The following is a 109,586-nucleotide window of genomic DNA, read 5'->3' on the forward strand; positions in this document are numbered from 1 at the left end:
CAGGTTTTGCACACTGCCATCCAATCTAGACGGTCATGAGCAGCACGTGACGAATGTGATGCACGTGATTGACACGTCAAATGCGCCAAAGTGCTTGGGCGATTGCTCCGTTGAGTAACAGTCCAAAATCGCTGCATGTTTCTTTGCCCCCCCAATAGCGAACCCTGCGCGGCCATCGATCATCCAGTTCCCGTCTGGGTAGAATTTAACCATCATTGCAAATCGACATATGTTTGTTTGGTTTCTGTGCAAAAAGGAACATAGACCACATAAAACAGGATGTATCAGTGCTGGTTTGATGACTGGCAAATTCAATAAAATACCGCTAAGATTGTATTATTGCCTGGGAGAATACTCATGACTGACCTCAATATGCGTCTGGATCTGCTCCTTCAGAAAATCAAGCAGGAGAGCCCAAGCGCGCGTTTCCGTTTACAACCGCAATTGGATCATTTGATCCATGAATTCGAACAAAACGGCCTCAAAGTTATCCCCGACACCCATCGCCTGAACGAAGAACTGCAGACTGAGGCGATCGAAGCGCAATTCGACAATATGCCCGTTTAACGCCTCAACCGGTCGTCCAGCGCTTGCGTGAAACCCAAATCTTCGTAGTAATTGATCCCGTGGGGAAACAACGACTGCCAAAAGGGGACAGGGATGGCCGAGCTGCGTCGCGAGCGACAGGAAAATGTTGCGATTTTGACGTTGAACCGGCCCGTCGCCAACATCCTTTCTGCCTCTCTGCGCGCTGAATTACAGACAGAACTCGATGCGGCATTGTCCGACGATCAGGTCGATGCGATTGTACTTTGCGGTGCCGGGAATGAATTTTCCTCTGGTGTGGATGTCATGGAATATGACACGCCCCTCGCCAAGCCAACGATCAGTGATCTTTGCTTGCAGATCGAAATGTCGGCGAAACCGGTCGTGGCTGCATTGCATGGCGCTGCAGCAGGGGCCGGTTTCGAACTGGCGCTTGCGGCGCATAAACGGGTTGCGAAACGTGGTACACAGGTCGCCATGCCCGAAGTCGAACTTGGGCTCGTGCCTTCAGGCGGGGCCACGCAGCGCTTGCCGCGACTGGCGGGTGTTCAAGTTGCACTAGATTTGTTGATGTCCGGGCAAGTCGTAGATGTCAGCGATCCCATGATGCAAAATCTGATTGATAAGGTCGTGCCGGATGATCCTCTTGCTGCGGCCCGTCAGATTGCGCAGGACATGGCCCGGGACGGTCAATGGATGCGCGCGCAGGACCACACTGCAGGTCTTTCCGACCCACATGCATACCAGCAGATCGTCGCATCCTTGTTGGGAAAACGGCGCGATCTTGCACCGGCGGAGCTTGAGATCGTCCACTGCGTTGAGGCCGCACAGCTCTTGCCTTATCGGCGCGGATTGGATCTGGAACAAACAACATTCGAAGACCGCCGCACCGCCGCGGATTCGCGCGCAAAGCGCCATTTTCACATGGCGGAGCGCCGAACCCTGATCATGCCGGAACGGGCGCAGGGCCGCGGGAGAATTGTCAAAAGCGTCCTGATTCCCGGCCACGGCGCGTTGGTGGCCGAATTGGCAATCGCATGTCTGGATGGCGGGTTTCGCGTATCATTGACGGCGGATGACGAAGCAGAAACGATCAAACTCCGCGATCAGATCGCTGGCGTTTACGAAGGCGCCGTCGCGCGCAACGTGCTACCCGCGGCGACACGAGATGGCTTGATGGCGCGCGTCGCAACCGGCTGGCCAGGTGACCTGATTGAGCAGGCGGACATGGTGCTGGATATCGGGCAAATTGATATGCGTGCACATCATTCTCGCGTCGCGCCCGACACGATTTGGGTGTGCGCCTCGGACGGTGGACCGATGCCAGTGACGGCACCCAATGAGATCAACCATCAGGCCCTCGATATCAGAGTGTACCGTCCGGTGCTGAGTACGAAACTGGTTGAAATGTGTGTGCCGGTGGAGGCGTCGGCAGACGCTGTCGTAAGTCTGGCGCAATTTTTTGGTCGAATGGGCCGCACGGTCGTGCGTTGCGATTGTGTGGACGGATTGGTGGGCGGCAACCTGACATCAACCTTCTTTTCTGCCGCTCTGGCGTTGGCGGAAAGCGGTGTTGGCGTCTACCGGGTCGACGCGGCCGCGCGCGCGCTCGGTTTTGCAGCGGGACCCTTTCGCATGATGGATCGCGAAGGGTTGCCCCAGGTGGCCGACCGCCTGCGTGCCCGCGCCGCGGGACAGGAAACACCGGCCAGCATTGCCCTGAACAAACGAATTGCCGACGGCGCAACCGGGCAGTCTTCGGGGCGGGGGTACTATTTTTACGATGCGCAGGGTGTGCATCCCGATCCTGATCTTCGGGAAGCGGCCGTGGCACGATCAGAGGCGCCGGGGCCCGAACCGCGGGCCGCGTTGGAAAGCGCGTTGATCAACGAGGCTGCCCGGCTGACCGCCGCAAGCGTGGTTCAACGCGCGTCAGATATCGACGTGGTTGCCGTGCATGCGCTGGGTTTTGACTGGGGCCGGGGCGGGCCGCTTTTTCAGGCGGATATGAGGGGTCTCTTTGCCGTTCTGACGGCGATGAAAACCTGTGAGCAGATATCGGCGCCTCATTGGCGACCACACCCAATGATCGAGGATATGGTCAAAAACGGCGAAGGTTTTTTCATGCGCCCCGAGGCAAACGTGTCCTAGGACAGCAAAATTCCGACCACGACCAACATCAGACCCGTCATCGACAAAAAGAGAGCGCCGGTATTCATCGGAACTACCCGTTGCAATTCGGCGCGCAGGGCTTCGTCGTCCAAGCCTGCTTTGCGGGCTTTCCAGACGGTAGCGATGCACCACACCAACCCGGCCAAACCGAGGAGAGAAACCACAGCACCAATCCAAACAAGTGCTTCCATTTTTCAAATTCCTCTGTGGATGACCGACGCGTAAAGATCGCGTACTGGATGCGACAGAAAACTGCAAGATGCGGGCCGTGAAGATGCGTCTTGCAGGGCGCGGGCAGGGGCGGTAGTCAGTGATTTCCAACCAAGGGGGTTCCGGCCATGGACGAGACAGTATCAGACACCAGTTACCGCGTGACAGCAGACGAATTACGCCAGTTTGTGGAGCGTTTCGAGCGGCTGGAAGCGGAAAAGAAGGATTTGGCCGAACAACAGAAAGAAGTGATGGCCGAGGCAAAGGCGCGCGGATATGACACGAAGGTTTTGCGCAAGGTCGTGGCGCTGCGCAAGCGCGACAAGGACGACATTGCCGAAGAAGAGGCAGTGTTGGAGATGTATAAAGAAGCGCTGGGAATGTAACGCCGAACGCGTGCTTCAGGGCGAAATCATAGTGACACCGGGAATACGCTGAATGGCAAAGAGGTCTTCGTCATAAAGCTCGGTCATCTGATCGATCAAACCTTCTGTCCAGCCCGGCACATCCAGTTCTTCCTCAATGGCGTCATCATCCGCGAACTTGTCCAAAAAGGCCGCAATGACACGCCGTTTTTGGATTTCGGTCATATTGGGGCGTGACGCGATATAGGCATAGAACCGTTCCAGCCCGGGCGCTGTCATGATCTCTTCCAGCAGGGCAAATTCACCTTCAAGCGGCGTTACATGGTCCAGCCCGGCCAATTCCCGCAAAACCTGCGCCCAGATCAATGGCGTGTCTTCGTTGCACCAGATGGTGATGGGCAGGCTGGGGTAAGCCGCGCGTAACCTGGCAATCATATCCGACCACCGGATTTCTGTCGGATCTTTTCCCTGCAAAAACTCATCCATTGTCGCAAAACTGGTGGCCTGAAGCACGGCCGGCAGAAAGGAAGCCAGATTGCGGATCGAAAACATCAGCTCAAGCTCATCATGAACGAAGATCTGGCGAAAGTAACCGATCCGCGCCTCGGCAGATGCATAAAGCGTGCCGCCATTGGCTGCCATTTTCGGGGGGCCGAAAAAACTGGGACCGGAAAGGACAAGACGGTCAGGGTCTTGGTCGGCAGCAATCGCATTCATAACCACGTCACGAGCGTCTTCGGTGACAGAAATCTTGTCGGCCTTGCGCAGCAAAACGCGGATCATTTTGCGGTAACTGCCGGGGTTGGGAACTTCGACGCCCTGCGTATTCAAAAGTTCACGGTTCTTGATCAGACCAGAGATGAGCCTGTCTTCGTCAGTTGCATGCGCGCCAGCGTGTAGAACGACCTGCATCCCGGCCCCGGTTCTGTTTCATATTCTGGTGCAATATACGGTGTTTTGCCCGCAGTAAAACCGGTTAACGGTTCACTGACAGACGCAAGGGTGTGGCAAGAACAGCCCGACCAGACAAATTTCGCAAATTTGCACAGATTCCGGGCTTAATTCCGCTTGAATTGGAGATTATTCCTGCGTATCCAAGCGCGCGTGCCCCTATAGCTCAGCTGGTAGAGCAACTGATTTGTAATCAGTAGGTCGGGAGTTCAAGTCTCTCTGGGGGCACCACTTTCAAAAGCAGCGCTTATTGATCGAAAATCAGCCATCACTCGGGCGCGATTCTGCGTCAGGCGCGGTGTGGCATAGAACCGCACAATACACTCCGAGCCCCGCCTTGACCTTAGGACAACGCTGGAGTACGCCAAGCATACGCAGGGGGTTCCGCCTAGGGAACTGAGAGGCTGACGGTGCATGCGCACGGTGACGCGACCCTTTGAACCTGACCCAGTTGATACTGGCGTAGGAAGCTTAGGTCGCAATGTCTGATCCAAGAGATTGAGACCGTGAGGAGGGCCCGTCCCTTCGTTTCCAAGCCAAATTTCGTCTGTGTCTTTTTGAGTTTTATGCTTGAGGAGCACCACATGAACGTCCCAAATCCCAAAATCACAACAGATGCATTGCCCGCGTCGCGCAAGATCTATGTCAACGGCACACGTCACCCCGATATCCGTGTCCCGATGCGTGAAATATCCGTGCACCCCACGGCGGGCGAGGCGCCCTTGCCTGTGTATGACAGTTCGGGGCCCTACACGGACCCGACGGTCTTGACCGATATAAAACAGGGGTTGCCTGGGCTGCGCAGTGCCTGGATCCAAGCGCGCGGTGATGTTGAGGAATATGAAGGCCGCAAAATCCAAGCGGCGGATAACGGGTTTGTCGATGGTGCGCGCCTGACGCCCGAATTTCCAGTTAAACCAACGCCGCTGCGGGCCAAGGAAGGCCAGGCCGTCACCCAGTTGGCCTATGCCCGGGCTGGCATTGTAACACCTGAGATGGAATTTATTGCGATCCGCGAAAACCAGCTGCGCGAAAACGAAGCGGTCGCGCGCGATGGAAATGATTTCGGCGCCAATATTCCCGATTACGTCACGCCGGAATTTGTCCGCGATGAGGTGGCCGCAGGCCGCGCCATAATACCAGCCAACATCAACCATCCCGAGTCTGAACCGATGATTATTGGCCGGAATTTTCTGGTCAAAATCAACGCCAACATGGGCACATCTGCTGTGACTTCATCGATGGAAGAAGAGGTGGACAAGCTGGTCTGGGCCATTCGCTGGGGCGCGGATACAGTGATGGACTTGTCCACGGGGCGCAACATCCACAACACGCGCGAATGGATTATCCGCAACAGCCCTGTGCCTATTGGAACAGTGCCGATTTATCAGGCGCTGGAGAAGGTGAACGGCATTGCTGAAGACCTGACCTGGGAAGTGTTTCGCGACACGCTGATTGAACAGGCCGAACAAGGCGTGGATTACTTCACCATCCACGCGGGCGTGCGCCTGCATATGGTGCCGATGACGGTCAATCGGGTGACCGGCATCGTCTCTCGTGGTGGGTCGATCATGGCTAAATGGTGCCTGCATCATCATCGCGAAAGTTTCCTCTACGAGCATTTCGACGAAATCTGCGACATTTGCCGTGCGTATGATGTGTCATTCAGTCTGGGAGATGGCTTGCGCCCGGGATCCATCGCGGATGCCAATGACGCAGCACAGTTTGCCGAATTGGAAACACTGGGTGAATTGACCAAAATCGCCTGGGCCAAGGATTGTCAGGTCATGATCGAAGGGCCGGGCCATGTCGCCATGCACAAGATCAAGGAGAACATGGACAAGCAGTTGGAATGCTGCCACGAGGCACCGTTTTATACGCTTGGGCCGCTGACGACCGATATCGCGCCAGGATACGATCACATCACCAGCGGCATCGGCGCGGCCATGATCGGTTGGTTCGGCTGCGCGATGCTGTGTTACGTGACTCCCAAGGAACACTTGGGCCTGCCGGATCGCGATGATGTCAAAACCGGCGTCATCACCTACAAGATCGCGGCCCATGCAGCGGATCTGGCCAAGGGTCTGCCGGGCGCACAGCGGCGCGATGATGCGCTCAGCCGGGCGCGGTTTGAATTCCGGTGGGAAGACCAGTTCAATCTCTCCCTTGATCCGGACACAGCGCGTGATTTTCACGATCAGACCCTCCCGAAAGAGGCGCATAAGGTGGCGCATTTCTGTTCCATGTGCGGGCCAAAGTTCTGCTCGATGCGGATCAGTCATGATATTCGCGCTGAGGCCCAGAAAGAGGGCATGGAAGCCATGGCCGCCAAGTTCCGGGAAGGTGGTGAGCTTTATGTGCCTGCCGCGGAAGACGGCGAATGATCACCATTGCGGGGGCCGGTGTTGCCGGCCTCGCCACCGCTTTGGAGCTGGCCAAACGCGGCACGGACGTAACGGTGTATGAAGCCGGGCCGGGCCCCGGCGTGGCCGCGTGTTCTCGGTACGCAGGCGGCATGCTTGCCCCTTGGTGTGAAGCGGAAAGCGCGGAACAGGAGGTTGTCACCCTGGGGGCGGCTGCCGTGGACTGGTGGCATGATGTGACGCAGGTGACGCGGCGCGGAACTTTGGTGATTGCACCCCATCGCGACCGTGCAGAGATTAACCGTTTCGCACGGCGCACGGATCGACATCAGCGGATGTGCAGCGCGGCATTGGGCGCGCTTGAGCCCGCGCTTGCCGGGCGGTTTCAGCAGGGCTTGTTTTTTCCCGATGAAGCGCACCTTGATCCCCGCGCGGCGCTGCGGGATCTGGCGCAAAAAGCATTCCAAAGCGGCGTGCAGATTATCTATGACACGCGCGCGCCCTCACGGGTTGATCTCACCTGCACCGGCATGGCCGCAAACCTGCCGGATTTACGGGCGGTTCGGGGTGAAATGGCCCTGCTGCACGCGCCGGATGTCAACATCACGCGCACGCTGCGGCTTCTGCACCCGCGTTTTCCGCTCTACCTCGTGCCGCGCGGCGATGGCCTCTACATGATTGGGGCGACAATGATCGAAAGCAATTCGTCGCGTCCCGCGACGGTGCGATCCCTGACAGAGTTGCTCAGCGCTGCTTTCGTGATCCACCCCGGATTTGCCGAAGCGTCCGTTGTCGAGACTGGTGCAGGGCTGCGCCCGGCCTTCCCGGACAATCTGCCGCGCGTGATGGAACATGAGGGACAGTTGCACCTCAACGGGTTTTACAGGCATGGATTTTTGCTGGCACCTGCCATGGCGGCGCGGGTGGCGGACCATCTGACCAAGGAGAATGCGCATGAACATCATCGTCAATGCCGAACCGCGTGAGATTGATGCCACAAGTCTGGAGGCGGCGCTGATCGAACTGGGTTTCACTGGCCGCGCGATTGCCACGGCACTCAACGGGGCTTTCGTTGCACGCGAAGCGCGTTCCCAGACGTGCCTGCAACCGGGAGACCGCCTCGAGGTTTTGTCCCCGATGCAAGGAGGGTGAGCGATGCAGGTATATGGTTTTGAATTGACCTCACGTCTCTTGCTGGGCACAGCACAATATCCCAGCCCTGCGATTTTGGCCGAGGCGATCGCCGCCAGCGGGACGCAGATCATTACTGTGTCTCTACGACGCGAGACAGCGGACGGGTCGGGTGATGGATTTTGGAACATCCTGCGCGAAAGCGGATGTCACATTCTGCCCAACACCGCCGGATGCCATTCAGCGCAAGAGGCCGTAACAACGGCACACATGGCGCGGGACGTTTTTGAAACGGATTGGATCAAACTGGAGGTCATCGGCCATTCAGACACGTTGCAGCCGGATGTGTTTGGGCTGGTGGCGGCGGCGGAAGAACTCTGTGCGGATGGGTTTAAGGTTTTTCCTTACACCACTGATGATCTTGTGGTGGGCGAACGTTTGATCGCGGCGGGGTGTGACCTCCTGATGCCTTGGGGGGCACCCATCGGATCGGGACAGGGGCTGCGAAACCCCGATGCGCTGCGCGCGATGCGGTCGCATTTCCCGGATGTGCCCCTGATCGTCGACGCGGGCATCGGACGACCCTCGGATGCAGCACAGGCGATGGAACTGGGCATTGATGCGGTCTTGCTGAATACGGCCGTGGCCAAGGCGGGTGATCCGGTCGCTATGGCGCAGGCCATGGCCGGCGCCGTTACCGCAGGTCGCATGGCCCATGCCGCCGATCCGATTGAGCCCCGTGATATGGCGGTGCCATCAACACCCCTTCTTGGTTTGGCGGAGTTGATGTGATGGAGCGGTTTTATCTGATCGTGGGCCATGTGAACCGGTTGGAACGTTTGGTGCCGCAAGGTGTGAAACTGGTTCAATTGCGTATCAAAGAGGAACCCGAGGCCGAAATCAGGCGTCAGATTATGCGCGCGCGGGATTTCTGCGCAGTTCATGGTGCTCAGTTGGTTGTTAACGACTATTGGGAGTTAGCGTTAGACCTGCGCTGCTCCTTTGTGCATTTGGGTCAGGAAGACATGGACAGGGCCGATTTTGCTGCTTTGCGCCGGGATGGTATTAGGTTTGGGCTGTCGACGCATGATGAGGCCGAGCTGGATCGTGCTTTGGCGCAGGATCCGGATTATGTGGCGCTTGGTCCGGTCTACCCTACGAAACTCAAGAAAATGAAATGGGCGCCACAGGGTTTGGACAAGCTGCGGCACTGGAAAACCGTGGTTGGGAAAACACCGCTGGTGGCCATTGGCGGTTTGACCCCAGGACTGGCCCAGGATGTGTTTGGCGCAGGTGCGGACAGCGCGGCGGTCGTCACAGATATCCAGGCCGCCCAAGACCCCGAAGCGCAGACCCGCGCGTGGCTCGCAGCGTGCAAGTCATGAACCGCTATGCCCGTCAAATGATCCTGCCCGGTGTGGGTCAGATCGGTCAAAGCCGGTTGCGGGATGCGCATGTTCTGGTGGTTGGCGCGGGTGGGTTGGGGTGTCCGATCCTGCAATACCTGGGGGGTGCAGGTGTTGGCGAGATCACTCTGTTTGACCCGGACCGGGTGGAGGAAAGTAATTTGCACCGCCAACCGATATTCACCATGGCAGATCTGGGCAGACCAAAAGCCGTAGCGGCGTGTGACCAAATACGCGCCGCCAATCCAGAGATCACGCTGAACGCACGCGTCGAACGGCTTGATCCGTGCAATGCGCCGGAGGTGATCCGAAAGGCTGATGTCGTTTTGGATGCCGCTGACAGTTTCGCCGTGTCCTACACCCTATCAGACATTTGCCGGGACCTACGCGTTCCCTTGGTTTCGGCCAGTGTGATGGGCCAGTCGGGTTATGTGGGGTGCTTTTGCTGTGACGAGCCGTCGTTACGGGCTGTATTTCCCGACCCACCGGATGATGGGCGCACATGCGCATCTGCGGGAGTCCTGGGCCCGGTGGTTGGTCTTGTTGGGGCACTGCAGGCGCAGCTCGCCTTACAAATTCTGCTAGGGCACACCCCGTCGCCGATGGGTCGCCTGATCAGTATCGATTTGGCGTCGTTTGGTTTTGGTGGATTTCAATTCGGGGATGCGCCTGAACCTGACGACCCTATCCCGTTTCTGGCATGCGCAGACCTGTCAGCCTCAGACCGTATCATTGAAGTGCGCGACCGGTCCGAAGCGCCGCAAGCAGCACATGAACGCGCGGAACGCATCGCTTTGCCCGCGGTGTTGGAGATGGAGCCGTCGGAGCGCAGAACGGTGATCTGCTGTGCCAGCGGGTTGCGCGCGTGGCGTGCCGCCACGGACCTTGCGGCGAGGGGGCATCAAAACCTGGCCATCTATGCGGCGGGCGATCCCACATGACCCGTTTGATGGTCATTGCCGGAAGTGACAGCAGTGGCGGCGCGGGGCTGACCCGCGATACGGCCACAGCCGCGGCATTGGGCTGCAATGTCCTGCCGGTTGTCACAGCCGTTACGGTTCAAACAAATACGGCGCTACGGCAGGTCTTTCCAGTGCCGGCCAATGTCGTCGCGGCGCAGATTGAAGCCGCTATGACAAGCCACACCCCAACTGCGGTGAAGATTGGGATGTTGGGATCGCAGGCAGCGGCCAATGCCGTGGCGCTCGCGCTTGCGGATGTCGATATTCCCATTGTTCTGGACCCGGTTTTGAACACGTCCTCCGGTGGGACATTGCAGACAAAGACAGATCTGGCACGTCTTTTGCCGCTGGTGTCTGTGCTCACACCAAACCTTGATGAAGCATCCGCCATGACCGGCACGGGCTGGACAGAAGCCCCTGATGACCAAGCCCATCAGGCAAGGATGTTGCTGGCGTCCGGGGCCAAATCCGTTCTGATCAAAGGGGGTCACGGATCACAAGACACGTGTTCAGACCGGCTTTACCTAAAGGATCAAACCCACGAATTTGATTCTCCCCGCCTCAATAAAACGAAACGCGGGACTGGTTGTACATTGTCGACTGCCATTGCGTGCAACCTGTCAAAATGTCGTGAGCTGCAACAAGCCTGTCAGAGTGCCATTGCCCATACGCAGAGTTGGTTGACGCGTGAGTTTTAGTGTTACTTACGCGGAATCTAAATTCCTCCGCCCCTTGATCCAACGGCCGAATTGGTCACTTTCCTTGTCCACTTTTGCCTGTACATGCGGGTTTTTTGACGCATAATGCATCGCAACGGGTCGGTGCATGCGCCGAAGCAATGCGATAAGTGCGATTTGTTTTTGGGGAGCCCGAACCTAAAACAAAACAATGGCCGTTTGTTTTGCAAGCGGCCAAAGCATGAAAAGTCGCGAAAAATAAGACTGGGAGGTACTATGTCTAAATCTTTGAATCGCAGAAAATTTCTGCGTGGAACAGCACTTGCGGGAGCAGGTGCACTGGCCACGCCAGCCATCGCAGCAAGCGAGGGCGTCACACTCAAGATGCAAGCGGCCTGGGGCGGCGGCATCTTTTTGGAAAACGCGCAATCCTATGTAAACCGCGTCAATGAGATGTCCGGCGGCGCCCTGACAATTGACCTGCTGCCGGTGAACTCGGTTGTGAAAACCAGCCAGATGCAAGACGCGGTTCACCGCGGCGTTCTGGATGCAGCACATTACGTGCCTGCCTACTGGTATTCGAAATCCAAAGCGGCCTCGCTCTTTGGCACGGGCCCATGCTTTGGCTGGTCGAGCCAGGAAGTGCTGGGTTGGATCCACTACGGTGGCGGTCAGGAACTGTTTGATGAGCTGATGGGCTCGTTGGGCCTGAACGTTGTATCCTTCTTCAACTCACCCATGCCGGCGCAGCCGATGGGATGGTTCAAAGAAGAAATCAAAGACGCAAGCCAGATGTCGGGCCTTAAGTACCGGACTGTTGGCCTGGCGGCGGACGTTCTTCTGGAAATGGGCATGTCGGTTGTACAGCTGCCCGGTGGTGAAATTCAGCCTGCGATGAAATCAGGTCTGATCGACGCGGCCGAGTTCAACAACCCGACCTCTGACCGTGACTTCGGGATGCAGGACGTGTCGAAGCATTATCACCTGGCCTCGTTCCACCAGAGCCAGGAATTCTTCGAGTGCACGTTCAACAAAGAGAAGTATGACGCATTGGCGCCCGAGCTTCAGGCCATCCTGAAATACGCATCGGAAGCTGAAAACTCGAACTTCTACTGGCACAACACCAAGCGTTATGCGGATGACCTGACAACCCTGCGCGACGAGCAGGGCGTGAATGTCTACCGTACACCGGATAGCGTGATGGCGGAACAGCTGAAGGCCTGGGACATCGTGGTTGACCGGATTTCCGGCGAAGACGAGTTCTTTGCCAAGGTTGTCGATAGCCAGAAGGCATATGCCAAGAACGTGATGAACTATCTCAACCTGAACCAGCCAGATTATAAGCTCGCTTATAATCACTACTTTGGCTAACTTCGTTTGAAATGACGAACCTGATGGGGGGCCGCCTGCGTGGCCCCTGTCATCTGCGTATCTCTGAGCGATGCGCGTTCTAAGGGAGGGGCCTGGGTGGTCAAATTCATCCATACAATTGAAGGGCTTAGCCTATGGGTCGGACGCGCCTTTGGATGGTGCATTCTGATCTTGACGCTGTCCGTAAGCTACGAAGTTTTTGTGCGCTATGTGCTGAACGCTCCGACGGTCTGGGCCTTCGACATGATGGTGCAGATGTATGGCGCGCTGTTCCTGATGGCCGGGCCTTATGCTTTGGCACAGGACGCCCATGTGCGCGGCGACGTGCTCTACCGCCTCTTTCCGGTGCGCTGGCAGGCTCGGGTCGACTTCGTCCTCTATATCCTCTTCTTCTTCCCCGGGATGCTGGCGCTGTTCTGGTACGGCTGGGAAATCGCCTCAGACAGCTGGCGCTACAAGGAAGTCAGCTGGAATAGCCCGGCGCGTATCCAGATTTATTTCTTCAAAACACTGATCCCCGTCGCCGGTTTCCTGCTGATGTTGCAAGGCCTGGCCGAGATGATGCGCTGCTGGCTGGCCATGAAAAACGGCTACTGGCTCGAGCGCCTCAACGACGTGCGTGAAACCGAAGACATGCTGATGCATATGGACGACGCCAAGTCGTAGTCCGTCAAAAAACGAAGCGAAAAGAGACATCCAATGACGGACCCCCAAGTCGCAATTATGATGCTGAGCCTCTTCATCGTTCTGGTGTTGCTGGGCTTTCCGATTGCCTTCACCCTGCTCGCGATGGGCGTGGGCTTCGGCTACTACGCCTACTACCAAGGCGCGCCGGACAGTTTCTCGGGCATCTTTGACAACAATATCTTCTATCTGCTGAACCAGAATACCTATTCGGTGATGGAAAACGACACGCTGGTTGCGATCCCGCTGTTCCTCTTCATGGGATACGTGGTAGAACGCGCCAACATTGTCGACAGGCTGTTTTTCTCGCTCTACATGGCCGCGCGCAATCTTCCGGGATCGCTGGCGATTGCCGCCCTCCTGACCTGCGCCGTTTTCTCAACCGCATCCGGTATCGTGGGTGCCGTGGTGACGCTGATGGGCCTCTTGGCCTATCCGGCAATGGCCAACGCCAACTACAACAAAAGCTTCGCGTCGGGTGTGATCTGCGCGGGCGGCACACTCGGCATCCTGATCCCGCCGTCGATCATGCTGATCGTTTACGCGGCCATTGCCGAACTGTCGCCATTGCGTCTCTATGCGGCGGCGGTTTTCCCGGGGCTGCTTCTGGCGGGCATGTATATCGTCTACGTGATGATCCGCGTTTATTTCAATCCGTCCATCGCTCCGAAACCCCAGGAAAAAGACATCCCGCCGCCCTCCAAGATTTACCTCGATCTCCTGATCAGCTTCGTGCCGCTAACCGTGCTGATCATGTTGGTTCTGGGCTCGATCCTTGGCGGTCTCGCCACCCCGGCCGAGGCCGCGGCGATGGGCGCGCTTGGGGGTCTGGTGCTGGCCGCGATCTACCGCTCACTGACCTGGCAAAAGATCAAGGAAAGCGTGTTCCTGACGGCCAAGGCCACGGCGATGGTCTGCTGGCTTTTCGTCGGTTCGTGGACCTTCGCGTCGGTCTTCAGTTTCCTCGGTGGCCACGATGTGATCGAACACTGGTTCCTCGCAATGAACCTGGAGCCCTGGCAGTTCCTGGTATTGGCGCAGCTCATCATCTTCCTGCTGGGCTGGCCGCTTGAATGGTCTGAAATCCTGATCATCTTCGTGCCGATCTTCCTGCCGATGCTCGATACCTTCGGGGTAAATCCGTACTTCTTCGCGATGCTGGTGGCGCTGAACCTTCAGACCTCTTTCCTGACCCCGCCCATGGCCATGTCGGCCTATTATCTGAAGGGGGTCTTGAAGAACAAAATCGAGCTGATGGAAATCTTCCGGGGCCTGATGCCTTACCTTGGTATTGTGATCCTCTGTATGGTGCTCATGTACCGGTTCCCGGGCATTGCGCTGTGGTTCCCTGATTACCTCTTTGGCGAATACATCCCCTGATGAAGGGCGACCTTTACAAGCTGTCGGCCGTTGATGCAGTTGCGGCCATTCTGGGCGGGCGCCTGTCGTCTGCCGACCTCGTGCAGTCCTGTCTTGAGCGGATCGCCGAGACAGATGGCACTCTCAAGGCCTGGGCGCATCTGGATTCGGATCTGGCGTTGGTGCAGGCGCGTGAAATGGACCGCATCCGAAAGTCGGGCAAGGCGACCGGTGCGCTGCACGGCGTGCCTGTCGGGCTGAAAGATATCATCGACACACGCTTTTTGCCCACGGAACGCGGCTCGCCAATTTTCGCCGGGCGCAAACCCGACGCGGATGCCACCATCGTAAATCGCCTGCGGGAAGCCGGTGCGGTGATCATGGGCAAGACCAAAACCACGGAAATGGCGTTTGTACATCCGACGGATACCACAAACCCGTTTGATCCAAGCCGCAGTCCCGGCGGATCATCCAGCGGGTCGGCCGCTGCGGTCGCCGCGTATCAGGTGCCGTTGGCGATCGGATCGCAAACCGGCGGATCGGTAATCCGACCGGCTTCGTATTGTGGTATCTACGGCATCAAACCCACGCGCGGCGTGATCTCGCGGAGCGGCGCGTTGCAAACCTCCGAAATGCTTGATCATCTGGGCACGTTTGGTCGCACATTGGATGATGCCGCGCTCTTGTGCGATGTGGTCGGCTCGTTTGATCCAACCGACCCCGCAAGTCTGGCGCGGCCCCGGCCCAACATGCAAAAGGGCGCTGGCAGCGACGCACCAATTGAACCAGACATAGCTTGGTTCGAGTTTCCGTTTCATGACCGCCTGAATGCCGATGCCCGCGAGGGAATGGAGGCGGTGATCGATGCGCTTGGTGCCCAAGTCACGCGCCTGCCGGTTTCAGACACGCTTGCGGATTTGGTTGAGGTGCATATCACCATCCATGAATACCAGTTCTGCCAGCATTTGACGGAAGTGATTGAAAACCACTGGGATCAGCTCAGCCCGACACTCCAACCCGTTGTCAAACGTGGGCAGGCGATCAGTCGGGACCAATACGAAGATGCGATGTCTGTGCGGGCATCGGCCATCGCGTTTTTTGAAAAGCACTTTAACGATTTCGACGCCATTCTGGCCCCGAGTGCCACCGGAGAGGCCCCTCCGTTGAGTGAGGGAACGGGCGACCCCGTCTTTTGCCGTATGGCAAGTCTGGCCGGATTACCCGCCTTGACCCTGCCGCTGTTGGTGGGCGAGAATGACCTGCCGGTTGGTGTGCAGTTGATCGGCGGGGTCGAAGAAGACGACAGGCTAATGCGCACCGCCGCTTGGGTGCAACGCGCGCTGGCCGAAGAGGAATAGGAAAGGAACACGTATGTCCCGAACCACCACGATAATCGTTGCGGCCCTGGGCACGGCATTGATGATGACCTTCGTCATTGGCCTTGCACACTCGATCTCCACCGGGTTTGCCGGGTTCTCCGGGGGGTTGCCCTTCATGGTCATCGCCATCATTGTGATCGGCATGGCGCTCTACGATTTCTGGGAAGAAGCCGTCAAGAAAGGCGAATAAATGTCGCGCCCGGTTCTGTGGATTCCCCGCCGCCTGTCTGATGCAACGCTGGCGCGGGCCGAGGCGGATTACGACTGTGTGATCAATTGGGAAGATGGGCTCAGCAACGCTGAGGATATCGTTGCGATGAGCGCCAAGGTGGATGGCGTGATCCCCTGCCATTCCGAGCTCTTTACCGCTGAGGTCGCCGCGCGGCTGGACCCGCGGCTCAAGATCATCGCCAATCATTCCGTTGGGGTCGATCATTGTGATTTGCCCGCGCTCAAAGCCCGCGGGATCACTGTGACAAACACGCCCGATGTTCTGTCGGACGCCACCGCTGAGATTGCCATGCTGTTGATGTTGGGTGCCGCGCGGCGCGCCGTGGAAGGCGACAGGCTGGTGCGCACCGGTGCATGGGATGTCTGGTCCCCTAGTTTTATGGTGGGCAAGCAAGTGACTGGCGCACGTCTTGGGATCATCGGGATGGGCCGGGTGGGTCGCGCTTTTGCGCAAAAGGCGCGCGGTTTCGGCATGGAAATCCATTATTACAACCGTACCCGTTTGCCCCCCGACCAAGAGCAGGGGGCGACCTTCTGCGAAACGATTGACGCGCTTTTGAACGTCGCGGATTTTTTGTCGTTGCACTGCCCCGCCACCCCCGAAACCACAGGGCTGATGAATGCCGACCGGTTTGCGATGTTGCCGGACGGCGCCGTTGTGGTGAACACGGCGCGCGGGGCGCTGATTGACGAGGACGCTCTCATCGGTGCGCTGGAAGCAGGCAAGGTTTCTGCCGCTGGTCTGGATTGTTTCGTCACAGAACCTGGTGGAAACCCGGCCTTTGCACAGCACGAAAACGTGTTCATGCTCCCGCATATCGGTAGTGCGACGGTGCAAACACGCGACGCCATGGGGTTTCGCGCCCTCGACAATCTGGATGCCTTTTTCGCCGGGAAAACCCCGCGCGATTTGCTCTGATCCGTCCTTTTTCCCGGCAGTCTTTAGGGTGACCAAATCAGCTAAGGAACCATTTTTCTTGGTGGGTCCACCGGTACGCGTTCAGTCCACGACAACCAAATCGCGCGGGAATTCCGTCAAGACTTCGCAGCCATTTTCGGTCACGCGAACACTGTCACTGATGGCTATGCCGAACTCCTGCTGAAACACGGTCGGTATCACATGGAACGTCATATTTTCCCGTAATATCAAGGGATCATCCGGGCGAATGGCATAAATATGCCCCTCGGCCCAATTCGGCGGAAAGCCAATGCCGATGCCGTAGGCAACGCGGCTTTTGAAATACGCCCCAAGCCCCAGCTTCGCGATCCCCTCCCGGCAGCGACGATCAATTTCTCCCGCTGTTTCACCGGGTTTGATGATCTCCACCGCCGTCTCCAAAATCCCGATCAACGCCTGGGCAGCGGCTTTGTGGGCGTCTGTCGGCTGGCCGACCACAGCGGAGCGGGACATCATCACGTGATATCGGTCAATCGCGGCGGCCCCTTCGAGCAACACCACATCCCCGCGTTCGATCAGCTTTCGGCGCCAAAGTGCAAAGCACAGCGCACTGCGCGCGCCACTGACGACCATTGGGGGATGGCCGATATACTCACTGCCTGCCGCGATGGACCCCTGATAGAGTGCTGCCGCAACGTCGTTATCCGTGCGCCCAGGTGCAATGGTGCCCAGTGCTGCCGACATGCCAGCCTCGACCGCGCGCGCCGCCTGCCGCATCTTGTCGATCTGTGAGGGCGTCTTGATCATGCGCTCGGCCTCGATCACGCCATCCCAGTCCACAAAGTTATGGCCCGTGTCGATCAATCGCCGATAATCCTGCACGTTGAGATGTCTGGAGCGGGTCTCAAGGCCTATGGATTTCAGGTTCAACCGGTGCAAGACGTCGATCAACCGCGCGCCATGATCTTCAGTGTCCAGGATGGCCGCCACATCGCCAATAGTGGGCAGAGCCAGCGCCATGTCCCGATTGACGACCCGTGTGATGATCAAGGGTAACCCGGATGCCGGTACGAACATCGCCTGAAACGTGAAGTAACCGATGGTCTGATATCCGGTGAGCCAGAACATGTTTTCAGGATCGAAGATCAGCGCGCCATCTAGCTTGCGGGCGGCAAGATCGGTTTGGATTAGTTTGAGCCGGGCCTGATAGGTCTGGAGAGGTTCGCTCAGTTCCTCAGGCCACAGGCGACGGTCAGCGTTCCCTTCCGGCCCAGTTCTTTCCGACATGTGACATTCCATCTGCTCAAATCCGGGATAACTCTGCGTCAGGCATCGGAAAACTGCAAATCCTTGTGCCTGATGACGCGGGCCTACCCCGTGGTATTTGCTTTCTACCGCGATCAATGCGTAAGTTTTTCAGCACGTATTTCCGCCGAACCGTCAGGATGTTTTGTGAGCTCTGAATTCACCACCAGACCGGACCTCTCCGGCCATTTCGGAATGGCAGCCTCGACACATTGGTTGGCCAGCCAGACGGCGCTCAGGATGTTGGAACTGGGTGGCAACGCGTTTGATGCGGCCGCCGCTGCGGGATTTGTTTTGCAGGTTGCCGAGCCCCATCTCAATGGCCCCCTTGGCGAGGTCCCGATCCTGTTTCATGCGGCCGGATCCGGGCAAACGCGCGTCATCTGTGGCCAAGGGACTGTGCCGGCTGCCGCAACCATCGAACATTTCACAACCTTGGGCCTCGACCAAATTCCCGGCACGGGGCTATTGGCTGCTGCAATCCCGGGGGCGTTTGATGCGTGGATGCTGATGGTGCAGGACCATGGCACGTTGCCGTTGGAAACCATTCTGGCCCCCGCGATTGGCTATGCTGAAAATGGTGTGCCGCTGGTGCCACGATTGATGAAATCCATCGCCCAATTGCAGGGCTGGTTCACCAAGGCATGGCCTGAAAATGCAGCAATATATCTTGAAAACGGGTCTTTACCCCGGCCCGGTTCCGTTTTGCGCAACGCGGCGCTTGCCCGGATGTACCGCCGTATTGTGACCGAAGCCACGGCGGGTCACGCGGACCGGGTGGCGCAAATCGCTGCTGCACGGGATGTCTGGAAAACCGGGTTTGTAGCAGATGCCATTCACCAGTTCAGTCAGACGACCCGCCATCTGGACATCACCGGGCAAGAAAACGGCGGGTTGATCAGCGGCGATGATATCGCCAACTGGTCGGCACAATACGAGGCGCCGATCAGCACGGAGTTTTGTGGCAAAACGATCTGCAAAACCGGCACGTGGGGGCAGGGGCCTGTGTTGCTGCAAGGGCTGGCGTTGGCAGAGGCTGTTGGGCTTTCGGACATCCCGCCCGGGTCGGAAGCGTTTTACCATAACCTCATCGAAATCATGAAACTGAGCTACGCAGATCGCGAGACGTTTTATGGTGATCCCGCGTTCCTCGATGTGCCATTGGCGACACTCCTGAGCACCGATTACGCGCAAGCCCGTGCGGCGTTGATCGGGGATCAGGCGGACCTGTCGTGGCGGCCCGGCGCGGTGCCCGGCTTCGGCTATGATGTGGATTATGAGGCTGCAAACGCCATGCAGGTTGACCATGAGGCACTGGTGGCCGCTGGCATTGGTGAGCCGACCTCGAAGAGCCAGACGCGCGACGCCGTTGCGGGGTTGGTCAATGGCGATACATGTCACATCAACGTGGTCGATCAGTGGGGGAATATGGTCAGCGCCACGCCCTCGGGCGGCTGGATGGAATCGTCCCCGGTCATTCCCGAATTGGGCGTCTGTTTGGGCACAAGATTGCAAATGATGCGCCTCGATCCGGCGGCACCTGATGCATTGCAGCCCGGCAAGCGTCCGCGGACAACATTGACGCCAACCCTGGTTCTGAACTCAGATGCGTCGCCTTACATGGCGTGTGGCACCCCGGGTGGCGATAAACAAGACCAATGGCAACTGGCCTTTTTGATCCGGCATTTGATGTTCGGGCAGAGTTTGCAACAGGCAATTGATGCGCCGGGCTTCAGTTCAACCCATTGGCCCAACTCCTTTTTTCCACGACAGGCCGAGCGGGGTAAAATGTCGATTGAGAGCCGCGCCGGAAAGTCGGTCATCGATGGTTTGCGCGCGCGGGGTCACGACGTCACTGAGGCAGATGCATGGTCAGAAGGTTGGCTTTGCGCCTCCGCCATCTCGCCCGAAGGGCAGCTTTTTGCGGCCGCCAGCCCGCGCGGTCAGCAGGCCTATGCAGTGGGGAGGTAGATCACCAGAAAATCGCAATCGTGCTTGCGGCAAATGCAATGTCATGTGGACGCAGCGCATCCTTCGAACTACCTTCCCGAAGAACAGGAGAGGTTTATGCGCTTAGTATTAATGGCCCTCGCGATCGCGATGTGTTCCGTGGTCACCGCCCAGGCTGACAAGAAAGCCTATCTGGATTTGGCCGAGCGTGGGTGGAATTACGAATTGCGGACGACGATGATCGGACGCGATCTGTCGATACCGGTGCATATCAATGGGCGCGATCTGGCGGGCGCGTCGCTGTGCCTTGTGGGAGAGCGTCCGCACCCGCATTCGCTTGATATCCTGAACGCCTTTCGTGCGCTGGCGCATCACAGCTTCGGCAAACCGCTACCAATGCGCTACGCGGGCCCCGAGGCGCGCGGATGTGGCGCGGGCCGCACGGTGATCCTGCGCCTCTACTCTGGTTATCCGCCCAACAAAGCCCTGTCGGCCGACTTGCGCTGGATGAATGACACCTACCAACTTGGCCTGCCGCAGGGGCGGGTCTACGCGGCCACTTCGCCCGCCATGGCGCAGACCTTTTTTGGCCGGCGCGGACAGGGTACGCATATCATGGTCAAACAATCAGCGTTTGAACGGCCCGGCCGCATGGAGGCCAGTTTCTATAAATCGATTTTGATTGAAGAACTGTTTCAGTCTTTCACCTTTGGCATGGACATCCTGCAATTCGATCGCAATGCCGGATTTTTATCCAAGCTTCAGGAAACGCCGCTCAATCTTCAGCGTCTGCCCTGGGGGTCGCAGGCCTATATGCGCGCCCTTTTGGGGTCCAATCCGGGTGGCTTATGCGCCTTTGACGTCTTCATGATGCATGCGGTCGCACAGGCGCCGGTCGATCAGACAGTTGAACCAATGTTCATCAAATATATCGAGAACGAATTTGACGGTTTGCTGTCACTGGCGCAGCGGACGATGGCTGATCCGCGCTTTGCCTCGATCCTTGATCCTTCCTGCGCCTGATCGATCAAAACCCCGTGGTATGATACCTTAGGGGGTATTTGCGCGCCGGGCGACTTCCACTAGCCTGCGAAGCAGGAGTGACAAAACATGGATGCAAGACCGGACGAATTACCGCCGATCATGGGCGCTCTGAAAACGCATCTGTCCCAAGGGCTTGTGGGACACCAGGACCTGATAGAACGGTTGTTGATCGCCCTTCTTGCCGGTGGCCACATGTTGGTGGAAGGGCCGCCGGGCCTTGCCAAGACCCGCGCGGTCAAATGGCTGGCAAGCGCCGTCGACGGGAGTTTCGCCCGTATTCAATGCACCCCCGATCTGATGCCCTCTGACCTGACCGGGACACCGGTCTATCATCCCAAAGATGGCAGTTTCGAATTTGTGCCCGGGCCGATTTTCAACAATCTGGTCCTTGTAGATGAGATCAACCGCGCCCCGCCCAAGGTTCAATCCGCGCTGCTTGAGGCAATGGCTGAGCATCAGGTGACCGCTGGCAACGACACCCATGTGCTGCCCAAGCCCTTTCTGGTTGTCGCGACGCAAAATCCGATTGAGCACGATGGTACGTTTCCTCTGCCCGAAGCCCAATTGGACCGTTTTTTGCTGCATGTTGTGTTACATCTGCCGGATATCAGAACTGAGCGCGAAATTCTCGATCTGGTTGAAACGGAGAGCCAGATGGGCATCGTGGCCCCGGAACGTATGAGCCTTGAGACGCTTGCCGAGGCGCAGGCCGCGGCGCGGGCAGTGCATCTTGCGCCGGAGTTGCGCGACTACATTGTGCGGCTGGTAACCGCCACGCGTGAAGGGGCGCGGTCGGATGATATTGAACACGCCGTGTCACCACGCGGGTCGCTGGCGCTGGCCGCAGCGGCCAAGGCCCGGGCCTATCTGCATGGCCGTGATTTCGCGGTGCCCGAGGATGTTGCCACACTGGCCGCGGATGCCTTATCGCACCGCATGGTGTTGTCCTGGCGCGCCGTGGCCGAAGGCCGCCGACCCCGGGACGTGGTGGCTGACATTCTGAACGATGTCGAGGCGCTGTGACGGCTGCGCTTCAGAAACCTGGCGTCATGCTGGGGGCGGACGATCTGATTGCGCTGCGCCGCATTATCCTTGCGGCCGGTAAAGACCCTTTGCTGGCGGCGCTGCCGGGTGGCTATTCAACGCACCGCAAGGGCCATGGGTTGGAAGTGGCCGATATGCGCGAATACGTGGCGGGCGACGACATGCGGCATTTGGACCGTGGCACCACCGCTCGCACGGGGCGTCTGCATGTCCGCCAATTCCAGCAGGAGCGGGATCGGATTTGCCTGCTGATCGCAGATTTCCGGCCCTCGATGTTCTGGGGGTTGCGACGCGTGTTCCGCTCGGTCGCAGCGGCGGAAATTCTGACGATGATCGGCTGGAACGTGGTTGAGGGCGGTGGACGCGTGGGCCTGCTGGCCATCACACCGACGGCACCGGTGATCGTTGCACCCCGGGGCCGGTCACGCGGGATGCTGGACGTCATCGGTGGATTGGTGCACGCCCACGCCGCCGCCATGGATGCCATCAAGGCCGGGCCCGTCGACGAAACGCCACTTGATCAGGCTTTGGTGCGCGTTGAGAGGTTGGTTCCATCCGGCGCAGAATTGGTCATCGCGTCGGGCTTCGATACGCCCGGCGATGGGTTGGCCGACCGTCTGGATGCGCTGGCGCGTCGACGCCATCCGCAGCTTTTGCATGTCACTGAGGCCACCGCCGTACATCTTCCCAAGGGTCGTTATCCCATTCGACTGGAGGATGGGCGCCGGGTCCGCCTGCATTTGGGGGCCTCATCGCTAGATGGGTTACCGGATCAGGAACAGATCGCCGGTCGACCCGCACTGGTCTTGGATGCCGGCGATACCCGCGAACAGATGGCACGCCGCTTAACCACACATTTTCCAGCTGGGCAGCGGTTATGAGCGAGGGAGCCCTGAGTGAAGCGGCGATGCGGGCCTCCCTGATCGACATTCGCCTGCCACCAGCGTCCCCCGGAGCAGTCTGGGCCGATGTCTTTTTGACAATCGGTGTGGCCGCGCTTTTGGCGCTGAGCGTGGCAGGGGTGCTGCGATTGCTCAGCCGCAAACGCACAAGACAGACCGCACAGACGCCGGCCGATCGCTTGGCCGCACTGACAGCGTTGCCGCCCCCGGAACGCCGGGTCGCATTGCTGCATCTGCTGCGCGAGCTGTCGCCGGACGAGTATGCAAAAGCCGCGAAAGGCCTTTATCAACCGAATGGTGGGCCGAACTTGGCGCAGCTGGAGGCGGAGGTCGCCCGCCTTGCTTGAGTTTGCTGATCCGATTTTTCTGCTTCTTTTACCATTGCCGCTTTTGGTGATGCGGCTCCTGGGGCCCGTCGCCTTGGCGGGCAGCGCCCTGCGCGTTCCCGATCGTATCGGAGACGCGCTGCTGGACGCAGGGCACAGAACGGCAAAGGGCGCACGGTTGCCATGGCGCAACGTGATGGTGTGGTCGATCTGGGGTCTGATCCTGCTGGCACTTGCGGGGCCACGCGACTTGGCCCCTGTGCCTGCCCTCAAGGTCTCAGGCCGCGATCTGGCGATTGTGCTGGATTTGTCCGGCTCGATGGTGCGCGACGATTTTTACCTCGACGACCGGCAAGTGACCCGCCTGGAGGCTGTGACCACGGTCGGATCGGATTTTGCACGGCGCCGGGGCGGGGACCGCGTCGCATTGATCGTGTTCGGGTCAGAGGCCTATTTTGCCGCCCCCTTCACCTTTGATACTGAAGCGGTCGCACGCCGGATCGAGGAGGCCGTTATCGGTGTTTCGGGCCGGGCCACGAATATATCCGACGGTCTGGGCCTCGCGCTCAAACGAATGGCCGACAGCACGGCCGAGACCCGCGTCGTTATCCTGCTCTCGGATGGGGTCAACAATGCAGGCGCCACAAATCCGCGTGGCGTGGCAGAACTGGCGGCCAATATGGGCGTTCGGGTGCATACCATCGCGCTTGGTCCCAAAGATCTCGCCACCGCCGAACGCGGAGAACGCGGCGTCGTTGATGCCGCAACCCTGCAGGCGATTTCGAAAATTTCCCGCGGAGAAAGCTTTCGCGTCAAAACAACAGATGATCTCGTGGCCGTCACGCAGGCTCTGGACCGGTTGGAAGCCACGGAAAGTGATGGCCTAGCCGCCGAGGTCTACCGTGATTATTGGCCGTGGCCCGTTGGCATCGCCGTAGTGTTATGCTTGGGCCTTGCCTGGAGGGATCACGCGTGAGCGGGCTCGACATCACGTTGCTTCGGCCCCTGTGGCTCTTGGCGTTACCGGGTGTTGGCGTTCTGGGTTGGTGGCTCCTCGCGCGTCGCGGCGGGCTGGGTGATTGGCACAAGGCATCTGACCCGGCATTGATGCAGGCAATGGCGGCCCTTGGCCGAATTGATCCACAAACCGGACGCCGGGCCATCATGAGTATCCTTTTGGCGGCGGGATTGAGCATTGTGGCCCTCTCGGGCCCAGCGCTTGAGCGACGTGACACGCTGTCGTTTCGGAACCTTGATGGGGTGCTTTTTGTGGTCGATACCTCGTCCAGTGTCACGCAGGATGCGCGCTGGCCTGCAATGCTGACCATGGGGCGCTTTGGCCTTGCAGCGCTGCAAACCCGCCCTGGCGGATTGATCGTTTTTGGCGGTGATGCCTATGTTGCGACGGATATGACCCGTGATCATCTGCAACTGGGTCAAACGTTTTCGCTGATTGATGAAAATACCGTACCTGATCCGGGATCCCGTCCAGCGCGTGCTCTCGCGTTGGCAGCGGACTTGTTGACCAATGCCGACGTGATTGCCGGCGATGTGATTTTGTTCACCGATGGCGCCGGGCTTGGCCCCGAAACCTTGCAGGCTGTCGAAAGCATCACAAAGACCGGCGCACGACTGTCTCTTGTCTCGTTAAACCTCCCTGAACCAGTTTTTTCTACCCATGCAAGTCTTGGGGGCGGCAAAGTCTTTACGCTCGACCAGACCGATGCCCTTGGCCAATGGTTGTCACAGGACGCGCGAACGCGCCTTGAACGCCAGGACTATCCGCTCTTGTTCTGGCATGATTTTGGCCGGTATCTCTTGGTGTTGACCCTCATCCCGATCCTGTTCCTGTTCCGTCAGGAGGTCGCATGAGAATTCTCGCATTGATTGCTGCGGTTTCGTTGGTCCTGACGGTGACCCTGGGCGGGTCTGCCCCATTGGGACGGATGGCGTTGGCCTTGGGGCTTCCGGGCATCGCACATGGCCTGTTTGATCCGCCGGATTGGCGCGGTGTGGCGCTTTACCGCGCGGGCAAATTTGATGCAGCGGCCGAGGCATTCAATGCCGCATCTGATCCGTTCAACGCAGGCAATGCGCATGTCCAGTCCCGGCGCTATGCAGCAGCGTTGGAGGCGTATGATCTGGCCATCGCGCAAGGGCATCCGGATGCCCAGGCGAATTTCGATGTTGTTGCCGCTTTTTATGCAGGCCTTGGAATTGACCCGGAGGCGTTGGGTTTGTTTCCCGAGCGCAAATCGGGCCCTGAGGCCGAAAGCTTCATTGCGCGCGGCGATGCACGGGCGGCGGGCTCAGGCAGCGAAGTGACCAACGCCAATACCATGCTGGGTCTGGCAGAGCTGGACAGCCGCGGGCGGCTCGGCGTGCGGCGCATTTTCGATGATAAATTCATGGTCGCAGATGAGCGGTGGCTGCGCCAGCTGGGTGACGTGCCCGGTGAATATATGGCCGCGCGTATCGCGCAGGAATATAAACGACGGGTCAAGGCCGGATTGTCTCCAATGCCACCGGAGGATCCGCAATGAGGGGGCTTGCGCTACTGGTTTTGGTTGTCTTTCCGGCATTTGCCGCCGCGCAATCGCGCACCGTGTTACCCCACGAGCTTGAAATCAGCGTCAGCGTGGAAGAAACCGAAGCGCTACCATTTGTGCGTGAAATGATATTGGTGAACATTCGGGGCGTCTACCGGCGCCACATTACGCGCGAAACCTTGATGCAGCCGGATTTCGAAGGGTTCAGTTGGGCGCAGTTGGGCCCCGATACATGGTCAGAGGAACGACTGGCGGGGCAAAAGGTCAAGGTGTTTACGCGGCGCATGGCCGTTTATCCGGATCGCGCGGGCACGCTGACCATCGGTGCATTTACCCACAATCTGACCCTGACCGATGAAGGCGATGACTGGTTCGATCACCAAATCACGTCCGAACCGATCAGCTTTGAGGTGACCGCAGCACCTGAAACGAACGGGTGGTGGTTTCCGGTGCGCAGTCTGAAAGTGTCGGATCAATGGTCAAATGCGCCTGATCAACTCACCCCCGGCGAAGGGGTCTTGCGGGTCGTACGGTTGGAAGCGCTTGGGGTTACGCCCGAAATGATCCCGCCAATGCCCGAGCTTACATCTCCCTCGGCAATGATCTTTCCACACCCGGAAAAGCGCCTTGTTGAACTGACGCCAGAGGGGCCTGTCACCTATGCCTTCTGGCGCTGGACCATCCGCCCATCCAACGATGTCTCAACGATTGTGGAACCGCTTTCATTTTCATACTTCGACACGTTCCACCGCGAAGCCCGCGATGTGACCATCACAGCGCAACGCATTGCGTATGGGGACGTTGTGCCCAAGGTCGCGGACCCAGAGACAACAGTCCAGAAACCTCCGTCCACGCTACCTGGTTGGCCTGTTGCACTGATCGGGGTGATCACCTTTCTGGGCGGGCTGGTTCTGGCCCTTTCAGGATGGAGATTTGTCGGTGCCGCCGCCTTGGCGCGCCGGCCCGCCCTCGATCCGCTGGCATGGCGATTGCGTTGGCATGCATGGCGCGGTGATCCGGCCATCGTGCGAAAGCTTGCGGTGGCTATGGTGGGGCGTGATGGCAAAAGCCAGATCCGCAGCGCATTGTTGGGACAACTGGACCGTGCAGTTTTTGACCCGAAAAAACCGCCCTTTGATTTGCCGGGATTTGCCACCCGGTTTTTACGAAAAACGCTGTAAACTAACGCTCAGTTGACCACTTGGGCGGGCTGTGGTCTCATGATATTTAATGGGCAAAAGATTGCCTATCTATCTGATTTTTCAGGGTGGTTTTTCGACATGTAACTAAAACAATTGATTTGATCTGTGTTTGGGTTAGCTTACGGGTGGGAGGAAATTTTATGCAGCATTCGCGTGTTATTGATACGCAGCGGAAGATGTCGAAGATGTTGATCGTCGACGACCACCCGCTTTACAGCGATGCGCTCGCATCAGCGCTTGAGGTTGTATTCGACGATTGTCGGATCAGAAAAGCGGGTACTCTCAAAGAAACATTTGCGGCTTTGGAAGAGGGGTTTGACCCCGATTTGGTCATGTTTGACCTCAAGTTGCCGGATGTCACAGGCATCTCGGGTTTTCAGAAACTGCGCGAACGCTTGCCGGACACTCAGGTGCTGGTGATTTCTTCGCTCGCATCGGTCGAACTGGTGCAATCCCTGCTCGAAGAAGGGGCTGCGGGTTTCCTGCCCAAGGACACGTCCGCCAAGACATTAAAATTTGCGATTAACGAAATTTCGTCAGGCCGTGAGTACGTTCCAAATGAATACAAGCGTGCCGAAGATGATGATCAATCGGCCCATTGCCCGTTCCAGGATATCCCGGAACTGGCCACGCTGACGCCGCAACAGGTGCGTATCCTGAAGCTGATTTGCGTGGGCAAACCCAACAAGCAGATCGCCTACGAGCTGTCGCTGGCCGAAGCCACCGTCAAAGCTCATATCACCGCGTTGTTGCGTCGTCTGGGCGTCCGGAACCGTACTCAGGCGGTCGTTCATGTCGAAGGGATTTTGGCGCGGCAAAGTGGAACGGAGCCTGAAGCACGCGCCTTTCTACAGCACTAGGTCGGGGCGATGCGCGACACCGTTTCACGCCCCTCCTATGTGACCGTTGGCCGCTCTGACAATCCAGTTGCACGTGTGGCGGTTGAAGAAGCCACGCTTGATATCCAACCTCGCGATGCGTGTTTTGTTATGGCTTTCGTGCCAACCGCGCTGGATTTGGACGACACGATCGACGCATTGGATGACAGGTTGGGCGGGGTGCCGGTTTTTGGCTGCACGACAGCTGGCCAGATCACATCGGAAGGGTACGAGGCGGACGCGTTGTTGTTGCTGGCCTTCCCCAAGGCAAATTTTCGCTGCGCCTCAACGCTGCTTGACGAACTCAACCCTCTGTCGACAACAACTATCGCGGCTCAAGCCCGCCGTCACGCCGAGAAATTCCGTTACACCGCGGGCTGGAACCGCTTGGCGCTGATCTTCTCTGATGGGCTTTCGAAACAGGAAGACGTTCTGGTAGCAACCCTTGAACTCGCCCTCGACGGATTGCCCATTTTCGGCGGTTCAGCCGGGGATGGCTTGTTGTTCGAAAAAACCTTCGTTCTGCACGAAGGGCGTGCGCACACCAATGCCGCCGTGTTGCTCCTGATTGAAACCAATCTGGAGTTTCAGGGGCTTGGGTTTGACCACTTCCTGCCCGTTGGCACGCCCATCGTCATCACGGACGCAAACCCCGACGAACGGCTGGTCTACGAGATCAACGGCGCGCCGGCCGCGCTGGAATACGCGCGGCTGGTGGGCTGCCCAACGGAACATTTGTCACCCCAGGTTTTTGCAGAAAACCCGCTGCTGGTGCAGCACAAATCCAACCACTACGTGCGTGCCATCAGTGATGCCGGTGCGGGTCATGCCCTGTCCTTTCTCGCCGCGATAGACGACGGGCTGATCATGACACTGGGGCAAGGCCAGGAAATCCTGGAGACACTGGAAGCAGGTCTGAACGTGCGTAATCAAAAAGGAAGTGAGCCGGATTTCATTCTTGGGTTCGATTGCGTGCTGCGCAAACTGGAGATCGAGCAGAAGCAATTGCGCAGCGAGGTGTCCGATTGCCTGAAGTCCCACCGCGTTCTGGGATTCAACACGTATGGCGAGCAGCAATCCGGTGTGCATATGAACCAGACCTTCGTGGGCATTGCTTTCTTTGAACCCGAAGAGCGGGCGCTCACATGACCATGATCAATCCGGACGATCCTCTTGCGGAACAGATTGCCAAACAGGCCAAGATCATCGACGCTTTGGTACGCCGCGCCAGCCGACAGGATGATGTCGGACCGTCGGCTTTTCGGGCATTTGAAACCGCGATTGACCTGCAAGAACAGATGGTGGAGCAGAGCCGCGATCTGGAACGGGCCACAACCGAACTCGAAAGTGCACGCTACGAGCGTGAACGCAGCCGCAAAAGCCTGGTCGAGGCGCTGTCTTCGATGGAAGAGGGGTTTGCTCTTTTTTCGGCCGGCCGGTTGGACCTTTGCAACGATCTCTTTCGCTATCTTTTGACTGATGTATCCGATGAGGTCGTGCCGGGGCTCAGGATCGAACAATACTTCAATCTGATGAGCGAGAGCGCGCATTTGGTATCGACCGATCGGTCTCTGGGGCTGGTTGCCGCGGCGTTGAAGGACCCGCAGGACGATGTGGCAATTGTCTCGATGGTGATCGAGCTCAAACAAGACCGCTGGTACCAGATGAGTGCACAATATGCGTCGACTGAAAACGTCGTGCTGTTGCTGACGGAAATCACCGCAATCGTACGGCGCAATCGGCGCGAAAAGGAATCGCTGATCGACCGGCAGGCCGATTACATGCAAGCGGTCTTCCAGAATATGGGATCGGGTGTCTGTACCTTCTCCGCCTCCGACGAAGTGATGATGCAAAACGCCCGTTTCCGCGAGATTCTGGGCATCCCGATGACGATCCTTGAGCCCGGTATGCCGTTGCAGCGCGTGCTTGAATTTATGGCCGCACGTGATCTGGTGAAGCTCGAGGATGGCGATCTGGTTGAGAAGTGGCGTCATATTCTGCGCAGCAAGGGTCATTTTCACCGCCGCGTGCGTCATGGCGCGGACCGGGTGATGGATATACACGCCAATGTGCTGCCGGATGGTGGATATCTGGTCGAGCTTATGGACGTGACGATCGAAGCGCGCGCCACAGAACATCTGGAAAACCGGGTCATGGCGCGGACGGCGGAGCTGACGCGCGCCAATGCGAAACTGGTCGAGGAATACGAGGAAAAGGCTCGGGTCGAAGAAGAGTTGCGGCTGGCCAAGGAACGCGCCGAGGCCGCGGTATCCTCCAAAACCCGGTTTCTGGCCGCGGCGAGCCATGACCTTTTACAACCGATCAATGCTGCTAAGCTTCTGATATCGACGCTCAAGGAAATCACCCGCGAAACCGAATTTCACGGTATGATGGAGCGGCTGGATGGCGCATTTGGCTCGGCCGAGCATCTGTTGCATTCGCTTCTGGATATCTCACGCCTCGAAAGTCCGGACCCGGATGCGGTGTCCCCGACAACGGTCAGCCTTGCGCCATTGATGGGCGGCATTTTTGCCGATCAAGCGCTGGTCGCTGAAGAGAAGAACGTCAAACTATCGGTCATTCCCTGTTCGGTCTTTGTGCATTCGGATCCGGTGTATCTGCTGCGCTCGGTGCAGAACCTCGTCGTGAATGCCATCCAGTACACCAAACCGGGCGGGCGGGTCTTGCTGGGATGTCGGCGGCACAAGGGGAAGGTTCTTCTGGAGGTCTGGGACACGGGTATTGGCATTGCGCGCAAGGATCAGGCCCGTATTTTCGAAGAGTTTGCCCGGGGTGATGATGTTCCCATCGGCTCGGGTGTCGGGCTGGGCCTGTCGGTTGTCGACCGGGCCTGCCGTCTTTTGGGGCACAAACTGTCGGTCAGATCGAAACCGGGCGTCGGATCGGTTTTTGGCATCGAACTGGAGCAGGTCGAAGGGCATGACGACAGGGCCGAAACCGAAACGCTGATGCAGCCGCATGATGATCTCTTGCTGGAACATATCGTTCTGGTCATCGAAAACGACCGCGACGTTCTCTACGGCACCACCCGGTGGCTTGAACAATGGGGCGCAAGCGTGTTGCCCGCAAGTTCAACCGAAGAAGCGCTCGATTTCGTCCGGGACATGGGCCTGCCACCGGATATCATCCTTGCGGATTATCACCTGGATCACGGGGCGACAGGCGTTGAGGCGATTGCAAAAATTCGAGAGGTTTCCGGCAGCCATGTGCCGGCTATCCTGATCACCGCGAACCGCAGCAAGGATTTGCGGCAATCGGGGATACAAAATGATATCTCGGTCATGACCAAACCTGTAAAGCCCTCGCAACTGCGCCCCCTGATTGATTGGAAAATCCGGTGGCATTCAGTGGTCCAGAGCGAAGAACGGATACGCGCGTTGAGCATACCGACAAAAGTCGGCGATGACAGGGTTGTCTGAACGCATAGGATCACAAGTCGGAGGATGAAAGCGATGAGCAGACCGTTTGTGTTATCAATAATTGCCGGCATCTGCGCGGCGAGCGTCACGCTGGCGTCGCAGTTGGATGGAGAAGAAACCTATAACCTGTTGTTCCGGGATGGAACGCTGGACCAAATCGACCGCAAGCAGGAACTGGTGTATCAACGCGAAGTGACCAATACCCTCAAGCCGGAGGCGGCTGAGCGGGATACGGGTGAGATCGCGCTGTCATTTCGCGAACCCAAGAAAGAGCTGGCTCAGCTTGAATTCCGCCGGGAGGAAAAGCACCGCAGTTTGGGCGTTTTCCCGGCCAGCGTCGGCAATCCCATGATCATGTATTTCTATGAAACCGTGATCCGGGACATGGCTGAATCTCGCCGGCGGCAGCCCCTATTACATCCGCAACCGCGTGAAGGAGGCGTTGATCCAGCCCTCTGACATGGAAAAAGGCGAGGCCATGGTGGCGGGCAAAAACGTTGTGACCCGCACTGTCCGGCTTTATCCCTTTGCCGATGATCCCAACAAGGACCGTATGCAGGGCTTCGGCGCGTTGGAATTGAGTGTCACCATGTCGGAAGAGGTGCCGGGCTGGTATATCAGCCTTGTGGCGGAGGCGGTTGAGAAGGGCGCGCCCGTCTACCGTTCGGAGTTGCGCTTTGATGGTCTTGAGGCCGTAGCAGAATGAGGTATGGCGCGCCGTTGGCCATATTGGCGCTGATCGCTTGGACCCCTGACAAGAGCCATGGCCAGTCTGTGGCAGAACAGCTGAATGACTACCCCACTGCCGCGCGGGCGGATTATGTGTTTGCCTGCATGGTCACCAATGGGCAAAGCCGCGAAATGCTTGACCGGTGCTCGTGTTCCATTGATGAAATCGCGGGCATCTTGCCCTATGAGCAGTACCTGCAGGCCGAAACTGTTTTGTCGATGCGCCGGGTTGGTGGGGAACGCATGGCGTTTTTCAACTCGGCGGCAATGGCCGAAAATCTGGTGGCTGATCTCAGGCGCGCACAGGCAGAAGCAGAAATAATCTGCTTCTGACCGCTCTTGTTGACAGTTTTCTGTGGTTTAGCTCTCGGCTGTCTTGGGCAGGTCGCGTTCGAAGCTGTTGCCCTCGGTATCAGTCGCTTTGATCGTCAGGGACGTCGCCCCGTTATCATTGTACGAAAAGCGGAATACGGGGTTTTCCGAGATCGAAATGCCACCATCCATGGTGAACATCAGCTCTTCGCCCTGCCAAACCTCGATATGGTCGATGAAATGCGCCGGAATGAAAAGCTGTGTGACCTGATCGCGCTGCAGACCCGAATAATTGGGATGCCGGATCATGATCTGTGCTTCACGGCGCGGCGTTGACATCATGGCGCCGCCATCAAACGTGCGAAGCTTCATCTGACCCATGGAGGCCAGCGCGACCTCCGGATCGCGGCTCGCAGGCGCTGAACAGCCGCCGGATGCTTTGACAAACCGGCCGGTCATGTGGAACCCGTCAGGTGTTTCCGCGATGACCCGAACGTTTGAATACTGGTTCACCCGCACGCGCATTTCGAAATCAAGCTGGCCCATGCCGGGAAGGAATTTGAAGACGCCGGCCACAGGTGCCGGGTTTTCATCTACAACGACTGTCGCTGCCGTGATCCGTGCGTTGGGATCCAGCTGGCGCAATGTGACGGGGACCGTTGCCGCATCATGAGCGCGGTAGGGCGCTTCGACCGACAATAGTTGCTCGGCACCGGCGATTTCCACATCACCCAGTACATCACCGCGCAAATCCAGCCACGTCTCGCTTTCCGTCAGCGGGTTCTTGACCTCTTCGCCAGCCCATAATGGGGCGGCAATCAAGCTGGTCACAACCGCCAGAGTTGCAAGTTTGGGAGCCATGATTTCTCCTCCTTCTTAAAACAAGGCGGTTTATGCCATAAATTCTCGCAAAAAGATACTGCTACGAATGGCTGAATAGGCGCTGTGCGCTCTTATGGTAGCGTGCCGTGCGGAGGAAAGCACATGTTCGAAGCCGTCCTGACCTTGTGTGCAAGCCTGTCTGACGGGCCGTGCAGGGATCATTTGCTGCCCGGTGCAGAGGCGCAGACACAGGCAGAATGCAAAGCCAATCTGGCCGCGGCAAAGGTCACAATGCCTGATTTGGACGATTTGGTGGCGAAAGGTCCTGCCCGGTGCCAAACCGTTGGGAAGTCATTGGAATTCGTGGAGGTTGCGGATGGTGTTTTTGCCCATCGTGGGGCAATCGAAGAGCCAAATATGCGCAACAAGGGGGATGGCACCAATCTGGGTTTCGTGATCGGCGCGCGCAGCGTTGCGGTGATCGATACGGGCACGGCAAGGTGGATGGGTGAGGCGACGTGGCGCGCCATCCGGGCGCGTACGGAATTGCCGGTCAGCCATGTTGTATTGACCCATATGCATCCGGATCACATGCTGGGCGCGCAGTTTTTTGCCGAATCTGGCGCGGCAATTGTGGGCCACGCGGCGCTTCCGCGTGCATTGGCGGACCGTCAGGAAAATTACCTCGAAAGCCTCGAGCGTTTGATTGGCCTCGAGGATTTTCTGGGCACGCGCTCTGTGGCCGTCACACAACGTGTCGAAGACCGTGCCGACATTGATCTGGGGGACAGGGTTTTGCATCTACGGGCCTGGCAAGTTGCCCATACCGGTACGGATGTCACGGTCGAGGACCGCAGCACCGGCACGATGTTTACTGGCGATCTGGTGTTTCATGTGCATACGCCAGCACTGGATGGTCGGTTGCTGGGCTGGAAAGTGGTGCTGGATGAAATGGCGCAGATGGATATTTCGCGGATCGTGCCGGGTCATGGTGGACCGGTGCTGGATTGGCCTCAAAGCGCCCGACCGATGCAGCGCTACCTGAACGTGCTGGAAACCGACACCCGCGCCGCGATCGACAGCGGTCAAAGGCTAGGCGATGCGGTGGAGGAGATCGCGCAAAGCGAAGCGGACCAATGGCAATTGTTCGACGCCTATAATCCCCGCAACGCAACGGTCGCCTTCACGGAACTCGAGTGGGAGTGAGCCATCCGCCACAGTGCGCGGCTTACCCTTCCTCTTTCACGACCTGTTGCAGCATTTGCGCGATGCCAAACAACCGCCGTTCCAACAACGTAGGCGTTTCGCATAGATATGTGATTGAGCGTTGCCGATCCGTGTAGATGACCTGATCCCAATCGATCTGCTCTTCCAGCAGGTCCACACGATCAAAATCAGGTTCTGCCGCAGCCATGATCGTATTCATCTCACCTCGGGCGCCATCGATCTTTTCGGCAAGTGCAATTTGGCCAAGCGAGAAATCACCAATGCCCTTCATGATGCGTCCGCGTCGCTTGGAGAGCGTGTCAAACACCCGCGCAAAAACCAGTCCAAGTGTGTCAGCCTTGCCATCGTATTTATCGGCGAAACTGGCGACCTCGTCTTGCAGCTCCTCCAGCGGAATGCGCCGTAGCACAAGCGTCTCAGCCAATTCAGAAACGTCAGTGTTCAGGGCCTCATCCGTTTCGGCAAGGCTTCTGTCCACGGGCAGGGGCCACATGAGGCCAAGCGACAGATTTTCTACCTTGCGTTGTATGCACGGCCAGGTAGGATCGGAAAAGTCGGCAGCGTGTCCGGATGTGGCAGCCAAACACAAGATCAAGATCATGGGGCGGTTAAGTGGCATATCGAACCTCGCTGGTGATCGACGAACTATGCCCGCCTGAATAGGCCAAGTCTATCCCGCCGAATACACACTATTGTCTAAGTTGTTTGAGTAAGGCTGCCACATACATACTGGAACCCTGCTGCATGGGCTTATTGCCGCCACATGCATAGGGAGGAAGTCATAAATGATGAAAACACGCGCTGCTGTTGCTGTAGCTGCTGGCCAACCGCTTGAAATAATGGAAGTCAACCTCGATGGGCCACGTGCTGGCGAGGTATTGGTCGAGATCAAGGCGACAGGGCTGTGTCATACGGACGAATTCACCCGATCGGGTGACGACCCCGAGGGTATCTTCCCGGCCATCTTGGGGCACGAGGGCGCGGGCGTGGTGATCGAAGTGGGCGAAGGGGTCACCACGCTCGAGGTCGGCGATCATGTGATCCCGCTCTACACGCCGGAATGTCGGGAATGCGAATACTGCCTTAATCCGAAAACCAACCTCTGCCAGAAGGTACGTGCCACTCAAGGTCAAGGGCTGTTGCCCGACGGCTCTACCCGGTTTTCAATGCTCGATGGCACACCAATCCACCACTATATGGGCTGCTCGACCTTTGCCAACCATACGGTCGTGCCCGAGATTGCGCTGGCCAAAGTCCGCAAAGACGCACCGTTCGACAAAATCTGCTACATCGGCTGCGGCGTAACCACAGGCATCGGTGCCGTCATCAACACCGCCAAGGTCGAGATCGGTAGCCGGGCGATTGTCTTTGGTCTGGGCGGCATTGGCCTCAACGTGATCCAGGGTCTGCGAATGGCGGGCGCCGATCAGATCGTGGGCGTTGATCTGAATGACGACAAAGAAGAGATGGGCCGCCATTTCGGCATGACGGACTTCGTGAACCCGTCGAAAGTAAACGAAGACATGGTGGCGCATCTGGTCGAGTTGACCGGAGGTGGTGCGGATTACACGTTTGATGCCACGGGCAACGTGAACGTCATGCGCACCGCGCTTGAAGCGTCGCACAAAGGCTGGGGTGAAAGCATCATCATCGGAGTTGCACCTGCGGGTGCCGAAATCTCGACGCGTCCATTCCAACTGGTCACCGGCCGCAGCTGGAGAGGCACCGCCTTTGGTGGTGCCAAGGGCCGCACGGATGTGCCCAAGATCGTCGACTGGTACATGGACGGCAAGATCGAGATCGACCCGATGATCACGCACAAGCTGACGCTGGATGAAATCAACCATGGGTTTGATCTGATGCACGAAGGCAAATCAATCCGCGCCGTGGTGGAGTTCTGATCCATGGAGCTTGAGGTCATCTCGAAAAACCAAAGCTTTGGGGGCACGCAGGGGGTGTACAAGCACCACTCAAACACCTGCGGCTGCGAGATGACTTTTGCGGCCTATCTGCCGCCGCAGGCGTTGGACGGTCCTGTCCCCGTGTTGTGGTATTTGTCTGGCCTGACCTGCACCCATGAAAACGCGATGACCAAGGGTGGGTTTCAGGAACATGCCTCGAAACACGGGCTGGCGCTGATTTTCCCGGACACGTCGCCCCGCGGCGACGGGGTAAGCGATGACGGCGCATATGATCTGGGCCAGGGGGCTGGATTTTACGTGAATGCCACGCGGGATCCGTGGCGGGCGCACTACCGCATGTATGATTACGTGGTGAACGAATTGCGTTCGATCACGATGAATAATCTGCCGCTACAGGACCGCCACGGCATCACCGGGCATTCCATGGGTGGGCATGGTGCGATCACGATCGCGATCCGCAACGCGGATCTATTCGACTCGCTGTCGGCCTTTGCCCCGATTGCAAACCCGACCCAGTCCGATTGGGGACGCAAACAGCTCAGCGCCTATCTGGGCGATGATGAAAGCGCCTGGGCGGACCACGATTCCACCTTGCTGCTCGAAGAACACGGCTGGAAAGGCGATCTGCTGGTTGATCAGGGGGCAAGCGACCAATTCCTCGACCTGCTCAAACCCGAAGCCCTGGCGGACATGATGGCCAAGCGGCGTCAGCCCGGTCAGGTGCGCATGCAAAAGGGCTACGACCATTCGTATTTCTTCGTGAACACCTTCGCGGGCGACCACGTTGCGTGGCATGCCCAGCAACTGAACTGAAACGACTGAAATTGGAAAGAGACCGTATGTTTAAAAAGCTTCTCACCACCATCTGCCTGATGGCCCTGCCGACACTCGGCAGCGCGGCCGGTGATGAGGCTAAGGGCGAAAAGGTCTTCAAGAAATGCAAGGCGTGCCACGAAGTTGGCGAGGGCGCGCAACACAAGGTAGGTCCGGCGCTGACCGGGGTTGTCGATCGTCCGGTCGCCAGCGCAGAGGGTTTCAAATACTCCAAAACGCTGGCTGCACTTGGTGCGGAGGGCAAGACCTGGAGTGCTGATGAACTGTCGGCTTTTCTGACCAAGCCGCGTGACTATGCGAAGGGCACCAGCATGGCCTTTCCGGGTCTGCGTAAGGAAGAAGACCGGGCCAATGTCATTGCGTATCTGTCCACCTTCGGGGGTGACGGATCGTAATTTTCGAATTGTCTGGGACGCGGGAGGAGAGACCCTGCAATCCGGACAAAAAATGGTACCTGACCCTATCCCGGGTCAGGTATCAAACTAGCGGCAAGCCTGCCGCATCCATGGGAGGAAAAAATGAAGAAGCTACTGCTTTTGACCTCAGGGCTCGCCTTTTTGTCAGCGCCGGCGGCGTTTGCAAATGACGATCTCGTTGCTCAGATGGAGAACCCAAAACAATGGGCGATCCAGACGGGCGATTATAAAAACCAGCGATATTCGGAACTTGACCAGATCAATTCTGAAAACGTCGGTGATTTGCAGGTGGCATGGACATTCTCGACCGGCGTATTGCGCGGGCATGAGGGTTCGCCGCTGGTGATCGGCGACACGATGTACGTCCATACACCGTTCCCGAATATCGTATATGCGCTGGATCTGGCCAATGAAGGTAAGATCATCTGGAAGTATGAGCCCAAGCAGGATCCGGATGTTATTCCGGTGATGTGCTGTGACACGGTGAACCGTGGCGTGGCGTATGGCGACGGCAAGATCTTCCTGCATCAGGCGGATACCAAGCTTGTGGCGCTTGACGCCAAAACCGGTGCGGTTGCCTGGGAAGTTCAAAACGGCGATCCGGCCATTGGTGAAACCAACACTGCAACGGTTCTTCCGATCAAAGACAAAGTCATCGTCGGTATCTCAGGCGGTGAATTTGGTGTACGCGGTTCGGTGACGGCCTATGACATGAGCACTGGCGATTTGGCCTGGCGTGCATATTCGATGGGACCGGATTCGGACATCCTGATGGATCCCGAAAACACCACACACCTGGGCACACCGGTGGGTGCTGACTCAGGCACGAACACCTGGGAAGGTGATCAGTGGATGATCGGTGGCGGAACGACTTGGGGTTGGTACTCTGCCGATCTCGAAGAGAACCTGATGTACTACGGTACAGGGAACCCATCGACCTGGAACCCGGCACAACGGCCTGGTGACAACCGTTGGTCGATGACCATCATGGCGCGTGACATCGACACCGGCATGGCGAAATGGGTTTACCAGATGACCCCGCATGACGAGTGGGATTATGACGGCATCAATGAAATGATCCTTTCGGAGCAGGAAATTGATGGCGAGATGCGCAAGCTTCTGACCCACTTTGACCGTAACGGTCTTGGCTACACAATGGACCGCGTTTCCGGCGAGCTTCTGGTCGCTGAAAAATTCGATCCGGTTGTGAACTGGACCACCGGCGTTGATATGGATCCAAACTCGGAAACATATGGCCGTCCGGCGGTTGTGGCTCAATACTCTACGGAACAGAATGGCGAGGATGTAAACTCTACCGGTATCTGTCCTGCGGCGTTGGGCACCAAAGACCAACAGCCTGCGGCATACAGCCCGAAAACCGAGCTGATGTACGTGCCAACCAACCACGTTTGCATGGACTACGAGCCGTTCCGCGTCAGCTACACCGCAGGTCAGCCCTATGTGGGTGCGACACTGGCGATGTACCCTGCACCGGACAGCCATGGCGGTATGGGTAACTTCATCGCCTGGGACAACATCAACGGTGAGATCAAATGGTCCATCCCCGAGCAATTCTCTGTTTGGTCGGGCGCTTTGGCAACCGCGGGTGACGTGGTCTTCTACGGCACGCTGGAAGGTCATCTGAAAGCTGTACATGCTGACACGGGCGAAGAGCTTTACAAGTTCAAAACCCCGTCGGGCATCATCGGCAACGTGATGACGTACGAGCAAGCCGGCAAGCAATACATCGGCATTCTGTCCGGTGTTGGCGGCTGGGCCGGTATCGGCCTTGCGGCTGGCTTGACCAACCCCAATGACGGCCTTGGCGCGGTGGGCGGCTATGCTGCACTCAGCGACTACACCGCTCTGGGTGGTCAGCTGACCGTGTTCGCACTGCCGAACTGATTGGCTCCCTGAGCCTTTAAATCAACTGATTGGCGCGGCCCTTGGGTCGCGCCTCTCCAACGAAGAAACAGGTGAGATTTATGAGACTGACAGGACGTTTTTGGGTTGCTTGCCTTCTTGCAGGACTACCGCTGGCCGCTGCCGCACAGGATGTAGATAATTTGACCGCTGCCTATTCGGAAGACGGCAAGTATTTCACGGAAGATGATGTGCCGACGTACAATATTGCCGAGGATGGTACGGTGGATTGGCCGACCTATTCGGGCTTTCGTCGATACCATGCTGAATGCCATGTCTGCCACGGCCCCGAGGGCGAAGGCTCGACCTATGCCCCGGCTTTGAAGAATTCAGCGATTGATATGGACTACTACGACTTTGTGTCCGTTGTTGTGAACGGTCGCAAACGCGTGGGTGCTGCGGAAAATTCGGTGATGCCCAGTTTCGGTGAAAACCCAAACGTGATGTGCTATCTCGACGATATTTATGTATATCTCAAGGCCCGTGGCGCAGAGGTTGTGCCGCGTGGGCGACCCGGCAAAAAAGAACCGAAAAACGAAGTTATTCGAGAGGATGAAAATGCCTGTCTGGGCTAAGACCCGAGACTACCTCGCGCCATTTTTGCTGGGATTTTTCTGGCAAGCGCCGGACATGCGCAGACCTCTGACCTTGTGTCCAACAATGCCCTGAGGGTCTGCGCGGATCCGGCCAATGACCCGATGTCCAACCAGGACGGCACTGGGTATGAAAACCAGCTGGCCGAGTATGTGGGTGCCAAACTGGAACTGCCGGTGCAATATACATGGTACCCGCAGGCCACCGGGTTCATCCGAAACACGCTCAAAGCCAAGCGCTGCGATATCGTGATGGGCTACGCGCAGGGCCACGAGCTGGTGTTGAACACCAATCACTATTTCACCTCCGCCTATACGTTGATTGTGCCTCAAGACGGCCCGCTTGCGGAGGTCAGCGCGTTAAGCGACCCTGCGCTTAAAGGGCTGCGGATCGGCATCATTGCAGGCACGCCGCCCGCCGCACACATGGCGCGCAACGGGTTGATCGCCAAAGCGAAGGCTTACAATCTGGTCGTGGATCGCCGCCATGAAAGCCCGGTCTTGGATATGCTGAATGATCTGACCGCGGGTGACATTGACGCGGCTATTCTGTGGGGGCCTCTTGGCGGACCATTGGTCAAAACCGACTACCCCAACATGAAAGTCACGCCGCTGGTGCAGGAAGAGCTTCCGCCGCGCCTGTTCTTCCGGATCACGATGGGTGTGCGTCAGGGCGAAAAGGTCTGGCAACGCAAACTCAACTCGCTCATCCGACGCGGACAGGAGGACATCAACGCCATCTTGTGGCAAGCAGGCGTTCCGTTGGTCAATGATCTGGGCACCGAGGTTCTGGAGCTCTCTCAGTGATCCGTTTCAGCGCGGTAGGGGCATTCTGTCTGATGATGCAAGCCGCCGCCGCGCAAACGGTTCCAGAGCCGGAAGACTACCGCATGGATCACTACCGGGCGCCTGTCCCGGGCGCATTAGAGGGTGCCACCACCATCGGCCCCGAAGAAGCATACGCGCTCTGGGAAAAGAAAACCGCCAGTTTCGTGGACGTGTTACCGCAAGCCCCCAAACCATCAAATCTACCGGAAGGCACGATCTGGCGCGATAAACCCCGCCATTCGATCCCCGGTGCCATCTGGTTGCCCAATGTAGGCTACGGCGCAATTGCCGACGCGACGGCGGACTATTTTCGCGCTGGATTGGACGTCGTGACTGAGGGTGACATCACCCACCCGGTGGTCTTTTTCTGTCTTGAAGATTGCTGGATGAGCTGGAATGCCGCGCGCCGTGCGGTCGAATGGGGACACACGGATGTCTATTGGTTCCCGGAAGGCACGGATGGCTGGCAATTGTGGGATTATCCGCTGGAACGGGTGAAACCCGTACCGGGTCAGCCACAAGCAGGCGGCTGACCGCTTTTCGTTTTTAGTTTCAGAAACCAGCCAGTTTCTTATGAACGCTGCTTTGTGCGCCGCTGGTGTCTGTCATCGTCACATCCACCTCCTGCGTCCGGCCGGGCACCGACAGGGCAACGCGTGGGTTTTCCGACAGCGAAATCGACCCCGACAGTTCCACGTAGCCTGCGCCATCAAGCGCAATATCCACGGTTTCGATATACCGCATCGGGATAAAGAGAAGCGAGATCTGATCCATTTGCATGCCTGAATGTGACGGGTGTGAAATGTCCACGTCCATCCGGTTCAGGCCGGATTTCAGGCTGGTCAACAAGCCGGTGTCCACGCCGGGCAGGGCGGGCGTTACGGCAATGTCCATTTGGCCAAGCGAGGCAAGCGCCAGTTCCGGATCCGTGCCGGGAGGGGCCGCGCAGGCCCCCTGGCCAGAGGTTTTCACAAAGGTTTCTGTGACAAACAACCGCCCATCATCGGTTTCGGCGATGACATGCATGGGCGTCGGCCCGTTGATGCGCAGCGTGATGTCGAAGAAGAAGCTGGGTTGCGGGTCGGTCAGATCAAAAACCGCAGAGACCGGCATCGGATTTTCATCCAGCACAACCGTCACCTTGGCGATGTTCGCGCCATCCGGTGCGGTGATCTGTGCCGCGATATCCGTGCGGGCATCGTCAAAGGTCCGGTAAGGTGCATCCACGGCGACCACCCGGTTGCCATTCAGCATCATGCGTTCGCCATAGAGCTGGTACTTGACCGCGTCCCATGCCTCGTTTGATGCTTGGGCCGGCAGCGCAAATGCAAACAGCAACGCCGAAATTAGTGCAGGTAGTCTCATTATTGGTCTCCTCCGAGAAGAAATGCGCCAAAGGCCCGAGGGCCATCGCAAACCTCAATTTCTTGTAGCACAGAAAGGGTTTTTGCGTCTACGACGCTGATTGTGTTGTCAAACCAGTTGGCCACGATGATCTTTTGACCGTCAGATGTTGACTCGATGCCTTCAGGGTATTCCCCAACATCAATCTTGTCGGTGTGGCTTAGCGTTTCGAGATCAATAACGCTCAGGGTGTTTTCGTATTGGTTGGTCACAAATGCGCGGCTCGGCGTGAAGGATACGCCATAGGGTCGTTCGCCCACTGCAATGGTGGCACGAACGGCACCTGCCTCGACATCCACGATACTGATGTCATTGGACCCGACATTGCCCACAAACAACCGCCCGTCCGGCGCAAACTGCAAGCCGAAGGGGCGGGTGCCAACAGGAATTTTCAAAAGAAAGTCAAGGGTTTGCGCGTCAAACACTGATACCTGATCGGCGTTTTTGTCGGCCGATGCGACGTAGCGGCCGTCCGCCGATATTGCGATTCCCGCCGGCGCATCCCCCGTGGGCAATTCCGCGACAATTTCAAGCGTCTTTGCGGACAAAACCCACAGGCGCGCGTTGTACCAATCCGACACAAAAACCCGGTCACGATCCGCATCAAGTGCAATGCCGATAGGTCCGCCGTCCAACTCCGTTTGTGTGATAATCGCGCCGGTTTTGGCCTGCAGCATACGGATGGTCTTGCTGTCCGCGGAGACGGTGTAGACATGGCCGTTTTGGCCAACGGCAATGCCAGCGGGTTTCCCGGGTAGAGTCCAACGCGCGGTTTCAGCGCCTTTGTTCAGATCGACAACACTGAGCGCGTCGCCCGATTGGCAGGTGACAAAGGCCGTATCTGCCGTTGCCTGCGTTGCCAGCAGGCCGAGCGTCAGAAAGGCGCTATGTGCCCGCCGCACCGAAACGTTCCGTCAGCGCGTCCAGACCGGCCTGGTAGACACCCGTCACTGCGGCAATGGCGGCCGCATCATTCAGGTTTTCGGGCGGGTCATTGTTGGGGTAACCCCGGTAAAACGCGCCGCGCCATTCGATGATCGACCCGCCACCCTCGCGCGGTTTCACCGTCAGATGAGCAGAATAGTTGGTCACCGGCAGCACCTCGACCTTCACATCCGTGATCCGGTAGGAATAACTCATCTTTTCAGCGCTGTATTTGTACAAAACCTCCGCGACGGTCGGACCGCCTTCCTGACCGAGCGTCAAAAGGCGCGTGGCGTCGATATCATTGCCATTCTCACCCGTGGAGCCATGAACCGCTGGATGCCACGACATGTCCTGAAAGTTACCGATCGCGGCCCAAACCTCTTCGGGGTCTGCGGTCACTTCGGTTGTCATTGTGACTTTTTGCCGTGTGGGGCCATGAGCCAGTGCCCTTCCGGGCATCACGGCGGCGGCGGTCATTGCCAATAGAAAATCACGTTTTTGCATCATCCCTCCTTTGAGCGCTCCCGAAGCGCGGCAACCCCTGTGACACCTGAAACGCCAAAGGCAGCCAGCGCGCATGATTTTAGATAGGATAAGCAGCGACTGCCGCATGGTCCTATTCTTAAAAAATAAGAGTCGAGCTTCATGATGAGGCTGTTAGGCTTCACATAACAAGACGGCCAAAAGTATCGGTTTTCATTCAAAAAAATCGCAAGCTTAGTAAAGGCCGCGCCCGGATGCCGAGGGCGCAACACGGGAGGATCATGTGCTGAAAGGCCTATTTTCGCTTTTGGCGATCGTTATCTGGTGCGCCAGTGCCTTGCCTGCAGCTGCGATCGATGTGCGTGCGGCTGTGCTGCGGGTGGATTATCCAACGCTTCTGCCAATCTCCCGCTATGACCTGAAACCGGATGATCTGGGGTTTGCGGGTGCAGCGCTGGCCGACGAAGACAATGGGACCACGGGGAGTTTTCTGGGCCATACCTACGAAACGGTAACGGTCGCTGCGTCCCCGGAGGAGGCCGACGCGGCGCTCGAGAAACTCCTGAGTGAAGGCATTGATTTGCTTGTCGTTTTGGCCAGGGGCGAGGATGTGTTGCGCCTAACGGATCGCGCAGCATCGGCGGGGGCACTTGTGTTCAATGCGCAGGCCCCGGACGTTGCGATGCGCGATGCCGAATGCCGGGGTAACCTGTTGCACACGGCACCTTCGCACGCGATGGAAGCGGATGCGGTTGCACAATTTGCGATGTGGAAGAAATGGAATGAATGGCTTCTTGTCGGTGGCTCAAACCCCGACGATATTGCGCTGACCGAAGCCTACCGGCGCGCTGCCAAGAAATTTGGCGCAAAGATTGTGGATGATTTGACCTTCGAAGACACGGGCGGATCGCGACGCACGGACTCCGGTCACGTTTTGGTGCAACGCCAATTGCCCCTGTTTTTGCAAGATGCCGACGACCACCATGTGCTTATCGCCGCAGATGAAAACGATTATTTTGCGCGGTATCTGACCTATCATCTTTGGTTACCGCGCACGGTTATGGGCTCTGGTGGGTTGCGCCCTGTGACGTTTCACGGCGCGCATGAGGCCTGGGGTGCAACCCAGTATCACACGCGGTTCGAAGACCTGACGGGCCGCTATGCCATGGCCGAGGATTACAATGTCTGGCTCGCCCTGCGGGTTGTGGGCGAGGCTGTCACGCGGGCCAACACCGCAACACCTGAAGGCGTACGCGACTATGCGTTGTCCGACGCATTTGAGCTGGCCGCGTTCAAGGGGCAAAAGGTCACTTTCCGGGACTGGAACGGACAATTGCGTCAACCGGTGCTGCTCCATGATGGATCAATCACCGTTAGTGTCAGCCCGCAGGATGGCTATCTGCACCAAGTCTCGCCGCTCGATACATTGGGTCTTGATCGACCTGAATCCCGATGCACCGCGTTCAACTAAGGGAAAGAACTGATGAAATCCTTGTTCCTGACGACACTTCTGACGGTTTCCATGGCCGGTCCGGCACTTGCGGGCAAAGCCTTTGTTTCAAACGAGAGGGGCAATACGATCACAGTTCTCGATACGGATACCTGGGAAGTGATCACGGAATTTGCCGGAGGAAACCGCCCGCGCGGCATCACGGTAAGCCCCGACGGCACCAAGCTTTATGTCTGCGCGTCTGACGACAATATCGTCCGGGTTTTTGACACAGAAACCTACGAAGAATTACCCAGCCTTCCGTCGGGCCCGGACCCGGAATTGTTCATCATCGAACCCTCTGGCAAACGGCTCTATATCGCGAATGAAGATGACAATCTGGTCACCGTCACGGACACCGAAACCCGAACCATTCTGGCGGAAGTGCCCGTAGGTGTGGAGCCCGAAGGCATGGGAATGAGCCCGGATGCGAAATGGGTGGTTAATACATCTGAAACGACCAATATGGCGCATTTCATTTCCACCGAAGACTATCAGATCAAACACAATATTCTGGTCGATCAGCGCCCGCGGTACGCACAGTACACCGCCGACGGATCGCGCCTTTTTGTAACCTCTGAAATCGGCGGGACGGTATCCGTGATGGACATTGCCGAGGACGGAACGCCCAGTGTCGTTGGCAAGATCAGCTTTGAGGTGCCCGGCGTTTTGCCTGAATGGCTGCAGCCCGTCGGCGCCAAGGTGACATCGGATGGGAAACGTCTGTTCGTGGCACTTGGCCCTGCAAATCGGGTTGCAGTTGTGGATGCCCAGAGCCTGGAGGTTCTGGATTACATTCTGGTTGGTCAGCGGGTTTGGCAGCTTAGTTTCACGCCAGATGAAAAATACCTTCTGACGACCAACGGAAATTCGAACGATATCACTGTCATTGACGTTGCCAGCGAAAAGGCGGTGCGGTCTGTGCAGGTTGGCCAGCAGCCATGGGGCGTGGTGACCATTGAATAAGGTAAGGGAGAAATAAGGATGAAGAAGTGGATTTTAGCAGCCGCATTGGCGGGGATTGCAGCGCCGGTCAGTGCGGCCCCTCTATGCGATGACCTTGGATTTGCCGGTCTTTTGGCCAAGTGCAATCGCGGCGAGACCATCAAACTGACACTGGCGTCAGGTCAGCCCTTGGGCGAGGACGTGGTTTTGCAATCGGGGGCCTATTACAAGCTTGAGATCACGGCGGACGGCTCGGCCGAACTGGCCGTCGAAGGGCCAAGTTTCTTTCGCGCGATCTGGATGAACGAGATCGTCATCAACAAGATTGAAATTCGTCCCATGGCGATCGATTCCATCGAGTTTGACAAAGCGGGCGTGGTTGAATTGTCGTTTATCGCCATCAAGCCCGGCAGCCATACATTGCGCATTCCCGGCTCCACCGGCGGTGCGCAATCCGTCACTTTTTCCATCCAGTAATTGAGAGGTCCTGATGAAACATCTTATCGCCCTTATCCTTGCCACAACAGTCACGGCGCCCGCCTTTGCGCATGGTCACCTGGACGCGGAAACCATTGCCAAGATCGAAGCTCTTCTGGCCTCCATGGAATGCCAGATGGATCCCGACGACATTGAAGTTGAGGATGACGGGTATGAATTGGACGACGTGATCTGCAAAGGCGGCAACCAGTTCGACATCGAGCTCGACAAGGACCTGAACGAGGTCGGACGTCGGGCGGAATAGACCGGGGAGGGGCCCATGAAACCATTTTGGTGGGTCCACGTCATTGTCATTGCAATCGCGGGCCCGCTTTGGGCGGACGATGCGCCCGTTCTGCGCGCCGCGGTGCTGAAAATTGGCACGGTCAATTGGGAACTGGCCGTCATTTCCGATCAGGGCCTCGACAAAAAGCACGGCTTTAGCCTTAAAATTCAACCCTATGCCGACAATGGCGCCACCCGGATTGCCGTGGCGGGTGGCGCGGCCGACATGGCTGTGGCGGATTGGATTTGGCTGGCGCGGCAACGCGCGGCCGGAAAGGATTACACCTTTATCCCGTATTCGCGCGCCGTGGGCGGCGTGGTGGTGCCCGCCAACTCGACCAGCACAAACCTCAAGGACCTGGCGGGAGGCAAGATTGGAATTGCCGGAGGGCCGCTCGATAAATCATGGTTGATCCTGCAAGCCTACGCGCAACAGCAGTACGGTATGGACCTGATCGCGCAAACGGAACAGGTCTACGGCGCACCTCCCTTGATCTTCAAATCCGCGTTGGGCGCGGAATATGCGGGCGCGGTAAACTACTGGCACTTTCTGTCCAAAATGAAGGCTGCAGGGATGCGCGAACTGATCTCCGTAGAAGAGGCGGCGCGCGCCCTGGGGCTCGACGCGGATACGCCGCTTGTGGGCTATTACTTCAAGGAGAGTTACCTTGCGGAACATCCTGATCTGGCGCAGGCTTTCTATGATGCCAGCCGGGAAGCCAAAGACATTCTGGCCGATGATCCTGCCGCCTGGGGTGCGTTGCGGCCGCGCATGAATGCGGCCACCGAAGAGGAATTCGAACGACTGAAGGCGGATTGGATCGACGGCATCCCAGAGCGCGCGCCGATCAACGAAAAAGCTGCGGGAAAGATGTTGGCCGTGATGGTTGATGTCGGTGGTTCGGCCCTTGTCGGCGACATAACACAAATCCCGCCCGGCCTTTTTGCGGATGTGAAGTAACGCGAAATGACGGATACACGCCTCACGCCTGTGTTTTCCATTCTGGGGCTGCTGAGCCTTTGGGTCGTGGCGGCGATGTTGACAGATGACGCGCAATTGCTGCCCACGCCCTGGGCTTTGCTGCCGAAGTTTGCCCAGGAAATGGCGTCGGGTGAGTTATGGACCCATCTTGGCGCAACGATCCTGCGGGTGATCTGGGCATTTGGCCTTGCCATGACCCTTGGCGCGGCCATCGGCATGGCTATGGGGCGGTCGGCGGCGTTGAACCGGTGGCTGGACCCCTGGTTGGTTGTCTTTCTGAACCTCCCCGCCCTCGTCTTGATTGTGCTTTGCTATCTCTGGATCGGACTGACTGAAGCTGCTGCGATCATTGCCGTTACGCTGAACAAAGTGCCCAACGTCGCCACGGTTGTGCGTGAAGGTGCGCGGGCACTTGATCCTTCCTATGACGCGCTGGCGCAGGTCTATCGCATGTCGTACTGGCAACGTCTGCGTCACGTGATCTTGCCGCAACTGGCCCCCTTCATCGCGGCCGCTGCACGGTCCGGCGTGGCTGTGATTTGGAAGATCGTGCTTGTGGTCGAATTTCTGGGCCGATCTTCCGGCGTTGGCTTTCAGATTCATCTTTATTTTCAGCTTTTTGATGTGTCGATGGTGCTCGTCTACGCGGTATCCTTCATCTGCGTGATGCTGCTGGTCGAATGGGTTTTGCTGCAGCCGTGGGAGCGCCGGGTCGGGCGGTGGCGCAGCGCATGATTGATGTTGCCATCAAATCCAAACACTTCGGCGCATTGCAGGTGCTTGGCGCGGTCGAATTTTCGATCTCAGGTGGAGAAACCGTAGCACTGGTCGGCCCGTCGGGCATCGGCAAGTCCACGATCCTGCGTATCGTTGCGGGCATTGACACGGAATTCGAAGGCCGTGTTCAGCGCCCCGAGGCGTTGGCCATCGTCTTTCAGGAGCCAACCCTGTTGTTGTGGCGATCTGTGCGGGACAATTTGCGCATCGTTCATCCCAAACTGAACGCGCAACACATCGATCGCGCGCTGGATCAAGTCGGGTTGACGGGCAAATCACACGTATTTCCCGGGCAGCTTTCATTGGGACAACAAAGGCGATTGTCACTGGCCCGCGCGTTTGCCGGGCGGCCAGAGTTGCTGATCATGGATGAACCCTTCGTGTCGCTTGACCCGGAAACAGCTCACAGCATGGTGCAACTGACGGAGGCCCTAATTGCGGAGCATAAACCGGCCACTCTCTTTGTGACCCACGCGATGCAGGAAGCCGACAGGCTGGCAAATCGGGTCTTACGGCTCCGCGCAAGCGCCACTGGAGCTACGCTGGAATAGTCATTCCACGATAAATCTATGGACCCGATGGGTGACGTGGTGACGCTTAGCTGAACATGTCGGCGGTGATGCTGGCATACCACCCTTCGGATTCCAGATACGTATCCTTGCGCAGTGCGGCGGTCTCTCCGGTCTGACTGATAAACCCGTCGACGCGGGCGATCTTTTCTTCCGTCGCCTCATAGGTCGCGCCCACTTTGACGCCATCATCAGGTGCGATCAACGACCAACAGGTATTGGCAAAACGGGCGGGAAAAACCTTGGAGTCGGTCAACGCACCGCGCACGGCATTGGCGCAAACCTTGGCTTGTGAATTGGCCGAAAACCCTGATTTTGGCATGTCACCCTGTTGGCTGGCATCCCCCAGCACATGGATGTCGGGGTTGGCCTTGCTGGACATGTCTGCCGCCGTGACCGGGGCCCAATTGCCATCGGTGACGCCTGCTATTTCCGCAATCCGCCCCGCTTTCATGGCCGGAATGACGTTGCACACATCCACCGCTGTTTCTTCGCCATCAATGGTCAGGGTCATCGCGTGCGGATCAACCGAGACTGCCCCGCCGCCAAACTCTTCCCCGATCCAATCGATCATGCCGGGGTAATGCGTCGCCCAGCCATCTTCGAACAACGCCATTTTCGAAAATTTGGGCTTGGGATCAGCGATGATGATCTTGGCGGTAGGATTGGTCTGTTTCAAAAGATGCGCCACCATCGACACCCGTTCATATGGGCCGGGCGGGCACCGATACGGGTTGGGCGGGGCAACCATCGCATAGGTTCCGCCCTCTGGCATCGCCGCGACCTGAGCTCTGAGCAGTTCGGTCTGCGATCCCGCCTTGAAGGCATGTGGCATGGCATTTTGCGCTTCAATGCTCCAGCCATCAACGGCGCCGTCCACAAAATCAATGCCGGGCGACAGGATAAGCTTTTCGTAGCCAAGCGTCGCCCCACCGGCCAGCGTGACGGTGCGCGCCGCAGGATCCACATCCACCGCCCAGTCGTGGATCACGTTAATTCCGTGGTTCGCGGCAAGTTGACCGTAGGTATGGCTAATATCGTCGATGTTCTTGAAACCACCCAAATAGAGGTTCGAGAAAAAACAACTGAAATACGTGCGCGACGGCTCAACCAGTGTCACATCAATCGCGCCCTCGCTGTCCTTGGCGATGTACCGCGCGGCGGTTGCTCCCCCGGCACCCCCGCCAATGACGACAACCCGCGGCCTGCCGTGCCCGTCTGCCAACACATGCGGGGCCGCAATGGTGGCCGCGGCGCCCGTTCCTAAAAACGTCCGTCTGTTCAATCCCATGATCTCTCCCCTCGTTGCTGGTGTCAGTCGAGGCCGGCAAAATAGGCCGCGAGTGCCGCAATCTCTTCATCGTTCAATCGGCTGGCGATCATCTCCATCACAGGATGCGTGCGCCGTTTTGATCTGTAGTCGTGCAGGGCTTCGACAATTGTTTCGCGCTCCTGTCCTTTGATCACCGGTATCCCCGCTGCACCGCTGTCCAGGCTGTGGCAGGCCACACATTCCCCTGACAGATACGCGCCAAATTCGGGATCACCTTCTATCGCCAACACGTCCTGTGGCACTGAACTGTCGCTGGCAAAACTTATTGCCGGAAGTCCAGAAACCACGCTCAAAATCAAAGCCGCACGTTTCATATGTGCCACCGCGCTTGCATTTCTGAGGCCCCAACCCGGAGCGTTGACCAGTCTTTCCAATTTGACCTCGCGCCAAAACCCACACTTTAGTCGGCACTCATGGCCGCGCTCAGACCACTGTGATCTCTTTCTGCGCGGTGTAAACGGCCCCGTCTTCGTCGTGCCATGCAAAGGAAAACACGCCGGATTTGGGCACACGTGCCTGAAACTCGAAAAACGGGTTTGTCGAAATGCCAGGCTCAATCGTGACATCGACAACCGTTTCACCCTCAAAGCTGCATTCAAACCGATAGATGATGCCGCGCGGAATAGGCAGGCCAAGCGCATTCATCCGCAACCCGTTTTCCATCCGATGAGTGATCAGCGTCTTGATGGTGATGACTTCATCCGCCCGGGCGGTTTTGGGCAGCTTGATGCGTGTCTTTACCCCGTCTGCCATGCGGACCTCCTCGTGGACATCACGCGCACCCGCCAACCAGAACGTCTACATGGGCAACGGCTCTGTGTATATCGCCATTGGCCATGCGGGCCAGCGCCACGACATCTTGGGTTTGTGCCAGACGCATGCGCGTTGATAGCTGTTGCGCGGCGGATAGCGGCCCGAAATGCACATGTGTGATACGTTTGAAGGGATTGCCCGGGGCAATCAACGCAATTTCAGTAGCACCGGGTGCATTGACTGCGACAGCCACCCTGTAGCCATCTTCGGCCACGTCCGGCAAAGTGAGTTCGACACCGCCGTCTGTGATCGTCGCGTCACCTACAAACTCCGCGATGACCTCTTCGGTGCTGGGACCCACATCAGGCAGCGTATGGGTCTGAGCATGCGATGGCAGGGCCAGAAGGCATAAAGCGCCTGTACCACCCCTGATCATATCGCGTCGTTTCAGCGTCATCATACGTGCCTAATTCCCAAGTCGCAGGCCGTTGCTTTGGCTATAGCATCCTATCGTCCCTACGCGGCTCGACATATAACATCTCTGTGAGCGCAGGCATACTTTTGTCTTGTGGCGGCGCTATCCGGCACCCTTGAGGTGCCCGCACTTTGCGGGCAAGCTGCAAGACGGGGAACGAGGCGGTTGGCGGAGGCGCAGAAGGGTGAGCATGAGATGACAGGCGGTCTGATCGTACGCGATCTCAGCTTTGAATACGGGGCCAAAAAGGCGCTGGACCACGTGTCGTTCACCGTGTCTGGTGGAACATTTTGCGCGCTATTGGGCCCCAACGGTGCCGGGAAATCCACCCTGATCGCGCTACTGACCCGGCTTTTGGTTGCACCACAGGGCGACATTCACCTCGCCGGGCATGATTTGCGTGCGCACCCCCGGCGGGCGCTGGCCGATCTGGGTGTTGTGTTCCAGCAATCCACGCTCGATCTCAATCTGACGGTGCGCCAAAACCTTGCGTATTTCGCGGCGCTTCACGGCATGGCGCGCAGCGAGGTGGCTGGTCGCATCGATACGGTGCTGGACAGGTTGGACATGCGCGAACGGGCCGATGAAAAGGCAGGGGCCCTCAATGGCGGCCACCGTCGCCGGACGGAACTTGCCCGATCTTTGCTGCATGACCCTAAAGTTTTGTTGCTGGATGAGCCGACAGTGGGCCTTGATGCAGCGGCACGGCGCGCGATCACAGAACATGTGCATGCCTTGGCCGAGCAGGGTTTGTGCGTGCTGTGGACAACACACCTGACCGATGAGGTGCAGGACGCCGACCAATTGGTTGTTTTGCATCGCGGACAGATTTTGACCGAAGGAAACGCGGGGGCATTGCGAGGTGGCGATACCTTGTCGGACTGGTTCTTGTCGCAAACAAGGGACACGGCATGACCGGCTGGTGGGGCGTTGCACGCGCAATCATAGGTCGGGAATTCTTGCGGTTCGTGCACCAGCGCGAACGATTTATCGCGGCCCTTGTGCGCCCGCTGGTCTGGCTTTTGGTGTTTGCAGCCGGGTTTCGCGCAGCGTTGGGTTTGTCGATTATTCCACCCTACCAAACCTATATCACCTACGAGACCTATATCGTTCCGGGGCTGTGCGCGATGGTGCTGTTGTTCAACGGCATGCAAAGCTCGCTCAGCCTGGTTTACGACCGCGAGATGGGATCGATGCGCCTGCTGTTGACCAGTCCGTTCCCACGATGGTGGCTGCTCTTTTGCCGGCTGTTTGGCTCCACAGTGATTTCGGTGCTGCAGGTCTATGCGTTTTTGGGCATCGCCGCACTTTTCGAGATCACCATGCCGGCATGGGGCTACGTTGCCGTTTTGCCGGGTCTTTTCCTTGGCGGGTTAATGTTGGGGGCGCTTGGCCTGGTATTGTCCAGCTTTATCAAGCAATTGGAAAATTTTGCCGGGGTGATGAATTTCATCATCTTTCCCATGTTTTTCCTGTCCTCAGCGCTCTATCCGCTGTGGAAAATGGCTGAAAGCTCGCCGTTCTTGCGCGACATTTGCGCACTCAATCCGTTCACGCATGTGGTCGAATTGATCCGTTTTCTGCTCTATCTGCAGTTCAACATGGCGGCATTCCTGTGGGTGCTCCTGAGCACAATTGCGCTCGGTGCCATCGCTGTTTGGGGGTATGACCCCGCCCGTGGTCTGATGAAACGAAAGACGTGATGCCGTCTTAGGCTTCAACCTCCGCAAAGGAGACCATGCGACATTTCCAGCTCTGAATTCGATGGTTCGGATGGGACGCAACCCATTTCGCCAATTCAGGCTGAGCACCCATCATACACGCCATCGGCGTGACATTTGTGAACACCAGACTGCGCTCGTGGCAGTTTTCCGGTGCGCCTGAAAGACAGGCAATAAATAACAGCTCGATCATGTTATTTCCTTGTCAATTAATACGTTAGTCGTAGTTTGTGGTGTTGTCCATAAAATCTAAGAGCCGTAAAAATAAGGTTATCGGCTCGCTCTCGACCGGAAATCCCGTTGCAAATGGGCACCCGGCAAACCTGGATATGCCCCAACAAGCACTGGAAACCCGTGTTGTCTCTGACCCGTTCCTTGTCCCTCAAACTGCGCCTTGGTCTTGGCGCGGCCGCTTTGGGCGGGGCGACATTGCTGACGGTGGGCATCCTCTATGTGGGAATGCAACATGTGGCGAAACGTCTTGATACGGCATTGGCGTCGGAACAGCGCATGGCGCGCTACGCAACCCTGTCGACCCAGGCCGCGACCTTTCTGGTCATCGGTACGGAGGCCATCCAAACCGGCAGATCGGCGGAGGTTCGCATGGAGCGTCTGGACCCCGTTATCAACCAGATAAACGGTACATTTGTGCAGCTGCGCGAAGATGTCGAAGACGCCGTAATCGCAGCGCAGGATTTGGGGCTTGATGCCCAATCACGGTATGGGACCCAATCGCTCGGTCTGGCGCGCATGGAGGCGATGTTGCAAAACACGCTGACGGGCCTGCGCATGGATACGACCGATACCGCGCGATTGCGCGCGTATATTGATACCTTCGCCTCAAGTTTTGATCCGCTGCTGAGCCAGGCCGTCAATACGGAAGTGCTGTTTCGCAACGCCATTCTGTCGAGCATCGGAGAGTTGCGCCGGTCTTTGATTTTTGCCGCACTTGCAATCGCCGCCCTAACCATCTTGGTGGTCGCGCTGTTTTATCTCGGCCTCATCCGCCCGCAATTCATGCGCCTTGATCGATTGCGTGAGGCGGCGCACCGGATTGGCGAGGGGCATTTTGATGTGGCCTTGCCCGTAAGCCGACCCGATGAGATCGGCCAGCTTTCCAGTGAAACCAACCGCATGGCCGCCGCCCTATCCGCGCGTCAGGACGATGTGCAGGCAGAATGGGACCGTTTGAACGAAACCATTGCGCAACGCACGGAAGATTTGCGTGCGGCCAATGAAAAGCTGTCGGAAATCGATGAAAACCGCCGCCGCTTTTTTGCCGATGTCAGCCACGAGCTCCGTACACCCCTGACCGTGATTTTGATGGAGGCGCAGATCGGGCGGCAAGCTGCACCGGAGGCGGCAGAGGCGTTCAACACGATCGAAACTCGTGCTGCCCGGTTAAACCGGCGGATTGATGACTTGCTTCGTGTGGCCCGATCCGACAGCGGGCAACTGGCACTCGAGAGTAAAAGCATCCAAGTACCTGATTTAATTTCAGAAGTGGTGGCTGAGATACAGGCAGAAATCGATAATGCTGGCATGACGCTGATCACATCCACCGTGCCGGACCGGACGCTTACATGCGACCCTAATTGGGTGCGGCAAGTGTTGAGCAGCCTTTTACGCAATGCCATTCGCCATGCCCGAGAGGGGGAAAAGTCAGCCTGACCGTGGCCGTTGATGCACAAGGGATCGAACTGAACGTCATCGACAATGGCGCAGGCATTGAGCTGTCGGATCAGGACCACATTTTTGATCGCTTTGCGCAGGCCGGACCAACACAGGCCGAAGGGTTTGGTGTAGGCTTAGCACTCGCCCGTTGGGTCATCGAAGAGCAGGGCGGGGAGATCACCATCACAAGCCCTGTGCCGCGCGATGCGGCACTCGGGGCGTCACCCGGGACCAAAATCGCGGTTCGTTTTCCGAGCGGGGATGAATAGGATATCCCCATGACGTCACGTTTGCTGGTCATTGATGACGATCCGGAAATCACCTCGGCGCTTGTGCGGGGACTGACCTTGCATGGATATTCCGCAGAGGCCGAAAACCGGGCGGACCGTGCGCTCGAACGTCTCCGCACGGGCGGGTATTCAGCCGCCATCGTGGATGTCATGCTGGGCGCTGACAGCGGTCTTGATCTGGTGCGCGGCATCCGCGATGCGCAGATTACGCTGCCGATCCTGATGCTTTCGGCGCTGTCGGATGTCGAACACAGGGCGGCGGGTCTTGCAGCGGGTGCTGATGACTATGTGGTCAAGCCGTTCAACTTCGATGAATTGATTGCCCGTCTACGGGTTCAGGAGCATCGCGCCAAGGCGGAACGGCCGCAACCACCGCATCTTGATGCAGAAACACGTGTCCTCAGTTCCGCGCAGTTTTCGGTTTCATTGACGGAGCGTGAGTGCGAATTGCTGACGCTTTTGACGCAAAATGCGGGGACGGCGATGCCCCGGGGGCATATCTTTGACGCTCTTTGGTCCGGCGACGGGTCAGGTAACGAAAATGTGGTCGATGTCTACATTGGATATCTGCGGAAAAAGCTTTCGGAAGGTGAATTTCATTTCGAAATCAAAACATTGCGGAACAAAGGGTTCTGTTTGATAGGGCTGGCACCAGTGTTTGAAGCCCGCCAAACATCGACCAAAGTCTAGGCATTTCTTATAAAATAAGAGTAGCTTGCTTGACGCCCTTCTGCCAACTTAGATCGTACACACGATGCGTGACTGGAGGATTTATCATGGCATGGTCGAAACCAATCATCCGCGAAATCGAATGCGGCATGGAAATCAACATGTACGGACCTGACTTCGACGAAGAGCGCGAAGTACTGTTCTAATTGATCAGCGCGCGGGGGTAACATGACTTTCCGCGCGCAGATTCTCGGTGCCGCTGCCGGGGGTGGCCTTCCGCAATGGAATTGTGGATGCCAAAACTGCGTGCTTGCGCGGGCCGGTGACATTCCATCACAGACCCAATCATCTATTTCCGTTTCAGCGGACGGAAGCGCGTGGGCGATACTGAATGCCTCTCCCGACATTCGGTTCCAGATGTCGCAGGCCCAGTCTCTCTTCCCCCATGGCTTGCGGCAACTCCCGCTGACGTCCGTTTTGGTCACCAACGGCGACATCGACCACATCGCGGGTCTGTTGACCCTGCGCGAGATGCAACCTTTTACTCTTTTTGCGACTGAGGGCATTCACGAGGTGCTGTCTCAAAACCCCATTTTTGATGCACTCAACAGCGCTGTGGTCACGCGCACGACAATCGCACTGGAAACCGAATTCGAACTATCCCCCGGATTGACGGCCATGCTGTACCCGGTCCCCGGCAAAGTGCCTTTGTATCTCGAAGGTGAAACGGTTCAAACCGATCTGATCGGCGATCAAACTGTCGGCGTTGCACTGACGGCAGGCGGAAAAACCGCGCATTACATTCCGGGTTGTGCCATGCTGACGCCAGAACTGAACGAACGTATTTCGGGTGCGGATCTGGTGTTTTTTGATGGAACACTCTGGGCCGATAATGAAATGATCCAGGCAGGGTTGGGGCAAAAGACCGGCAAGCGGATGGGTCATATGTCCATGTCCGGTGCGGATGGTTCGATCGCTGCGTTCCATGGTCTGGATATCGGACAGAAGATTTTTGTTCACATGAACAATACCAACCCGGTCCTGCGCCCGAGCTCGGATGAACGCGCCGAAGCGGAAGCGGCGGGATGGATCATTGGACAAGACGGAATGGAGATCAGCATATGACCCAAAGCCGCACAGATTTCGAAGCGCGCCTGCGCCAGATTGGGGCGGAACGGTACCACGATCTGCACCCGTTTCATGACATATTGCACGGTGGGGGATGCTCGCCAGATCAGGTCAGGGCATGGGTGATCAACCGGTATTATTATCAGCATTCGATCCCGATGAAGGACGCAGCATTCATGTCGCGTGTCGAAGATCCGGCCCTGCGGCGGCAATGGCGGTCGCGCATCGAAGATCACGATGGCAGCGACACCAATGAAGGCGGCATCAGCCGCTGGCTGCGCTTGGCCGAAGCTGTGGGCCTCGATCCGGACTATGTCGCCTCCACGGCGGGAGTATTGCCCGCCACCAAATTTGCGGTCGATGCCTATGTCCGTTTTGTGCGGGAAAAAACCTTGCTGGAGGCGGTTGCCTCGTCCCTGACCGAGCTGTTTGCCCCGAAAATACACGCAAATCGCATTCAAGGGCTCTTGCAGAATTACGACTTTGCCGATGACAGCTCGCTGTCGTATTTCCAGAACCGGTTGAAAGAAGCACCCAAGGATGTGGCCTTTGGTCTGGCGTGGGTGCTTGACCATGCCGATACCGCCGAAAAACAAGATGCGGCAGCCGAAGCGCTGATTTTTAAAACAAATGTGCTCTGGTCACAGCTGGATGCGCTATGGGGCGCATATGTTGCCCCTGCGCGCATTCCGCCTGGCGCGTGGCAGCCCGGTGAAGGTTTGTTGCTGCAAAGGGCGTCATGATGGAAAGCGCCGACATTCCCGTTCTGCCCCGTGGGGTCCGGTTGCATTATGACAAAGTGCGCGAAAAATGGGTGCTGCTGGCGCCGGAGCGGGCGGTAACGCTGGACCCTGTTGGCCATGCAATTCTGTCGGAAGTCGACGGCACCCGAAGTTTTGGGGAGATCACCCAGATGCTGGCGCAAAAATATGACGCGTCTGCCCAGCAGATCACGCAGGACAGTGCCGGGTTTCTGGACGCATTGCGCAACCGTCGATTTCTGGATGTGTCCGCATGAATAGGGCGCCGCCCCCCATCGCCATGTTGGCGGAGTTGACGCATCGCTGTCCGCTCTCGTGTCCTTATTGCTCAAACCCTGTGGAAATGGCGCAGCAAGATGCCGAGCTTGATACACAAACCTGGATACGTGTGTTTCGGGAAGCGGCCGCCTTGGGTGTTTTGCAGTTGCACTTTTCCGGCGGCGAGCCCGCGTCCCGACGTGATCTGGTTGAGATGGTTGCCGCAGCCCGAGATGCCGGGCTTTATACGAACCTGATCACCTCCGGCATTGGCCTGACCGAGCGACGTCTGAAGGAGCTTGATGCAGCGGGTCTGGATCACGTGCAATTGTCTTTACAGGGCACTAATCCTGAAATGGCAGATGAAATTGGCGGGTATAACGGTGGCTTTAAGCGAAAGATGCAGGTCGCTGAATGGATTGGGGAAATTGGCTTTCCCTTGACGCTGAATGCGGTTTTGCACCGCCGCAATCTGCACCAACTGCCCCGTGCAATTGAAATGGCGCAGGAAATGGGCGCGCGGCGGATCGAAGTAGCTACCGTTCAATTCCATGGCTGGGCGCTTAAGAACCGCGATGCGCTGATGCCAACGCGAGAGCAGGCGCAGGAAGCCACGCGCATTGTGGCCGAGGCCCGTGCTGCGCTCAAAGGGACGTTGGTGATTGATTACGTGCCTGCCGACTACCACGAAGATTTCCCCAAGCGCTGTATGGGCGGGTGGGGAAGCTCTGGCCTGAATGTGGCGCCCGATGGTCAGGTATTGCCCTGTCACGCGGCGCAATCCATCCCGCATTTGAAATTTGACCGGGTGCAGGACAAGGGTTTGTCAGACATCTGGTACAACGGTGCGGCGTTCAATGCCTATCGCGGAACTGATTGGATGGCCGAGCCATGTCGGAGCTGCGATCGCAAGGAGATCGATTTTGGCGGGTGCCGGTGTCAGGCCATGGCGATCGTGGGTGAGGCGTCTGCAACAGATCCGGTTTGCGTCAAATCTCCCCATCACGGCAGGTTGCAACAGCAGGCCGATGCCCACGCGGCGCAGGATGACGCGGAATTGACCTACAGGGTGTCGCCCGGCAAAAGCGCGCAACTGGCGGACTAAGAGTGCAGGTGGCGGAGGAGGTGGGATTCGAACCCACGGTAGACTTTCACCTACGTCGGTTTTCAAGACCGGTGCATTCGACCACTCTGCCACTCCTCCGACGCGTTCTTCCCTAAACAAACAGATTTGATTCTGAAAGACGTTGTTTTCTGTGGAAAATCGCCGAGCCTTAATGTGCGGACTTTTATTGTAGGCGACAACTCGCTAGACTGCGCTTGCAGGGCCGGAAAAGCCGTCAGAGCAAAAGGCCGGACTGAACCGGGGAACAGCGCTAACAGGCGCGACTACAGGCAAGGGGCGAGGCATGAATTTACAATGCACAAGCGGCACATCCAATTGGCGCCGGGCAGCATTGGCTGGTGCCAGCATATTACTGCTGGCGGGATGTGAAGAAGGGGCGACATTCAACCCCTTTAAGAATTTGAACCTAAACAAAAAACCGGCGGAAGCGGCGGAAACAAGCGCGGATGCTTCGGTCAAACTTGTTGAACGTGATGTTGAAGCACCGGAGGTGTTTCAGGTCACAGATCAGGGTCTCTGGGATGGCAGACCATCTTTGGGCGGCGTTTGGGTGGCACATCCTGATGTGGTCGAACCGGAACGGGTGATTATCAGAAACAATGACAATTCGAAATTTGTCATCGGCGCGCTTTTCCGGCGCGAGCGGGCCAATCCGGGCCCATCTTTGCAGGTCTCGTCGGACGCAGCTGCGGCACTTGGCCTTTTGGCCGGATCACCCGCCGCGCTGAACGTCACAGCATTGCGCCGTGAAAAAGCCCCTGATCCAGAGGCAGCACCTGCGCCTACTGTTGATCCTGAGGCGCCCGAAGATGTGGAAGTGAGCACGCTCGATCCTGTTGCAGGTGCCGCTGCCGCCCTTGATGGCACCGACGGTACCGCCGAGGCGGCAAGCGAGCCGTTGCCCGAGCCCGCAGCAGAGGTTGCTGCAGCACCCGCCGCGGCACCGCAGTCGAATTCATCGCTGGAGAAACCTTTCCTGCAGATCGGTATTTTCAGCGTAGAGCAGAACGCCAATAACACAGCCGCCGCCATGCGGCAGGCGGGTATGGTGCCCACGGTGCTTGAACAAAGCTCGCAAGGAAAGAAATTCTGGCGTGTGATTGTCGGCCCGGCGGCAACCAAGGCCGAGCGCAGCACTCTGCTGTCGAAGATCAAGGGCGTCGGGTTTGACGACGCTTACCCTGTAACCAACTAAAAGCACGCGTCATGAACCGTTTTCTTCGCTTTCTTGCCCCGACGTTGATCTTGGTGACTACAACACTGCCTGCCGCAGCGTTTGATACACAGGCCAAAGCCGCGTTTGTCACCGACATTACCACCGGTACGATCTTGTTGAACAAAAACGCGGATACGCCCTTGCCGCCCGCGTCCATGTCCAAACTGATGACACTTTACGTGGCGTTCGAGGCGATCCGCGAAGGGCGCCTGTCGATGGAAGAACGGTTGCCGGTGTCGACCCATGCGATGAGCTATGGGGGATCCACCATGTTCCTCGATACAACCGACAAAGTGCGCGTCGATGATCTGCTGCGCGGAATCATCGTGCTGTCGGGCAACGACGCCTGTGCGGTGATTGCCGAAGCGCTGAGCCCGGATGGCACCGAAGCCGGGTTTGCACGCTTCATGACACAACGTGCGCAACAGATGGGCATGACAAATTCGACTTTCCTGAATTCCAACGGCTGGCCCGCGCCGGGACACGCGATGAGCATGCGTGATCTGGCCTTGCTGGCCACGCGGCTGATCGAGGATTTCCCCGAATTCTACCCGATGTTCGCTGAAACCGAGTTTGAATTTGACGGACGCGCGCCCAAGAACACGCAAAACCGTAACCCCTTGCTCAAGCTTGGCATTGGGGCGGATGGTCTGAAAACGGGCCACACTGTCAAAGCGGGCTACGGATTGGTCGGATCGGCCAAACAGGGGGACCGACGCGTTGTGTTTGTTGTTTCAGGTCTGCCCAGCATCAAGACGCGGGCCGAAGAAAGCTCGGCCATTGTGAACTGGGCCTTTCGCCAATTTGTCGAAAAATCCGTCGTCAAAGCCGGCACGCAGGTTGCCACGGCCGACGTCTGGATGGGCAGTACAAATGCGGTAGGTCTGACCGTGTCTGAAGACGTGGTGACACTGGTACCCGTGTTGGGGTCGAGCGATCTCAAGGCCGAAGTGGTCTATACCGGACCGATCAAGGCACCGATTGCCGCGGGTGATGAGCTGGCGGAGCTGGTGTTTGCGCCGGAAGGATTGCCGGAAACGCGGGTCAAACTTGTTGCCACGGTGGACGTGCCGAAAGGTGGCTTTCTTGCGCGACTGCGGACCGTGTCCGGGTTGTTACTGACGCGGCTGCAACAGGGGCCCGAGGGCGCGCTTTGAGCGGGCAGGGACGGTTTATCACATTCGAAGGGATCGACGGTTCGGGTAAATCCACCCAGGCGCGTCTCTTGGCGGATCACCTGCGCGGGCAAGGTCACGATGTGGTTCTGACGCGTGAACCGGGTGGCAGCCCCGGCGCCGAAGACATCCGCAAACTTGTGCTGGAAGGCGACGCAGACAAATGGTCGGCGGAAACGGAATTGCTGTTGTTCACGGCCGCGCGCCGGGATCATCTGGAACGCACAATCGCTCCTTCCGTTGCGGCGGGAAAGATCGTAATTAGCGACCGTTTTGCTGACAGTACGCGCATGTATCAGGGTTTGGGACGTGCTGATTTGCGTGGTCTGGTCGACGAATTGCACAGGCTGATGATCGGTCGCGAGCCAGATCTGACAGTGCTGGTGGATATGGATCCGGAAACTGGTTTGAAACGTGCTTTGTCGCGCGGGGATGGCGAGGAACGGTTCGAATCCTTTGGCGCAGAGATGCAGCGACGCATGCGCGACGGGTTTCTGGAATTGTCGCGGGAATTTCCTGACCGTTTCGTGGTGATTGAGGGTGGGCAGGCGGTTGAGGATGTGGCCGCAGACGTTCAAAACGCTGTTGCAGGACGTTTGTGATGGCAGATGATGCTCTTCCTGAACCTGATAGGGTTGAGGGCGCGCCGCATCCGCGCGAAACCGCGCAACTGATCGGCCAAACGGGGCCTGAAACCACATTCCTCGAGACATTCAACGCGGGTCGGTTGCATCACGGGTGGCTTATCACCGGGCCACGCGGTGTGGGCAAGGCCACGCTGGCCTGGCGCATCGCCCGGTTCCTTCTGGCGACCCCGGATGCAGAAGAGGGCGGGCTCTTTGGCGACGTCGCTGCCGTGCCTGAAACACTGGACATCCCGCCAGACCATCCCGTCGCACGCAGGTTATTGGCGGGCTCTGATCCCGGGTTGTTTCACATCACCCGGACGCCCAACGAAAAGACCGGTCGTATGCGCGACATGATTGTTGCTGACGATGTGCGCCGTCTGAACCAGTTTCTGCAACTCAGCGCGACGGATGGCGGGCGACGTGTGGTGATCCTGGATTGCGCGGATGAGATGAACGTTCAGGCCGCAAATGCCCTTCTGAAGATGCTCGAAGAACCACCCGCGCGAACAGTTCTGCTGCTCGTCAGTCATCAACCCTCGCGCCTCTTGCCGACAATCCGGTCACGATGCCGCGAATTGCGTCTGGCGCCGCTGAACGCCGCAGATATGGCGCAGGCCCTGGCGCAAGCGGATGTCGATGCACCCGAAGACGCGGCGGCGCTGGCCGAGTTATCAGGTGGCTCCGTTGGTGAGGCGGTGCGGTTGATCAATTTGGGTGGGTTGAAAATCTATGCCGAATTGGTGGCGATTGTCGCGTCCTTGCCGCGCCTGGATCGTGCCCGTGCCTTGAAACTGGCCGAGGCTGCCGCGACACGGGGCGCGGAAAACAGGCTCGATCTACTGCTCGGCCTGACGGATCTTCTGCTGGCCCGGTTGGCGCGCAGCGGGGCCGCAGGTGCCACCCCCGAGGTGCAGGCCGCGCCGGGAGAGAAAGATATGCTCGCACGCTTGTCTGCTACTCCGTCGCAGGGCCGCGCTTGGGCAGAATGCGCGCAAGAGATCAGCGCACGTGCCCGGCACGGCCGATCGGTCAACCTTGACCCTGCCGCGCTCGTCCTAGATACGGTGTTCAAGATACAGCAAACCGCCGCGGGATAATCTCGCCAAGGGCCCCGATCATGACAGACCAAATCCAGATCACTGACAGTCATTGCCACCTGGATTTTCCCGATTTCGACGGGGAGAGAGATGCAATGATTGAGCGGGCGGTCACCGGCGGCGTAACCCGTATGGTCACCATTTGCACCAAGCTGCGGCTGGAGCCTCAGGTGCGGGCAATTGCTGAACGTTATGCGCCTGTCTTTTACGCGGCTGGCACCCATCCCATGAGCGCAGCGGATGAACCATTGGCAAGTGTGGATGAGTTGATTTTGCTGTCCAAGCACCCAAAGTTTGTGGGTATTGGTGAATCCGGTCTCGACTATCACTACACCTCTGAAAGTGCTGAAATTCAACAGAAATCTTTGCGAATTCATATCGAGGCTGCACGCCAGACCGGCCTGCCTCTGATCATTCATGCGCGCGCTGCTGATGACGATATGGCCCGCATCCTGACCGAAGAATTTCACAACGGCGCGTACACCTGCGTGATGCATTGTTTTTCGTCAAGCGCGGCCCTTGCCAAGGCGGCCCTTGATCTGGGATTTTACCTGTCGATGTCGGGCATTGCGGCGTTTCCCAAAAGCCAGGAACTGCGTGACATTTTTGCGTGCGCCCCGGTTGACCGCATTCTTGTAGAAACTGATGCGCCCTATCTTGCGCCGCCGCCACACCGGGGCAAACGCAACGAGCCGGCGTACACGCTTTACACGGCCCAGGTGGGCGCCGATGTTTTCGGCATGGAATGGCCTGATTTTGCCGCCCAGACGCAAGCCAATTTCGACCGGTTATTCTGGAAGGCGGCGGCCTGATGGCAGAGCTACGCTTCACCATTCTGGGCAGCGGATCATCTGGCGGCGTGCCGCGGCTTGGCGGGCATTGGGGCGATTGCGACCCTACCAATCCGCGCAATATGCGACGCCGCTGTTCGATGCTGGTGGAGCGTGAAACCGCCGGCGGCACTACGCGCGTGCTGATCGACACGTCACCTGATCTGCGCATGCAATTGCTGGATGCGGGCATCGGTGAGCTGGATGCGGTTGTCTATACCCATGCCCATGCGGATCACGTGCACGGGCTGGACGATCTGCGCATGATCGTTTTCAACATGAAACGTCGTTTGCCCGTCTGGGCCGATGGGGCCACGCAGGACGCACTTTTTTCGCGCTTTGGTTATGCCTTTGTGCAGCCCGAAGGCTCACCTTATCCGCCGATCCTTGACATGCACACGATCAGTGGTGACGTGGTGATTGACGGGGCCGGAGGTACGATCACGCTGGAGCCGTTCAAAGTCGGCCACGGTTCGATCGACGCGCTTGGTTTCAAGGTGGCAGGGCTTGCCTATCTGCCGGATGTGGCAACGATCCCCGAGGATGTCTGGCCCGTGCTTGAAAATCTTGAGTGCTGGGTGCTCGACGCGCTGCGCCGCACGCCGCATCCCACGCATTCGCATTTCGAACAATCCGTTGAATGGATGAAACGCGCGCGCCCGAAACAGGGTGTGCTGACCAATATGCATATCGACCTCGATTATCAGGCCGTTATTGACGAGACGCCCGATTGGATCACCGCTGCCTATGACGGCATGGTGATCCGGTTCACGGTCTGATCCTTCATGCAGGCTCTGCTGGATGTCATTCTGCCGGTCTTTGTTGTGACCGGATTTGGGTATCTGGCGGTCTGGCGCGGGTGGTTTTCCGATGCGGGTGTCGATGGGTTGATGAATTTCACCCAGAAGTTTGCCATTCCCAGTCTCCTCTTCACCGCCATCGCGCGCCTTGATCTGGGTCAAAGCTTTGACTGGCGGCTATTGATCAGTTTCTATACCGGCGCCATGGCAGGCTTCCTGCTGGGCTTTCTGGGCGCACGATATGTGTTCGGGCGGAGTTGGGAGGATGCGGTAGCTATCGGATTTTGCTGCCTTTTTTCCAATACCGTCCTGCTGGGCCTGCCCCTGACGGAACGCGCCTATGGCGCGGATGCACTAAGCGTCAATTACGCCATCATCGCACTGCATTCCCCCTTTTGTTACGGCGTCGGCATCACCGCAATGGAGATCACGCGCGCGCGCGGCTCTTCCGGTCTGGCGCTCACGGGCAAGGTACTCAAGGCGATGTTTTCGAACGCCCTGATTGTCGGCATCGCCCTTGGTTTTGCCGTTAATCTCACCGGCATCACATTGCCGGGTGTTCTCAATGACGGGCTGGATCTGCTGGTTCGCGCGGCCTTGCCTGCGGCGCTATTCGGTCTCGGTGGTGTGTTGGTGCGTTACCGGCCCGAGGGTGATTTGCGCGTCATCCTCTTTGTCTGTGCCATTGCCCTTGTGGTTCACCCGCTGATCACCCGCGGTCTGGTGGCCAGCTTTGCCCTGCCGGTCGAGGTGGTCCGCGCCTCAGTCCTGACGGCGGCCATGGCGCCGGGCATCAACACCTATATCTTTGCCAACATGTACGGGGCGGCACGACGCGTCGCGGCGTCCAGCGTGCTGATTGGCACCGCGCTGTCGATCCTGACTGTTTGGGTGTGGCTGGGGCTCTTGCCCTAATCCGACTTGGGGGTGCCCCGCCGGTGAATGCATTCCCGTTGGCGTAATCACAGGGCGCTTCCTGCATTTCCAGATGAAGGCCGGACCCGCTGTAAGGATGCGCGAGGGCAAGCTCCTCATCGACCTCGATGCCAAGGCCGGGTGTTTCGGGGGGCGTGATAAATCCGTCCTCCACCCGGATTGAATTCTTGATCAATGCAGCGTGGAACGGCGTGTCGATCGTTTCGGCCATCAGGAGGTTTGGAATGGACGCACCGAAATGGATATTGGCGGCCCATTCAATAGGGCCCGCATAAAGATGCGGCGCCATCTGCGCGTTATAAACCTCGGCCATGGCAGCGACTTTTTTCATCTCCCAGATACCACCCGCACGGCCCAAGGCCGGTTGCAGGATCGTGGCAGCACCGGCGCGCAGAATAGGTGCAAATTCCGCCTTGGTGGTCAGCCGCTCTCCGGTGGCAACCGGGATAGATACGGCGCTGGCCACTTTGGCCATTTCGGCTACGTTATCCGGGGGGATGGGTTCTTCGAACCAAAGCGGTGCATAAGGCTCCAGCGCCTTGCCAAGCCGGATGGCACCCGCCGTGGTAAATTGCCCATGGGTGCCAAACAGCAGGTCGGCCTTGGTGCCAACGGCGTCGCGGATCGCCTTGCAGAAGGCCACCGAGAGGTCGATATCGCCCATCGTGGGCATGTGCCCGCCACGCATCGTGTAAGGGCCCGCCGGGTCGAACTTGACCGCGGTGTAGCCCAGATCAACCATCGCCGATGCCGTTTCTGCCGCCATGTCTGGCGATGTCCAAAAGGCGTTGATGTCGTGATGGGGCAGGGGATAGAGGTATGTGTAAGCCCGGATGCGGTCATTCATCCGACCCCCGAGCAGCGCCCAAACCGGCCTTTCCCGTGCCTTCCCCAGAATATCCCAACAGGCAATCTCTAAGCCCGAAAACGCGCCCATAACCGTCAGATCAGGCCGCTGCGTGAAGCCGGAGGAATAGGCGCGGCGGAACATAAGTTCAATGCTTTCAGGGTTTTCGCCCTGCATGTGCCGCTCAAAAACGTCTCCGATCACGGCTTTCATCGCCTCCGGCCCGATGGATGAGGCGTAGCACTCCCCCATCCCGTGACGCCGCCATCCGTGGTCAGTTTGACCAAAATCCAATACCGCCCGCCCCAGCCGGGGGCAGGGGGCGCGGTGACGATGATATCGAGATCTTGAAGGCGCATGTTTTGGCTCCCTGCGTCCTAGAACAGGATCACGTTGCGACGTGCACTGCCGGATTTCGTGTCTTCAATGGCCTCATTGATCTGCTCCAGGCTCCAGCGGTTCGAGATCAGCTCATCCAGTTTCAACCGGCCTTGCGCGTACATGTCGATCATCCACGGAATATCGCGCCGGATGACCGTGTCGCCCATTTTTGAGCCGACCATGCCCTGTCCGGTGGCGGCAAAATTGACTGGCTCATAATGCGATTCCGCGCCGGAATGCGGCATGCCCACCATGATCACCTTGCCACCGCCACCAAGGTACCGCGGTGCCTGATCATAAGCCGGTATCGCCCCCACGGTCACGATCACCGCATCGGCCCCACGTCCCATGGCCTGCTTCGCGGCGCGCCAGGGTTTGTCCGTTGTGGCCAGGACGCCATCTGTCGCACCAAATTCAATGGCTGTGTCCAGCTTGTCCTCGCTCATGTCTACGGCCAAGATCCGGCGGGCACCGGCAATGCGCGCGCCCTGAATGGCGTTGAGGCCGACGCCGCCTGCGCCGATCACAACCACGTCCTGACCGGCGCGCAGACCAGCGGCATTGACCACGGCACCCACGCCGGTGATCACGCCGCAGGACAACAGACTGGCCGTGTCCATCGACAGATCTTCGGGGATTTTCACCACCTGGCTTTGATCGACTACGACCTTTTCAGCAAAGGCACCGCAGGCCATGGCCTGATGCAATTTCCTACCATCCGCCGTGTTAAGCGGACCCAGATCGCCGTCATATGGCGTTTCGCATGCGGTGGGTTTGCCTGCGCCGCAGGTGGGGCATTGTCCGCAGGCCCGGATCAGGGTCACCACCACAGGATCACCCTGTGATACGCCTGTCACGCCCGGGCCAACCGCGCTGATCCGGCCCGCCGCTTCGTGCCCATAGACCGCTGGCAAAGATCCGCCCCATCCGCCTTCGGCAAAGATGATATCGGAATGACAGATCGCAACGGCGTGCAGATCAACCTGAACTTCGCCGGTGCCGGGTGCGCGCAATTGTACGTCTTCGATCACAAGTGGCTTGCCAAATTCGTGGCAGACCGCGGCCTTGATTTTTTGCATGTGTTAACCTCGTGCAGACCCCACACCGGGCGTATCTGCACAGCCTGACCCGGATCTCGCGCCGGGTTGCAATGCGGAATGCGACCTAGCCGGGTCGGCTTTGAGCCGGGGCGCGGCGGCAGTAGAGAAAGAGGAGTAATCCCGCAGATGCCAGCGCGAATGACGCCAGAAAGGGCGCGCCGGGCATAAAGATGCCAGCATCGGGCGCCGTGGCCGCCGCGAAGACGCCCGTCATCAACAACGGAGAGACGATCAGCGCCAGTGCATTCACGCTGGTGATGATGCCTTGTAACTCGCCTTGGGCATCCGCGGAAATCTGACGTGACATCTGCGATTGCAGGGCGGGTGCCGCCATCGCAGCCAGTGCTGCTATGGGTGTGAAGCAGAGCGCGAGGATGCCGTTGGTGACAAAGGCCAGCAACACAAAGGACAGAAGGGCGCATCCAAAGCCCGCGATAATGGTGCGCATCTCTCCCAGCCTGGCGAGAACCACACGGATCAATCCGCCCTGAACAACGGCCATCGAAATACCGAAGGCAGCAAGCGAGAGGCCGACCATACGTGTGTCCCAATCAAAACTGGCTTGGGTGTAATACGCCCAGATCGCGGGATAGACATTGAAGGAAAGCTGATACAGAAAATAGACCGTCAGCAATTTACCGAGGCCAGGCAGGGTGGCGATATTTTTGAGCGCGCCCAACGGGTTGGCGCGTTTCAGGTCAAAGGGCCGCCGAATTTGATCGGTGACGGTTTCAGGCAGGATGAACCATCCGAATATGAAATTTGCCGCGGCCAGTCCGGCAGCAGCGTAGAACGGTGCGCGGGTGCCCAAATCACCCAAGACCCCGCCGATCAAAGGCCCTAGAATAAAACCAACACCAAAGGCGGCACTGACTAGCCCAAACTGCGCACCGCGTTTTTCAGGCGGCGTTGTATCGGCCATGAAAGCGGCGGCGGTGGATTGCGTGGCGGCCGTGATGCCACCCACGATCCGCACGATCAGAAGGAGCCAGATGGACCCGGCAAGCGCCATTACCAGATAGTCCAGCGTCATGACAAAAAGGGACGTCAGCAGAATAGGCCTTCTGCCAAACCTGTCGGAGAGATTACCAATCACCGGTCCGAACAGGAACTGCATCACGGCGAAACAGGTCGACATGATACCACCCCAAAGTGCCGCATCCGCCAGTGAGCCCGCGCCAACCTCAAGCAAGAGGTTTGGCATGACCGGAATGATCAGGCCAATGCCCATGGCGTTGATCACCAATGTAATCAGGATGAAGATCGTGGGCAGGTTACGCTGCATGATCCAACCGATCCCCTAGTCCGGATCCGCGGGAATATGCCCGGTTTTGCGCAGGAATTCGGTCAGCACGGCGGCATATTCTTTGGGTTGATCAACACAGGGCAAGTGTCCGCCCTTGCGGATCAAATGGAACTGCGAACCGGGGATCAGGTCGATCGTTTCGCGCACCAGATCTGGCGGGGTGGACCCGTCGTCTGATCCCGCAATGCCCAGGGCGGGCAGGCGCAAACCACTGGTTGGTGTGTAAAAATCCGTGCCGGAGATCGCGGACATACAGCTGATGAACCCTTCAGCGCGCTGTTCGGTCATCATGTCCCGCCAGAATTGCAATTCGTCACTGGCGCGAAAAGCGGGGCCAAACCACCGTTCCATCGTGGGGTTCGCCAGCGCTTCGATGCCACCGGCACGTACGGCGGCAATCCGGTCTGCCCACATATCGGGCTGGCCAATTTTGGCGGCTGTGTTCGACAGGATCAGTGCACGCATCAGATCAAGCCGTTTGATCGCCAGGCCCTGTGCAACCAGACCGCCAATCGACAGTCCAACAAAGGCGCATTCACGCACCTTCAATGCTTCCAATACCTGTTCCGCATCGTGCACCAGTTGACCCATCGTGTAGGGGCCGGGTGGGCAATCAGACATGCCATGGCCGCGCATGTCATACCGGATGATCCGCAAACCGGGGGGCAACAACGGCACAACCTTGTCCCACAGCCGTAAATCCGTGCCGAGCGAATTGGCGAAAACCAGTGGCGCGCCATGTGGGTCACCATCTTCGCGAACTTCAAGCCGCACATCCCCGAGATCGAGCAACGCCATCAGCGCAGACTCATATGGGCAACGATCTGACCGTGATCAGACGCGAGTTTGTTATACGGCGCTTCGGGGTGGGAGCCATCGGTCAGATGGTCGTTGAAAACGCTGAAATAGGTCATATCGCCCAAACGATCCGGATTGTCGGGGTGGAAATGCCGCGACAGAAAAAGCTGGTCGATGGATTCGTAAACGCCACCAAAAGCAGACGTGTAGACCATGTCACGCAGGGATTTCCGAACAAACAGTTTTTCGGCCGAATGCAGGCGAACCGTTTCGATGTCGTCGGTGATCTGGGCGCTCTGTTCTTCTGAGTACCGATCATTTTTGGCCTTGGCATCATGGCGCAGCATCCAGGCGTAGTTCTTGAACGGAACCTCGCCGGCGATGATTTCGGAGCTGACGGCGTGTTCGCCATCGTTGAAATCGCCCATGACCATCACCGGGTTACCGGCCTTGATCTCCGTAACGATCTCGCGGCGCAGAACCCAGGCTTCGGCCATGCGGCGCACTGCGGCGCGCAGGCTGCCCAAGGCCCGGCCAACGGGATCGTATTTCGTCAAATCCTCTTCCGGTGCAAAATCCGCACCTGCGGGCTTAAGGTGTTCGCCCAATTTGGATTTGAGGTGGCAATTGAACACGGTGATGACGCGCTCGCCGATCCGAATTCGCGCCTTGAGGATGGGCCGGGAGAGCCGTTGCAGCCTGTAAAATCCGGCTTCCTGCGCGCCGTCCAGCCCCCGAAGCGGTTGAAACGGGATGGTAAAGGGCTCTGGCAGGTCCTGTATGATTTCGGGCGTGCCTTCAAAACCGAACCGCGACAACAGCGCCAATCCCGGTCGACGTTGCCCCGGCATGCCACCATCCGCGCTGTTGGGGGCAAAGGCGATTGCGGCATCCGAGTAAGGCTCTACCGCGAGTTTGCGAAAGATCACTTTGCGTCGGTAACTTTTGGACTTGTCGGGCAATGTAGCGGCATTCAACACCTCTGCACGCCGGTTGGTTTCCTCCACGACGCTTCGCAGTGCATCTTCTTCAAAGATTTCCTGAAAGCCTACAATGTCTGCGTCCATGGTCAGAAGCTGGTTGGCCATCCAGTCCTCTTTCCAGGCGTATTCCTCGGGCGTGTAGGTCTGGAATTCGTAGTATTCCTTGTCTGGCCCAATCAGGTTTTTGACGTTGAAACTGGCGATTGTGAACTCGGTCATACATCGTTCCCGTATTTTGAAAGGGCGGTCTGAAACACATCCGCATCCACATTGCCGCCGGAAATGGTGACAAGTACCGTGTCACCTTCGATCTGGTCTTTGTGAAACAGGGCGGCGGCCAGTGCGGCGGCACCACCGGGTTCCGCCACGGTTTTCAAGCGTGCCCAGGCAACCGCCATGGCATGCAGGCATTCGTCTTCACTGACCGCCAGACCGGGGCCGCAAAGATGCTTGAGGATCGGGAATGTGATTTGGCCCGGCGACGGCGTCAGGATCGCATCGCAGATATTGCCAGATTGTTGGTTGTTGGTCTCGATATGGCCGGACTTGAGCGAGCGGGTCACGTCGTCAAACCCTTGCGGCTCGACAGGACGCACACGCAATCCCGGCGCCTCGGCCTCGCACGCCAGTGCAATGCCCGAGGTCAGCCCACCGCCGCCACAACACACCAGAAGGTCCGCATCCGTTATGCCAAGCGCATGTGCATCCTCAGCAATCTCGAGCCCCGTGGTGCCTTGGCCTGCGATCACTTGTGGTTCGTCATATGGCTTGATCAGGGTCAGCCCGCGCGCGGCGGACAAAGCGTCCCCTACTGCCTCGCGACTTTCCCCGCCAACGCGATCATAGAGCACAACCTCCGCCCCAAGTGCGCGGGTGTTTTCGATCTTCATTTGAGGCGCGTCGGCGGGCATGATGATCACAGCGGGCACATCAAATTCGCGCGCGGCCAAGGCCACGCCTTGCGCGTGGTTGCCGCTGGAAAATGCAATGACACCGCGCGCGCGGGTTTCGTCGTCCAATGCCGACACGGCAGATCGACCACCGCGGTATTTGAAGCTGCCTGTGTGTTGCAGGCATTCGGGCTTGATGAACACGCGCCGTCCCGCGATCTCGTCGATAAACGGCGAATGGAGCAAAGGGGTACGCCGCGCGTGGCCATGCAATCGTTGCGCCGCCGCGCGGATCATGGAGATATCGGTCATTGTACCTGTTCCAAAAGGTCTGTGATGGCACTCAAGGCCTCGGCCTCGTCCAAGAACGGCACATGACCCCGGTCCGGTACGGTCGTGGAAATCATGCCGGGGTGTCTTTTGGCCATCTCTGCCTGTGTTTCGGCGGTGAGCAAATCGGAATTGGCCCCCCGGATCGACGCCAGCGGCAGCCCGTTCAACGCATCGAATAACAGCCACAAATCTGGCGCTTCTCCCGCGCCAGCCTGCCCGACAAGCGCGTCGCGCAACCGGGCATCATACCGCAGCGCCAGCGTGTTCTTACCCTGTTCGGCCCACATGAATTCGGCCTGAACCAACCACCGGTTCAGTGTCACATTCGGAAACGCGTCCGCATAAACGGCCTTCAACCCGTCCGCTGCCTCGGCATAGGTCGCAAAATTCGGTTCTTTGCCGACGTAATCCATGATCCGCTCCAGCCCGCCGGGTGCAACCACGGGGCCGATGTCGTTGAGGATAACGCCGCCAAGCCGGTCTTTGTGCAAATGGGCCAGCACCATGGCGATCAAGCCGCCCCGCGACGTCCCCATCAGTGTGACTTTGTTCAGTCCAAGGTGATCCAATAATTCAATCGCATCCTGAGCCTCCTGCAGGATGGAATATGTCATGAAATCAGTGGCATAATCTGATTTTCCCCGGCCGCGGTAATCCATGCGGATCAGGCGCGTGTGGGTCATATGAGGTACCAGAAAATCGAAATCGCGCAGATTGCGCGTAAGGCCCGCCAAGCACAGAACCGGCGTGCCCTTTCCGACATCCTCATAGTAGAGCGTCAGCCCGTCAGAGGTTTGAAAAGTGCTCATCCCTTGCTGCTCGCCAAATCCGGGATGCCGGTCAGATCACTTAGGACATGATGCGGTTTTGCGGGCAACCGATCCATCGGATCACCGGCGCGATTGACCCATGCGGTGATAAATCCATAGCCCGCAGCGGCCGCGGCATCCCAGCCATTTGAAGAGACAAAGAGCACCTCGTCGCGCGCGCAGCCAAAGCGCTGTCCCACAAGGTCATAGACGACATCAGCAGGTTTGAAGATGCCCACGCTTTCGACCGATAGCACATCATCGAGAACGTCCCCAATGCCCGCGGATTGAACAGCACCGTCCAGCATGGGGGGCGAGCCGTTCGAAAGGATCGCTGTGTTCATTCCGGCGGCTTTCAGGGCAGACAGCATCGCGGGAACCTCGGCATAGGCCTCAAGCTCCCAATAGAGCTGCAGCAGACGTTCTCGTAACTCTGGGTCTTCCCCATGACCGTTGGCTTCCAGAGCCCAATCCAGGCCGTCCTGCGTTACCTGCCAAAACTCCGTATGTGTGCCCATGACCGCCCGCAGCCACGTATATTGCAACTGCTTTAACCGCCAATGCTCGGCGATCTGCGGCCAGTCTTTTGCAAAGGCTTCTCGGCCCGGTTCTGCCGCGGCATGGCGCGCCGCTGCTGCCACGTCGAATAGCGTTCCATAGGCATCAAAAACACAAGTTGTGATGGTCAAAACGGCCTCCCGGTCCACGTCAGCGCCAGACTGGCATGGAAGATGAAGGAGGGAAAGGCGCAATCTGTGCCCTCGCGTCGCGGGCCAGCCGCAATTTGCAATCGGTCAAGGGAGCAGGTAGCGTATTGCAAAATTCGCCCAAGCACCCCGCGCCAAACCGTGCGGCCTTGCAAATTCACGCAGCCATTTGCACCCCGTGCAAAGCCGCACACTCCCACGATTGGAATATCAATGACGCAGGTCAAATCGGGCGACAAAGTCCGCCTACATTACACCGGAACGCTGAACAATGGCGACACATTCGACAGCAGTGAAGGCCGTGATCCGTTGGAATTCACCGTTGGGTCAGGGCAGATCATTCCGGGATTGGATGAGGCCATTCCAGGCATGGCAGTGGGGGATAAAAAGGTTGTCGAAGTGCCTGCAGATCAGGCCTATGGACAGCCGCATCCCAATGCGCGGCAAGATGTACCCCGCAGTGAAATTCCGGATGATATCCCGCTAGAAGTTGGGATTCAGTTGCAGATGCAAGCACCCGACGGGCAGGCAATCCCCGTGCGTGTTGTAGGTCTGACCGACGACACGGTAACGCTTGACGCTAACCACCCCTTGGCGGGGCAGGACCTGACCTTTGCGATCGAACTCGTATCGATTGAATAGAGGTAGCCTGCGTCGGCGAACGACGCGTTGCCTATGACACTACGCCGGTAAGCCCCATCTCAGTCCGTTTTCAGCAACACGGCCCCTGCGCGCCCTGGGGTCATCACCTCATCATGGGCGGCGGCGCATTGATCCAGCGGATAGGTGGCGTGCACGGCGGGTTGCAACGCGCGATCCACCAGTGCTGCATGAAGCCGCGCGATGGCTGCGTCCCGCTTCGGTTTAGGCAAGATGTATATCAGCGTGATATCTATTTTCAGGGCCTTGAATAGATACGGGCCGAAGGGCAGTTCTGGTGACATGTTGATGAAAGAGCCATAGGCGGCAATCGTGCCGTTTTCCGCCATCACCGCCGCCAACAGATCGACATTTGCACCAAACTCCACTTCGACCGCGCGATGAATGCCCGTGCCATGCGTCGCTTCGGTGATTTTTGCCGCCAGATCGGGATCGGCATAGTCAAAGACATGATCCGCGCCTGCCGCCTTGACCCGTGCGGCGCCAGCGGCCGAGGCCGTGGCAATCACCGTCGCGCCGCCTGATTTGGCCAGTTGAACAGCAGTGTGGCCAACGGCCCCACCGCCGCCACTGACCAACAGTGTTTTACCTGTTACATCGCCGCCGCCAAAGACCGTTTGCGCGGCGGTCAACCCGGGGATGCCAAGCGTGGCCCCGGTTTCCAAAGACACGCCGTCGGGCAGGGAGACGGCCTGTTCGGCGGGCAGGGCAATATAGGTCGCTGCGGTGCCAAAAGCGCGTTGCCACTGACCGTTCCAAATCCAAACGCGTTCGCCCACCCGGGCCGCATCAACCCCGTCCCCAACAGCCTCGATGACGCCTGCGCCATCGGAATGTGGGATGATCTGGTCAAAGGCGGGTTTGGTTACACCCGGCCGCGCACCTGCACGGGCCTTGGCGTCAGAGGGGTTTGCACCCGAAAACGCCAATCGGACAAGCACGTCGCCCGCGGCGGGTGACGGTGTTGGGAGGTCAACCAACTCAAGCACATCGGCCGAGGTACCGAAACGGGAATAGGTGATGGCGCGCATGGCAGGTCTCGCTGATCAGGGAAGTTCAGCGGTCAGAATGACGTATTTCAGGTGCGGCGCAAGCGGATGATAACATCAACCTTGGCAATTTCGGCACCCTCGGGGGCCTTGGGCAGGCTGGTGATCTCCAACTGTTCCGCCGGGGCGTCGGAAATCCGGTTTTCATCTTCCCAGAAGAAATGCGGGTGATCATGCGTGTTGGTGTCGAAATAGCTGCGCGAACCGTCGACTGTTACTTCCTGAACCAAGCCAGCATCACAAAACGCGCGGAGCGTATTGTAGACCGTGGCCAGTGAAACGCTTTCGCCCATGGTTTGCACATCGGCAAAAAGGCTTTCGGCAGTAACGTGGCGATGTTGGCCGTCGCCCACCAGCAATGTCGCCAAGGCAACCCGCTGACGGGTCGGGCGTAAACCTGCGCCGGTAAGCCATTCAGTGCCTCGGGTCGTCGCAATTTCGGTTGCCACAGCTGCCATCCTTTTTTTGTACCTTTAATATAGGGCCGCTGCCCCAATGATTTCAAACAAATTCATACACATCTGGCGGACAAGGTGCCGCACTCAGGCTTGCAAGCGCCTTTTACCGGGTGCTACACGGGAAGTAACGGAATATTGCAGAATTGAAAGGGGCCGCCTGAATGGCTGACTATCCAAGCAGCTTTGACCGGGATGACCTACTGAAATGCGCCCGGGGCGAGCTTTTTGGCCCCGGCAACGCACAATTGCCAGAACCCCCCATGCTGATGATGGATCGGATCACCGATATCAGCGGCGATGGTGGTGCGCATGGCAAAGGCCATGTGGTGGCTGAATTTGATATCAAACCGGATCTTTGGTTCTTTGGCTGCCACTTCCCGGGAAATCCGATCATGCCCGGTTGTCTGGGTCTGGATGGGCTGTGGCAGCTGACCGGTTTCAACCTCGGCTGGCGGGGCTGGCAGGGGCGCGGCTATGCGCTTGGTGTTGGAGAGGTCAAACTGAAAGGTATGGTACGTCCAGACCGTAAGATGTTGACGTATTACATAGATTTTACCAAAGCCGTGCAAACCCGCCGGTTGACGATGGGTGTGGCCGATGGTCGGGTTGAGGCCGATGGCGAGGTCATCTATCAAGTCAAGGACATGAAGGTTGCGCTGTCAGAAAGCTGACCCCCTGAACGAAGGAGATCGCTAATGCGTCGTGTCGTGGTCACCGGCCTGGGTATCGTTTCGAGCATTGGGAATGATGCAAACGAGGTGCTTGGCTCTTTGAAAGAGGGCCGGTCTGGCATCACTGCAAATGCGGATATGGCCGAACATGGATTTCGGAGCCAGATCGCGGGTGATCTGAAGATTGATGTGAGTGAGCATGTCGACAAACGCACCCTGAGGTTCATGGGACCCGGCGCGGCATATGCCCATATCGCAATGTCGCAAGCCATTGCAGATGCGGGGCTGGAAGAAGCCGATGTGGTCAACCCGCGCACAGGTCTTGTGGCCGGTTCTGGCGGCCCGTCGACCTCCGCCATGTTGGCAGCACATCAGACGGTTCTGAAAACCGGTGCCACCAAACGGATCGGGCCTTTTGCCGTGCCCAAAACCATGTGTTCGACAATATCCGCCAACCTCAGCACGGCCTTCAAGATCAAGGGCATCAACTACTCCATCACCTCGGCCTGCTCCACCAGCCTGCATTGCATCGGCAATGCGGCGGAACAGATCATGATGGGCAAGCAGGATGTGATGTTCGCGGGCGGCGGCGAGGAGTTGGACTGGACCCTCTCGTGTCTGTTTGACGCCATGGGCGCAATGTCGAGCAAATATAATGACACGCCGGAACGCGCCAGCCGTGCCTTTGATGCGGATCGCGATGGGTTCGTGATCTCCGGTGGTGGTGGCATCATCGTGCTTGAGGAACTGGAACATGCACTGGCCCGCGGGGCCCGCATTTACGCCGAAGTGACGGGCTATGGCGCCACATCCGACGGTGCCGACATGGTTGCGCCAAGCGGCGAAGGTGGAGAGCGCGCGATGCGCCTGGCGCTGGAAACCCTCCCCGAGGGCCGCAGCGTCAGCTACATCAATGCGCATGGAACATCGACGCCCGTCGGCGATGTTGGTGAGGTTGAGGCCGTGCGCCGAATATTCGGACAGGGTAAAACACCACCCATTTCGTCCACAAAATCAATGACCGGGCACAGTCAGGGTGCCACCGGCGCACAAGAGGCAATCTACTGCCTTCTGGCGCTCCACAATGATTTCATCATCCCGTCGATCAATGTCGAAACGCTGGATCCTGCATTGGACGCAGCCGAAATTGCGACATCCCGCGTAGACAACGCAGGCATCGATACGGTGATGACCAATTCTTTTGGCTTCGGGGGCACGAACGGATCGATGCTTCTGAGCAAATATAACGGATAAGCACCTATGAATGATGCGATGAAGGGCAAACGCGGGCTGATCATGGGGGTGGCGAATGACCGCTCGATCGCTTGGGGTGTCGCCAAGGCAATGCACGAGGCCGGTGCCGAACTGGCGTTTTCCTATCAGGGGGATGCGTTTGGCAAACGTGTCGAGCCTCTGGCGGCCTCGTTGGGCTCTGATCTCTTGCTGGATGTCGATGTATGCGATGATGCGTCTCTGGATGCCTGCTTTGCCACGTTGGCAGATCGATGGCCAACTATTGATTTTCTGGTCCATGCCATTGCGTATTCAGACAAGTCCGAATTGACGGGCAGATTTCTCAATACCAGCCGCGCGAATTTCAAAAACTCGATGGATATATCGGCATATTCCTTTGTCGAAGTCGCCCGCCGGGCCCATCCGATGATGATGGAGAACGGCGGCACGCTTTTGACGATGACCTATCAGGGATCGAACCGCGTTGTGCCCAATTACAATGTGATGGGTGTGGCAAAAGCTGCGTTGGAGGCCACTACCCGCTATCTCGCCAATGATCTGGGGCCAGACGGCATCCGGGTCAATGCCATTTCACCGGGCCCCATGAAGACGCTGGCGGGTGCCGTGATTGGCGGGGCGCGCAAGACCTACAAACATACAGATGTGAATGCACCGCTGCGCAGCAACGCCACGCTCGAGGCGATTGGCGGCACGGCGGTTTATCTGGCCTCTGATGCAGGGGCGTGCACAACTGGCGAAATCATCCGCGTGGATGGCGGGTATCACGTTCTGGGCATGCCACAGCCTGAACATCTCTGACCCGTCCCGGTGGTGCTATACGCCGCGAGCGCGGAGACAGGTGCCGTTGCACAAAGAAATACATCTGAATGTTGCCCGACCAGCGCCCCAAAAATGCCATGAGAGCCTGACATGCGTTGGGCATGGAACTCAAGTTTGTAAAAAAGCAAGAGCGTCAGGAGCGCTATAAAATGCGGGCAAAGAAGGCCCGGTTTTATGCTCGTCTTGTGATTTTGTGTCTGATCGGGACGTCGGCTGCCGCCGCATGGCAGGACGAAAACTATGGTCCGCAGATGAAGGAATACGCTCGGATTGCCATTGAGAAGTTTGAGGATGCAACGGACGAAGACAGCGCCAGCCGTAAAATCGTTCAAGCCGCACTCAGCAAGCTTGACCTCTGATCCCTGACCCCGTTCCAACCCGTTAATCGCTAACAATACCGCAGCTTGCCAAAAGTCTTGTGGCACCGGTGACTTGTACATCCTGCGTTCCGGCGTAGGCTTGTCCACGCGCGTGGCAGTCGTCAGGTGTGCGTCAGTACAGGGCAGCATGATGATTTCACATATCACATTAGGCACCAACGATATCCAAGCGGGAGGGGCGTTTTACGACGCGCTTCTGGAGTGTCTGGGGTGGCGCAAGATCGTCGATGAAGACGGTGAAGGGTGGATGGGCTGGGTGCCTCTTGATGCCGAGAGTCCAATGCTGGTTTTGACAGAGCCGCTGAATGAAAAACCGGCCCAGCCGGGCAATGGCGGCATGCTGGCGCTCAATGCGCCGGATCGTCAGGCCGTGCGACAGGGCCATGAGATCGCCATGCGGTTTGGCGGGGCCGACGAAGGCGCCCCGGGCCTGCGCCCCCACTATCATGCCAACTATTATGGCGCGTATTTCCGCGACCTTGATGGCAATAAAATCTGCCTTTGCTGCCATCTGCCTGAGCCCGAGTAAGGCCCGGAGCCGTTCTGCGACCACACAAAAAAACAGGCCCCACGAGGGAGGCCTGTTTTCCAAAGATATGGCTGGACGCTTAACCCTTGCCTTTCCACGGCACCAGCAGGCGTTCTGCCCACCGCATCAGCATGTCGATGCCAAATCCGATGACGCCGATCAGGATGATGCCCAGGATCACGATATCGGTGTTCTGGAAACGCGAAGCGACCATGATCATCATCCCGGCACCCTGTTCCGCGGCCACCAGCTCGGCGGCCACAACCGTGCCCCAGCAGACGCCCATCGCAACCCGCGCACCGGTGAAGATTTCCGGCAGGCTGTTGGGGATGATAACGTGGCGCATGATCTGCCATTTGCTGGCACCTAGAGAATAGGCGGCGTGAACTTTGGAGATGGCCACACCCGACACGCCAGAGCGTGCAGCAATTGCCATGATCCAGAGAGCCGCAAGGAAGAGCAGGATGATCTTGCCGACCTCCCCGATGCCAAACCAGATGATCACCAACGGGATCAAGGCCAGCGGTGGTACAGGGCGCATGAATTCCACGATGGGGTCAAACCATCCCCGGAACCAGTCGCTCAGCCCCATGGCATAGCCCAATGGAATGCCAATAAGTGCCCCCAGCAGGAAGCCCGCCACAACGCGGAAGAGTGAATATCCGAGGTGCTCCCACAGCGTGAAGTTTCTGAACCCTTCGCTGATCACCTTGATCGTACGGGTCCAGACATCTTCGGGCGGCGGCAAGTAAAGCGGTTCCATCTGCCAGCCGCGGCTTGGGGCATAGTTGGGTGTGCCCTTGTCCGACAGCGTGACGGTGCCGCTTTCGATCTCTACGGTTTCCCCACGTTTGATGGGTTGCCCGTTGATCGCAACCACCTCCGAGCCGTCTTTTTTCGAGATATCGTCATTGCTGTCCACCCGGATCAGGCCCGAGCGCCACTGTGCAATGGCGGCAGAGTCGTTTTTGGCAAACCCGTCACCCGGTTCAACCTCTGGCGCTTTGGTTTCTTCTTCGCGCGGATGTACGATCACGGTGACGTTCGCATCGTCACGCTCGCCATTTGCCTCAACCGTGTAGGTAAATTCGGCCGTGCCGACAAAAGGCGCCGGCGCATGCATGAACTTCGGCAACAACGCCGAGCCCGTGAACATGCCCCAGATGAAGAACAGGGTCAGGATGGAAATGACACCGGCCATTCGGTTGGGACGCACGGCGCTTTCGTCGCCGAACGTCACTGTTTTGAGCGAGGTGTAATCCGAAAGACCGGCGCCCTGGATTACTTTGGTCACGATCAGATATGCGGCGATGAAAATCGCAATATAGATGAAGAGAACGAAAAACCCGGTCATGCTGCACTCTCCGTCCGGCCCATGATTTCTTCTTCCATGTCCCAGATCATCGAGAGGATTTCTTCGCGACGCGGTCCGAATTCCTCATGTTTCTTGACTTCGCGCAGGTCCGCGCCGACGCCCAGTTCGGCAAACGGCAAGCGGTATTCCTTGTGGATGCGACCGGGGCGGGGCGCCATCACGATCAGGCGTTCGCCCAACAGCAGCGCTTCCTCGACCGAGTGGGTGATCAGGATGATCGTCTTGCCCGTTTCCTTCCAGAGCTTCAGCACAAGGCTTTGCATCTTTTCACGGGTCAGGGCGTCAAGAGCGCCCAAAGGTTCGTCCATCAGGATCACATCGGGGTCATTCGCGAGGCACCGTGCAAGGGCCACGCGTTGCTGCATCCCGCCCGAAAGCTCGTAAACGGCCTTTTCCTTGAAATCCTGCAGGCCAACAACATCCAGCAGGTGATCCACAGTTTCGCGCTTTTCGGCCGCTGGTGTGCCTTTCATCGACGGGCCAAAGCCCACGTTTTCCCGCACCGACATCCATTCGAACAGGGCGCCTTTCTGGAACACCATGCCGCGTTCGGCATCGGGGCCGCTGATGTCATGTCCGTTCAAAACCAGCTTGCCACTGGTGGGCGCCAAAAACCCGGCAACAATATTCAACAATGTTGTCTTGCCGCAGCCCGAAGGCCCCAGCACGCTCATCAATTCGCCCGCTTTGAGATCAAGCGAGACATCTTCCAATGCTTGCACTGCGCCACCATCCGGTAGCTCAAATCGCATAGATAAATTTTGTATGGAAAGTCCGGTCATAAGGTCCCCACCTGTTGCCCGCCGTGGCGGAAGTTCAAGCAGGGTTGACCCCGCTCTTGGGTTTTATTGGATGGCTGGCGCGAAAAATCTCCGCGCCAGCCGATCAGAGTTTACATGCCGCTGGCAGCTGTCAGAGGACCGGTGTTTACCGCGTCTTCGTAGCTGTCCAGAGCCGAGTCGATCGAGCCTGCTTCAACAAACACGTCCGCAACACCCTTCATAAAGGTTGCCGCATTGGCGCCCAGCCATTTGTCCGACAGCTGATCGTCAACTGATGGGAACTTCATGGTCGAAATCGCGCCTTTGGCCGCGTCGACATCCATACCGGCCTGCTCAGCAATAACCGCCAGCATTTCGTCGCTTGGGTTTGCAGCCCATTCTGCGTTTGCATCGGCTGTTACTTTCAGGAACTTGGCAACGATGTCACCATTTTCCGCAACAAAAGACGCAGGCGCCGTTGTGACGTCAAACACCAGAATGCCCAGCTCTTCTTTTTCGTCGCCGGTCAGAAGCACGTTGCCGTACTCTTTCATCGACGTCAGACCGCCGCCGTAACCACAGGCAAAATCAACAGCCTTTTGGCCCAGTGCGTTCGCACCTTCGGGCGGAGGCATGTCAACAACTTGCAGGCTGGCAAGGTCAACACCGAAATGGCTCATCTGACGCAGGAAGCCGTAATGTGCCGCGGTGCCCAGAGGCACGGCAACTTTCTTACCGGCGAGTTCACCCGCCGAGTCTTTGTCGATTTCCAGATCGGAATGCACAACGCAGTTGTCGTTGTCCGAGTAGCTTACGGCCACGTCAACAACCTGAAGATCCTGACCGCCGGATGCCGCAACAACGAAAGGTGGAACACCTTGCGATACGGACATCTGAACGTCGCCGGATGCCATTGCGGCACTCATGGCTGTACCTGTTTCGAAGGACACCCAGTTCACTTTCATGCCCAGTGCTTCATCGTAAGCGCCCGACGCTTTGGCCGCCATCATCGGCATCGGCCATTCCAGGAAGTAGCCTACCGTGATTTCGTCAGCCGCGAAGGCAGGTGTCGACAATGCTGCCGTCAGGCCCATCGCTGCTGCGAGAGTTGTGTTTTTGATCATTTCTAATCCCCATTGGTGGTTTCGTAGTTAGGTTCTTAACGATACTGATGAAAAGTTCCGCATTGCAAAACTTTTATTTCGCATAGTAAGATTAAGGACAGAAGCGCGATTCCGTCAATTGTTTATTTTGTTGGCGCTAGTTGCAGAGGTTTAAAGTCGTTTCAATGGGTTGGCAAACCGAAATTCGGCGCAAAAGAAGTAGTTAGCGCAACCGACTATCCAGGCGTGCGGGCGTTTGTTCGGTACCGGAGGCAAAACCTATTGACCCACCTTGGCGATTTGTTTTAGTTTCCTTATGTGAAATTAAAGTTTTGAATTGTAAAACAAATCTGCAGGGATACGGAAAATGAACGCGGCTTCTTCAACCGGGAACATAGCGACGCAAGGCATCCACTGGCACCGAACCGCTGGCGAGGCGCCACAATGCGCCGAATTGCGCGATCACATTGAAGCGGATTTTGTCATCGTAGGTGGCGGGTTGACCGGCACGCGCACAGCCCTTGGATTGGCGGAAAACGGAGCACGGGTTGCCCTGTTGGAGGCCCGCAGTATTGGATTTGGCGCAAGTGGGCGCAGTGGCGGGCAGTGTAATCCGATCTGGCGGGCCACCCCGGACGATCTGGCCAAGCGGCTGGGAGACGCCTGCGCCGGACGTCTGGTGGACACCACGCTGGCATGCGCCGATGCGCTTTTTGACGATATCCGCAAATACGAGATTGATTGTGACCCGGAACAGGCGGGCTGGGTGCAGGCCGCGCATTGCAAATCAGCGCAGAAAGACCTGGAGCGACTTGGTGCCGCCTGGAATGCGGCGGGAGCGCAGATTGAATTTCAGGACCGCGCACAAACCGCCAAGGCGTTGGGTTCTGAGGCCTATGGGTTTTCGCTGTTTCATCCACGCGGTGGTCACGTACAGCCTCTATCTCTGACCCGTGGTTTTGCCCGAACAGCGATCAAATTTGGCGCCGCACTTTATGACCAGAGCCCGGTTCAATCGATGGAACGTGTGGGCGACAAATGGAAGGTCAGTACGCCGCAGGGATCTGTTACCGCGGACCGCGTTATCCTGACCACCAATGCCTATTCGGATGACTTGTGGCCCAACCTGAAGCAGACGTTTTTCCCGATGGTCAGCGTGTCGCTGGCAACGGAGCCTTTGTCTGACAACCTGCGAAAATCAATTCTGCCCAAATCCGTGACGCTCGCAGATACGCGCCGGGCGATTTATTATTGCCGCTATGACCGTGATGGGCGGCTTGTGTTTGGCTGTGTGGGCAGCACGGATAATGCCGCGACCTTGGGCGGGGTCAACCGATTGAAGCGCGGGTTGAAGACGGTTTTTCCTCAGCTCAGCGGGACACCGATTGAGGCCACATGGGCAGGCCGGATTGCGGTCACGCCAGAGATGATGCCGCATTTGCACGAACCGGAACCCGGAGTGCTGGCGGCACTGGGTTTCAGCGGGCGTGGCATCGCCATGACATCTGTAATGGCGCGGAGTGTCGTGAAAAAAGCCCTTGGCGCTTCGGATGATACATTGCCGTTTCCGGTCACACCCATTCGGCCAATCCCGATGCACTGGGCGGCGCGGAAAGTGTTGCCATTCGCGGCGCCCGCGATGACGTTCCGGGACAAGCTGGATACGGTGATCGACCCGCTTTGACGAACCCGCAAGAGAAACTGTTCCTAACTTCGGAGATATTCCAGTGAAATTCACTCTTTTCAGAGAACATGATGTGCCAAAAGTCGAAAAGGACATCACAGGCGACATCGTCAGCGGTACCCCAAGACAACATGCGCAATTGAAGTTTTTGGGCAATGACGAAACGATCAAATCGGGTGTCTGGGAAAGCACCGCAGGTGTGTTTCGGGCGGCTATGACCGATCAGGTTGAGTTTTGTCACATCCTGGAAGGTGGCGCGACGATCAAGACGGGAACGGGGGAAAGCTATACCGTTGCGGCGGGGGACGCATTTGTCATGGAAAGCGGATTGCAAACCGAATGGACCGTGGACGATTACTTCAAAAAGCACTTCGTGATCTGCGCCGTCTGATCAAATCGACGGATTGTGTCAGGCTGCGGTTAGTTTCTTGATGTCCGGGGCCTGTCCGCCGACCAGTGACGTGACACGATTTGCCGAGTTCATAAGCTCTTCGGTGAGCGCCGTTAGTTCCGGCAATTTATGACGCGAATGGTCGGCCCAGATATTCATCACGGCCACCGGTTCACTAAGGTAGTTGAAAATCGGCGCCGATATTCCCACGACATGCTCGAACTGCTCGCGGTCATTGGTGGCGAATCCGTCCTTGCGGACTTTTTCAAGCGTCGTCTGGAACGCCTCGCGGCTTGTAATTGTACGATCTGTGAACCGCTCAAAATCGTACCCTTCGAGTTTATACGCGATGATTTGATCCGGCAAAAAGGCCATCAGTGCCTTCCCTGAGGCCGAGCAATGTACCGGTTCGCGCATGCCTGTGCGCTGGCTGCCGCCCAACGCCTGTGGCGCTTCCAGCGCGCGCAGATACACAACCTCCATGCCGCTGGGAACGCCAATTGTGACACAGGCATTGAGCATCCCGTGCAAGCGCGTCATTTCGTCAAGCGCCAGGTTCTGGATATCATAGCCCTGATAGGCGTGCCGCACGAGATCAAAGACTTTTGGTCCCAGCATGTAGACTTTGTTTTGCTTGTCGTACTGAACTAGTTTTTCTTCCATTCCAATCGCTAGAAGACGGTGGATTGTGCTCTTGTTCAGACCACTTTCGGTGACCAATTCCGAAAATGTCAGCGGCTTTCGCGATTCACTGATCACGGTCAGAAGCGACAGGATTTTGGCGATGATTGAGCTTTGCATCTGTGATGGACTAAATTATTTTTGCCAGTTCAACAAGCGGTGTGAAATTCGGATACGCGGTAAGCCATGGCCACGGTTTTACGCACAGTTTTGAAACGCTTCAATGAAGCGAGCAACCGGTATGCTCGGTTTCATATGGCCACATTGAGGGGCAAAAAGGTCTGTGGCGTCAAGACATTAAGGCTATGAAGAAAATAGACTAAGTTGGCGCAACTGGCCTTAAAACCATTGCCCAGGTTCCATCAATCCCAAGTCCAGCAATTGCCGCGAATGCCATTCAAACCGGGTCGAGTTATGCCATTTGAACGTTTCGATATCAAAGGTTGAGCCGGGGTTGCGTTTAAGCGCTTTGGCGGTGCGAAACGAGACTATTGCCGCCGTTAGATTGTGGTGCCACGGACAGGCATAGGTGTTGTATTCTTCGTCGTTAAAGCGGTGATTTGCATCGATCCGCAGATCAGGTTTGGCCCGAAACAGAGCGATCCGGTCAATGTTGCGCCGCGGTGCTGGAATATGTTCTTCGTAACGCCAGCGCAGGCCACCAAAGAAATCGAGCTGCCGTTCTTTCGGGTGGTTGTGATTGCCCGGATCGTTGCGCGCCAAGGCATAATACCCGGATTTGTCCATATGAGCGTCTTCGAGCGAAACGGCGTTGGCATGATGATGCAGATCGCCCGCGTAAAGATCGATGACATAGGTCAGCATCGCGTCGCGCCGCTCCTCCGCGTGGAAGGCCAGCATTTCGCCGATCGTGCGCGTCTCGCAGAACGGGAAGAACAAATATTCCGCGTTGAAACAGTAAAACAGCCACGTCCCCGGCGCGGCATCGCTGACCATATTGACCGCCTTGGTGAAATCCTGTCCCGCGACGATGTCGAAGTTGATGCGATGCACCCGGTCAATCACGTCATCCGGCAGTGAAAACCCTTCCGGCATCAGAACGAGGACCTGATTGAAGCCCGAATCGAGGTGGTGGCGAATGGTGGTATCCACCTCCACCTCGTCTTCGACGAAAATCATCGCCACCGGCCCCTTGGCCAGCAACGGTTTACCCGTGGCTAAAAATTGATCAAGGCTGGAATACTGCATCGTTGCCCGTGTTGTTTACGCGATAGAATCTGACAATTTGTGCCGCATTGCAAGAGACCCTAAAACTGATGTAGTCAGACCCCCTGAAACGCAAAGGGACTGCGACAGATGGCGGAGCCAAAGAAACTGTTCATCAAGACCTACGGGTGCCAGATGAACGTCTATGACAGCGAACGCATGGCCGAGGCCATGGGCGGGGCAGGGTATGTCGAAACATCCTCTCCCGATGATGCTGACATGATTCTGCTCAACACCTGTCACATACGCGAAAAAGCTGCCGAAAAGGTTTATTCCGAACTGGGTCGGTTCCGCGAGTTGAAGGATGCCAAGCCTGACCTCAAGATCGGCGTGGCGGGGTGTGTGGCCCAGGCCGAGGGCGAAGAGATCATGCGCCGCCAGCCGCTGGTTGATCTGGTGGTGGGGCCTCAGAGCTATCACCGCCTGCCGCAGATGGAAGCTAAGACCCGCGAAGGTGCCAAGGCGCTCGACACGGATTTCCCCGAGGATGACAAGTTTGACACCCTGCGCAAGCGGGCCAAGGCCAAGCGCGGACCAACCGCGTTTCTGACAGTGCAGGAAGGCTGCGACAAGTTCTGCGCCTTCTGCGTGGTGCCCTATACCCGTGGTGCCGAAGTCAGCCGCCCGGCAGATCGCATCGTCGAAGAAGCGCGTGAGCTGGTGGATCGCGGTGTGCGTGAAATCACGCTCTTGGGCCAGAACGTCAATGCCTATCATGGTGCTGGTCCGAATGGCGATATGACCCTGGCACAACTGATCTGGGAACTCGACAAGATCGATGGTCTGGCCCGCATTCGGTTCACCACCAGCCACCCCAATGACATGGCCGATGATCTGATCGAGGCGCATGGCACATGTTCCAAACTGATGCCTTACCTGCATCTGCCGGTGCAATCGGGCTCCGATCACATCCTCAAGCGCATGAACCGCAGCCATACGGCGGAAAGTTACCTACGCCTGATCGAACGCATTCGTGAAGCGCGTCCCGATATCCTGATGTCGGGTGATTTCATCGTCGGCTTTCCGGAAGAGACCGACGCGGATTTCCAGGCCACGATGGACCTCATTGAAGAGGTCAATTACGGCTATGCCTATTCGTTCAAATATTCGACCCGCCCCGGTACACCAGCCGCCGAGCGCCCGCAGGTGGATGAGGATGTGAAATCGGAACGACTGCAGCGGTTGCAAGGTCTGATCACGACGCAGCAACGTGCCATTCAGGAAGCAATGGTGGGCCGCACTGTCAATGTGCTGTTCGAAAAGCCAGGCCGTGACGCAGGGCAGATGGTGGGCAAATCAGAATACCTGCATGCGGTGCATGTGACCGATGATGCGGTTCAAAGCGGTGACATCCTGCCCGTTAAAATTGTCGACAGCGGCACCAATTCTCTTTCTGGTGAAATTTTGCGCCACGCGGCCGAATAATCCGGCGGTCCTGCGGCCAATTCAGCGCAATGACTGGCTATTGTTTCCGTTGCGGACACAATATCTTGTAATTTTTCTTCCCATATTCCCAAGAGTCGTTAAACTTTTGCCCAGTGTGAGTTGGTGCCTTCGGGCCCAGGTGGTGAAATACAAAAAACGAGGATGGGGGCATTGAACGACATGATGAAAGCGATTGCCGTGACCGTTTGCAGCATCGCGCTGAGCGCGGGGGCAGGCTGGGCGCAAAGCGGCGCAGGCGGCACCAAGACAGAGCGGTATATTCCAACCATTTGGGTCGACCCGGATGGATGCGAACACTGGGTGATGGATGACGGGTTTGAAGGCTTCATGACGCCGCATGTGACCCGTGACGGCAAACCGGTATGTCGGCGGGGTAACCTCTGCGGCGTGGTCAGCTCGGACCAGCTTTTTGCCACCGACAGCGCGCGGATCAGCAATGCGGGCAGGGCGCGGTTGCAGGCGTTTTTCAAATCTGAACGCGCCCAGGCCTTTGTGATCACCGGCCACACCGATAGCCGCGCATCTGACGCCTATAACATGGATTTGTCCTTGCGCCGCGCCAATGCGGTTGCGCGCATCGCCAAGGCATCCGGCGCACGGATCAACGCGATCCGCGGCTATGGCGAACGCCAGCCCAAGGCATCGAACGCCACGGCGGCCGGCAAGGCGCAGAACCGCCGCGTCGAAATCATGTGTATCCGGTGAGGGGGCAGAACATGACCATGAAAACAGTGATATTGTGCTTCTCCGCCGTTGGTCTTTTAACAGCATGTGGAGAAGGCGGCGGCGGCCAGGTGGGTGAGAACAAGACCATCGATTATGGCTTCAAGAAGAAACACCTGAGCCAGTTGCAGGCCGGTATCTGGGTGGACCCAAATGGCTGTGACCACTGGATCATTGACGACGGTATCGAGGGATACCTGTCTCAACGACTGGACCGCAACGGCAAGCCAGTGTGTTCCGGTGTGGCCCCGCCGACCACCGTGACCGGGCCGTTTCAGGGTAACCAAACTGTCAGTGACACGTTCTGAGCCGTGCAACATCAGCAAAAATCAGCCGCAGGCCCCCGGGGCCCGCGGCTTTTTTCGTTAAGATCACGCAACAAAGCGCGAGTTGCTCTTGCACGCCCCTGCGCAACTTGGCACCATTTGGCAAAAAGCTACTTTAGCCAGGAGATTTGATTGATCAGCACCGAGTTGTCTCAACCCCTCGACCCCGCCACGCATCACGAAGAGGTCGTGGAATTCCCCGATAACCGCCTGCTGATCGACCTGTGTGGCGAATTCGACAGAAACCTTGCGGAAATCGAGCAGAATTTGAGTGTGCAGATTGTGCGGCGCGGCAACCAGTTGGTGGCCGTGGGCGAAGAAGCGCAGGCGCGCGAGGCCATTGCCGTTTTGCAGGCGCTCTATGAACGGCTCGAGGCGGGCAAATCCGTGGAACATGGCGATATCGACCGCGAATTGCGCATGGGCGGGTCGGATCAGGGGACGGGCACGCGAGACGGCGACCAGCTTGAGATGTTCAAAGGCGGTAAGGTCGAGATCAAAACCCGCAAAAAACTGGTCGAACCGCGCACGGACGCGCAAAAGGCGTATGTGCATTCCCTGTTCTCAAAGGAATTGGCGTTTGGCATTGGTCCTGCGGGTACGGGCAAGACATATCTTGCCGTGGCGGCTGGTGTGTCGATGTTCATCGAAGGGCATGTTGATCGCATCATTCTGTCGCGCCCGGCGGTCGAAGCGGGTGAAAAGCTCGGCTATCTGCCCGGTGACATGAAGGACAAGGTCGATCCTTACATGCAGCCGCTTTATGACGCTCTGAATGACTTTCTGCCCAGCAAACAACTGGCCAAGCTGATCGAAGACAAGCGGATCGAGATTGCCCCGCTGGCCTTCATGCGCGGTCGAACTCTGGCCAATGCGTTTGTGGTTCTGGATGAAGCCCAGAACGCCACATCCATGCAGATGAAAATGTTCCTGACCCGGTTGGGCGAAGGCAGCCGCATGGTGATCACGGGTGACCGCACGCAAATCGATTTGCCCCGTGGTGTGACAAGCGGTTTGCAGGATGCGGAACGTCTGCTCAAGAGCATTGACAATATCAGCTTCAGTTACTTCACCTCCAAGGACGTGGTAAGGCACCCGCTTGTGGCCGCAATCATCGAGGCCTATGAGGCCGATACCTGAAACCAGCGGATCCCTGATGCTGACCGAAACCCTGATTGAAGAGGCGCGCTGGCAAGCGATGGACTTGTCTGCCGTTGTCGAGCGGGCATCTCTTGCCACATTGGCACATTTCGGCATGGACCCCGATGCCTGGCAGATCAGCGTTCTGGGCTGTGATGATGCCCGAATTGCGGCGTTGAACACCGAATTCAGGGACAAACCCCAAGCGACAAATGTACTGAGCTGGCCAAGCGTGGACCGAGCCCCGACATCGCCAGGTGCACCGTCCGAAGTGCCGCAACCCGGCCCGGATAACGAACTTGGCGATATTGCCATCGCTTATGAGACCTGTGTTCGAGAGGCTGAAGAAGGCCAAAAACCGCTGACCGACCATGTCACGCATTTGATCGTTCATGCGGTGTTACATCTTTTGGGCTATGATCATATCCGTGACGAAGATGCCACCGTGATGCAATCAATCGAGCGCCAGGTACTTGGCAAACTGGGGGTGCCTGACCCATATTAGCGCGGTGGGGCGTAACGGCACTGCAAATTTTTGGAAAGAGAGAATGGGCGACAGTATAGACGGATCCTCTAACGCGGCGCAACGCGCGCAGCCTGATGGCAACGACGAAGAGGAACAGGGCGGATTTTTCCGCCGAATTTTCGGGGCTTTTGGCCCCACTGACGAAGATACGACCTCAGACACTTTTGTCCCGGGCAATATGTCCGAAGGGCAACCGGGTATCGGCAATCTGCGCCGTATGGCGGTTGAAGATGCGGCGATCCCGAAGGCGGATATCGTATCTGTGGCCTCTACCATCACCAAGGATGAACTGGTTCAGGTGTTTCGGGATAGCGGGCTGAGCCGCTTGCCGGTCTATAAGGGTACGCTCGATACACCGATTGGCTTTGTCCACCTCAAGGACCTGGCGCTCAAGCACGGCTTTAACGGGGCAAGCGGGCGGTTTTCGCTCAAACGCATGCTCCGTCCTTTGCTGTTTGTGCCGCCGTCCATGCCCATAGGGGTGCTCCTGCAGAAAATGCAGAGCGAGCGGCGCCACATGGCACTGGTGATTGACGAATATGGTGGTGTGGACGGATTGGTGACCATCGAAGACCTGATCGAACAGGTGGTTGGTGAGATCGAGGATGAGCATGATATCGACGAGGGCGGTTTTTGGACCCAGGAACCCACCGGTTGCTATCAGGCGCTGGCCAAAACACCGTTGGACGAATTCGAAGAGGAAATTGGATTTTCTCTCACCGATGCCGATGAAGTGGACGAAGAAGAAATCGACACCTTGGGCGGTCTGGTTTTCATGCTCTTGGGCCGTGTTCCGGCACGGGGCGAAGTTGTCGAACATCCCACCGGTGTGATGATCGAAGTCGTTGATGCGGACCCGCGCCGGATCAAACGCCTGAAGGTCAGCTTGCCTGGCCAGAAAGATGACTGACATCGTACAACCTGGCTTTGTCACCCGGATAAACGGGCTGGCGCGGGTGTATCGATGGCTCATTACTTTGTCACTGGGCGCTTTGGCGGCTTTGGGGCAGGCCCCATGGGGGCTATGGCCGATTACGCTTATCGCCATGGCGCTGATCTTTGCGCTGCACCGCCAATCACAAACACCACGTGCCGCAGCTTGGCTGGGATGGATCGCAGGCTGTGGTTATTTCATGGTGGCGCTCAGCTGGATCGTCGAACCTTTTTTGGTTGATGTCGCGCGCCATGGCTGGATGGCACCGTTTGCCCTTCTGGGCCTCGCGGCGGGCATGGCGCTCTTTTGGGCGCTGGCCTTTGGCGTGGCGCGTGCGGTGGGCACCGGAGCCGTCGGGCTGATCGCGGCCATCACCTTGGCGGAGGCAACACGGGGTGTGCTTTTCACCGGGTTCCCATGGGCGCAAATCGGCCATGTGTTGATCGAAACACCTCTTTTGGGATGGGCTTCGATCACCGGAGCGCTGGGCCTGACCGCGACACTTGTGGCCTTGGCAGCGGCCCTTTGGCACGTTGTTGCAGGCAAGCGGATAGCGGGCGCGGCTATCCTGATTGGACTGCCGGTCCTGTGTTATGTGCTGCCCACCATGCTGACTGAAAACAGTGCGGTGCCAGAGGATGCGCCTATTGTACGTCTGATCCAGCCCAATGCCGCGCAGCATGAAAAATGGGATTCGGAGATGATACCGGTCTTTTTCAACCGCCAGCTGGACTTTTCAGCGGCGGGCGAAGACCGACCTGATCTGGTGGTCTGGCCGGAAACATCTGTACCGGTTCTGCTCGAAGGGGCGGGATCGACCCTTGCGTCCATCTCAGATGCCGCGCGTGGCGCGCCAGTGGTGATTGGTCTGCAACGGCGCGACGGGCCGAGGCTCTATAATACGATGGCCGTGCTGGGGCAGGGCGGAGAAATCAGCGCCGTCTATGACAAACATCATCTGGTGCCTTTTGGCGAATATATGCCGTTTGGCAATCTGTTATCCCGGTTCGGGATTTCCGGATTGGCGTCGCGTGATGGCAACGGCTACAGCGCCGGGCCGGGTGCGCAGGTGATTGACATGGGCGCGCTTGGCAAAGCCTTGCCACTGATATGCTACGAAGGCGTGTTCGCGCGTGATGTGATGGCGGCACCGGAACGTCCGGATTTCATGATGCTGATCACCAATGATGCATGGTTCGGCAAAGTGTCGGGCCCGTATCAACACCTGGCACAGGCGCGGTTGCGCAGCGTGGAGCAGGGCTTGCCGATGATCCGCGCGGCCAACACCGGCATTTCGGGCGTGATCGATGCAACCGGCCGGATCACATCACATTTGCCATTGGGGGAAGCGGGTTGGCTTGACGCGCCTCTGCCACCTCCGCACGCACCCACGTTTTATGCACACACAGGGGACGCGCTGATACTGGCGCTGCTGGCCTTTGTCCTTGGTGGCAGCTTATTTTGGGGCAGACGTCGTGCCTAGCGCGCTGCTATTTCCCAGTCGGCACTAATCCGGGCAAACCGGTCGCTTTGTGGACGCCGTGCACCCAATAAAGCGACAATTAACGTCAAATTGCTTTATCGATTGACGCGGGCCCGGCCCGGCCTTAACCAGTGCCAAAACCCGTCACAACGGCTTCCTGGCGTGGCGGTGAACTTTAATGGAGCGCTTTTCATGGCCCGTAATAACTATGTATTCACCTCTGAATCCGTGTCAGAGGGACACCCGGACAAAGTATGCGACCGCATCTCTGATGCCGTTCTGGACGCCTTTTTGTCGGAAGAACCGCAGGCACGCGTTGCTGCGGAAACATTTGCAACAACCAATCGCGTCGTCATCGGCGGCGAAGTGGGTCTGTCAGATCAGGACAAACTCACCGATTACATGGGCCGGATCGACGAGATCGCGCGCGCCTGTATTCGCGATATCGGATACGAGCAGGACAAGTTTCATTGGAAAACCTGCGAAATTACCAATCTTCTGCACGAACAATCCGCTCATATCGCCCAAGGGGTTGATGCTGCGGACAACAAGGACGAAGGCGCCGGGGATCAGGGGATCATGTTTGGCTACGCCACGGATGAGACCACTGCCCTGATGCCCGCGCCCATCCAATACAGTCACGCCATCCTGCGGCGCCTCGCGGAAGTGCGCAAAAACGGTACTGAACCCGCGCTTGGACCGGATGCCAAAAGCCAGCTTTCGGTTGTCTATGAAAACGGCATTCCCATGGGTGTCAGCTCGCTGGTGCTGAGCACGCAGCATCTCGACGAAACACTGACCAGCGACGATATCCGCACCATTGTCGAGCCGTATATTCGGGAAGTTCTGCCGGATGGATGGCTCACTGCGGAGACGGAATGGCACGTGAACCCGACCGGTAAATTCGTCATTGGTGGCCCTGACGGGGACGCCGGTTTGACGGGGCGCAAGATCATAGTCGACACCTACGGTGGTGCGGCCCCACACGGTGGCGGTGCGTTTTCGGGCAAAGATCCCACAAAGGTTGACCGGTCTGCGGCCTATGCTGCGCGCTATCTGGCCAAGAATGTTGTGGCCTCGGGCATGGCCAAACGCTGCACCATCCAGCTGAGCTATGCGATTGGGGTTAGTAAGCCGCTGTCAATCTATGCCGATACCCATGGCACAGGTGATGTGGAACCCGCCGCGATCGAAAAAGCGATTGCGCAGTGCATGGACCTCAGCCCCCGTGGCATCCGTGAACATCTGAGCCTGAACAAACCGATCTATCAACGCACTGCGGCTTATGGCCATTTTGGTCGCGATCCGGAGGCGGATGGCGGGTTTAGCTGGGAGCAGACCAATCTGGTCGAGGCGCTCAAAAAGGCCGTCTGAAACGTTAAAAAATCAAAAGGAACGGCGCGGGTTACCGTGCCGTTTTTTTGTGGCGTGTCTGCGGATCAGATTGTGCGTCCGCCGTCGACTTCCAGCATCGTGCCAGTGATGAACTCTGCTTCGTCAGAGGCCAGATAAAGCGCTGCGTTGGCCATGTCTTCCGGCGCGCAAAGGCGCCCCAGTGGGATCGTCGGCAGGAATTTCTGCCGGTTTTCCGGCGTGTCGGGCATGCCCATGAAGGTTTCCAACAATCCCGTGGTTCCCATTACCGGTGCCAATCCGCAAACCCGAATGTTATCGGGCGCAAATTCGATGGCCAGTGTTTTGGTCATCGTGTTCACGGCACCTTTGGTGCTGTTGTACCAGCTCAGCCCGGGGCGCGGACGAAGACCGGCTGTGCTGCCAACATTGATCATCACACCATGCCCAATGTCGCGCCAATGGGGCACGATGGCGTGGGTCATGTGAAAGATGCTGTCGACATTGACCGCATAGACCTTGCGAAACATCTCGTAGTCGACGTCAAGCGCGGGCTGGTTTTTGTGGGTGCATCCGGCGTTGTTGACGACAATATCCACCTGACCAAAGGCCTTGCGTGTTTGCGCAACAGCATCGCTGACCGCTGCGGCATCAGATACATCGCAGGTCAAGGCAATTGCGGCGTCTCCGATATCTTTGGCTACGTCCCGTGCGGCTTCGGTGCTGAGGTCCAGAATGGCCACGCGGGCCCCTTCGGCTGCGAACCGTTGCGCGATGGCTTTGCCAAATCCTGACGCAGCGCCCGTCACAATTGCGGTCTTGTTTGCAAGTCTCATATCGTCATCCGTGATTGTGTACGATTGTCTTGATCTGGCTGAATTCGATCAGGGCCGCAAAACCTTTTTCCCGGCCATGCCCCGATTTTCCGGTGCCGCCAAAAGGCAATTCAACGCCACCGCCCGCACCGTAGCCGTTTATGAACACCTGGCCGCACCGCATGGCTTTGGCCACGCGCATTTGCCGGCTGCCATCGGCCGTCCACACCCCGGCGACCAACCCGTAGTCGGTGTTGTTGGCGATTTGAATGGCCTCTGCTTCGTCTTCAAAGGGGATACAAGTCAGGAAGGGACCAAAGACTTCTTCCTGGGCAAGCACATGGCCCGGATCGCAGGTGCCTACCAAAATGGGGGCCACGAAAAACCCGTCTGTCGGGGCATCGTCGGCAATTTTGCCGCGTGCCAGAATGGGCGCGTCCGTGCCCCCGGCCTGGTCGATATAGGCCTGCACCCGATCGCGTTGTCTGGCCGATATCACCGCTCCCAGATCGTGATCTGCGTCATGTGCCCCTGCGGTCAGAGTTTCAAATCGCGCGCTTAGGCGGGATATCACGTCATCCCAGATGCTGCGCTGGATCAGGGCCCGCGATCCGGCAGAGCACGTCTGACCGCCGTTTTGCACAATCGCACCGGTGAGGACAGGCAACGCCGCCTCCAGATCGGCATCCGCGAACAGGATTTGCGGGGATTTTCCGCCAAGTTCCAACGTCACGCCGATATGGTTCTTTGCCGCTTCCGACTGGATCAGGGCGCCTACATCCGGTGAGCCGGTAAAGGACAGGAAATCTATGGATTTATGTGTGCTCAGGGCCGCACCCGCGACATGCCCCAAGCCCGGTACAACATTGATGGCCCCAGCAGGAAACCCGACATCGGCGGCCAACGCGGTGATGGCCAGCGGTGTCAGGCATGCCTCTTCGGCGGGTTTGAGCACGACCGCATTGCCCATGGCCAGTGCGGGCGCAAGCGTGCGGCCAAACATCTGCGCCGGGTAGTTCCAGGGGATGATATGACCCGTGACACCATAGGGCTCCAGCAGGGTTTGCACATGATAACCCGCCATGAACGGGATGGTTTCACCGTGCACTTTATCGGCCGCGGCACCGTAATATTCGAAATACCGCGCGGCAGAAACCATATCAGCGCGCGCCTGGGTCACAGGTTTGCCCGTGTCGCGGGCCTCCAGCTGAGCCAGATCTTCGGCACTCTCCGTAATCTTCTGACCCAAGGCCATCAACAAACGCCCACGTTCGACGGCGGTCAGTTTCGACCATGGCCCCCCATCAAACGCCGCCCGAGCGGCGGCGACTGCATGGTCGATATCCTCTGCACCACCCGCCGCAATCTGGGCGAAAACCTTGCCGTCACTGGGACAGATGACGTCAATCGTGCCGTTTCCGGTCGCGGGCTGCCACGCACCATCAATGAAACAACCAGCGGCTTTCTGAAACGGGCTTACTTTGTTCATGGAACGTCTCTCTTTCACAGGCCGATACACCAGGTGCGTTGCTCTGCAGCACGCAGGGCCACGCTTTGGACTGGCAGCATGGTCCGTTTTTTCCGGATCATCAAGGCGCGGTGATCTTGATACCGTGAACCGTCGCATTGGAAATCCCGGATCACAGCGCATAGGGTTGATAGTGATCAAATATCGGTAGACAGGGCCACACATGCGCGGGCTGGGGGAGAGATCTGGATGACAGTAATTTCAGAACAGGATTTGCGCCAAAGCATCGCGGATGCCCTGCAATTCATCAGCCACTACCACCCGCCTGACTTCATCGCACATATGGCCGCGGCCCATGCACGTGAAGAAAGCCCCGCCGCGCGCAACGCCATGGGCCAGATACTCCGGAATTCGCGTATGTGTGCGTTGGGCAACCGCCCGATCTGTCAGGATACCGGCGTGGCAAATGTGTTTCTGAAGATCGGAATGGATGCCCGGATTGACAGCCGCCGCAGCGTTCAGGACATCGTCGACGATGCGGTGCGCGAAGCCTATCAGGCGGCGGATAACCCCCTCCGGGCTTCGATGGTGCATGATCCGATCTTTGATCGCCGCAACACCGGCGACAACAGCCCGGCCATGGTGCACGTCAAACTGGTCGAAGGGGACAGGATCGACATTGACGTTTCTGCCAAGGGCGGTGGGTCAGAAAACAAATCTAAATTTACGGTTCTGGACCCTGGTGAGAATGTCGCTGACTGGGTGGTCGAAACGATCCAGACCATGGGTGCCGGGTGGTGCCCGCCGGGTATCCTGGGCATCGGTGCAGGCGGCGGTGCGGAGATGGCCATGCTTTTGGCCAAAGAGGCACTGAACACGCCGTTGGACATGACGGAGCTTTTGGCACGCGGTCCCGCATCCGCCCTTGAGGACATGCGGATCGAGATTTATGACCGGGTCAATGCATTGGGTATCGGTGCGCAGGGGCTTGGCGGCATGACCTCGGTGCTGGACGTCAAAATCAAAACTGCTCCGGCACACGCGGCCTCATTGCCCGTGGGGCTGATCCCCAATTGCGCGGCCACCCGTCACGTCCATTTCACGTTGGACGGCAGTGGTCCGGCGCGGTTCACACCGCCCGATCTTGCTGCTTGGCCGGACCTGCCCGGCGACAATGACGCGGATTTGCGGCGCGTTGATCTGGATACCCTCAACGCTGATGTTGTCGCGGATTTTCAGGTGGGCGAAACACTGCTGTTGTCCGGAACGCTCTACACCGGACGTGACGCGGCCCATCGGCGCATGATCGAAACGCTGGCCAAGGGCGAAGCATTGCCCATCGATCTGCGCGACAAGGCGATTTACTATGTTGGCCCTGTCGATGCTGTGGGAGATGAGGTGATCGGCCCGGCAGGCCCGACGACGGCCACCCGCATGGATCGCTATCTGGATACGCTTTTGCCGGCCTCCGGGCTGCGCGTTATGGTGGGAAAGGCCGAGCGGGGGCCAGCGGCGACCCAAACCATTGCAGATAACGGCGCGGTCTATCTGATTGCTGTGGGCGGCGCGGCCTATCTGGTGTCTCAAGCCATTCGCGACGCGAAGGTTGTGGCGTGGCCAGATCTGGGCATGGAGGCAATCTATGAATTGCAGGTCCGAGACATGCCCGTGATGGTGGCCGTCGACACATCCGGCGCGTCGGTTCATGACGTGGGTCCCACAGCGTGGCGCGGCCGTCATCGGGCGTTCCAACTGCCATAGGGATTGCCAGCGCCGCGCCCATCGTCACCTACCGGATATCTGTGACAAACTGCGCGACCTGCCCCTGTTGATTGCGGTTGTGTTCGCGTGGAATTCGACCTAATTTCCGGATTGCCTCGGGGTGCACGATATTTGTGCTGAGATGTCATTCTGATGAACCCGTTGAACCTGAACCGGTTAGCACCGGCGGAGGGAAGGATACGACACTGATCCTCCTTTTCTGTCCCGGCGCGGCCATTTGGAGGATGATATGAAACATCTTGTATTTGCCGCAGGACTTCTGGGTGCATCTACGGCCGTGGCGGCCGATGCGCCCGTACTGACAGTCTATACCTATGACAGCTTCGTTTCCGACTGGGGTCCAGGCCCACAGGTGGAAGAGGCCTTTGAAGCGGTCTGCAATTGTGATCTCAACTTAGTGGGTGTTGAAGACGGTGCAGCGCTTCTGTCACGCGTCCGCCTGGAAGGGGAAAACTCGGACGCGGATATTGTTCTGGGCCTTGATACCAATCTGATCACCGCGGCCAAGGAAACAGGTCTTTTCGCGCCGCATTCGGTGTCGGCCGATTTCACATTGCCAGTGACATGGGATGACCCGGTATTTGTACCCTATGATTGGGGTTACTTTGCCTTTGTCCACAATGCCGACGCAACCGTGCCCAGCAACTTTCGCGATCTGGCCGCCAGTGACACCAAAATCCTGATCCAAGATCCGCGCTCATCGACCCCCGGTCTGGGTTTGCTCATGTGGGTCAAAGCGGCCTATGGCGATGAGGCCCCGGCGATTTGGACGGACCTTTCGGATAATATCGTGACGGTCACCAAAGGCTGGTCCGAAGCGTACGGACTTTTCCTCGAAGGCGAAGCAGATATGGTGCTCAGCTATACCACATCGCCCGCCTATCACCTGATAGCAGAAGAAGACGCCAGCAAAGCGGCTGCGGCCTTTGACGAAGGCCATTACATGCAGGTCGAAGTGGCGGCCAAACTTGCCAGTAGCGACCAGGGTGAGTTGGCCGACCAGTTTCTGGCCTTCATGGTCTCCGACACGTTCCAGAGCATTATCCCGACAACTAACTGGATGTATCCGGCGGTCACACCTTCGGGTGGGTTGCCAGACGGGTTCGACACGCTGGTCACGCCGGAAAAATCTCTGTTGCTCAGCGCCGATGATGCGGCTGCGGCCCGGGACGAGGCGTTGTCTGAATGGTTGGGCGCGCTCAGCCAGTGAACCCATGGCCGGGGATCGGCGCTGCGGTATGTGTTGCAGTGTTGATCCTTGGCACACTCGCCGCGGTCGCGTTCAGGGCTGAGGCGGGCTCTGCGGGCCGTCTTGGCTTCGGCCCTGCCGATCTTTCGGCATTGCGCTTTACACTGCTTCAGGCCGTTTTGTCAGCGCTGATCAGCGTTGGTCTGGCCGTCCCGGTGGCCCGCGCACTTGCCCGGCGGCGATTTGCCGGGCGCAGAGCGTTCGTCGCCGTGCTCGGGGCGCCTTTCATCCTGCCTGTGATCGTGGCTATCTTGGGCCTCCTGCAGGTGTTTGGCCGGGCGGGTTGGGTGTCTGACCTTCTCGCACTTGTCGGCTTGCCTCCGGTGCAAATCTACGGGTTGCACGGTGTTGTGTTGGCGCATGTTTTCTTCAATTTGCCGCTTGCCACGCGTTTGATCCTGCAAGGCTGGCAGGAAATTCCATCAGAACGTTTTCGCCTTGCGGCGCAAATGGGATGCACCGGTCACGCCCTGTTTCGGTTGATCGAGGGGCCGATGTTGATGCGTGTCCTGCCGGGTGCATTGGCGGTTGTTTTTGCCATTTGCCTGACCAGTTTTGCCGTCGCTTTGACCCTTGGTGGCGGTCCCCGGGCGACCACCATCGAATTGGCGATCTACCAGTCCTTCACCTATGATTTTGATCTGGGCCGCGCGGCCCTTCTTTCGGCCTTGCAATTGGTACTAACAGCCGTTGCTGCGCTGGCTGCTTTGCGCCTGTCGCGCGGCGATGGATTTGGCGGCGGATTGGATCGAGCGGTCAGGCGGTGGGATGGGGCAGGGGGCTTGGCGCGTTTCGGGGATACGCTTTGGGTCATAGTGGCGGCGCTGTTTTTGCTCTTGCCTCTAACATCTATTGTCCTGACCGGTCTTGCAGGCCTCTGGGACATGCCAGCGCAGGTTTTTCGCGCGGCGCTTGTTTCACTTCTTGTTTCTGCCGCCAGCACAGTTTTGCTGCTGGCGCTGGCGCTGCCCATGGCCGCAACCATCGCCGCAGGCCGAAAAGGCTGGGTGGAGTTGAGCGGCATATTGGGCCTTGCGGCCTCACCGCTTGTCATCGGCACAGGGCTTTTCATCATGATCCGGCCCGTGGCTGATCCGTCCGCGCTGGCCTTGCCGGTCACTGCTGTGGTCAACGCGGTCATGGCGCTCCCCTTTGCGCTGCGCATTCTTGTCCCCGCTGCCCGGCAGACGGTCGCACGCTATGGACGCCTCGCCGCATCGCTGAACATGTCAAATGGTAGCTTTTTCTGGCAGGTCCTGATCCCCAGAATGCGCCCGCAGATCGGGTTTGCCGCCGGTCTCGCGGCGGCCCTGTCCATGGGTGATCTTGGCGTGATCGCCCTCTTTGCCGACGCCGAACTGGCAACTTTACCGCTCCAGATCTATCGTTTGATGGGGGCCTACCGGATGGACGCGGCGGCGGGCGCTGCATTGCTGCTGCTGGTATTGTCGATGGGGGCTTTCTGGGTGCTGGATCGCGGGGGAAATGGCATGCTGAAGCTTGAGGATGTTGTCATAACAAATGACAATTTCGCCTTGTCCGCCAATCTGGACATCGCGTCAGGCAGCACCTTCGCCATTATCGGGCCGTCAGGTGCCGGCAAATCCACACTGCTCGAAGCCATTGCGGGGTTTCGGGATGTGTCGCGCGGACAAATCCATTGGCACGGCACGCCACTCACGGAATTGCACCCGGGCAAACGACCCGTCGCGATGCTGTTTCAGGACGGAAATCTCTTTCCGCATCTCAATGCGGCGCAGAACGTCGCTCTGGGCCTTGAGCCCAACAGGCGGCTTTCACCTGAGCAAAAAGACGCGGTTCAGGCGGCTCTTGCCCGTGTCGGGCTGGCCGACATGGGATCACGCAAGCCAGCAGCGCTCTCTGGCGGACAGCAAAGCCGCGTGGCGCTTGCCCGGGTTCTGGTGCAACGCCGGGATCTTTTGCTGTTAGACGAACCCTTCGCGGCTCTTGGTCCCGCACTCAAGGTCGAGATGCTCGATCTGGTCTCAGAGCTGGTTCGCGAAAACGGCACCACTCTGCTGATGGTCAGCCATGACCCCGAAGACGCGCGGCGCATCGCCGATCAGGCCGTGCTGGTGGCCGAAGGCATGGCACATCCGCCTATGCCCACGGGCACGTTGCTGGACAACCCGCCGCCTGCACTGCGCGATTATCTGGGCTGACAGGGTGCGCGATTGGGGATTGCAGCGGGTGGTCCAATTAGGGCATGTGACGGCCCATGAGCAGCGACAAACATCCCTCCGGCGCGCCGTGGCGTAATTTCTATGGCCGGTTCAAAGGCAAGGGCCTGCGCAAATCGCAAGAGGCCTATATGGATCAGGATCTGGCGCAGCTTTCGCCGGGTGCCGTGGGCTGGGATGAAAACCCAAACCGTGACCCCCTTGATCTGACTTCATATTTTGGCGATCGGGAAGTGTGGCTCGAAATCGGTTTTGGTGGCGGTGAACATCTGGTGCACCAGGCCGTCCAGAACCCGAAGATCGGCATCATCGGTTGCGAACCTTACATCAACGGCGTGGCGATGCTGTTGGGGAAAATCCGGGATGCGGGGGTGGGTAACCTTGCCGTTTATCCCGGGGACGTGCGCAATATGTTCGATGTGTTGCCGGATCAATCCATTGCCCGCGCGTTTCTGCTCTATCCCGATCCATGGCCCAAAAAGCGCCACCATCGCCGCCGGTTTGTGACGCCCGAGCATCTGGAGCCCTTGGCACGCGCCCTGAAACCCGGTGCCATGTTCCGGGTTGCGACGGATATCCCGGATTACGTGCGCCAGACGCTCGAGCAAGTGCCGCAGCACGGTTTTGACTGGCTGGCAGAGCGCCCGGCGGATTGGCGAACGCCGTGGTCGGACTGGATTTCAACGCGCTACGAAGAAAAGGCCCTGCGCGAAGATCGCACACCGCACTACCTGACCTTTCGTAAGCGTTAGACGTCCATCCAGATCGTCACCGGCCCGTCATTGCACAGATCCACTTTCATATCCGCGCCAAACGCCCCGGTTTCCACGGGCACGCCCTGAGCCGCCAGTTGCTGTGTGAAGTACTCGTAGAGCCTGTTGCCTTCTTCCGGGCGTGCGGCGGTCGAAAAGCCGGGGCGGTTGCCCCGTGATGTATCGGCTGCCAGCGTAAATTGACTGACCACAAGAGCGCTGCCACCACTGTCGCGCACCGACAGGTTCATCTTCCCCGCCTCATCCGTGAAAATCCGCAGCTTGGCAATCTTGGCGGCCAATTGATCGGCATGGGCTTCGGTATCGCCCTGCATCGCGCAGATCAGGATCAAAAGGCCGGGTCCGGTCTGGCCAATGATGGCCTCATCTACGGTGACACTGGCGTGTGAAACGCGTTGCAGCAATGCGCGCATTGAAGGCCTCCTTATGCGTCATCCGCGGGGGTCGTAGATCTCGGACAAGGATGCCCGTTCCGTGCGAAAACTGTTGGCGGGATGGTCCGGATCCGGATAGCCAAATGAAATGGCACACAGGATCAGTCGCGTTTCCGGCAGCCCGAAATGCGTACGGATCATATCCGGATAGGCCGCGACGGAGGCTTGGGCAATCGTGGCCACGCCATGGGCCGTCGCCGCCAGTGTGAACCCGGTGACAAAGCCCCCGCAATCCAATGCGCCATAGGGCCCCAAATCCGATTCAGAACTGATAATGGCCACATGTGGTGCTCCGAAAAGTCGATAATTTTCAACATGTTGGTTATGTCGTGCGGGGTAGTCTTCGCGTGTGATGCCCAAGGCGCCATAAAGCTGATAGCCGCAGGTGCGCCGGCGTTCACCCGTGGCGCCGGGATAGCCTTTGGGCCAGGGCAGATCAGCCGCGGGTTGGCTTGCCTCGGCATGGGTCAGCAACGCGTTGCGAAACCGGTCAGTCTCCTCTCCGCGTGTCACGGTGACCTGCCAGGGCTGTGCGTTGCACCATGACGGCACGCGTCCCGCGGCCGTGATAATGTCCTGCACCACATTTTCGGGCACGGGATCTGGCACATACCCGCGACAGCTATAACGCGTCTCAAGGATGCGGGTCAGCGCGGCCGCGTCATCCGACATTTCAAAAACTCCCCTGATTCTGGGCGATAAAATATCCCACAACCCCGGCCAGAAGCGCGCCGCAGATCACGGCAACGGCGATCTTGATGGCCGAGTAAGGACGCTCGCCCTGAACCCGCCCGGTGCGGCCATTGACCACGAAGCGATATGTCTCGCCCCGGTATTTATACGCGGCCAGCCAGACCGGCAGCAGCACATGTTTGAACGTGACATCACCGACCTGCGTCTGGATGTCGTGGATGCGTTGCCGATCTCCTCCAATGTCGAATTTCACATCGCGGGTGATCACCCGGTCCATATGCTGGCGGGCTTCGGCAAACCCCTCTTCCAATTCGACGGTGTACCCTTCGGCGCGAAACCCAGCCAGATACTCTGGCCGGTAGGGCTCCAAAGCGGCCAGATCCCACGGTTCCAGCGCATCAGTGAAGCGTTTGGGCAGGCTGCGTGTCGCCAGGATCAACACATCATCAAAAAACCGCGCCACACGGCCCGAAACGCCCCGCCAGCGCACTTTGGCCACGCGAACCTGTTGTTTTTTGCCATCGCGCATGACGGTGCGCGTTTCATGATAAACCGTGCCGCGCTCGCCCTGATAGCTCGATTTTGTATCCGCATCAAAGGTCCAGTAGGGCACGTAAATCCCCTGCATTTTCCGCCCCTTACGCGCAAATTCCTGCAAGCCGGAGGGCGCGAACCATAAATTGCCCAACCAATCGGTCATCGCAGCGCGGGCGGTGCGTTCTTCCAGCGCGAAGGGCAAGACACCGCGTGGTTTGATGTGGCGATGCGTGCCGGTATCCGTCACCACGGGCGTGGCGCAAAACGGACATTCCGTGGCGTGGGTCGCGGCATCGAACTCCACCTGTGCCGCACAGTTCGGACATTGCAGGACGCGGGTCTCTTCGATCTCCAGATCAGGCAGTTGCTGACTGAGCGCGCGGCGCAAATCCAACTCCTTGATCGGGGCATGCCACGGCGTTGCATGTTCGATCTCGGCGGTATTGCCGCAATGATCACATGTCAGATGCGCCTCACTTGGGTCAAACCGGAAATCTGCCCCGCAATTGTCGCAGGGAAACCGGTGCTCTTGCGTGGAAGAAGGCGTAATATCGTTCATGGACCCTACAGGATGTTGTGGAAACGGCGCGGCGTGATGCGGCGCAGCGCGCCATCACCCAATGCAGTATGGCGCCAGAGGTGGAAAATGGCGTGGAAGGCCATGCCTGCTGTCAGGATCAGGTGCCAGGTCTTGATCGGTGCGCCGATCGTCGTGCCGGTCACCTGGTGATAGATCGTCAGACCGGCAACCCAGGCCAGCAGGCAATACATTGCCCTGTTGGACCAGGGATGCAGCGTGCGCATCATGCCCTCAAGCTTGGGCCCGGGACCGGACATCAACCCGTCCATAAGGCCAACCAAAACCATCAAAATCCCCGCCACGCCGAAAGCCCAGAAAAACACAGGTGCCTGCGCGTCAGAGATCAGCACCATCAGAAGCACGACCAGCGTCCAGTGGGTGGCAATCGTGATCTGGCGTCTAAAGGGCATGGGCGGGCCTTACAGGTTGGTTTGGACCTTACGCATCTGGCGGGGGAGGGGCATGACGGTAAAGAGCTGCGCCAACTCCTGCACATCCTCGGCCCGCTGCCAACCGTCTTGACCAGCGGTCCAAACCAGCGTGTCACGGGTCAGTTTGCCCTTGTCGGCCATTTGGCCCAGATCAGCCTTTGAATAGGGGCCATGTGATTTGCCACCTTCGGCGATGTGCCAGATATGTTCGACCGGCGGTGGCGCGGCAGGGCGTGTGCCCCAAGGCCCCTGTTGCATCTGGGCATTTGCCATCGCCATGCCCATCCCCATACCAAGGCCGGCCCCCATGCCACCTCCGTTCGGGTTGCGGGCGGCTTCGGTCATGGCCTCGGCGGCGGAATATTCGGTAAACCGGCCCAGATCGCCTGCAATACCGGTAGAGGTCCGCTTGTCCAGCGCGGCCTCAACCGCCGCAGGCAGCGAGATGTTTTCGATATAGAGTTCGGGGATCGACAGGCCGTATTCAGCGATTGTGCCGCTGATGGCCGATGCGACCAGCTTGCCCAGATCGGCCGTGTTGGCCGCCATGTCGAGTACCGGAATGCCCGATGACGCGATCACACGGCTGAACTCCTGCACGATGATATTGCGGATCTGGTAGCTGATCTCGTCCATGGTGAATTCGCCATCGGTACCGACGATTTCGACCAAAAACTTGGCCGGGTCACTGACACGCACGGAATAGGTGCCGTAGGACCGCAGGCGGGTGGGGCCGAATTCCGGGTCGCGCAGCATGATCGGGTTCTTGGTGCCCCATTTCAGATCGTTGAAGCGGGTCGTGTTGACGAAATAAATCTCAGACTTGAACGGGCTTTTGAAGCCATGATCCCAGTGGTTCAGCGTCGTCAGGATGGGCATGTTGTTGGTCTCAAGCATGTAAAGACCGGGGGTGAAAACATCCGCAAGCTGACCTTCGTGCACGAACACAGCCGCCTGGCCTTCGCGCACGGTCAGCTTGGCACCATATTTGATCTCATGCTCTTCGCGTTCGAACCGCCAGACCATCGTATCGCGGGTGTCATCCACCCAATGGATGACGTCGATAAATTCACCGGTTAAAAAATCAAAAATACCCATATCTCAGGTCTCCTTTGTCATCAGCTTGGGCCGCCGCGCGTCGCAATCAGGCGACGCAGGATCGGGCGGGCCTCGTCCGCGGTCATGCCGGGGCGCAGCGCAGGATTGTAAAGCAAGCGCAGCAACTCCTCGTCATGGGTGGTCAAAAACGCAAATTCGTCATCGTCATTGAAGATCGATGGCCGCGCATTGGGGCTGTCATTGGCCAGACCCAAGCCTTGGGCCAGTTCTTCGTGGACGCAGGATTGGCGCATCAATTGCGGGTGTTCTGCGCGAATGAAGGCAATCGCGCGCGAATATTCATATTCCTGTTCCGAACCGGCCGTGATCACAAAACACAAGATCGACCGCGGCAAATCAGAGAAGAAGTCAAGCGAGGCCTGACTGATGCTGGGAATAATTTGCTGTGCGCGTTTGCGGGCAAATTCGTGATCATCCTCACCCATGAAAAAGACGTGAAAATTGGGCGAGCGGCTATTGGCTGAAATCGGGTGATCGGTGATCCGCGCCAGACGCGCGGCATAGTTTGCCACAACGATCCGATCGGCAGCCTGTTGTTCCTCTGAGACAGATCCGCCAAATTCGATGCCAATCCGCACCGGGCCTTTCCACTTGCGCAAACGGCCCGCAACGCCGTTGGACTTCTTCAGGCCCTGATCGCGGGCATATTCATCATAGAAAGCGATGCGTTCGAAATTGCGGGCCAACACGGTATCGGTATAGGGCGTATCGACCCCGCCACCGCCCGTGCGCAACAGGCCCTGAGCCAGAAGGTCCGCTTGCATCCGGCCATAAAACCGCGCCAATGCGACGCTTTCGGCGGAGGGTTCGGCGGGCACAGGTTTTGCGGCAATTCCAGCCGGACGCGCGCGGGGTTTGGCGGTGGGCTCCAGTGGCACCACATCGCAAGAGGCCAAGGCGATCAGCCCCAGCCCCAAGCCCGTTTTATGAAATAGCCCGCGCCAATCCACCTGCGGTTCAGGCTCCCGGTACCGCGGTACCCGCGTTGTCGCCCACACCGTCACGGCGTGATTTGGCCGCGCTGAGCGTATCGCGCAATTCCGCCTCCATCTTCTTGAGTTCCGCTTCGGCGGTGGCACGACGCGCTTTGCCTTCATCGGCGATGGCAAGGCTTTCCTCAATCGTGCCGATCAGGTCGGCATTGGCCTGTTTCACGGCTTCGATGTCAAAGACACCACGCTCCATCTCCTCGCGGATGATCTTGTTAGATTCGCGCAAGTTCTTGGCATTTGCGGTCAGAAGCTCGTTGGTCAGGTCATTGGCATCACGCACCGCGGCTGCCGCATCTGCGGATCTCTGGATCGTCACGGCCTGTGCCAGTTGTGTTTCCCACAGCGGCACCGTGTTCACGAGCGTTGAATTGATTTTCGTGACCAGCGATTTGTCATTTTCCTGCACCAGACGAATGGATGGCAGCGATTGCATGGTCACCTGCCGGGTCAGTTTCAGGTCATGCACACGGCGTTCCAGATCATCCCGTGCGGCACGCAGATCGCGCAACTCCTGCGCTTTCATCACCTGATCCTTTTCAGGCGCCTTTTCCACCTTTGCTTCGGCGGCAGGGATGTCTTTTGTATCCAGAACGCTCAGTTTTTCTTCACCGGCCGCAATGTACAGCGCCAGCTCGTCGTAGAATGTCAGCGTCTTGTCATAGAGGATATCCAGCGATTTGATGTCTTTGAGCAGCGTGTGCTCATGGCCCAGCAAATCCTCGGTGATCTTGTCGATTTGGTTTTGAACGGTTTCAAACTTCGCAGTGAATTTTGCAATTGGCGCGGCGCGGCCCAAAAGACGTTCCCACCACGTCCGTTTGCGACGCACGTCGAGTTCCGACACCGAAAAGCCGCGGATCGTGGTGACAATGCCGCGCAGGCTGTCGCCGGCCGGGCCCACATCCTTGTTACGCACGCCCTGCAGCATGGATTGCGATATCTCTTGCAGCTCGGCCTGCGCATTGGAGCCGAAAGACACGATGGATTGCGTATCTGTCATGTCAATTTCGGCCATGCGTTTCTTGATTTCCGCACCCACCGGCTTGTCCGCATCTTTCAGTGGGACGATGGCATTGGCATCTGCGGGTTCTGGCAGAATAACGGCGCTGACTTCCTGCACGGCGGCCAGCGTGGCCTCGGCTTTTTCACGAATACTCTCGGTCATGACTTCCCCTTCACTTATCAATTCTGTTGGTTGAGCTGTTGTTCAGGGCGGATGCCCTCA

At 58.0% G+C, this 109,586-nt stretch carries 120 protein-coding genes, 2 tRNA genes, 2 pseudogenes and 3 riboswitches (1 of these 127 only partly in view); of the genes and pseudogenes, 85 read left to right on the top strand and 39 right to left on the bottom strand.

Annotated elements, in window-relative coordinates; genetic code table 11:
* Nucleotides 1-357: 357 nt before the first annotated feature.
* Complete coding sequence (locus tag ACZ1HJ_RS09945; protein ID WP_472722130.1) at nt 358-567, top strand: hypothetical protein; 210 nt, start codon at nt 358-360, stop codon at nt 565-567.
* Nucleotides 568-660: 93 nt separating this feature from the next.
* Nucleotides 661-2,697, top strand: coding sequence for an enoyl-CoA hydratase-related protein (locus ACZ1HJ_RS09950; RefSeq protein WP_472722131.1), 2,037 nt, complete (start codon nt 661-663; stop codon nt 2,695-2,697).
* Here ACZ1HJ_RS09950 and ACZ1HJ_RS09955 read toward each other — a convergent pair.
* Nucleotides 2,694-2,909, bottom strand: coding sequence for a hypothetical protein (locus ACZ1HJ_RS09955; RefSeq protein WP_472718518.1), 216 nt, complete (start codon nt 2,907-2,909; stop codon nt 2,694-2,696). The genes ACZ1HJ_RS09950 and ACZ1HJ_RS09955 overlap by 4 nt on opposite strands.
* 147 nt (nt 2,910-3,056) lie before the next feature.
* Between ACZ1HJ_RS09955 and ACZ1HJ_RS09960 the strand changes: the two genes are divergently transcribed.
* Nucleotides 3,057-3,314, top strand: a complete 258-nt coding sequence (locus tag ACZ1HJ_RS09960) for a DUF2312 domain-containing protein (RefSeq protein WP_472718519.1) — start codon at nt 3,057-3,059, stop codon at nt 3,312-3,314.
* A 15-nt stretch (nt 3,315-3,329) separates the two neighbouring features.
* Here ACZ1HJ_RS09960 and ACZ1HJ_RS09965 read toward each other — a convergent pair whose 3' ends face one another.
* Nucleotides 3,330-4,205 carry a hypothetical protein gene (locus ACZ1HJ_RS09965; RefSeq protein ID WP_472718520.1) on the bottom strand — a complete coding sequence of 292 codons (876 nt, stop codon included), beginning with the start codon at nt 4,203-4,205 and terminating at the stop codon, nt 3,330-3,332.
* A gap of 194 nt (nt 4,206-4,399) precedes the next feature.
* Between ACZ1HJ_RS09965 and ACZ1HJ_RS09970 the strand changes: the two genes are divergently transcribed.
* From ACZ1HJ_RS09970 to ACZ1HJ_RS10035, 14 genes are all read left to right on the top strand, one after another.
* A tRNA-Thr gene (locus ACZ1HJ_RS09970) sits at nt 4,400-4,475 on the top strand.
* A gap of 135 nt (nt 4,476-4,610) precedes the next feature.
* Nucleotides 4,611-4,730: riboswitch (TPP riboswitch) on the top strand.
* Nucleotides 4,731-4,828: 98 nt separating this feature from the next.
* Complete coding sequence (thiC, locus tag ACZ1HJ_RS09975; protein ID WP_472718521.1) at nt 4,829-6,628, top strand: phosphomethylpyrimidine synthase ThiC; 1,800 nt, start codon at nt 4,829-4,831, stop codon at nt 6,626-6,628.
* A complete protein-coding gene (locus tag ACZ1HJ_RS09980; protein ID WP_472718522.1) occupies nt 6,625-7,593 on the top strand; it encodes an FAD-dependent oxidoreductase in 969 nt (322 codons plus the stop codon). The genes thiC and ACZ1HJ_RS09980 overlap by 4 nt, the downstream gene beginning before the upstream one ends.
* Complete coding sequence (gene thiS / locus ACZ1HJ_RS09985) at nt 7,562-7,759, top strand: sulfur carrier protein ThiS (RefSeq protein ID WP_472718523.1); 198 nt, start codon at nt 7,562-7,564, stop codon at nt 7,757-7,759. The genes ACZ1HJ_RS09980 and thiS overlap by 32 nt, the downstream gene beginning before the upstream one ends.
* A gap of 3 nt (nt 7,760-7,762) precedes the next feature.
* Entirely contained in the window at nt 7,763-8,530 is a 768-nt protein-coding gene (locus tag ACZ1HJ_RS09990; RefSeq protein WP_472718524.1) for a thiazole synthase, read from the top strand.
* Nucleotides 8,530-9,123, top strand: a complete 594-nt coding sequence (locus tag ACZ1HJ_RS09995) for a thiamine phosphate synthase (protein ID WP_472718525.1) — start codon at nt 8,530-8,532, stop codon at nt 9,121-9,123. Before ACZ1HJ_RS09990 ends, ACZ1HJ_RS09995 begins: the two co-directional genes overlap by 1 nt.
* A complete protein-coding gene (locus tag ACZ1HJ_RS10000; RefSeq protein ID WP_472718526.1) occupies nt 9,120-10,085 on the top strand; it encodes a ThiF family adenylyltransferase in 966 nt (321 codons plus the stop codon). Before ACZ1HJ_RS09995 ends, ACZ1HJ_RS10000 begins: the two co-directional genes overlap by 4 nt.
* Nucleotides 10,082-10,804, top strand: a complete 723-nt coding sequence (gene thiD / locus ACZ1HJ_RS10005) for a bifunctional hydroxymethylpyrimidine kinase/phosphomethylpyrimidine kinase (protein ID WP_472718527.1) — start codon at nt 10,082-10,084, stop codon at nt 10,802-10,804. Before ACZ1HJ_RS10000 ends, thiD begins: the two co-directional genes overlap by 4 nt.
* Before the next feature lie 255 nt (nt 10,805-11,059).
* Entirely contained in the window at nt 11,060-12,154 is a 1,095-nt protein-coding gene (locus tag ACZ1HJ_RS10010) for a TRAP transporter substrate-binding protein (protein ID WP_472718528.1), read from the top strand.
* 96 nt (nt 12,155-12,250) lie between these two features.
* Nucleotides 12,251-12,820 (top strand): TRAP transporter small permease subunit, encoded by a 570-nt coding sequence (locus ACZ1HJ_RS10015; protein ID WP_472718529.1) that lies wholly within the window; start codon nt 12,251-12,253, stop codon nt 12,818-12,820.
* A gap of 33 nt (nt 12,821-12,853) precedes the next feature.
* Complete coding sequence (locus ACZ1HJ_RS10020) at nt 12,854-14,218, top strand: TRAP transporter large permease (RefSeq protein ID WP_472718530.1); 1,365 nt, start codon at nt 12,854-12,856, stop codon at nt 14,216-14,218.
* Nucleotides 14,218-15,555, top strand: a complete 1,338-nt coding sequence (locus tag ACZ1HJ_RS10025; RefSeq protein WP_472718531.1) for an amidase — start codon at nt 14,218-14,220, stop codon at nt 15,553-15,555. The genes ACZ1HJ_RS10020 and ACZ1HJ_RS10025 overlap by 1 nt, the downstream gene beginning before the upstream one ends.
* Nucleotides 15,556-15,568: 13 nt before the next feature.
* On the top strand, nt 15,569-15,766 hold the full coding sequence (locus tag ACZ1HJ_RS10030) for a hypothetical protein (RefSeq protein WP_472718532.1): 198 nt from the start codon (nt 15,569-15,571) through the stop codon (nt 15,764-15,766).
* Nucleotides 15,767-16,726, top strand: coding sequence for a 2-hydroxyacid dehydrogenase (locus tag ACZ1HJ_RS10035; protein ID WP_472718533.1), 960 nt, complete (start codon nt 15,767-15,769; stop codon nt 16,724-16,726).
* Between the two features lie 81 nt (nt 16,727-16,807).
* On the opposite strand, the gene ACZ1HJ_RS10040 is transcribed toward ACZ1HJ_RS10035, so the two are convergent.
* Complete coding sequence (locus tag ACZ1HJ_RS10040; RefSeq protein WP_472718534.1) at nt 16,808-17,992, bottom strand: M24 family metallopeptidase; 1,185 nt, start codon at nt 17,990-17,992, stop codon at nt 16,808-16,810.
* Between the two features lie 165 nt (nt 17,993-18,157).
* Between ACZ1HJ_RS10040 and ACZ1HJ_RS10045 the strand changes: the two genes are divergently transcribed.
* The 15 genes from ACZ1HJ_RS10045 (at nt 18,158) to ACZ1HJ_RS10115 (ending at nt 32,407) form a co-directional block, all read left to right on the top strand.
* A complete protein-coding gene (locus ACZ1HJ_RS10045) occupies nt 18,158-19,981 on the top strand; it encodes a gamma-glutamyltransferase family protein (RefSeq protein WP_472718535.1) in 1,824 nt (607 codons plus the stop codon).
* A 96-nt stretch (nt 19,982-20,077) separates the two neighbouring features.
* A complete protein-coding gene (locus ACZ1HJ_RS10050; protein WP_472718536.1) occupies nt 20,078-20,983 on the top strand; it encodes a hypothetical protein in 906 nt (301 codons plus the stop codon).
* 87 nt (nt 20,984-21,070) lie between these two features.
* Nucleotides 21,071-22,027 carry an AAA family ATPase gene (locus ACZ1HJ_RS10055; RefSeq protein ID WP_472718537.1) on the top strand — a complete coding sequence of 319 codons (957 nt, stop codon included), beginning with the start codon at nt 21,071-21,073 and terminating at the stop codon, nt 22,025-22,027.
* Nucleotides 22,024-22,929 (top strand): DUF58 domain-containing protein, encoded by a 906-nt coding sequence (locus tag ACZ1HJ_RS10060; RefSeq protein ID WP_472718538.1) that lies wholly within the window; start codon nt 22,024-22,026, stop codon nt 22,927-22,929. Before ACZ1HJ_RS10055 ends, ACZ1HJ_RS10060 begins: the two co-directional genes overlap by 4 nt.
* Nucleotides 22,926-23,297, top strand: a complete 372-nt coding sequence (locus ACZ1HJ_RS10065; RefSeq protein ID WP_472718539.1) for a hypothetical protein — start codon at nt 22,926-22,928, stop codon at nt 23,295-23,297. Before ACZ1HJ_RS10060 ends, ACZ1HJ_RS10065 begins: the two co-directional genes overlap by 4 nt.
* A complete protein-coding gene (locus ACZ1HJ_RS10070) occupies nt 23,290-24,252 on the top strand; it encodes a VWA domain-containing protein (RefSeq protein ID WP_472718540.1) in 963 nt (320 codons plus the stop codon). Before ACZ1HJ_RS10065 ends, ACZ1HJ_RS10070 begins: the two co-directional genes overlap by 8 nt.
* The gene (locus ACZ1HJ_RS10075; protein WP_472718541.1) at nt 24,249-25,148 is read left to right on the top strand and encodes a VWA domain-containing protein; all 900 of its coding nucleotides are present in this window, start codon (nt 24,249-24,251) and stop codon (nt 25,146-25,148) included. Before ACZ1HJ_RS10070 ends, ACZ1HJ_RS10075 begins: the two co-directional genes overlap by 4 nt.
* Nucleotides 25,145-25,819 carry a hypothetical protein gene (locus ACZ1HJ_RS10080; protein ID WP_472718542.1) on the top strand — a complete coding sequence of 225 codons (675 nt, stop codon included), beginning with the start codon at nt 25,145-25,147 and terminating at the stop codon, nt 25,817-25,819. The genes ACZ1HJ_RS10075 and ACZ1HJ_RS10080 overlap by 4 nt, the downstream gene beginning before the upstream one ends.
* Nucleotides 25,816-27,006: a hypothetical protein gene (locus ACZ1HJ_RS10085; RefSeq protein WP_472718543.1), complete on the top strand. Its 1,191-nt coding sequence runs from the start codon at nt 25,816-25,818 to the stop codon at nt 27,004-27,006. The genes ACZ1HJ_RS10080 and ACZ1HJ_RS10085 overlap by 4 nt, the downstream gene beginning before the upstream one ends.
* Nucleotides 27,007-27,167: 161 nt before the next feature.
* Nucleotides 27,168-27,887 carry a response regulator gene (locus ACZ1HJ_RS10090; protein WP_472718544.1) on the top strand — a complete coding sequence of 240 codons (720 nt, stop codon included), beginning with the start codon at nt 27,168-27,170 and terminating at the stop codon, nt 27,885-27,887.
* A gap of 9 nt (nt 27,888-27,896) precedes the next feature.
* Complete coding sequence (locus ACZ1HJ_RS10095) at nt 27,897-29,054, top strand: FIST N-terminal domain-containing protein (RefSeq protein ID WP_472718545.1); 1,158 nt, start codon at nt 27,897-27,899, stop codon at nt 29,052-29,054.
* A complete protein-coding gene (locus tag ACZ1HJ_RS10100; protein ID WP_472718546.1) occupies nt 29,051-31,345 on the top strand; it encodes a hybrid sensor histidine kinase/response regulator in 2,295 nt (764 codons plus the stop codon). The genes ACZ1HJ_RS10095 and ACZ1HJ_RS10100 overlap by 4 nt, the downstream gene beginning before the upstream one ends.
* A gap of 33 nt (nt 31,346-31,378) precedes the next feature.
* Nucleotides 31,379-31,804, top strand: coding sequence for a hypothetical protein (locus ACZ1HJ_RS10105; RefSeq protein ID WP_472718547.1), 426 nt, complete (start codon nt 31,379-31,381; stop codon nt 31,802-31,804).
* A complete protein-coding gene (locus ACZ1HJ_RS10110; protein WP_472718548.1) occupies nt 31,788-32,051 on the top strand; it encodes a hypothetical protein in 264 nt (87 codons plus the stop codon). The genes ACZ1HJ_RS10105 and ACZ1HJ_RS10110 overlap by 17 nt, the downstream gene beginning before the upstream one ends.
* Complete coding sequence (locus ACZ1HJ_RS10115) at nt 32,048-32,407, top strand: hypothetical protein (protein ID WP_472718549.1); 360 nt, start codon at nt 32,048-32,050, stop codon at nt 32,405-32,407. The genes ACZ1HJ_RS10110 and ACZ1HJ_RS10115 overlap by 4 nt, the downstream gene beginning before the upstream one ends.
* Nucleotides 32,408-32,434: 27 nt before the next feature.
* Here ACZ1HJ_RS10115 and ACZ1HJ_RS10120 read toward each other — a convergent pair whose 3' ends face one another.
* Nucleotides 32,435-33,247 (bottom strand): quinoprotein dehydrogenase-associated SoxYZ-like carrier, encoded by an 813-nt coding sequence (locus ACZ1HJ_RS10120; RefSeq protein ID WP_472718550.1) that lies wholly within the window; start codon nt 33,245-33,247, stop codon nt 32,435-32,437.
* A gap of 123 nt (nt 33,248-33,370) precedes the next feature.
* On the opposite strand from ACZ1HJ_RS10120, the gene ACZ1HJ_RS10125 reads away from it, so the two are divergent.
* Nucleotides 33,371-34,414, top strand: coding sequence for a quinoprotein relay system zinc metallohydrolase 2 (locus tag ACZ1HJ_RS10125; RefSeq protein WP_472718551.1), 1,044 nt, complete (start codon nt 33,371-33,373; stop codon nt 34,412-34,414).
* A 22-nt stretch (nt 34,415-34,436) separates the two neighbouring features.
* Here the strand turns inward: ACZ1HJ_RS10125 and ACZ1HJ_RS10130 are convergent, their stop codons facing one another.
* Nucleotides 34,437-34,913, bottom strand: coding sequence for a hypothetical protein (locus ACZ1HJ_RS10130; protein ID WP_472718552.1), 477 nt, complete (start codon nt 34,911-34,913; stop codon nt 34,437-34,439).
* 310 nt (nt 34,914-35,223) lie between these two features.
* Here ACZ1HJ_RS10130 and ACZ1HJ_RS10135 point away from each other — a divergent pair, with 310 nt between their 5' ends.
* The 7 genes from ACZ1HJ_RS10135 to ACZ1HJ_RS10165 all read left to right on the top strand — a co-directional run bounded on the left by ACZ1HJ_RS10135 (nt 35,224) and on the right by ACZ1HJ_RS10165 (nt 41,484).
* Nucleotides 35,224-36,336, top strand: coding sequence for an S-(hydroxymethyl)glutathione dehydrogenase/class III alcohol dehydrogenase (locus ACZ1HJ_RS10135; RefSeq protein ID WP_472722190.1), 1,113 nt, complete (start codon nt 35,224-35,226; stop codon nt 36,334-36,336).
* A 3-nt stretch (nt 36,337-36,339) separates the two neighbouring features.
* Nucleotides 36,340-37,170: an S-formylglutathione hydrolase gene (fghA, locus tag ACZ1HJ_RS10140; protein ID WP_472718553.1), complete on the top strand. Its 831-nt coding sequence runs from the start codon at nt 36,340-36,342 to the stop codon at nt 37,168-37,170.
* Between the two features lie 26 nt (nt 37,171-37,196).
* Nucleotides 37,197-37,586: a c-type cytochrome gene (locus tag ACZ1HJ_RS10145; RefSeq protein WP_472718554.1), complete on the top strand. Its 390-nt coding sequence runs from the start codon at nt 37,197-37,199 to the stop codon at nt 37,584-37,586.
* Between the two features lie 123 nt (nt 37,587-37,709).
* Nucleotides 37,710-39,512 carry a lanthanide-dependent methanol dehydrogenase XoxF5 gene (xoxF5, locus tag ACZ1HJ_RS10150; protein WP_472718555.1) on the top strand — a complete coding sequence of 601 codons (1,803 nt, stop codon included), beginning with the start codon at nt 37,710-37,712 and terminating at the stop codon, nt 39,510-39,512.
* 80 nt (nt 39,513-39,592) lie between these two features.
* A complete protein-coding gene (locus tag ACZ1HJ_RS10155) occupies nt 39,593-40,105 on the top strand; it encodes a c-type cytochrome, methanol metabolism-related (RefSeq protein ID WP_472718556.1) in 513 nt (170 codons plus the stop codon).
* A 21-nt stretch (nt 40,106-40,126) separates the two neighbouring features.
* The gene (locus ACZ1HJ_RS10160; protein WP_472722191.1) at nt 40,127-40,930 is read left to right on the top strand and encodes a substrate-binding domain-containing protein; all 804 of its coding nucleotides are present in this window, start codon (nt 40,127-40,129) and stop codon (nt 40,928-40,930) included.
* A gap of 32 nt (nt 40,931-40,962) precedes the next feature.
* On the top strand, nt 40,963-41,484 hold the full coding sequence (locus tag ACZ1HJ_RS10165; RefSeq protein ID WP_472722192.1) for a PQQ-dependent catabolism-associated CXXCW motif protein: 522 nt from the start codon (nt 40,963-40,965) through the stop codon (nt 41,482-41,484).
* Between the two features lie 19 nt (nt 41,485-41,503).
* Here the strand turns inward: ACZ1HJ_RS10165 and ACZ1HJ_RS10170 are convergent, their stop codons facing one another.
* From ACZ1HJ_RS10170 to ACZ1HJ_RS10180, 3 genes are read right to left on the bottom strand one after another with little or no spacing between them, the layout of a single operon-like run.
* Complete coding sequence (locus ACZ1HJ_RS10170) at nt 41,504-42,316, bottom strand: quinoprotein dehydrogenase-associated SoxYZ-like carrier (RefSeq protein WP_472718557.1); 813 nt, start codon at nt 42,314-42,316, stop codon at nt 41,504-41,506.
* Nucleotides 42,316-43,257 carry a YVTN family beta-propeller repeat protein gene (locus tag ACZ1HJ_RS10175; RefSeq protein WP_472718558.1) on the bottom strand — a complete coding sequence of 314 codons (942 nt, stop codon included), beginning with the start codon at nt 43,255-43,257 and terminating at the stop codon, nt 42,316-42,318. Before ACZ1HJ_RS10175 ends, ACZ1HJ_RS10170 begins: the two co-directional genes overlap by 1 nt.
* Nucleotides 43,241-43,786, bottom strand: coding sequence for an SRPBCC family protein (locus tag ACZ1HJ_RS10180; RefSeq protein ID WP_472718559.1), 546 nt, complete (start codon nt 43,784-43,786; stop codon nt 43,241-43,243). Before ACZ1HJ_RS10180 ends, ACZ1HJ_RS10175 begins: the two co-directional genes overlap by 17 nt.
* A 265-nt stretch (nt 43,787-44,051) precedes the next feature.
* Here ACZ1HJ_RS10180 and ACZ1HJ_RS10185 point away from each other — a divergent pair, with 265 nt between their 5' ends.
* From ACZ1HJ_RS10185 to ACZ1HJ_RS10215, 7 genes are read left to right on the top strand one after another with little or no spacing between them, the layout of a single operon-like run.
* A complete protein-coding gene (locus tag ACZ1HJ_RS10185) occupies nt 44,052-45,236 on the top strand; it encodes an ABC transporter substrate-binding protein (RefSeq protein ID WP_472722193.1) in 1,185 nt (394 codons plus the stop codon).
* A gap of 12 nt (nt 45,237-45,248) precedes the next feature.
* Complete coding sequence (locus ACZ1HJ_RS10190; protein ID WP_472718560.1) at nt 45,249-46,220, top strand: YVTN family beta-propeller repeat protein; 972 nt, start codon at nt 45,249-45,251, stop codon at nt 46,218-46,220.
* Between the two features lie 18 nt (nt 46,221-46,238).
* Nucleotides 46,239-46,676, top strand: coding sequence for a cupredoxin domain-containing protein (locus ACZ1HJ_RS10195; RefSeq protein WP_472718561.1), 438 nt, complete (start codon nt 46,239-46,241; stop codon nt 46,674-46,676).
* Nucleotides 46,677-46,689: 13 nt separating this feature from the next.
* The gene (locus tag ACZ1HJ_RS10200) at nt 46,690-46,941 is read left to right on the top strand and encodes a PepSY domain-containing protein (protein WP_472718562.1); all 252 of its coding nucleotides are present in this window, start codon (nt 46,690-46,692) and stop codon (nt 46,939-46,941) included.
* Nucleotides 46,942-46,956: 15 nt separating this feature from the next.
* A complete protein-coding gene (locus ACZ1HJ_RS10205; RefSeq protein WP_472718563.1) occupies nt 46,957-47,922 on the top strand; it encodes an ABC transporter substrate-binding protein in 966 nt (321 codons plus the stop codon).
* 6 nt (nt 47,923-47,928) lie between these two features.
* A complete protein-coding gene (locus tag ACZ1HJ_RS10210) occupies nt 47,929-48,678 on the top strand; it encodes an ABC transporter permease (RefSeq protein ID WP_472718564.1) in 750 nt (249 codons plus the stop codon).
* Entirely contained in the window at nt 48,675-49,271 is a 597-nt protein-coding gene (locus tag ACZ1HJ_RS10215; RefSeq protein WP_472718565.1) for an ABC transporter ATP-binding protein, read from the top strand. The genes ACZ1HJ_RS10210 and ACZ1HJ_RS10215 overlap by 4 nt, the downstream gene beginning before the upstream one ends.
* Before the next feature lie 46 nt (nt 49,272-49,317).
* Here the strand turns inward: ACZ1HJ_RS10215 and ACZ1HJ_RS10220 are convergent, their stop codons facing one another.
* The 4 genes from ACZ1HJ_RS10220 to ACZ1HJ_RS10235 form a co-directional block, all read right to left on the bottom strand.
* Nucleotides 49,318-50,580 (bottom strand): FCSD flavin-binding domain-containing protein, encoded by a 1,263-nt coding sequence (locus tag ACZ1HJ_RS10220; protein ID WP_472718566.1) that lies wholly within the window; start codon nt 50,578-50,580, stop codon nt 49,318-49,320.
* 23 nt (nt 50,581-50,603) lie between these two features.
* A complete protein-coding gene (locus ACZ1HJ_RS10225) occupies nt 50,604-50,936 on the bottom strand; it encodes a c-type cytochrome (RefSeq protein ID WP_472718567.1) in 333 nt (110 codons plus the stop codon).
* Nucleotides 50,937-51,045: 109 nt separating this feature from the next.
* A complete protein-coding gene (gene soxZ, locus ACZ1HJ_RS10230; RefSeq protein ID WP_472718568.1) occupies nt 51,046-51,375 on the bottom strand; it encodes a thiosulfate oxidation carrier complex protein SoxZ in 330 nt (109 codons plus the stop codon).
* A 19-nt stretch (nt 51,376-51,394) separates the two neighbouring features.
* Nucleotides 51,395-51,835, bottom strand: a complete 441-nt coding sequence (locus ACZ1HJ_RS10235) for a thiosulfate oxidation carrier protein SoxY (protein WP_472718569.1) — start codon at nt 51,833-51,835, stop codon at nt 51,395-51,397.
* Between the two features lie 210 nt (nt 51,836-52,045).
* Between ACZ1HJ_RS10235 and ACZ1HJ_RS10240 the strand changes: the two genes are divergently transcribed.
* Together ACZ1HJ_RS10240 and ACZ1HJ_RS10245 are read left to right on the top strand one after the other, a co-directional pair.
* Nucleotides 52,046-52,765: an ABC transporter ATP-binding protein gene (locus ACZ1HJ_RS10240; RefSeq protein WP_472722194.1), complete on the top strand. Its 720-nt coding sequence runs from the start codon at nt 52,046-52,048 to the stop codon at nt 52,763-52,765.
* Entirely contained in the window at nt 52,762-53,553 is a 792-nt protein-coding gene (locus ACZ1HJ_RS10245; RefSeq protein WP_472718570.1) for an ABC transporter permease, read from the top strand. Before ACZ1HJ_RS10240 ends, ACZ1HJ_RS10245 begins: the two co-directional genes overlap by 4 nt.
* A gap of 7 nt (nt 53,554-53,560) precedes the next feature.
* Here the strand turns inward: ACZ1HJ_RS10245 and ACZ1HJ_RS10250 are convergent, their stop codons facing one another.
* Nucleotides 53,561-53,764, bottom strand: coding sequence for a hypothetical protein (locus ACZ1HJ_RS10250; protein WP_472718571.1), 204 nt, complete (start codon nt 53,762-53,764; stop codon nt 53,561-53,563).
* Nucleotides 53,765-53,928: 164 nt separating this feature from the next.
* Here ACZ1HJ_RS10250 and ACZ1HJ_RS10255 point away from each other — a divergent pair, with 164 nt between their 5' ends.
* The 8 genes from ACZ1HJ_RS10255 (at nt 53,929) to pqqE (ending at nt 59,456) form a co-directional block, all read left to right on the top strand.
* Complete coding sequence (locus tag ACZ1HJ_RS10255) at nt 53,929-55,242, top strand: ATP-binding protein (protein WP_472718572.1); 1,314 nt, start codon at nt 53,929-53,931, stop codon at nt 55,240-55,242.
* A gap of 2 nt (nt 55,243-55,244) precedes the next feature.
* Nucleotides 55,245-55,514: a sensor histidine kinase gene (locus tag ACZ1HJ_RS10260; protein WP_472718573.1), complete on the top strand. Its 270-nt coding sequence runs from the start codon at nt 55,245-55,247 to the stop codon at nt 55,512-55,514.
* Nucleotides 55,515-55,523: 9 nt separating this feature from the next.
* A complete protein-coding gene (locus ACZ1HJ_RS10265; protein WP_472718574.1) occupies nt 55,524-56,225 on the top strand; it encodes a response regulator transcription factor in 702 nt (233 codons plus the stop codon).
* Between the two features lie 86 nt (nt 56,226-56,311).
* On the top strand, nt 56,312-56,410 hold the full coding sequence (gene pqqA / locus ACZ1HJ_RS10270; protein WP_472718575.1) for a pyrroloquinoline quinone precursor peptide PqqA: 99 nt from the start codon (nt 56,312-56,314) through the stop codon (nt 56,408-56,410).
* 22 nt (nt 56,411-56,432) lie between these two features.
* The gene (gene pqqB / locus ACZ1HJ_RS10275; RefSeq protein ID WP_472718576.1) at nt 56,433-57,329 is read left to right on the top strand and encodes a pyrroloquinoline quinone biosynthesis protein PqqB; all 897 of its coding nucleotides are present in this window, start codon (nt 56,433-56,435) and stop codon (nt 57,327-57,329) included.
* Nucleotides 57,326-58,075, top strand: a complete 750-nt coding sequence (pqqC, locus tag ACZ1HJ_RS10280) for a pyrroloquinoline-quinone synthase PqqC (RefSeq protein WP_472718577.1) — start codon at nt 57,326-57,328, stop codon at nt 58,073-58,075. Before pqqB ends, pqqC begins: the two co-directional genes overlap by 4 nt.
* Complete coding sequence (gene pqqD, locus ACZ1HJ_RS10285; RefSeq protein WP_472718578.1) at nt 58,072-58,350, top strand: pyrroloquinoline quinone biosynthesis peptide chaperone PqqD; 279 nt, start codon at nt 58,072-58,074, stop codon at nt 58,348-58,350. The genes pqqC and pqqD overlap by 4 nt, the downstream gene beginning before the upstream one ends.
* On the top strand, nt 58,347-59,456 hold the full coding sequence (gene pqqE, locus ACZ1HJ_RS10290) for a pyrroloquinoline quinone biosynthesis protein PqqE (protein ID WP_472718579.1): 1,110 nt from the start codon (nt 58,347-58,349) through the stop codon (nt 59,454-59,456). The genes pqqD and pqqE overlap by 4 nt, the downstream gene beginning before the upstream one ends.
* Before the next feature lie 9 nt (nt 59,457-59,465).
* Here the strand turns inward: pqqE and ACZ1HJ_RS10295 are convergent.
* Nucleotides 59,466-59,555 (bottom strand) — tRNA-Ser (locus ACZ1HJ_RS10295).
* Nucleotides 59,556-59,760: 205 nt separating this feature from the next.
* Between ACZ1HJ_RS10295 and ACZ1HJ_RS10300 the strand changes: the two genes are divergently transcribed.
* The 7 genes from ACZ1HJ_RS10300 to ACZ1HJ_RS10330 are packed head-to-tail and all read left to right on the top strand — an operon-like array spanning nt 59,761 to nt 66,139.
* Nucleotides 59,761-60,672 (top strand): SPOR domain-containing protein, encoded by a 912-nt coding sequence (locus ACZ1HJ_RS10300; RefSeq protein WP_472718580.1) that lies wholly within the window; start codon nt 59,761-59,763, stop codon nt 60,670-60,672.
* A gap of 11 nt (nt 60,673-60,683) precedes the next feature.
* On the top strand, nt 60,684-61,850 hold the full coding sequence (locus ACZ1HJ_RS10305) for a D-alanyl-D-alanine carboxypeptidase family protein (RefSeq protein WP_472718581.1): 1,167 nt from the start codon (nt 60,684-60,686) through the stop codon (nt 61,848-61,850).
* Complete coding sequence (gene tmk, locus ACZ1HJ_RS10310) at nt 61,847-62,470, top strand: dTMP kinase (RefSeq protein ID WP_472718582.1); 624 nt, start codon at nt 61,847-61,849, stop codon at nt 62,468-62,470. The genes ACZ1HJ_RS10305 and tmk overlap by 4 nt, the downstream gene beginning before the upstream one ends.
* Nucleotides 62,470-63,594, top strand: a complete 1,125-nt coding sequence (locus tag ACZ1HJ_RS10315) for a DNA polymerase III subunit delta' (protein ID WP_472718583.1) — start codon at nt 62,470-62,472, stop codon at nt 63,592-63,594. The genes tmk and ACZ1HJ_RS10315 overlap by 1 nt, the downstream gene beginning before the upstream one ends.
* A gap of 20 nt (nt 63,595-63,614) precedes the next feature.
* Nucleotides 63,615-64,406 carry a TatD family hydrolase gene (locus ACZ1HJ_RS10320; protein WP_472718584.1) on the top strand — a complete coding sequence of 264 codons (792 nt, stop codon included), beginning with the start codon at nt 63,615-63,617 and terminating at the stop codon, nt 64,404-64,406.
* Nucleotides 64,406-65,203 (top strand): MBL fold metallo-hydrolase, encoded by a 798-nt coding sequence (locus ACZ1HJ_RS10325; RefSeq protein WP_472718585.1) that lies wholly within the window; start codon nt 64,406-64,408, stop codon nt 65,201-65,203. Before ACZ1HJ_RS10320 ends, ACZ1HJ_RS10325 begins: the two co-directional genes overlap by 1 nt.
* 6 nt (nt 65,204-65,209) lie before the next feature.
* Nucleotides 65,210-66,139 carry an AEC family transporter gene (locus ACZ1HJ_RS10330; protein ID WP_472718586.1) on the top strand — a complete coding sequence of 310 codons (930 nt, stop codon included), beginning with the start codon at nt 65,210-65,212 and terminating at the stop codon, nt 66,137-66,139.
* Between the two features lie 7 nt (nt 66,140-66,146).
* Here ACZ1HJ_RS10330 and ACZ1HJ_RS10335 read toward each other — a convergent pair.
* The 8 genes and pseudogenes from ACZ1HJ_RS10335 to ACZ1HJ_RS10370 all read right to left on the bottom strand — a co-directional run.
* Nucleotides 66,147-67,366 (bottom strand): annotated as a pseudogene (locus ACZ1HJ_RS10335) (mandelate racemase/muconate lactonizing enzyme family protein); the annotation flags it as partial.
* Nucleotides 67,367-67,384: 18 nt separating this feature from the next.
* The gene (locus tag ACZ1HJ_RS10340; protein ID WP_472718587.1) at nt 67,385-68,467 is read right to left on the bottom strand and encodes a Zn-dependent alcohol dehydrogenase; all 1,083 of its coding nucleotides are present in this window, start codon (nt 68,465-68,467) and stop codon (nt 67,385-67,387) included.
* An 85-nt stretch (nt 68,468-68,552) separates the two neighbouring features.
* A complete protein-coding gene (locus ACZ1HJ_RS10345) occupies nt 68,553-69,773 on the bottom strand; it encodes a TCR/Tet family MFS transporter (RefSeq protein WP_472718588.1) in 1,221 nt (406 codons plus the stop codon).
* A 15-nt stretch (nt 69,774-69,788) separates the two neighbouring features.
* On the bottom strand, nt 69,789-70,592 hold the full coding sequence (gene pcaD, locus ACZ1HJ_RS10350; protein WP_472718589.1) for a 3-oxoadipate enol-lactonase: 804 nt from the start codon (nt 70,590-70,592) through the stop codon (nt 69,789-69,791).
* A complete protein-coding gene (locus tag ACZ1HJ_RS10355; protein ID WP_472718590.1) occupies nt 70,592-71,794 on the bottom strand; it encodes an endonuclease/exonuclease/phosphatase family protein in 1,203 nt (400 codons plus the stop codon). Before ACZ1HJ_RS10355 ends, pcaD begins: the two co-directional genes overlap by 1 nt.
* Nucleotides 71,791-72,777 carry a threonine ammonia-lyase gene (locus ACZ1HJ_RS10360; protein WP_472718591.1) on the bottom strand — a complete coding sequence of 329 codons (987 nt, stop codon included), beginning with the start codon at nt 72,775-72,777 and terminating at the stop codon, nt 71,791-71,793. The genes ACZ1HJ_RS10355 and ACZ1HJ_RS10360 overlap by 4 nt, the downstream gene beginning before the upstream one ends.
* The gene (locus ACZ1HJ_RS10365) at nt 72,774-73,607 is read right to left on the bottom strand and encodes an alpha/beta fold hydrolase (RefSeq protein WP_472718592.1); all 834 of its coding nucleotides are present in this window, start codon (nt 73,605-73,607) and stop codon (nt 72,774-72,776) included. Before ACZ1HJ_RS10365 ends, ACZ1HJ_RS10360 begins: the two co-directional genes overlap by 4 nt.
* Complete coding sequence (locus ACZ1HJ_RS10370; protein WP_472718593.1) at nt 73,604-74,296, bottom strand: haloacid dehalogenase type II; 693 nt, start codon at nt 74,294-74,296, stop codon at nt 73,604-73,606. The genes ACZ1HJ_RS10365 and ACZ1HJ_RS10370 overlap by 4 nt, the downstream gene beginning before the upstream one ends.
* Nucleotides 74,297-74,527: 231 nt before the next feature.
* Between ACZ1HJ_RS10370 and ACZ1HJ_RS10375 the strand changes: the two genes are divergently transcribed.
* The gene (locus ACZ1HJ_RS10375) at nt 74,528-74,956 is read left to right on the top strand and encodes an FKBP-type peptidyl-prolyl cis-trans isomerase (RefSeq protein WP_472718594.1); all 429 of its coding nucleotides are present in this window, start codon (nt 74,528-74,530) and stop codon (nt 74,954-74,956) included.
* A gap of 59 nt (nt 74,957-75,015) precedes the next feature.
* Here the strand turns inward: ACZ1HJ_RS10375 and ACZ1HJ_RS10380 are convergent, their stop codons facing one another.
* On the bottom strand, nt 75,016-76,005 hold the full coding sequence (locus ACZ1HJ_RS10380; RefSeq protein WP_472718595.1) for an NADPH:quinone reductase: 990 nt from the start codon (nt 76,003-76,005) through the stop codon (nt 75,016-75,018).
* A 47-nt stretch (nt 76,006-76,052) separates the two neighbouring features.
* A complete protein-coding gene (irrA, locus tag ACZ1HJ_RS10385; RefSeq protein WP_472718596.1) occupies nt 76,053-76,481 on the bottom strand; it encodes an iron response transcriptional regulator IrrA in 429 nt (142 codons plus the stop codon).
* 161 nt (nt 76,482-76,642) lie between these two features.
* On the opposite strand from irrA, the gene fabA reads away from it, so the two are divergent.
* The 5 genes from fabA (at nt 76,643) to ACZ1HJ_RS10410 (ending at nt 80,134) form a co-directional block, all read left to right on the top strand.
* Entirely contained in the window at nt 76,643-77,152 is a 510-nt protein-coding gene (fabA, locus tag ACZ1HJ_RS10390; protein WP_472718597.1) for a bifunctional 3-hydroxydecanoyl-ACP dehydratase/trans-2-decenoyl-ACP isomerase, read from the top strand.
* Between the two features lie 24 nt (nt 77,153-77,176).
* Nucleotides 77,177-78,406: a beta-ketoacyl-ACP synthase I gene (gene fabB / locus ACZ1HJ_RS10395; protein WP_472718598.1), complete on the top strand. Its 1,230-nt coding sequence runs from the start codon at nt 77,177-77,179 to the stop codon at nt 78,404-78,406.
* Between the two features lie 6 nt (nt 78,407-78,412).
* A complete protein-coding gene (locus ACZ1HJ_RS10400) occupies nt 78,413-79,204 on the top strand; it encodes an enoyl-ACP reductase FabI (RefSeq protein ID WP_472718599.1) in 792 nt (263 codons plus the stop codon).
* A gap of 122 nt (nt 79,205-79,326) precedes the next feature.
* Nucleotides 79,327-79,584 carry a hypothetical protein gene (locus ACZ1HJ_RS10405; RefSeq protein ID WP_472718600.1) on the top strand — a complete coding sequence of 86 codons (258 nt, stop codon included), beginning with the start codon at nt 79,327-79,329 and terminating at the stop codon, nt 79,582-79,584.
* Between the two features lie 148 nt (nt 79,585-79,732).
* Nucleotides 79,733-80,134, top strand: a complete 402-nt coding sequence (locus ACZ1HJ_RS10410) for a VOC family protein (protein WP_472718601.1) — start codon at nt 79,733-79,735, stop codon at nt 80,132-80,134.
* Nucleotides 80,135-80,213: 79 nt separating this feature from the next.
* On the opposite strand, the gene ACZ1HJ_RS10415 is transcribed toward ACZ1HJ_RS10410, so the two are convergent.
* The 3 genes from ACZ1HJ_RS10415 to ACZ1HJ_RS10425 form a co-directional block, all read right to left on the bottom strand.
* Complete coding sequence (locus ACZ1HJ_RS10415) at nt 80,214-81,488, bottom strand: ABC transporter permease (protein WP_472718602.1); 1,275 nt, start codon at nt 81,486-81,488, stop codon at nt 80,214-80,216.
* Nucleotides 81,485-82,291, bottom strand: a complete 807-nt coding sequence (locus ACZ1HJ_RS10420; protein ID WP_472718603.1) for a taurine ABC transporter ATP-binding protein — start codon at nt 82,289-82,291, stop codon at nt 81,485-81,487. Before ACZ1HJ_RS10420 ends, ACZ1HJ_RS10415 begins: the two co-directional genes overlap by 4 nt.
* A 110-nt stretch (nt 82,292-82,401) precedes the next feature.
* Nucleotides 82,402-83,394 carry a taurine ABC transporter substrate-binding protein gene (locus ACZ1HJ_RS10425; RefSeq protein WP_472718604.1) on the bottom strand — a complete coding sequence of 331 codons (993 nt, stop codon included), beginning with the start codon at nt 83,392-83,394 and terminating at the stop codon, nt 82,402-82,404.
* A 346-nt stretch (nt 83,395-83,740) separates the two neighbouring features.
* Between ACZ1HJ_RS10425 and ACZ1HJ_RS10430 the strand changes: the two genes are divergently transcribed.
* Both ACZ1HJ_RS10430 and ACZ1HJ_RS10435 read left to right on the top strand, forming a co-directional pair.
* Nucleotides 83,741-85,057, top strand: a complete 1,317-nt coding sequence (locus tag ACZ1HJ_RS10430) for an NAD(P)/FAD-dependent oxidoreductase (RefSeq protein WP_472718605.1) — start codon at nt 83,741-83,743, stop codon at nt 85,055-85,057.
* A 43-nt stretch (nt 85,058-85,100) separates the two neighbouring features.
* Entirely contained in the window at nt 85,101-85,448 is a 348-nt protein-coding gene (locus tag ACZ1HJ_RS10435; protein WP_472718606.1) for a cupin domain-containing protein, read from the top strand.
* Nucleotides 85,449-85,466: 18 nt separating this feature from the next.
* On the opposite strand, the gene ACZ1HJ_RS10440 is transcribed toward ACZ1HJ_RS10435, so the two are convergent.
* Together ACZ1HJ_RS10440 and ACZ1HJ_RS10445 are read right to left on the bottom strand one after the other, a co-directional pair.
* Nucleotides 85,467-86,249, bottom strand: a complete 783-nt coding sequence (locus ACZ1HJ_RS10440) for an IclR family transcriptional regulator (RefSeq protein WP_472718607.1) — start codon at nt 86,247-86,249, stop codon at nt 85,467-85,469.
* A 219-nt stretch (nt 86,250-86,468) separates the two neighbouring features.
* The gene (locus tag ACZ1HJ_RS10445; protein ID WP_472718608.1) at nt 86,469-87,338 is read right to left on the bottom strand and encodes a hypothetical protein; all 870 of its coding nucleotides are present in this window, start codon (nt 87,336-87,338) and stop codon (nt 86,469-86,471) included.
* A gap of 108 nt (nt 87,339-87,446) precedes the next feature.
* Here ACZ1HJ_RS10445 and miaB point away from each other — a divergent pair, with 108 nt between their 5' ends.
* The 8 genes from miaB (at nt 87,447) to metK (ending at nt 95,308) form a co-directional block, all read left to right on the top strand.
* Nucleotides 87,447-88,781, top strand: a complete 1,335-nt coding sequence (gene miaB / locus ACZ1HJ_RS10450; protein ID WP_472718609.1) for a tRNA (N6-isopentenyl adenosine(37)-C2)-methylthiotransferase MiaB — start codon at nt 87,447-87,449, stop codon at nt 88,779-88,781.
* A gap of 162 nt (nt 88,782-88,943) precedes the next feature.
* Complete coding sequence (locus ACZ1HJ_RS10455; protein ID WP_472718610.1) at nt 88,944-89,507, top strand: OmpA family protein; 564 nt, start codon at nt 88,944-88,946, stop codon at nt 89,505-89,507.
* A 17-nt stretch (nt 89,508-89,524) separates the two neighbouring features.
* Nucleotides 89,525-89,833, top strand: a complete 309-nt coding sequence (locus ACZ1HJ_RS10460) for a hypothetical protein (protein ID WP_472722195.1) — start codon at nt 89,525-89,527, stop codon at nt 89,831-89,833.
* A gap of 150 nt (nt 89,834-89,983) precedes the next feature.
* Complete coding sequence (locus tag ACZ1HJ_RS10465) at nt 89,984-90,991, top strand: PhoH family protein (protein WP_472718611.1); 1,008 nt, start codon at nt 89,984-89,986, stop codon at nt 90,989-90,991.
* Nucleotides 90,992-91,007: 16 nt separating this feature from the next.
* Nucleotides 91,008-91,496 (top strand): rRNA maturation RNase YbeY, encoded by a 489-nt coding sequence (gene ybeY, locus ACZ1HJ_RS10470; protein ID WP_472718612.1) that lies wholly within the window; start codon nt 91,008-91,010, stop codon nt 91,494-91,496.
* Between the two features lie 43 nt (nt 91,497-91,539).
* A complete protein-coding gene (locus ACZ1HJ_RS10475) occupies nt 91,540-92,427 on the top strand; it encodes a hemolysin family protein (protein WP_472718613.1) in 888 nt (295 codons plus the stop codon).
* Nucleotides 92,420-93,934, top strand: a complete 1,515-nt coding sequence (lnt, locus tag ACZ1HJ_RS10480) for an apolipoprotein N-acyltransferase (RefSeq protein WP_472718614.1) — start codon at nt 92,420-92,422, stop codon at nt 93,932-93,934. The genes ACZ1HJ_RS10475 and lnt overlap by 8 nt, the downstream gene beginning before the upstream one ends.
* 138 nt (nt 93,935-94,072) lie before the next feature.
* A riboswitch (SAM-SAH riboswitch) is annotated at nt 94,073-94,120 on the top strand.
* Between the two features lie 6 nt (nt 94,121-94,126).
* Complete coding sequence (gene metK / locus ACZ1HJ_RS10485; protein WP_472718615.1) at nt 94,127-95,308, top strand: methionine adenosyltransferase; 1,182 nt, start codon at nt 94,127-94,129, stop codon at nt 95,306-95,308.
* A 65-nt stretch (nt 95,309-95,373) separates the two neighbouring features.
* Here the strand turns inward: metK and ACZ1HJ_RS10490 are convergent, their stop codons facing one another.
* A complete protein-coding gene (locus ACZ1HJ_RS10490) occupies nt 95,374-96,123 on the bottom strand; it encodes an SDR family oxidoreductase (RefSeq protein ID WP_472718616.1) in 750 nt (249 codons plus the stop codon).
* A 4-nt stretch (nt 96,124-96,127) separates the two neighbouring features.
* Nucleotides 96,128-97,591, bottom strand: coding sequence for an aldehyde dehydrogenase family protein (locus ACZ1HJ_RS10495; protein WP_472718617.1), 1,464 nt, complete (start codon nt 97,589-97,591; stop codon nt 96,128-96,130).
* A 228-nt stretch (nt 97,592-97,819) separates the two neighbouring features.
* On the opposite strand from ACZ1HJ_RS10495, the gene ACZ1HJ_RS10500 reads away from it, so the two are divergent.
* The 5 genes and pseudogenes from ACZ1HJ_RS10500 (at nt 97,820) to trmB (ending at nt 103,554) form a co-directional block, all read left to right on the top strand.
* Nucleotides 97,820-99,331 (top strand): fumarate hydratase, encoded by a 1,512-nt coding sequence (locus tag ACZ1HJ_RS10500; protein WP_472718618.1) that lies wholly within the window; start codon nt 97,820-97,822, stop codon nt 99,329-99,331.
* Nucleotides 99,332-99,438: 107 nt separating this feature from the next.
* Nucleotides 99,439-99,543, top strand: a riboswitch (TPP riboswitch).
* 38 nt (nt 99,544-99,581) lie between these two features.
* Nucleotides 99,582-100,562, top strand: a complete 981-nt coding sequence (thiB, locus tag ACZ1HJ_RS10505) for a thiamine ABC transporter substrate binding subunit (protein WP_472718619.1) — start codon at nt 99,582-99,584, stop codon at nt 100,560-100,562.
* Nucleotides 100,538-102,105: pseudogene (locus tag ACZ1HJ_RS10510) on the top strand (thiamine/thiamine pyrophosphate ABC transporter permease ThiP). Before thiB ends, ACZ1HJ_RS10510 begins: the two are co-directional and overlap by 25 nt.
* Nucleotides 102,092-102,784 carry a thiamine ABC transporter ATP-binding protein gene (locus ACZ1HJ_RS10515; protein ID WP_472718620.1) on the top strand — a complete coding sequence of 231 codons (693 nt, stop codon included), beginning with the start codon at nt 102,092-102,094 and terminating at the stop codon, nt 102,782-102,784. Before ACZ1HJ_RS10510 ends, ACZ1HJ_RS10515 begins: the two are co-directional and overlap by 14 nt.
* Before the next feature lie 56 nt (nt 102,785-102,840).
* Nucleotides 102,841-103,554, top strand: a complete 714-nt coding sequence (trmB, locus tag ACZ1HJ_RS10520) for a tRNA (guanine(46)-N(7))-methyltransferase TrmB (RefSeq protein WP_472718621.1) — start codon at nt 102,841-102,843, stop codon at nt 103,552-103,554.
* Here the strand turns inward: trmB and dtd are convergent.
* The 8 genes in view from dtd to ACZ1HJ_RS10560 are tightly spaced (at most 40 nt apart) and all read right to left on the bottom strand, a layout consistent with a single transcriptional unit that may run on beyond the window.
* Complete coding sequence (gene dtd / locus ACZ1HJ_RS10525) at nt 103,551-103,988, bottom strand: D-aminoacyl-tRNA deacylase (RefSeq protein ID WP_472718622.1); 438 nt, start codon at nt 103,986-103,988, stop codon at nt 103,551-103,553. The genes trmB and dtd overlap by 4 nt on opposite strands.
* A gap of 18 nt (nt 103,989-104,006) precedes the next feature.
* Nucleotides 104,007-104,681, bottom strand: coding sequence for a nitroreductase (locus ACZ1HJ_RS10530; protein WP_472718623.1), 675 nt, complete (start codon nt 104,679-104,681; stop codon nt 104,007-104,009).
* 1 nt (nt 104,682) lies between these two features.
* Nucleotides 104,683-105,798 carry a TFIIB-type zinc ribbon-containing protein gene (locus ACZ1HJ_RS10535; protein ID WP_472718624.1) on the bottom strand — a complete coding sequence of 372 codons (1,116 nt, stop codon included), beginning with the start codon at nt 105,796-105,798 and terminating at the stop codon, nt 104,683-104,685.
* Between the two features lie 5 nt (nt 105,799-105,803).
* On the bottom strand, nt 105,804-106,229 hold the full coding sequence (locus ACZ1HJ_RS10540; RefSeq protein ID WP_472718625.1) for a hypothetical protein: 426 nt from the start codon (nt 106,227-106,229) through the stop codon (nt 105,804-105,806).
* A 9-nt stretch (nt 106,230-106,238) separates the two neighbouring features.
* Entirely contained in the window at nt 106,239-107,348 is a 1,110-nt protein-coding gene (locus ACZ1HJ_RS10545) for an SPFH domain-containing protein (RefSeq protein WP_472718626.1), read from the bottom strand.
* 20 nt (nt 107,349-107,368) lie between these two features.
* Nucleotides 107,369-108,286 carry a DUF2927 domain-containing protein gene (locus tag ACZ1HJ_RS10550; RefSeq protein WP_472722196.1) on the bottom strand — a complete coding sequence of 306 codons (918 nt, stop codon included), beginning with the start codon at nt 108,284-108,286 and terminating at the stop codon, nt 107,369-107,371.
* 40 nt (nt 108,287-108,326) lie between these two features.
* On the bottom strand, nt 108,327-109,526 hold the full coding sequence (locus tag ACZ1HJ_RS10555) for a toxic anion resistance protein (protein WP_472718627.1): 1,200 nt from the start codon (nt 109,524-109,526) through the stop codon (nt 108,327-108,329).
* Between the two features lie 17 nt (nt 109,527-109,543).
* On the bottom strand, nt 109,544-109,586 hold the final stretch of the coding sequence (locus ACZ1HJ_RS10560; RefSeq protein WP_472718628.1) for a 5-bromo-4-chloroindolyl phosphate hydrolysis family protein. 860 nt of this gene lie beyond the right edge of the window; 43 of the gene's 903 nt are visible here — the last part of the coding sequence; its start codon lies off the right edge, out of view; it ends in the stop codon at nt 109,544-109,546.

This window comes from Roseovarius sp. JB2-10, from assembly GCF_055693585.1.

Bases quoted from the DNA above. Each gene is read 5' to 3' on its own strand.
- ACZ1HJ_RS09945 (WP_472722130.1), top strand. From the start codon at position 358: ATGACTGACCTCAATATGCGTCTGGATCTGCTCCTTCAGAAAATCAAG.
- ACZ1HJ_RS09950 (WP_472722131.1), top strand. From the start codon at position 661: ATGGCCGAGCTGCGTCGCGAGCGACAGGAAAATGTTGCGATTTTGACG.
- ACZ1HJ_RS09955 (WP_472718518.1), bottom strand. From the start codon at position 2,909: ATGGAAGCACTTGTTTGGATTGGTGCTGTGGTTTCTCTCCTCGGTTTG.
- ACZ1HJ_RS09960 (WP_472718519.1), top strand. From the start codon at position 3,057: ATGGACGAGACAGTATCAGACACCAGTTACCGCGTGACAGCAGACGAA.
- ACZ1HJ_RS09965 (WP_472718520.1), bottom strand. From the start codon at position 4,205: ATGCAGGTCGTTCTACACGCTGGCGCGCATGCAACTGACGAAGACAGG.
- thiC (WP_472718521.1), top strand. From the start codon at position 4,829: ATGAACGTCCCAAATCCCAAAATCACAACAGATGCATTGCCCGCGTCG.
- ACZ1HJ_RS09980 (WP_472718522.1), top strand. From the start codon at position 6,625: ATGATCACCATTGCGGGGGCCGGTGTTGCCGGCCTCGCCACCGCTTTG.
- thiS (WP_472718523.1), top strand. From the start codon at position 7,562: ATGAACATCATCGTCAATGCCGAACCGCGTGAGATTGATGCCACAAGT.
- ACZ1HJ_RS09990 (WP_472718524.1), top strand. From the start codon at position 7,763: ATGCAGGTATATGGTTTTGAATTGACCTCACGTCTCTTGCTGGGCACA.
- ACZ1HJ_RS09995 (WP_472718525.1), top strand. From the start codon at position 8,530: ATGGAGCGGTTTTATCTGATCGTGGGCCATGTGAACCGGTTGGAACGT.
- ACZ1HJ_RS10000 (WP_472718526.1), top strand. From the start codon at position 9,120: ATGAACCGCTATGCCCGTCAAATGATCCTGCCCGGTGTGGGTCAGATC.
- thiD (WP_472718527.1), top strand. From the start codon at position 10,082: ATGACCCGTTTGATGGTCATTGCCGGAAGTGACAGCAGTGGCGGCGCG.
- ACZ1HJ_RS10010 (WP_472718528.1), top strand. From the start codon at position 11,060: ATGTCTAAATCTTTGAATCGCAGAAAATTTCTGCGTGGAACAGCACTT.
- ACZ1HJ_RS10020 (WP_472718530.1), top strand. From the start codon at position 12,854: ATGACGGACCCCCAAGTCGCAATTATGATGCTGAGCCTCTTCATCGTT.
- ACZ1HJ_RS10025 (WP_472718531.1), top strand. From the start codon at position 14,218: ATGAAGGGCGACCTTTACAAGCTGTCGGCCGTTGATGCAGTTGCGGCC.
- ACZ1HJ_RS10030 (WP_472718532.1), top strand. From the start codon at position 15,569: ATGTCCCGAACCACCACGATAATCGTTGCGGCCCTGGGCACGGCATTG.
- ACZ1HJ_RS10035 (WP_472718533.1), top strand. From the start codon at position 15,767: ATGTCGCGCCCGGTTCTGTGGATTCCCCGCCGCCTGTCTGATGCAACG.
- ACZ1HJ_RS10040 (WP_472718534.1), bottom strand. From the start codon at position 17,992: ATGTCGGAAAGAACTGGGCCGGAAGGGAACGCTGACCGTCGCCTGTGG.
- ACZ1HJ_RS10050 (WP_472718536.1), top strand. From the start codon at position 20,078: ATGCGCTTAGTATTAATGGCCCTCGCGATCGCGATGTGTTCCGTGGTC.
- ACZ1HJ_RS10055 (WP_472718537.1), top strand. From the start codon at position 21,071: ATGGATGCAAGACCGGACGAATTACCGCCGATCATGGGCGCTCTGAAA.
- ACZ1HJ_RS10065 (WP_472718539.1), top strand. From the start codon at position 22,926: ATGAGCGAGGGAGCCCTGAGTGAAGCGGCGATGCGGGCCTCCCTGATC.
- ACZ1HJ_RS10080 (WP_472718542.1), top strand. From the start codon at position 25,145: ATGAGAATTCTCGCATTGATTGCTGCGGTTTCGTTGGTCCTGACGGTG.
- ACZ1HJ_RS10085 (WP_472718543.1), top strand. From the start codon at position 25,816: ATGAGGGGGCTTGCGCTACTGGTTTTGGTTGTCTTTCCGGCATTTGCC.
- ACZ1HJ_RS10090 (WP_472718544.1), top strand. From the start codon at position 27,168: ATGCAGCATTCGCGTGTTATTGATACGCAGCGGAAGATGTCGAAGATG.
- ACZ1HJ_RS10095 (WP_472718545.1), top strand. From the start codon at position 27,897: ATGCGCGACACCGTTTCACGCCCCTCCTATGTGACCGTTGGCCGCTCT.
- ACZ1HJ_RS10100 (WP_472718546.1), top strand. From the start codon at position 29,051: ATGACCATGATCAATCCGGACGATCCTCTTGCGGAACAGATTGCCAAA.
- ACZ1HJ_RS10105 (WP_472718547.1), top strand. From the start codon at position 31,379: ATGAGCAGACCGTTTGTGTTATCAATAATTGCCGGCATCTGCGCGGCG.
- ACZ1HJ_RS10115 (WP_472718549.1), top strand. From the start codon at position 32,048: ATGAGGTATGGCGCGCCGTTGGCCATATTGGCGCTGATCGCTTGGACC.
- ACZ1HJ_RS10120 (WP_472718550.1), bottom strand. From the start codon at position 33,247: ATGGCTCCCAAACTTGCAACTCTGGCGGTTGTGACCAGCTTGATTGCC.
- ACZ1HJ_RS10125 (WP_472718551.1), top strand. From the start codon at position 33,371: ATGTTCGAAGCCGTCCTGACCTTGTGTGCAAGCCTGTCTGACGGGCCG.
- ACZ1HJ_RS10135 (WP_472722190.1), top strand. From the start codon at position 35,224: ATGAAAACACGCGCTGCTGTTGCTGTAGCTGCTGGCCAACCGCTTGAA.
- fghA (WP_472718553.1), top strand. From the start codon at position 36,340: ATGGAGCTTGAGGTCATCTCGAAAAACCAAAGCTTTGGGGGCACGCAG.
- ACZ1HJ_RS10145 (WP_472718554.1), top strand. From the start codon at position 37,197: ATGTTTAAAAAGCTTCTCACCACCATCTGCCTGATGGCCCTGCCGACA.
- xoxF5 (WP_472718555.1), top strand. From the start codon at position 37,710: ATGAAGAAGCTACTGCTTTTGACCTCAGGGCTCGCCTTTTTGTCAGCG.
- ACZ1HJ_RS10155 (WP_472718556.1), top strand. From the start codon at position 39,593: ATGAGACTGACAGGACGTTTTTGGGTTGCTTGCCTTCTTGCAGGACTA.
- ACZ1HJ_RS10165 (WP_472722192.1), top strand. From the start codon at position 40,963: ATGATGCAAGCCGCCGCCGCGCAAACGGTTCCAGAGCCGGAAGACTAC.
- ACZ1HJ_RS10170 (WP_472718557.1), bottom strand. From the start codon at position 42,316: ATGAGACTACCTGCACTAATTTCGGCGTTGCTGTTTGCATTTGCGCTG.
- ACZ1HJ_RS10180 (WP_472718559.1), bottom strand. From the start codon at position 43,786: ATGCAAAAACGTGATTTTCTATTGGCAATGACCGCCGCCGCCGTGATG.
- ACZ1HJ_RS10190 (WP_472718560.1), top strand. From the start codon at position 45,249: ATGAAATCCTTGTTCCTGACGACACTTCTGACGGTTTCCATGGCCGGT.
- ACZ1HJ_RS10195 (WP_472718561.1), top strand. From the start codon at position 46,239: ATGAAGAAGTGGATTTTAGCAGCCGCATTGGCGGGGATTGCAGCGCCG.
- ACZ1HJ_RS10200 (WP_472718562.1), top strand. From the start codon at position 46,690: ATGAAACATCTTATCGCCCTTATCCTTGCCACAACAGTCACGGCGCCC.
- ACZ1HJ_RS10205 (WP_472718563.1), top strand. From the start codon at position 46,957: ATGAAACCATTTTGGTGGGTCCACGTCATTGTCATTGCAATCGCGGGC.
- ACZ1HJ_RS10210 (WP_472718564.1), top strand. From the start codon at position 47,929: ATGACGGATACACGCCTCACGCCTGTGTTTTCCATTCTGGGGCTGCTG.
- ACZ1HJ_RS10215 (WP_472718565.1), top strand. From the start codon at position 48,675: ATGATTGATGTTGCCATCAAATCCAAACACTTCGGCGCATTGCAGGTG.
- ACZ1HJ_RS10220 (WP_472718566.1), bottom strand. From the start codon at position 50,580: ATGGGATTGAACAGACGGACGTTTTTAGGAACGGGCGCCGCGGCCACC.
- ACZ1HJ_RS10225 (WP_472718567.1), bottom strand. From the start codon at position 50,936: ATGAAACGTGCGGCTTTGATTTTGAGCGTGGTTTCTGGACTTCCGGCA.
- soxZ (WP_472718568.1), bottom strand. From the start codon at position 51,375: ATGGCAGACGGGGTAAAGACACGCATCAAGCTGCCCAAAACCGCCCGG.
- ACZ1HJ_RS10235 (WP_472718569.1), bottom strand. From the start codon at position 51,835: ATGATGACGCTGAAACGACGCGATATGATCAGGGGTGGTACAGGCGCT.
- ACZ1HJ_RS10240 (WP_472722194.1), top strand. From the start codon at position 52,046: ATGACAGGCGGTCTGATCGTACGCGATCTCAGCTTTGAATACGGGGCC.
- ACZ1HJ_RS10245 (WP_472718570.1), top strand. From the start codon at position 52,762: ATGACCGGCTGGTGGGGCGTTGCACGCGCAATCATAGGTCGGGAATTC.
- ACZ1HJ_RS10250 (WP_472718571.1), bottom strand. From the start codon at position 53,764: ATGATCGAGCTGTTATTTATTGCCTGTCTTTCAGGCGCACCGGAAAAC.
- ACZ1HJ_RS10265 (WP_472718574.1), top strand. From the start codon at position 55,524: ATGACGTCACGTTTGCTGGTCATTGATGACGATCCGGAAATCACCTCG.
- pqqA (WP_472718575.1), top strand. From the start codon at position 56,312: ATGGCATGGTCGAAACCAATCATCCGCGAAATCGAATGCGGCATGGAA.
- pqqB (WP_472718576.1), top strand. From the start codon at position 56,433: ATGACTTTCCGCGCGCAGATTCTCGGTGCCGCTGCCGGGGGTGGCCTT.
- pqqC (WP_472718577.1), top strand. From the start codon at position 57,326: ATGACCCAAAGCCGCACAGATTTCGAAGCGCGCCTGCGCCAGATTGGG.
- pqqD (WP_472718578.1), top strand. From the start codon at position 58,072: ATGATGGAAAGCGCCGACATTCCCGTTCTGCCCCGTGGGGTCCGGTTG.
- pqqE (WP_472718579.1), top strand. From the start codon at position 58,347: ATGAATAGGGCGCCGCCCCCCATCGCCATGTTGGCGGAGTTGACGCAT.
- ACZ1HJ_RS10300 (WP_472718580.1), top strand. From the start codon at position 59,761: ATGAATTTACAATGCACAAGCGGCACATCCAATTGGCGCCGGGCAGCA.
- ACZ1HJ_RS10305 (WP_472718581.1), top strand. From the start codon at position 60,684: ATGAACCGTTTTCTTCGCTTTCTTGCCCCGACGTTGATCTTGGTGACT.
- ACZ1HJ_RS10315 (WP_472718583.1), top strand. From the start codon at position 62,470: ATGGCAGATGATGCTCTTCCTGAACCTGATAGGGTTGAGGGCGCGCCG.
- ACZ1HJ_RS10320 (WP_472718584.1), top strand. From the start codon at position 63,615: ATGACAGACCAAATCCAGATCACTGACAGTCATTGCCACCTGGATTTT.
- ACZ1HJ_RS10325 (WP_472718585.1), top strand. From the start codon at position 64,406: ATGGCAGAGCTACGCTTCACCATTCTGGGCAGCGGATCATCTGGCGGC.
- ACZ1HJ_RS10330 (WP_472718586.1), top strand. From the start codon at position 65,210: ATGCAGGCTCTGCTGGATGTCATTCTGCCGGTCTTTGTTGTGACCGGA.
- ACZ1HJ_RS10340 (WP_472718587.1), bottom strand. From the start codon at position 68,467: ATGCAAAAAATCAAGGCCGCGGTCTGCCACGAATTTGGCAAGCCACTT.
- ACZ1HJ_RS10345 (WP_472718588.1), bottom strand. From the start codon at position 69,773: ATGCAGCGTAACCTGCCCACGATCTTCATCCTGATTACATTGGTGATC.
- pcaD (WP_472718589.1), bottom strand. From the start codon at position 70,592: ATGGCGTTGCTCGATCTCGGGGATGTGCGGCTTGAAGTTCGCGAAGAT.
- ACZ1HJ_RS10355 (WP_472718590.1), bottom strand. From the start codon at position 71,794: ATGACCGAGTTCACAATCGCCAGTTTCAACGTCAAAAACCTGATTGGG.
- ACZ1HJ_RS10360 (WP_472718591.1), bottom strand. From the start codon at position 72,777: ATGACCGATATCTCCATGATCCGCGCGGCGGCGCAACGATTGCATGGC.
- ACZ1HJ_RS10365 (WP_472718592.1), bottom strand. From the start codon at position 73,607: ATGAGCACTTTTCAAACCTCTGACGGGCTGACGCTCTACTATGAGGAT.
- ACZ1HJ_RS10375 (WP_472718594.1), top strand. From the start codon at position 74,528: ATGACGCAGGTCAAATCGGGCGACAAAGTCCGCCTACATTACACCGGA.
- ACZ1HJ_RS10380 (WP_472718595.1), bottom strand. From the start codon at position 76,005: ATGCGCGCCATCACCTATTCCCGTTTCGGTACCTCGGCCGATGTGCTT.
- irrA (WP_472718596.1), bottom strand. From the start codon at position 76,481: ATGGCAGCTGTGGCAACCGAAATTGCGACGACCCGAGGCACTGAATGG.
- fabA (WP_472718597.1), top strand. From the start codon at position 76,643: ATGGCTGACTATCCAAGCAGCTTTGACCGGGATGACCTACTGAAATGC.
- fabB (WP_472718598.1), top strand. From the start codon at position 77,177: ATGCGTCGTGTCGTGGTCACCGGCCTGGGTATCGTTTCGAGCATTGGG.
- ACZ1HJ_RS10400 (WP_472718599.1), top strand. From the start codon at position 78,413: ATGAATGATGCGATGAAGGGCAAACGCGGGCTGATCATGGGGGTGGCG.
- ACZ1HJ_RS10405 (WP_472718600.1), top strand. From the start codon at position 79,327: ATGGAACTCAAGTTTGTAAAAAAGCAAGAGCGTCAGGAGCGCTATAAA.
- ACZ1HJ_RS10410 (WP_472718601.1), top strand. From the start codon at position 79,733: ATGATGATTTCACATATCACATTAGGCACCAACGATATCCAAGCGGGA.
- ACZ1HJ_RS10415 (WP_472718602.1), bottom strand. From the start codon at position 81,488: ATGACCGGGTTTTTCGTTCTCTTCATCTATATTGCGATTTTCATCGCC.
- ACZ1HJ_RS10420 (WP_472718603.1), bottom strand. From the start codon at position 82,291: ATGACCGGACTTTCCATACAAAATTTATCTATGCGATTTGAGCTACCG.
- ACZ1HJ_RS10425 (WP_472718604.1), bottom strand. From the start codon at position 83,394: ATGATCAAAAACACAACTCTCGCAGCAGCGATGGGCCTGACGGCAGCA.
- ACZ1HJ_RS10430 (WP_472718605.1), top strand. From the start codon at position 83,741: ATGAACGCGGCTTCTTCAACCGGGAACATAGCGACGCAAGGCATCCAC.
- ACZ1HJ_RS10440 (WP_472718607.1), bottom strand. From the start codon at position 86,249: ATGCAAAGCTCAATCATCGCCAAAATCCTGTCGCTTCTGACCGTGATC.
- ACZ1HJ_RS10445 (WP_472718608.1), bottom strand. From the start codon at position 87,338: ATGCAGTATTCCAGCCTTGATCAATTTTTAGCCACGGGTAAACCGTTG.
- miaB (WP_472718609.1), top strand. From the start codon at position 87,447: ATGGCGGAGCCAAAGAAACTGTTCATCAAGACCTACGGGTGCCAGATG.
- ACZ1HJ_RS10455 (WP_472718610.1), top strand. From the start codon at position 88,944: ATGGGGGCATTGAACGACATGATGAAAGCGATTGCCGTGACCGTTTGC.
- ACZ1HJ_RS10460 (WP_472722195.1), top strand. From the start codon at position 89,525: ATGAAAACAGTGATATTGTGCTTCTCCGCCGTTGGTCTTTTAACAGCA.
- ybeY (WP_472718612.1), top strand. From the start codon at position 91,008: ATGCTGACCGAAACCCTGATTGAAGAGGCGCGCTGGCAAGCGATGGAC.
- ACZ1HJ_RS10475 (WP_472718613.1), top strand. From the start codon at position 91,540: ATGGGCGACAGTATAGACGGATCCTCTAACGCGGCGCAACGCGCGCAG.
- lnt (WP_472718614.1), top strand. From the start codon at position 92,420: ATGACTGACATCGTACAACCTGGCTTTGTCACCCGGATAAACGGGCTG.
- metK (WP_472718615.1), top strand. From the start codon at position 94,127: ATGGCCCGTAATAACTATGTATTCACCTCTGAATCCGTGTCAGAGGGA.
- ACZ1HJ_RS10490 (WP_472718616.1), bottom strand. From the start codon at position 96,123: ATGAGACTTGCAAACAAGACCGCAATTGTGACGGGCGCTGCGTCAGGA.
- ACZ1HJ_RS10495 (WP_472718617.1), bottom strand. From the start codon at position 97,591: ATGAACAAAGTAAGCCCGTTTCAGAAAGCCGCTGGTTGTTTCATTGAT.
- ACZ1HJ_RS10500 (WP_472718618.1), top strand. From the start codon at position 97,820: ATGACAGTAATTTCAGAACAGGATTTGCGCCAAAGCATCGCGGATGCC.
- thiB (WP_472718619.1), top strand. From the start codon at position 99,582: ATGAAACATCTTGTATTTGCCGCAGGACTTCTGGGTGCATCTACGGCC.
- ACZ1HJ_RS10515 (WP_472718620.1), top strand. From the start codon at position 102,092: ATGCTGAAGCTTGAGGATGTTGTCATAACAAATGACAATTTCGCCTTG.
- trmB (WP_472718621.1), top strand. From the start codon at position 102,841: ATGAGCAGCGACAAACATCCCTCCGGCGCGCCGTGGCGTAATTTCTAT.
- dtd (WP_472718622.1), bottom strand. From the start codon at position 103,988: ATGCGCGCATTGCTGCAACGCGTTTCACACGCCAGTGTCACCGTAGAT.
- ACZ1HJ_RS10530 (WP_472718623.1), bottom strand. From the start codon at position 104,681: ATGTCGGATGACGCGGCCGCGCTGACCCGCATCCTTGAGACGCGTTAT.
- ACZ1HJ_RS10535 (WP_472718624.1), bottom strand. From the start codon at position 105,798: ATGAACGATATTACGCCTTCTTCCACGCAAGAGCACCGGTTTCCCTGC.
- ACZ1HJ_RS10540 (WP_472718625.1), bottom strand. From the start codon at position 106,229: ATGCCCTTTAGACGCCAGATCACGATTGCCACCCACTGGACGCTGGTC.
- ACZ1HJ_RS10545 (WP_472718626.1), bottom strand. From the start codon at position 107,348: ATGGGTATTTTTGATTTTTTAACCGGTGAATTTATCGACGTCATCCAT.
- ACZ1HJ_RS10555 (WP_472718627.1), bottom strand. From the start codon at position 109,526: ATGACCGAGAGTATTCGTGAAAAAGCCGAGGCCACGCTGGCCGCCGTG.